At 73.1% G+C, this 112,618-nt stretch carries 104 protein-coding genes (1 of these 104 cut by a window edge); 60 read left to right on the forward strand and 44 right to left on the reverse strand.

Annotated elements, in window-relative coordinates; translation table 11 throughout:
- Positions 1–106 precede the first annotated feature (106 nt).
- Complete coding sequence (locus AB0881_RS00005; protein WP_366612847.1) at positions 107–994, reverse strand: alpha/beta hydrolase; 888 nt, start codon at positions 992–994, stop codon at positions 107–109.
- 144 nt (positions 995–1,138) lie between these two features.
- Positions 1,139–2,374, reverse strand: a complete 1,236-nt coding sequence (locus AB0881_RS00010; RefSeq protein ID WP_366612849.1) for an MFS transporter — start codon at positions 2,372–2,374, stop codon at positions 1,139–1,141.
- 59 nt (positions 2,375–2,433) lie between these two features.
- Between AB0881_RS00010 and AB0881_RS00015 the strand changes: the two genes are divergently transcribed.
- Both AB0881_RS00015 and AB0881_RS00020 read left to right on the forward strand, forming a co-directional pair.
- A complete protein-coding gene (locus tag AB0881_RS00015; RefSeq protein WP_366612851.1) occupies positions 2,434–3,405 on the forward strand; it encodes an ArsR family transcriptional regulator in 972 nt (323 codons plus the stop codon).
- A 79-nt stretch (positions 3,406–3,484) separates the two neighbouring features.
- Positions 3,485–4,813, forward strand: coding sequence for an MFS transporter (locus AB0881_RS00020; RefSeq protein ID WP_366612853.1), 1,329 nt, complete (start codon positions 3,485–3,487; stop codon positions 4,811–4,813).
- Here AB0881_RS00020 and AB0881_RS00025 read toward each other — a convergent pair.
- The gene (locus tag AB0881_RS00025; RefSeq protein ID WP_366612855.1) at positions 4,753–6,132 is read right to left on the reverse strand and encodes a DEAD/DEAH box helicase; all 1,380 of its coding nucleotides are present in this window, start codon (positions 6,130–6,132) and stop codon (positions 4,753–4,755) included. The genes AB0881_RS00020 and AB0881_RS00025 overlap by 61 nt on opposite strands.
- Positions 6,133–6,327: 195 nt before the next feature.
- Positions 6,328–6,531: a cold-shock protein gene (locus AB0881_RS00030; protein ID WP_366612857.1), complete on the reverse strand. Its 204-nt coding sequence runs from the start codon at positions 6,529–6,531 to the stop codon at positions 6,328–6,330.
- 255 nt (positions 6,532–6,786) lie between these two features.
- Between AB0881_RS00030 and AB0881_RS00035 the strand changes: the two genes are divergently transcribed.
- From AB0881_RS00035 to AB0881_RS00050, 4 genes are all read left to right on the forward strand, one after another.
- On the forward strand, positions 6,787–7,014 hold the full coding sequence (locus tag AB0881_RS00035) for a hypothetical protein (RefSeq protein ID WP_366612859.1): 228 nt from the start codon (positions 6,787–6,789) through the stop codon (positions 7,012–7,014).
- A gap of 529 nt (positions 7,015–7,543) precedes the next feature.
- Positions 7,544–7,939, forward strand: a complete 396-nt coding sequence (locus tag AB0881_RS00040; RefSeq protein WP_366612861.1) for a hypothetical protein — start codon at positions 7,544–7,546, stop codon at positions 7,937–7,939.
- Between the two features lie 2 nt (positions 7,940–7,941).
- Positions 7,942–9,165: a hypothetical protein gene (locus tag AB0881_RS00045; protein WP_366612863.1), complete on the forward strand. Its 1,224-nt coding sequence runs from the start codon at positions 7,942–7,944 to the stop codon at positions 9,163–9,165.
- Positions 9,166–9,167: 2 nt separating this feature from the next.
- Positions 9,168–10,025 (forward strand): hypothetical protein, encoded by an 858-nt coding sequence (locus AB0881_RS00050; protein WP_366612865.1) that lies wholly within the window; start codon positions 9,168–9,170, stop codon positions 10,023–10,025.
- A gap of 9 nt (positions 10,026–10,034) precedes the next feature.
- Here the strand turns inward: AB0881_RS00050 and AB0881_RS00055 are convergent, their stop codons facing one another.
- Positions 10,035–10,577 (reverse strand): carboxymuconolactone decarboxylase family protein, encoded by a 543-nt coding sequence (locus AB0881_RS00055; RefSeq protein ID WP_366612867.1) that lies wholly within the window; start codon positions 10,575–10,577, stop codon positions 10,035–10,037.
- Positions 10,574–11,446 (reverse strand): SDR family NAD(P)-dependent oxidoreductase, encoded by an 873-nt coding sequence (locus AB0881_RS00060; protein WP_366612869.1) that lies wholly within the window; start codon positions 11,444–11,446, stop codon positions 10,574–10,576. The genes AB0881_RS00055 and AB0881_RS00060 overlap by 4 nt, the downstream gene beginning before the upstream one ends.
- 123 nt (positions 11,447–11,569) lie before the next feature.
- Here AB0881_RS00060 and AB0881_RS00065 point away from each other — a divergent pair, with 123 nt between their 5' ends.
- Entirely contained in the window at positions 11,570–12,286 is a 717-nt protein-coding gene (locus AB0881_RS00065) for a hypothetical protein (RefSeq protein WP_366612871.1), read from the forward strand.
- Here AB0881_RS00065 and AB0881_RS00070 read toward each other — a convergent pair.
- A complete protein-coding gene (locus tag AB0881_RS00070) occupies positions 12,243–12,863 on the reverse strand; it encodes a rhomboid-like protein (protein WP_366612873.1) in 621 nt (206 codons plus the stop codon). The genes AB0881_RS00065 and AB0881_RS00070 overlap by 44 nt on opposite strands.
- Positions 12,864–12,944: 81 nt before the next feature.
- On the opposite strand from AB0881_RS00070, the gene AB0881_RS00075 reads away from it, so the two are divergent.
- The 5 genes from AB0881_RS00075 (at position 12,945) to AB0881_RS00095 (ending at position 18,724) form a co-directional block, all read left to right on the forward strand.
- Positions 12,945–14,000 (forward strand): SDR family oxidoreductase, encoded by a 1,056-nt coding sequence (locus AB0881_RS00075; protein ID WP_366612875.1) that lies wholly within the window; start codon positions 12,945–12,947, stop codon positions 13,998–14,000.
- 72 nt (positions 14,001–14,072) lie between these two features.
- Positions 14,073–15,869 carry a thiamine pyrophosphate-requiring protein gene (locus AB0881_RS00080; protein ID WP_366612877.1) on the forward strand — a complete coding sequence of 599 codons (1,797 nt, stop codon included), beginning with the start codon at positions 14,073–14,075 and terminating at the stop codon, positions 15,867–15,869.
- Positions 15,866–17,002 (forward strand): enolase C-terminal domain-like protein, encoded by a 1,137-nt coding sequence (locus AB0881_RS00085; RefSeq protein ID WP_366612879.1) that lies wholly within the window; start codon positions 15,866–15,868, stop codon positions 17,000–17,002. Before AB0881_RS00080 ends, AB0881_RS00085 begins: the two co-directional genes overlap by 4 nt.
- A gap of 340 nt (positions 17,003–17,342) precedes the next feature.
- The gene (locus tag AB0881_RS00090) at positions 17,343–18,317 is read left to right on the forward strand and encodes a hypothetical protein (RefSeq protein ID WP_366612881.1); all 975 of its coding nucleotides are present in this window, start codon (positions 17,343–17,345) and stop codon (positions 18,315–18,317) included.
- 2 nt (positions 18,318–18,319) lie between these two features.
- A complete protein-coding gene (locus AB0881_RS00095) occupies positions 18,320–18,724 on the forward strand; it encodes a DoxX family protein (protein WP_366612883.1) in 405 nt (134 codons plus the stop codon).
- A 49-nt stretch (positions 18,725–18,773) separates the two neighbouring features.
- Here the strand turns inward: AB0881_RS00095 and AB0881_RS00100 are convergent, their stop codons facing one another.
- Entirely contained in the window at positions 18,774–21,623 is a 2,850-nt protein-coding gene (locus AB0881_RS00100) for a hypothetical protein (RefSeq protein ID WP_366612885.1), read from the reverse strand.
- Between the two features lie 307 nt (positions 21,624–21,930).
- Here AB0881_RS00100 and AB0881_RS00105 point away from each other — a divergent pair, with 307 nt between their 5' ends.
- Both AB0881_RS00105 and AB0881_RS00110 read left to right on the forward strand, forming a co-directional pair.
- Positions 21,931–23,295, forward strand: a complete 1,365-nt coding sequence (locus AB0881_RS00105; RefSeq protein ID WP_366612887.1) for a potassium transporter TrkG — start codon at positions 21,931–21,933, stop codon at positions 23,293–23,295.
- Positions 23,288–23,950 carry a TrkA family potassium uptake protein gene (locus AB0881_RS00110; RefSeq protein WP_366612889.1) on the forward strand — a complete coding sequence of 221 codons (663 nt, stop codon included), beginning with the start codon at positions 23,288–23,290 and terminating at the stop codon, positions 23,948–23,950. The genes AB0881_RS00105 and AB0881_RS00110 overlap by 8 nt, the downstream gene beginning before the upstream one ends.
- On the opposite strand, the gene AB0881_RS00115 is transcribed toward AB0881_RS00110, so the two are convergent.
- The 5 genes from AB0881_RS00115 to AB0881_RS00135 form a co-directional block, all read right to left on the reverse strand.
- Positions 23,947–26,151 (reverse strand): phosphodiester glycosidase family protein, encoded by a 2,205-nt coding sequence (locus tag AB0881_RS00115; protein WP_366612891.1) that lies wholly within the window; start codon positions 26,149–26,151, stop codon positions 23,947–23,949. The genes AB0881_RS00110 and AB0881_RS00115 overlap by 4 nt on opposite strands.
- Positions 26,152–26,250: 99 nt before the next feature.
- Positions 26,251–29,577 (reverse strand): DUF4132 domain-containing protein, encoded by a 3,327-nt coding sequence (locus AB0881_RS00120; protein ID WP_366612893.1) that lies wholly within the window; start codon positions 29,575–29,577, stop codon positions 26,251–26,253.
- A gap of 34 nt (positions 29,578–29,611) precedes the next feature.
- A complete protein-coding gene (locus AB0881_RS00125) occupies positions 29,612–30,025 on the reverse strand; it encodes a nuclear transport factor 2 family protein (protein WP_366612895.1) in 414 nt (137 codons plus the stop codon).
- Entirely contained in the window at positions 30,022–30,534 is a 513-nt protein-coding gene (locus AB0881_RS00130; protein ID WP_366612897.1) for a nuclear transport factor 2 family protein, read from the reverse strand. The genes AB0881_RS00125 and AB0881_RS00130 overlap by 4 nt, the downstream gene beginning before the upstream one ends.
- Positions 30,531–31,430 carry an LLM class F420-dependent oxidoreductase gene (locus AB0881_RS00135; RefSeq protein ID WP_366612899.1) on the reverse strand — a complete coding sequence of 300 codons (900 nt, stop codon included), beginning with the start codon at positions 31,428–31,430 and terminating at the stop codon, positions 30,531–30,533. The genes AB0881_RS00130 and AB0881_RS00135 overlap by 4 nt, the downstream gene beginning before the upstream one ends.
- A gap of 204 nt (positions 31,431–31,634) precedes the next feature.
- On the opposite strand from AB0881_RS00135, the gene AB0881_RS00140 reads away from it, so the two are divergent.
- Entirely contained in the window at positions 31,635–32,528 is an 894-nt protein-coding gene (locus tag AB0881_RS00140; RefSeq protein ID WP_366612901.1) for an IclR family transcriptional regulator, read from the forward strand.
- Between the two features lie 17 nt (positions 32,529–32,545).
- Here AB0881_RS00140 and AB0881_RS00145 read toward each other — a convergent pair whose 3' ends face one another.
- The gene (locus AB0881_RS00145; RefSeq protein ID WP_366612903.1) at positions 32,546–33,151 is read right to left on the reverse strand and encodes a flavin reductase family protein; all 606 of its coding nucleotides are present in this window, start codon (positions 33,149–33,151) and stop codon (positions 32,546–32,548) included.
- Between the two features lie 304 nt (positions 33,152–33,455).
- Here AB0881_RS00145 and AB0881_RS00150 point away from each other — a divergent pair, with 304 nt between their 5' ends.
- From AB0881_RS00150 to AB0881_RS00190, 9 genes are read left to right on the forward strand one after another with little or no spacing between them, the layout of a single operon-like run.
- On the forward strand, positions 33,456–34,325 hold the full coding sequence (locus tag AB0881_RS00150) for an alpha/beta fold hydrolase (RefSeq protein WP_366612905.1): 870 nt from the start codon (positions 33,456–33,458) through the stop codon (positions 34,323–34,325).
- Positions 34,322–36,013 (forward strand): FAD-binding protein, encoded by a 1,692-nt coding sequence (locus AB0881_RS00155; protein ID WP_366612907.1) that lies wholly within the window; start codon positions 34,322–34,324, stop codon positions 36,011–36,013. The genes AB0881_RS00150 and AB0881_RS00155 overlap by 4 nt, the downstream gene beginning before the upstream one ends.
- Positions 36,010–37,068, forward strand: coding sequence for a ferredoxin--NADP reductase (locus tag AB0881_RS00160; RefSeq protein WP_366612909.1), 1,059 nt, complete (start codon positions 36,010–36,012; stop codon positions 37,066–37,068). Before AB0881_RS00155 ends, AB0881_RS00160 begins: the two co-directional genes overlap by 4 nt.
- A 52-nt stretch (positions 37,069–37,120) precedes the next feature.
- Complete coding sequence (locus AB0881_RS00165; RefSeq protein WP_366612911.1) at positions 37,121–38,317, forward strand: acyl-CoA dehydrogenase family protein; 1,197 nt, start codon at positions 37,121–37,123, stop codon at positions 38,315–38,317.
- Positions 38,318–38,359: 42 nt separating this feature from the next.
- Positions 38,360–39,265: a VOC family protein gene (locus tag AB0881_RS00170; protein ID WP_366612913.1), complete on the forward strand. Its 906-nt coding sequence runs from the start codon at positions 38,360–38,362 to the stop codon at positions 39,263–39,265.
- 4 nt (positions 39,266–39,269) lie between these two features.
- Positions 39,270–40,745 (forward strand): FAD-dependent oxidoreductase, encoded by a 1,476-nt coding sequence (locus tag AB0881_RS00175; RefSeq protein WP_366612915.1) that lies wholly within the window; start codon positions 39,270–39,272, stop codon positions 40,743–40,745.
- Positions 40,746–40,765: 20 nt separating this feature from the next.
- Positions 40,766–41,647 carry an LLM class F420-dependent oxidoreductase gene (locus tag AB0881_RS00180; RefSeq protein WP_366612917.1) on the forward strand — a complete coding sequence of 294 codons (882 nt, stop codon included), beginning with the start codon at positions 40,766–40,768 and terminating at the stop codon, positions 41,645–41,647.
- A complete protein-coding gene (locus AB0881_RS00185) occupies positions 41,644–42,105 on the forward strand; it encodes a nuclear transport factor 2 family protein (protein WP_366612919.1) in 462 nt (153 codons plus the stop codon). Before AB0881_RS00180 ends, AB0881_RS00185 begins: the two co-directional genes overlap by 4 nt.
- Positions 42,098–42,907 carry an SDR family oxidoreductase gene (locus AB0881_RS00190; protein ID WP_366612922.1) on the forward strand — a complete coding sequence of 270 codons (810 nt, stop codon included), beginning with the start codon at positions 42,098–42,100 and terminating at the stop codon, positions 42,905–42,907. The genes AB0881_RS00185 and AB0881_RS00190 overlap by 8 nt, the downstream gene beginning before the upstream one ends.
- 26 nt (positions 42,908–42,933) lie before the next feature.
- Here AB0881_RS00190 and AB0881_RS00195 read toward each other — a convergent pair whose 3' ends face one another.
- Both AB0881_RS00195 and AB0881_RS00200 read right to left on the reverse strand, forming a co-directional pair.
- Positions 42,934–43,383, reverse strand: coding sequence for a nuclear transport factor 2 family protein (locus AB0881_RS00195; RefSeq protein WP_366612924.1), 450 nt, complete (start codon positions 43,381–43,383; stop codon positions 42,934–42,936).
- Positions 43,380–44,255: an alpha/beta hydrolase gene (locus tag AB0881_RS00200; protein WP_366612926.1), complete on the reverse strand. Its 876-nt coding sequence runs from the start codon at positions 44,253–44,255 to the stop codon at positions 43,380–43,382. The genes AB0881_RS00195 and AB0881_RS00200 overlap by 4 nt, the downstream gene beginning before the upstream one ends.
- A gap of 25 nt (positions 44,256–44,280) precedes the next feature.
- On the opposite strand from AB0881_RS00200, the gene AB0881_RS00205 reads away from it, so the two are divergent.
- A complete protein-coding gene (locus AB0881_RS00205) occupies positions 44,281–44,886 on the forward strand; it encodes a TetR family transcriptional regulator (RefSeq protein ID WP_366612928.1) in 606 nt (201 codons plus the stop codon).
- 6 nt (positions 44,887–44,892) lie between these two features.
- On the opposite strand, the gene AB0881_RS00210 is transcribed toward AB0881_RS00205, so the two are convergent.
- The 6 genes from AB0881_RS00210 to AB0881_RS00235 all read right to left on the reverse strand — a co-directional run bounded on the left by AB0881_RS00210 (position 44,893) and on the right by AB0881_RS00235 (position 52,078).
- Positions 44,893–46,260, reverse strand: coding sequence for a PAS domain-containing protein (locus AB0881_RS00210; protein WP_366612930.1), 1,368 nt, complete (start codon positions 46,258–46,260; stop codon positions 44,893–44,895).
- Between the two features lie 140 nt (positions 46,261–46,400).
- Complete coding sequence (locus AB0881_RS00215; protein WP_366612932.1) at positions 46,401–47,378, reverse strand: ABC transporter ATP-binding protein; 978 nt, start codon at positions 47,376–47,378, stop codon at positions 46,401–46,403.
- Positions 47,378–48,379, reverse strand: coding sequence for an ABC transporter ATP-binding protein (locus AB0881_RS00220; protein ID WP_366612934.1), 1,002 nt, complete (start codon positions 48,377–48,379; stop codon positions 47,378–47,380). Before AB0881_RS00220 ends, AB0881_RS00215 begins: the two co-directional genes overlap by 1 nt.
- A 10-nt stretch (positions 48,380–48,389) precedes the next feature.
- Positions 48,390–49,454, reverse strand: coding sequence for an ABC transporter permease (locus AB0881_RS00225; RefSeq protein ID WP_366612936.1), 1,065 nt, complete (start codon positions 49,452–49,454; stop codon positions 48,390–48,392).
- Positions 49,447–50,421 carry an ABC transporter permease gene (locus AB0881_RS00230; RefSeq protein ID WP_366612938.1) on the reverse strand — a complete coding sequence of 325 codons (975 nt, stop codon included), beginning with the start codon at positions 50,419–50,421 and terminating at the stop codon, positions 49,447–49,449. Before AB0881_RS00230 ends, AB0881_RS00225 begins: the two co-directional genes overlap by 8 nt.
- A gap of 34 nt (positions 50,422–50,455) precedes the next feature.
- Entirely contained in the window at positions 50,456–52,078 is a 1,623-nt protein-coding gene (locus AB0881_RS00235; protein ID WP_366612940.1) for an ABC transporter substrate-binding protein, read from the reverse strand.
- Positions 52,079–52,248: 170 nt separating this feature from the next.
- Between AB0881_RS00235 and AB0881_RS00240 the strand changes: the two genes are divergently transcribed.
- The gene (locus AB0881_RS00240) at positions 52,249–53,886 is read left to right on the forward strand and encodes an AMP-binding protein (RefSeq protein ID WP_366612942.1); all 1,638 of its coding nucleotides are present in this window, start codon (positions 52,249–52,251) and stop codon (positions 53,884–53,886) included.
- A gap of 44 nt (positions 53,887–53,930) precedes the next feature.
- Here the strand turns inward: AB0881_RS00240 and AB0881_RS00245 are convergent, their stop codons facing one another.
- From AB0881_RS00245 to AB0881_RS00260, 4 genes are read right to left on the reverse strand one after another with little or no spacing between them, the layout of a single operon-like run.
- Complete coding sequence (locus AB0881_RS00245; RefSeq protein WP_366612944.1) at positions 53,931–54,743, reverse strand: SDR family NAD(P)-dependent oxidoreductase; 813 nt, start codon at positions 54,741–54,743, stop codon at positions 53,931–53,933.
- Positions 54,740–55,540 carry a glucose 1-dehydrogenase gene (locus tag AB0881_RS00250; protein ID WP_366612946.1) on the reverse strand — a complete coding sequence of 267 codons (801 nt, stop codon included), beginning with the start codon at positions 55,538–55,540 and terminating at the stop codon, positions 54,740–54,742. Before AB0881_RS00250 ends, AB0881_RS00245 begins: the two co-directional genes overlap by 4 nt.
- Positions 55,541–55,572: 32 nt before the next feature.
- Positions 55,573–55,878: a ferredoxin gene (locus tag AB0881_RS00255; RefSeq protein WP_366612948.1), complete on the reverse strand. Its 306-nt coding sequence runs from the start codon at positions 55,876–55,878 to the stop codon at positions 55,573–55,575.
- Positions 55,875–57,020, reverse strand: a complete 1,146-nt coding sequence (locus AB0881_RS00260) for a Rieske 2Fe-2S domain-containing protein (protein WP_366612950.1) — start codon at positions 57,018–57,020, stop codon at positions 55,875–55,877. Before AB0881_RS00260 ends, AB0881_RS00255 begins: the two co-directional genes overlap by 4 nt.
- A 169-nt stretch (positions 57,021–57,189) precedes the next feature.
- On the opposite strand from AB0881_RS00260, the gene hsaA reads away from it, so the two are divergent.
- The 4 genes from hsaA (at position 57,190) to AB0881_RS00280 (ending at position 60,431) form a co-directional block, all read left to right on the forward strand.
- Entirely contained in the window at positions 57,190–58,356 is a 1,167-nt protein-coding gene (hsaA, locus tag AB0881_RS00265) for a 3-hydroxy-9,10-secoandrosta-1,3,5(10)-triene-9,17-dione monooxygenase oxygenase subunit (protein ID WP_366612952.1), read from the forward strand.
- Positions 58,357–58,407: 51 nt separating this feature from the next.
- A complete protein-coding gene (locus AB0881_RS00270) occupies positions 58,408–59,004 on the forward strand; it encodes a hypothetical protein (RefSeq protein ID WP_366612954.1) in 597 nt (198 codons plus the stop codon).
- Between the two features lie 151 nt (positions 59,005–59,155).
- A complete protein-coding gene (locus tag AB0881_RS00275) occupies positions 59,156–59,488 on the forward strand; it encodes a metalloregulator ArsR/SmtB family transcription factor (RefSeq protein ID WP_366612956.1) in 333 nt (110 codons plus the stop codon).
- Positions 59,481–60,431, forward strand: a complete 951-nt coding sequence (locus tag AB0881_RS00280) for an SRPBCC family protein (RefSeq protein WP_366612958.1) — start codon at positions 59,481–59,483, stop codon at positions 60,429–60,431. Before AB0881_RS00275 ends, AB0881_RS00280 begins: the two co-directional genes overlap by 8 nt.
- Positions 60,432–60,464: 33 nt before the next feature.
- On the opposite strand, the gene AB0881_RS00285 is transcribed toward AB0881_RS00280, so the two are convergent.
- The 4 genes from AB0881_RS00285 to AB0881_RS00300 form a co-directional block, all read right to left on the reverse strand.
- Entirely contained in the window at positions 60,465–60,665 is a 201-nt protein-coding gene (locus AB0881_RS00285) for a hypothetical protein (protein ID WP_366612960.1), read from the reverse strand.
- A gap of 125 nt (positions 60,666–60,790) precedes the next feature.
- Entirely contained in the window at positions 60,791–61,000 is a 210-nt protein-coding gene (locus AB0881_RS00290) for a DUF397 domain-containing protein (RefSeq protein WP_366612962.1), read from the reverse strand.
- Positions 61,001–61,098: 98 nt separating this feature from the next.
- Entirely contained in the window at positions 61,099–61,299 is a 201-nt protein-coding gene (locus AB0881_RS00295; RefSeq protein WP_366612964.1) for a DUF397 domain-containing protein, read from the reverse strand.
- A 24-nt stretch (positions 61,300–61,323) separates the two neighbouring features.
- Positions 61,324–62,160 carry a helix-turn-helix transcriptional regulator gene (locus AB0881_RS00300; RefSeq protein ID WP_366612966.1) on the reverse strand — a complete coding sequence of 279 codons (837 nt, stop codon included), beginning with the start codon at positions 62,158–62,160 and terminating at the stop codon, positions 61,324–61,326.
- Positions 62,161–62,290: 130 nt separating this feature from the next.
- On the opposite strand from AB0881_RS00300, the gene AB0881_RS00305 reads away from it, so the two are divergent.
- Positions 62,291–62,704 (forward strand): ATP-binding protein, encoded by a 414-nt coding sequence (locus AB0881_RS00305; protein WP_366612968.1) that lies wholly within the window; start codon positions 62,291–62,293, stop codon positions 62,702–62,704.
- A gap of 243 nt (positions 62,705–62,947) precedes the next feature.
- On the opposite strand, the gene AB0881_RS00310 is transcribed toward AB0881_RS00305, so the two are convergent.
- Positions 62,948–64,096 carry an alpha/beta fold hydrolase gene (locus tag AB0881_RS00310; RefSeq protein WP_366612970.1) on the reverse strand — a complete coding sequence of 383 codons (1,149 nt, stop codon included), beginning with the start codon at positions 64,094–64,096 and terminating at the stop codon, positions 62,948–62,950.
- On the reverse strand, positions 64,093–65,592 hold the full coding sequence (locus AB0881_RS00315) for an FAD-dependent oxidoreductase (protein WP_366612972.1): 1,500 nt from the start codon (positions 65,590–65,592) through the stop codon (positions 64,093–64,095). Before AB0881_RS00315 ends, AB0881_RS00310 begins: the two co-directional genes overlap by 4 nt.
- Positions 65,593–65,743: 151 nt before the next feature.
- Here AB0881_RS00315 and AB0881_RS00320 point away from each other — a divergent pair, with 151 nt between their 5' ends.
- Positions 65,744–66,358 (forward strand): TetR family transcriptional regulator, encoded by a 615-nt coding sequence (locus AB0881_RS00320; protein WP_366612974.1) that lies wholly within the window; start codon positions 65,744–65,746, stop codon positions 66,356–66,358.
- Between the two features lie 51 nt (positions 66,359–66,409).
- Positions 66,410–67,156 (forward strand): SDR family oxidoreductase, encoded by a 747-nt coding sequence (locus AB0881_RS00325; protein ID WP_366612976.1) that lies wholly within the window; start codon positions 66,410–66,412, stop codon positions 67,154–67,156.
- Between the two features lie 45 nt (positions 67,157–67,201).
- Here the strand turns inward: AB0881_RS00325 and AB0881_RS00330 are convergent, their stop codons facing one another.
- On the reverse strand, positions 67,202–68,131 hold the full coding sequence (locus AB0881_RS00330; protein ID WP_366612978.1) for a 3-oxoacyl-ACP reductase: 930 nt from the start codon (positions 68,129–68,131) through the stop codon (positions 67,202–67,204).
- A 221-nt stretch (positions 68,132–68,352) separates the two neighbouring features.
- On the opposite strand from AB0881_RS00330, the gene AB0881_RS00335 reads away from it, so the two are divergent.
- From AB0881_RS00335 to AB0881_RS00345, 3 genes are all read left to right on the forward strand, one after another.
- Positions 68,353–70,572, forward strand: a complete 2,220-nt coding sequence (locus AB0881_RS00335) for an acyl-CoA dehydrogenase (RefSeq protein WP_366612980.1) — start codon at positions 68,353–68,355, stop codon at positions 70,570–70,572.
- 5 nt (positions 70,573–70,577) lie between these two features.
- Complete coding sequence (locus AB0881_RS00340; RefSeq protein ID WP_366612982.1) at positions 70,578–71,195, forward strand: PaaI family thioesterase; 618 nt, start codon at positions 70,578–70,580, stop codon at positions 71,193–71,195.
- Between the two features lie 89 nt (positions 71,196–71,284).
- Positions 71,285–72,205, forward strand: coding sequence for an NAD(P)H-binding protein (locus AB0881_RS00345; RefSeq protein ID WP_366612984.1), 921 nt, complete (start codon positions 71,285–71,287; stop codon positions 72,203–72,205).
- Here AB0881_RS00345 and AB0881_RS00350 read toward each other — a convergent pair.
- The 4 genes from AB0881_RS00350 to AB0881_RS00365 form a co-directional block, all read right to left on the reverse strand.
- Complete coding sequence (locus tag AB0881_RS00350; RefSeq protein ID WP_366612986.1) at positions 72,196–73,149, reverse strand: AraC family transcriptional regulator; 954 nt, start codon at positions 73,147–73,149, stop codon at positions 72,196–72,198. The genes AB0881_RS00345 and AB0881_RS00350 overlap by 10 nt on opposite strands.
- 15 nt (positions 73,150–73,164) lie before the next feature.
- A complete protein-coding gene (locus AB0881_RS00355; RefSeq protein ID WP_366612988.1) occupies positions 73,165–73,722 on the reverse strand; it encodes a PIN domain-containing protein in 558 nt (185 codons plus the stop codon).
- A 2-nt stretch (positions 73,723–73,724) separates the two neighbouring features.
- Positions 73,725–74,180, reverse strand: coding sequence for an excisionase family DNA-binding protein (locus AB0881_RS00360; RefSeq protein ID WP_366612990.1), 456 nt, complete (start codon positions 74,178–74,180; stop codon positions 73,725–73,727).
- A 171-nt stretch (positions 74,181–74,351) separates the two neighbouring features.
- A complete protein-coding gene (locus AB0881_RS00365) occupies positions 74,352–75,971 on the reverse strand; it encodes a class I adenylate-forming enzyme family protein (protein WP_366612992.1) in 1,620 nt (539 codons plus the stop codon).
- Between the two features lie 275 nt (positions 75,972–76,246).
- Here AB0881_RS00365 and AB0881_RS00370 point away from each other — a divergent pair, with 275 nt between their 5' ends.
- The 14 genes from AB0881_RS00370 to AB0881_RS00435 all read left to right on the forward strand — a co-directional run bounded on the left by AB0881_RS00370 (position 76,247) and on the right by AB0881_RS00435 (position 90,328).
- Positions 76,247–77,008, forward strand: coding sequence for an SDR family oxidoreductase (locus tag AB0881_RS00370; RefSeq protein WP_366612994.1), 762 nt, complete (start codon positions 76,247–76,249; stop codon positions 77,006–77,008).
- 97 nt (positions 77,009–77,105) lie between these two features.
- Positions 77,106–78,515, forward strand: a complete 1,410-nt coding sequence (locus AB0881_RS00375) for an ABC transporter substrate-binding protein (protein WP_366612996.1) — start codon at positions 77,106–77,108, stop codon at positions 78,513–78,515.
- A gap of 28 nt (positions 78,516–78,543) precedes the next feature.
- Entirely contained in the window at positions 78,544–80,805 is a 2,262-nt protein-coding gene (locus tag AB0881_RS00380; protein ID WP_366612998.1) for an ABC transporter permease, read from the forward strand.
- Complete coding sequence (locus AB0881_RS00385) at positions 80,792–81,553, forward strand: ABC transporter ATP-binding protein (protein WP_366613000.1); 762 nt, start codon at positions 80,792–80,794, stop codon at positions 81,551–81,553. Before AB0881_RS00380 ends, AB0881_RS00385 begins: the two co-directional genes overlap by 14 nt.
- The gene (locus AB0881_RS00390) at positions 81,550–82,269 is read left to right on the forward strand and encodes an ABC transporter ATP-binding protein (RefSeq protein ID WP_366613002.1); all 720 of its coding nucleotides are present in this window, start codon (positions 81,550–81,552) and stop codon (positions 82,267–82,269) included. The genes AB0881_RS00385 and AB0881_RS00390 overlap by 4 nt, the downstream gene beginning before the upstream one ends.
- Positions 82,270–82,273: 4 nt before the next feature.
- Positions 82,274–82,627 carry a hypothetical protein gene (locus tag AB0881_RS00395; RefSeq protein WP_366613004.1) on the forward strand — a complete coding sequence of 118 codons (354 nt, stop codon included), beginning with the start codon at positions 82,274–82,276 and terminating at the stop codon, positions 82,625–82,627.
- A gap of 124 nt (positions 82,628–82,751) precedes the next feature.
- Positions 82,752–82,886: a hypothetical protein gene (locus AB0881_RS00400; protein WP_366613006.1), complete on the forward strand. Its 135-nt coding sequence runs from the start codon at positions 82,752–82,754 to the stop codon at positions 82,884–82,886.
- A 33-nt stretch (positions 82,887–82,919) separates the two neighbouring features.
- On the forward strand, positions 82,920–84,587 hold the full coding sequence (locus AB0881_RS00405) for an AMP-binding protein (protein WP_366613008.1): 1,668 nt from the start codon (positions 82,920–82,922) through the stop codon (positions 84,585–84,587).
- A gap of 34 nt (positions 84,588–84,621) precedes the next feature.
- Positions 84,622–85,788 carry an acyl-CoA dehydrogenase family protein gene (locus AB0881_RS00410; protein WP_366613010.1) on the forward strand — a complete coding sequence of 389 codons (1,167 nt, stop codon included), beginning with the start codon at positions 84,622–84,624 and terminating at the stop codon, positions 85,786–85,788.
- Positions 85,785–86,795 (forward strand): bifunctional MaoC family dehydratase N-terminal/OB-fold nucleic acid binding domain-containing protein, encoded by a 1,011-nt coding sequence (locus AB0881_RS00415; RefSeq protein WP_366613012.1) that lies wholly within the window; start codon positions 85,785–85,787, stop codon positions 86,793–86,795. Before AB0881_RS00410 ends, AB0881_RS00415 begins: the two co-directional genes overlap by 4 nt.
- Complete coding sequence (locus AB0881_RS00420; protein WP_366613014.1) at positions 86,795–87,904, forward strand: acyl-CoA dehydrogenase family protein; 1,110 nt, start codon at positions 86,795–86,797, stop codon at positions 87,902–87,904. The genes AB0881_RS00415 and AB0881_RS00420 overlap by 1 nt, the downstream gene beginning before the upstream one ends.
- Positions 87,901–88,350: a MaoC family dehydratase gene (locus AB0881_RS00425; RefSeq protein ID WP_366613016.1), complete on the forward strand. Its 450-nt coding sequence runs from the start codon at positions 87,901–87,903 to the stop codon at positions 88,348–88,350. Before AB0881_RS00420 ends, AB0881_RS00425 begins: the two co-directional genes overlap by 4 nt.
- The gene (locus AB0881_RS00430; protein ID WP_366613018.1) at positions 88,347–89,525 is read left to right on the forward strand and encodes a lipid-transfer protein; all 1,179 of its coding nucleotides are present in this window, start codon (positions 88,347–88,349) and stop codon (positions 89,523–89,525) included. The genes AB0881_RS00425 and AB0881_RS00430 overlap by 4 nt, the downstream gene beginning before the upstream one ends.
- Positions 89,522–90,328, forward strand: a complete 807-nt coding sequence (locus AB0881_RS00435) for a MaoC/PaaZ C-terminal domain-containing protein (protein ID WP_366613020.1) — start codon at positions 89,522–89,524, stop codon at positions 90,326–90,328. Before AB0881_RS00430 ends, AB0881_RS00435 begins: the two co-directional genes overlap by 4 nt.
- On the opposite strand, the gene AB0881_RS00440 is transcribed toward AB0881_RS00435, so the two are convergent.
- Entirely contained in the window at positions 90,312–91,076 is a 765-nt protein-coding gene (locus AB0881_RS00440; RefSeq protein ID WP_366613420.1) for an SDR family oxidoreductase, read from the reverse strand. The two genes, AB0881_RS00435 and AB0881_RS00440, sit on opposite strands and share 17 nt — an antisense overlap.
- Positions 91,077–91,213: 137 nt before the next feature.
- Between AB0881_RS00440 and AB0881_RS00445 the strand changes: the two genes are divergently transcribed.
- Positions 91,214–92,788, forward strand: a complete 1,575-nt coding sequence (locus AB0881_RS00445; RefSeq protein ID WP_366613022.1) for a FadD3 family acyl-CoA ligase — start codon at positions 91,214–91,216, stop codon at positions 92,786–92,788.
- Positions 92,789–92,869: 81 nt separating this feature from the next.
- Here AB0881_RS00445 and AB0881_RS00450 read toward each other — a convergent pair whose 3' ends face one another.
- Positions 92,870–93,850 carry an acyl-CoA dehydrogenase family protein gene (locus AB0881_RS00450; RefSeq protein ID WP_366613024.1) on the reverse strand — a complete coding sequence of 327 codons (981 nt, stop codon included), beginning with the start codon at positions 93,848–93,850 and terminating at the stop codon, positions 92,870–92,872.
- Entirely contained in the window at positions 93,847–94,977 is a 1,131-nt protein-coding gene (locus AB0881_RS00455) for an acyl-CoA dehydrogenase family protein (RefSeq protein ID WP_366613026.1), read from the reverse strand. The genes AB0881_RS00450 and AB0881_RS00455 overlap by 4 nt, the downstream gene beginning before the upstream one ends.
- Before the next feature lie 166 nt (positions 94,978–95,143).
- Between AB0881_RS00455 and AB0881_RS00460 the strand changes: the two genes are divergently transcribed.
- The 4 genes from AB0881_RS00460 (at position 95,144) to AB0881_RS00475 (ending at position 103,934) form a co-directional block, all read left to right on the forward strand.
- The gene (locus AB0881_RS00460) at positions 95,144–95,926 is read left to right on the forward strand and encodes a 2-keto-4-pentenoate hydratase (RefSeq protein ID WP_366613028.1); all 783 of its coding nucleotides are present in this window, start codon (positions 95,144–95,146) and stop codon (positions 95,924–95,926) included.
- Positions 95,927–95,949: 23 nt separating this feature from the next.
- Entirely contained in the window at positions 95,950–96,849 is a 900-nt protein-coding gene (locus AB0881_RS00465; RefSeq protein ID WP_366613030.1) for an acetaldehyde dehydrogenase (acetylating), read from the forward strand.
- A gap of 1 nt (position 96,850) precedes the next feature.
- Positions 96,851–97,888: a 4-hydroxy-2-oxovalerate aldolase gene (gene dmpG, locus AB0881_RS00470; RefSeq protein ID WP_366613032.1), complete on the forward strand. Its 1,038-nt coding sequence runs from the start codon at positions 96,851–96,853 to the stop codon at positions 97,886–97,888.
- Positions 97,889–98,012: 124 nt separating this feature from the next.
- Complete coding sequence (locus tag AB0881_RS00475; protein ID WP_366613034.1) at positions 98,013–103,934, forward strand: tetratricopeptide repeat protein; 5,922 nt, start codon at positions 98,013–98,015, stop codon at positions 103,932–103,934.
- Positions 103,935–103,960: 26 nt separating this feature from the next.
- Here the strand turns inward: AB0881_RS00475 and AB0881_RS00480 are convergent, their stop codons facing one another.
- Positions 103,961–104,956 carry a carcinine hydrolase/isopenicillin-N N-acyltransferase family protein gene (locus tag AB0881_RS00480; RefSeq protein WP_366613036.1) on the reverse strand — a complete coding sequence of 332 codons (996 nt, stop codon included), beginning with the start codon at positions 104,954–104,956 and terminating at the stop codon, positions 103,961–103,963.
- Positions 104,957–105,040: 84 nt separating this feature from the next.
- Between AB0881_RS00480 and AB0881_RS00485 the strand changes: the two genes are divergently transcribed.
- Positions 105,041–106,111: an RNA ligase (ATP) gene (locus AB0881_RS00485; protein ID WP_366613038.1), complete on the forward strand. Its 1,071-nt coding sequence runs from the start codon at positions 105,041–105,043 to the stop codon at positions 106,109–106,111.
- A gap of 51 nt (positions 106,112–106,162) precedes the next feature.
- Here the strand turns inward: AB0881_RS00485 and AB0881_RS00490 are convergent, their stop codons facing one another.
- Positions 106,163–106,723 (reverse strand): TetR/AcrR family transcriptional regulator, encoded by a 561-nt coding sequence (locus AB0881_RS00490; RefSeq protein WP_366613040.1) that lies wholly within the window; start codon positions 106,721–106,723, stop codon positions 106,163–106,165.
- A 107-nt stretch (positions 106,724–106,830) separates the two neighbouring features.
- Between AB0881_RS00490 and AB0881_RS00495 the strand changes: the two genes are divergently transcribed.
- From AB0881_RS00495 to AB0881_RS00510, 4 genes are all read left to right on the forward strand, one after another.
- The gene (locus tag AB0881_RS00495) at positions 106,831–107,238 is read left to right on the forward strand and encodes a DUF3291 domain-containing protein (RefSeq protein ID WP_366613042.1); all 408 of its coding nucleotides are present in this window, start codon (positions 106,831–106,833) and stop codon (positions 107,236–107,238) included.
- Between the two features lie 76 nt (positions 107,239–107,314).
- Positions 107,315–107,857 carry a TetR/AcrR family transcriptional regulator gene (locus AB0881_RS00500; protein ID WP_366613044.1) on the forward strand — a complete coding sequence of 181 codons (543 nt, stop codon included), beginning with the start codon at positions 107,315–107,317 and terminating at the stop codon, positions 107,855–107,857.
- Between the two features lie 15 nt (positions 107,858–107,872).
- On the forward strand, positions 107,873–110,056 hold the full coding sequence (locus tag AB0881_RS00505; RefSeq protein WP_366613046.1) for an MMPL family transporter: 2,184 nt from the start codon (positions 107,873–107,875) through the stop codon (positions 110,054–110,056).
- Positions 110,057–110,079: 23 nt separating this feature from the next.
- Positions 110,080–110,580 carry a nitroreductase family deazaflavin-dependent oxidoreductase gene (locus AB0881_RS00510; RefSeq protein WP_366613048.1) on the forward strand — a complete coding sequence of 167 codons (501 nt, stop codon included), beginning with the start codon at positions 110,080–110,082 and terminating at the stop codon, positions 110,578–110,580.
- Here AB0881_RS00510 and AB0881_RS00515 read toward each other — a convergent pair.
- Together AB0881_RS00515 and AB0881_RS00520 are read right to left on the reverse strand one after the other, a co-directional pair.
- Positions 110,566–111,609 (reverse strand): aminoglycoside phosphotransferase family protein, encoded by a 1,044-nt coding sequence (locus tag AB0881_RS00515; RefSeq protein ID WP_366613050.1) that lies wholly within the window; start codon positions 111,607–111,609, stop codon positions 110,566–110,568. The genes AB0881_RS00510 and AB0881_RS00515 overlap by 15 nt on opposite strands.
- Positions 111,609–112,618, reverse strand: the 3' portion of a protein-coding gene (locus AB0881_RS00520) for a TIGR03857 family LLM class F420-dependent oxidoreductase (protein ID WP_366613052.1). 70 nt of this gene lie beyond the right edge of the window; 1,010 of the gene's 1,080 nt are visible here — the last part of the coding sequence; its start codon lies off the right edge, out of view; its stop codon occupies positions 111,609–111,611. Before AB0881_RS00520 ends, AB0881_RS00515 begins: the two co-directional genes overlap by 1 nt.

Genomic DNA, 112,618 nt, shown 5'->3' on the forward strand with positions numbered 1-112,618 from the left:
CGCACCACTGGGGGTGGGGGGGGGGCGTACGGGTGGGCGGACCGCGCCGCGGCAGGCGGGGGGGGGGCCGCGCCCATGCCGCGGCCCGCCACCGGAGTGCTGGGGATCAGCTGTTGGGGCAGGTGTTCCGGTACTCGGAGATGTCGCCGGTCGCGCGCGGCGGCGGGCACAGGAAGCGGTCGTAGCGGGTGTCGTCGTCGATGTAGCGCTTCATCCAGCTGATCATGTACTTGGCCATGGTCGTGTTGGAGGTCTGCGGGAAGAAGTGGCTGGCGTTGTTCAGCTCCAGGTACGCCTTCTCGCGGGCGTTGCTCAGGCTGTTGTAGAACGGCGAGGAGTGCGACCCGGGCGAGGCGATCGTGTCGGACTCGCCGGCGATCACCATGGTGGGGGTGCGGACCTCGGGCCAGCTCTTGTCGAGGTTCCACGCGGCGATCGGGATGGCCGCCTTCAGCGACGTGCGGGACTTGGCGGCCTCCAGCGAGCCGCCGCCGCCCATCGAGTGCCCGGCGACGGCCAGCCGGGAGGTGTCGATCCGGCTGCGGACCGTGCTGCTGCGGGTCAGGTAGTCCAGCGCCGCGAGGAGCTGCTGGCCGCGCTGGGCCGGCTGGTCGAGCCGGGTGTTGGTCTCGATCCCGAACACCACGAAGCCCTGCGAGGCCAGGCGCGGGCCGAGCCAGTCCAGCGTGGACCAGGACGCGGTGAAGCCGGGCACGATCGCGATCGCGCCGAACGTCCCCTGGCTGGTGGAGGTCGGGTAGTAGATGACGCCGCCGCCGAAGCCGCTGACGCCGAGGCCGGACACGTTGGTCTGCGAGGTGGCGAACGGGCCGCGGGCGGCGGTGACGCTGGACTCGGTCGGTTCCGGTCCGCGCTCGTACGGGTTCTCCGCGTTCGCCGGCGGCGCGGTGAGCAGCCCGGCGACCAGGGCCGCGCCCGTGCCCAGGAGCCCGAGGTACGTCCGTCGGCGTCCGGGTGACGTCCTGCTGAGCATGATGCTCCTTCCACTGAGGGGCGGGATGGCCGTCAGTGTGTTGCGGGAGCGCCTTGCGGGCATCGGTGAAACCGCCGGTCCTCCGCGCCGCGCGGGGCGCGGGTGTGACGGGCTCGGGGCGGGGCGCCGCCGGGCGGTGATCGTTCACATCGGGCCGCGGCCGCCGTCCGGGCCGCCGCGCAGGCCGGGGACGAGCGCGAGCGTCGCCGCGAGGGACAGGGCCGCCATCGCGGTGATGGCCGTGGCGGGGGACGTGTGCTGCGCGATCGTCCCGGCGACGGCGGCGGCGACGCCCTGCATGGCGATCATCCCGGACGCGTGCAGCCCGAGCGCCTGCCCCTGCATGGCGGCCGGTGTCAGCGCGACCAGCCGTTCCTGGAGGAGAAGGGTCGTGCCGAAGCCGATGGACGCCACGGCGACGGCCGCGCCGGCCAGCGGGAGCGGCGGGTGCAGGGCGAAGGCGAGGTACGGGGCGGCGAGCAGCAGGTAGAGGTAGCGGGAGAGGCGGCCGCGCCACCGGGGCGGGAGGAACCGGCCGGCCAGCGCGTCCCCGGCGAGCATCCCGGCGGCGGCCAGCGCCAGCAGGACGCCCGCCCGTTCCGGCTCGTACGGGACGAACAGCGCCTCGCATCCGACGACCAGGCCGTTCGGGAGCCAGAGGGCGAGGTAGACGTACCGGCGTGGCGGCGATGACCACAGCGTCCGGTTGACCCGCCACGTCTCGGCGACCGACGGGCGTCCGGCGGCGCGGGGCGCCCGCCGGGTGAGGCCGAAGCGGGCGGCGCACGCCCCGGCCAGGTGCAGCGCGGCGGCGGCGAGGAGCGTCCCGCGCGGGGAGAGGAGCGCGACCATGGCGGCCCCGGCGGCGAACCCGCCGATCTGCACCGTTCCGGCCGACATGTTGAACACGGACCGGCCGAGCAGGTAGCCGCCGGGCGGCAGGATCTCGCTGAGCAGCCCGTACCGGACCGCGCCGGCGACCGACGCGACCAGGCCGAGGAGCAGGACGGCCGCGAGCCCGGCCCAGCCCGGCAGTCCGGGGACGGCCAGGACGGCGGTGCCCGCGGCCGCGGCCAGCGCCAGCCCCGCCGTCGCCGCGCGCGGCGGCAGCCGGTCGGCCGCCGACAGCAGCGTCGCCGCCCCGAGGAGCTGGACGAGCGAGGGCCCGAACATGCTGAGCGCCGACAGCAGCGGCGAGCCGGTGGCGGCGAAGACGAGCGTGCTCAGCGCGAGGCCGCCGACCGTGACCGCGGCCCCCTGGAGGGACGCCGCGGCGAACAGCGGAGTGAACTCGGGCGTACGGAACAGCTCCCGGTAGCCGGACGGCGGCTCGGGATCGGGATCGGCCGTCCGGCGGGACGGGCTCGGGGAGGGACGCATGCCCGGGAGTCTGCTGCCGGTCCCGGCGGCCGGTTAATCTTTCGCGGGGAGGCGAAACGATGGGGCTCTGGCGGGTCGACGCGGACACGCTCGCGCAGGCCAGGTTCGTGATCTCGCCGCTGGCCGAGGCCACCGCCTGCCTGATGGCGCTGCGGCGGGGCACCGCCGCCCACCCCGGCGAGCGTGCCTGGCTGGACGCGCACCTGCCCGCGTACCGGGCACGGCTCGCCGCCGACCCTGTCGCCGCGCTGGTCATCGAGTGCGCGGTACGGCCGCGCTACCTCGCCGACTTCTTCACGCCGACCCCGCTGGGCGAGGGGGACCCGCCGTTCGAGGAGGAGGTGGCGCGGGTCCGGGCGTACCCGCCGGACGAGGCCCGCGGGCACCTGGCGACGGCCCTGGACGGCCCGGTCCCGGACCGGCTGCGCGGCGAGGACCCGGCGGGCGCGGCCGCCGGGCTGCTGGAATGGGTGTGGGAACGGGCCGTGCTCCCGTACTGGGAGCGGCGCCGGCGGATCCTCGAGGCCGACACGGTCGCGCGGACCGCCCGGCTGGCGCGCAGCGGCTGGGCCGAGGCGGTGGACGACATCCTGCCGGAGATGCGCTGGCTCGGCTCCGGCCGGCTCCAGGTGAGCCTGCGCGACTACCCGCCGCGCGATCTGCGCGGGGTGCGGCTGATGTTCGTCCCGGTCACCCGCCGCCGCGGCTGGGTGTCGTGGGAGGAGCCGGACCGCTACGCCGTCGTGTACCCGTGCTCCGGCGTCCTCGCCGAGCCCTGGGCCCCGCCCCCGCGGGCCCTCGCCCGGCTGGTCGGCCCGGCCCGCGCGGGCGTGCTGGTGCTGCTGGCCACGCCGCTGAGCACGACGCAGCTCGTGGCGCTGACCGGGCAGGGGCTGGGCTCGGTCGGCCGGCATCTGCGGGTGCTGCACGACGCCGGCCTGGTACGGCGCCGCCGCGCGGGCCGTTCGGTCCTCTACTCCCGGACGGCCGCCGGCGACGTTCTGGTCGGGGCTGTTGACAATCCGGAGTGACGTGGCGCACATTGGCTCCGAAGCGAATTCTAGAAGCCGCCTCTAACTCTCCCGCAGCTCCCGGAGAAAGGCCGCGCCCATGAGGCTTCCCTACGCGCGCGAACTCGACGAATACCCCACCGGATCCCGGCGTATCAAGATCCTCTCGATGGCCGTGCTGGCCATCCTGATCGGCTCGTACGAGGCGCAGATCGCTCCCGTCGTCCCGCTCCTCCTGGACGACTTCGACATGAGCCTCTCCACCTACGGGGCCGTCTCCGGCGCCGGCGCCCTGTCCGGCGCGATCGCCTCGATCATCGGCGGCCGGCTCGTCGACGTCGTCGGCCGGGTCAAGCTGCTCGTCCCGCTGATGATGGTCACCGCGCTCTGCTGCTTCGGCATGACGCTCGCCGACTCCGTCGGGGAACTCCTCGCCGCCCGCGTCGCGCTCGCGTTCGTGGACGGCATGGCCATCGCCGGCACCGCCCCGCTCGTCCGCGACTTCTCGCCGCGGATGGGCCGCGCCCAGGCGTTCGGGTTCTGGACCTGGGGGCCGGTCGGGGCCAGCTTCCTGGCCTCCGGCGTCGCCGCCTGGACGCTGCCGATCTTCAACGACGCGTGGCGCTCCCAGTTCATCATCATGGGCGTCGTCTCGCTGGTCGTCTCGGTGGTCATCGCGGCCAACATCGCCGACCTGTCACCCGAGCTGCGCGCCCAGATCCAGCAGACCGAGGAACGTTCCAAGCAGGTCGTCGCGACCGCCCGCCCGCCCCGCACCCGGGACCTGTTCGCCCACCGGCACGTCTGGGCGCACGTCGTCGGGATCTCGTTCTGGCTCGTCCTCTACATCACGCTCGTCCTGTACGGCCAGACGATGCTCGCGCACACCTTCGAGATCAGCGCGGCCAAGGCGTCCTCGATCATGTCGGCGTTCTGGATCCTCAACCTGGTGTCGCTGATCGTCGTCGGCCGCCTCTCCGACCGGCTCCAGCTGCGCAAGCCGTTCGTGGTCGGCGGCACCCTTGCCACCATCGCGTCGGCCGGATACCTGGCCTTCCTGATGGGGCGAGAGTCCGCCGCCGTCCCCGAACTCATGATCACGGGCGCGCTGATCGGCGCCTCGATGGGCTTCGCGTACTGCCCCTGGATGGCGAGCTACTCCGAGGACACCGAGGACATCGACCCCAGGCTGCAGGGCACCGCCTGGGGCATCTTCGGCTTCCTCACCAAGGGCATGGCCGTCGTCGCCCTGATCGTCATCCCGCGGGTGGTCGAGGCCGCCGACTGGCACGTCTGGCTGCTGGTCGCGCTGTTCTGCCTGGCCCTGTTCATCCCGCTGGTGTTCTTCTTCAAGGGCCCGTGGACGCGTCAGGAATTGGCGGCCGAGGCCCTCCGCCGCGAACCGCGCCCCCTGGAGGCGCGCGACTGAGGACGGGAGCCTCCGCCGTGCGGGGCGGCGGCGCGGCGGGGCTCCGCCGCCACCGGCTCGCCCGACGGGGCGCGGGCGCCGGTGATCCGGGCGAGTTCCGGGTCGCCGGCGTCCACCCGCACGATCTGCGGCCGGATCCCGGCCGCGGACATCAGCCGGTCCATCTCGCGGCGCTGCTCGGGCAGGACCAGCGTCACCACCGTGCCGGACCGGCCCGCCCGCGCCGTCCGGCCGCCGCGGTGCAGGTAGTCCTTGTGGTCGGCGGGCGGGTCCACGTTGACGACCAGGTCCAGGTCGTCCACATGGATGCCGCGGGCCGCGACGTTCGTCGCGATCAGCACGTTCACGGACCCGGTGCGGAAGCCGTCCAGCGTGCGGTTGCGCTGCGACTGCGTCTTGCCGCCGTGCAGCGCCGCCGCGGACACGCCCCTCGCCATCAGCTTGCGCGCGAGCCGGTCGGCGCCGTACTTCTTCGCGACGAACATGATGACCTGGCCGTCGCGCGCCGCGATCCGCACGGTCGTGTCGAACTTGTCGGCCTCGGCGACGTGCAGCAGATGGTGCTCCATCGTCGTGACGGCCCCGGCCGGCGGGTCCACCGAGTGGACGACCGGGCCGTCCAGGTAGCGCCGGACGAGCCGGTCCACGTTGTTGTCCAGCGTCGCCGAGAACAGCATCGTCTGGCCGCCCGGCCGGACGAGGTCGAGCAGCCGGGTGACCTGCGGCAGGAAGCCCATGTCGGCCATCTGGTCCGCCTCGTCCAGCACGGTGATCGCCACATCGTCGAGCCGGCAGTCGCCGCGCTCGATCAGGTCGGTCAGCCGTCCCGGCGTGGCCACCAGGACCTCGGCGCCCCTGGCGAGGTCGTTCGCCTGCCGGTTCAGCGACATGCCGCCGACGACGGTCGCGACGCGCAGCCGCACGGACCCGGCGTACGGCTCCAGCGCGGCGGTCACCTGCTGCGCCAGCTCGCGCGTCGGCACCAGCACCATGGCCAGCGGGCGCTTGGACTGGGCGCGCCGACCCGCCGTACGGGCGAGCAGGGCCAGCCCGAACGCGAGCGTCTTGCCGGAACCGGTACGGCCGCGGCCGAGGACGTCCCGGCCGGTCAGCGCGTCCGGCAGCGTCGCGCCCTGGATCGGGAACGGCGCGGTCACGCCCTCCCGGCCGAGCGTGGCCAGCAGCTCGGCGGGCATGTCCAGCTCGTCGAAGGTGGCGGCCGGCGGCAGCGCCGGCGCGGACTCGACGGACATGACGGCGGTGTCGCCGTTCGACGGCCGCTGGGCGGCCGCGGGACGGCGGCGGGAATTACGGGGCATGCGTGAGGACCTTCCTCGGAACGGCACGTTTCGAGGAGTGCTCCGCGGCATGCGAAGAAGCTTCAAGAACGAACCAGGGGGAGGACGGACGGCGAGTGCTCAGCCGGTCGCGTCGTCCAGGACAGGGGAAAATTGGAAAGGGAAAAGCGGCGGCGCCGCGGCCGTTCAGGCCGCGGCGCCGCCGCCCTGAGCCGCTCAGGCGGCTACGATGTTCTCGGCCTGCAGGCCCTTCTGGCCCTGCGTGATGTCGAACGACACCTTCTGGCCTTCCTGCAGCTCACGGAAGCCGTTGCCGACGATCGCCGAGAAGTGAGCGAAGACGTCGGCGCCGCCGCCGTCCTGCTCGATGAAGCCGAAGCCCTTTTCGGCGTTGAACCACTTCACAGTGCCAGTGGCCATGTGCGTCTCCTTATGGGTCGGTCCCGTCCCACACCTTGTGGGACCGGGGGTGCCGCGATCTGCCCCATCCGGAGGATCCAGAAAACAAAAATGCGCCTGAAGGAGGACCTGCAGGCGCACACAAGAGTCTATGGGAACCGCAACTGGGACCTACGTTAGCACACGGTGACGGGTGCTCGCCAGCAGGCGTCGCCTCGGTCAAGAAATCCGGATCCGTGCCCAGATCTTCGAGAACCATCGCATACTGGACACATCATGCGATCTCTTCCCTCCGCCGGCAGGCGCCACCTGCCCACCAGCCCCTTCGCGCCCCCGCCGCCCGCCCCGCCGGTCGAGTCCTTCGCCGTCCAGGACCTCGTGACCCACGACAAGTACGGCCTCGGCCGCGTCGTCACCGTCGAGGAGGGCACCGCCGTCCTCATCGACTTCGGCGAGCGCCAGGTCCGCATCCCGGCCCCCTACGCCAAGCTCACCAAACTCTGATCCACTCCGAACCCTGACCCGCTCGACCCCTGCCATCGGGTGACGCGCGCCACGGGGAGCTACCGGGCTTCGCCGGGTGGCTCGCCGTTCCGGCCGCGCGCCTGGCCGTCGAGGCGTTCGGGGCGTCCGTGGCGTCCCGCCGGTCGATGCTGCCCTCGGCCGGGCCTGGCCGGGCCTGTGCCGGGCGGGCCGGCCGCCGCCTGCCGGGCCGGCCGGTCCCGCTACGCCCGATGGCGCGCGTACCGGCCCTGACCGGATCGGCGTTTCTCGGCTCTCACGTCGTCCGGATCGTTGATCGTGAATGCCGGGCAGCCTATTCCACGCACTGAGCCCCTCCCTCCGCCACGCCGCCTCCAGCGCGGCCGGATCTGACCGGCTGCGGCCGTTTCCGGAGTTCACGCTGCTCAATGCGGTAATGGACGACACCCCTTCTGACGGGGAATTGCCGTGCCTGTCGAATAGGGGGCGACCAGCCGGCGGATGTGCCTCTACGATGGCGTTCCGATGCCCACGTCCCGGGAGGCCGCGCGTGACGAACGACATCGGAAAGCTCCTGAACACCAGCGTTCCCGCCCGCCCCGCCGCCGACCCCGCACCTGGCGCGCCGGGCACCGAACTCCAGGTCGATCCGGCGAAGCTGAAAGACCTGGTAGGACCCGCTGAAGAGGCGGAAGGCGACATGCGTTCCGCCGTTCACAAGGCGATGCCCGAATGCGAGCAGGCCGCGACCGCGCTGGGACGGGAGTGGGCGACATCGGCGCGGCTCACCGAATTGACGGGGGGCTGGGAAACCGCGCTGAACGGGCTCGCCGGCCAGATCGGCGAGGTGGGACCCAAACTGGCGAAGACGGCGGGGAATCACATGCTGGCCGAGGCCGTCACCAGGCGGACCGTCCAGGCCATCGACTCCATGCTGGGGGACTGAGCATGGTGAGCTTCGCGGGGCTGCGGGACGCCCGGCTCGGGGATCTGGCCGAAGCGGCCGAGTCCTGGAAGCGGCTCTCCGTTCAGCTGGACCGAGCGCACCGGCATGTCATCGATCAGCAGGCGAAGGTGCGGCGCAATTGGAAGGGGACGGACGCGGAGGCCGCGCACGCTCAGATGCAGATGTTGCGTGAGAAGAGTTACGCCGCGCAGCAGACCGTGGCGGGAATCGGACGTGTCGTGGCCGCCGCCCATCAGCGTTTCAAGGCGGCGCAGGCCGGCCTGCTGGACGCCATTGAGCAGGCGCGCTCCGCCCGGTTCCAGGTCGGCGACGACGGTTCGCTCCGATGGCCGCCGAGTCACGGCCCCACGACCGTTCCCGAGCAGGTGAAGCTCCAGCAGGCCGCCAAGCAGTTCCAGGACAGGATGGCGGCCGCCCTGCGAACGGCGAACGACGCCGACAAGAAGGTCGCCGAAGCACTGGGCATGCTGAAGCCGGAAGTGCTCGACGTCTCGCACGCCGATGACGATCCCAAGCAGATCGCGTGGCGGGCGACCTGGCTGGCGAATCCGAACGATGTCGACGGCCGTACCCCGCTCTCCGACATCATCAAGAAATACCAGGTCACCCCGGACCCCGAGGGGATGACGAAGTACCCGGACGGCTTCGTGAAGTGGCTCGCCGAGCGGCTGGGGCGCGATGTCGACCCCAAGGAGGTGACCATGAGCGAGAAGCGGCTCCTGGACGGCCTCTTCGCGCAGGACCCCCAACAGCTCCTCCGGATGGAGAAGAACCAGACGCTGGCGACGGACGGGCCGCCGAAGTGGATGCCGGAGGGACGGTACGACGGTCACGGCGACGCCTGGCGGCACGCGTATTGGAACGCCCTGATGACCCGTGACTTCGGTCCGACGTGGACGGAGAAGTTCGGGATCGCCCACGAACGGATCGACAGGCCCAACGCCGGCGCGCGCGAGGCCATGGACCTCTACAACAACGAGGTGGGGCGGCGGATAGCGCAGCAGCACCCGGACGCCAGCGACGAGGAGATGGCGCGCTACGTTCAGCAGGCCGTGAACAGGGGCGAGATGGTGGTGATCGGTCAGGACGGCCAGTTGAACTGGAGCGACCGCGCGCCGAAGGGAGAGACCATGAACCAGCGGACGGTCGACCGTCAGCTGCCCGAATACGGGCCCGGTCAGGAGCCTTCGAACGTGGGGCGCTGAGCGTGCGGGTGATCGGTGGGCGCCTGGCCGGTCTGGGAGCCGTCCTGCTGCTGTGCTGCGGCACGGCGGTGGGCTGTGCCGGACCCGGCCAGCGTGAACTGGACTGGGACGACCGGATCGTGGACGCGCGCGCGAGCGGTGCACTGGGGAAGTCGCTCGATCGGCTCGGGCGCTCGTCGCCGGGATTTCCGGGCGTCCCGCTGCGGCGGCTCACGGATTTCGCATGGGACGGGCTCTTCCTATTCGAGCAGGGGCTTCAGGGCAAGGACGTCCGTGCCAAGACCGGGTTCACTTTCATGCCGGACGAGGAGTCGGTGGAGGAGGACAATGAACTCCTCGTCTTCGTCAAGGGCTCGAAAGTGGCCAAGGTCGTGCTGTTCAGAGAAGAGCTGCGGCATCCCCTCGCCTACACCAGCGGGAAGAAGTACTCCTCCGAAGCGCGATTGCTCAGGGGCGACAGCCGGGTGCTGGACGTGGTGGAGCCGAACGCCTTCCAGCGTGTCTTCGACAGCGGGATCGCGGAGCACCTCTCTGCGAGATACCGCGCCCTCCGTGACGGGAACAGGACGTCCGTTCCCCTCGCCGACCTCGGGTTCACGTGGGACGAGATGCGCGTGGTCGAACCCGCGCAATTGAAGAAGGAGACCGGACTCTCCTACAAGGCCATGGACTACTGGCCGCCCCACAGCGCCTTCATGGTCTTCCGGGAACGGGACCGCGTCGTCCGCATCGGCGAGATGGATTATTCGCTGTTCCCGCGTGAGGACCGCAAGGGGCTGCGCGGCCGCGAGTGGAGCAGCAAGGTCCAGGTGGTCGTGACGGATCGCAAGGAGATGACGCTGACGCTGCGTGAGCCGTGACAGGCCCGTTCAGCGGCGCGGGCGGTCGGGCTGGATTCGCAGTGCGGTGATGACCGTGGCGAGCATCTGGTAGTGCTCGGCGAGCATGCACAGCTCGACGCATTCGGGTTCGGTCAGGTGGACGCGCAGTTTCGCCCACGTGGCGTCGTCGAGGTCCTTGTCCGTGTGGAGGACGTCCACGGCCGCGAGCAGCGCGCGTTCGCGAGGCGTCCAGCCTTCGGCGTCGGGACCTGCCGCGAGACGGTCCAGTTCCTTGGTGCCGATGCCGGCGCGGCGGCCCAGGCGGCTGTGGTGTTCCAGCTCGTACCGGCAGTCGCGGAGGTGCGCGACGCGCAGGATCACCAGCTCGCTCTCCCGGCGGGAGAGTTTGCCGCCGGGCATGAGCGTTCCGGCGAAGAGCAGCCACGCGTGGAACATGCGGCGCCGCCGGCCCAGCGTGAGGAACAGCTTCAGCGGTTCCGTGCCCGCGACACGGCCCGCCCCCTTGGCGAAGAGATGGGTGAAAAGCCCTACCTCGGCCCGGCGGCCGGGGCGTACGCGCGGCGCGGTCACCGTTGCTCCGGCTGGACGGTCGTCAAGGGGGCCTTCTCGTCCCGGGCTATTTCCAGTGCCTCCTTGAGGTTGCGCTGGACGACGACGTCCATGAAGGGCTGGGCGATCATCCGTATGGGGAGGACGCCCGCGACCCACCATGGGGCGACGATCCGCCTGGAACGCCAGGCGATGCCCCTTTCCAGGGCGTCGATGCCGACCTTCAGGGGGGTGACGCCGGAGATGGCCGTACGCGAGCCGGTGAGGGCGGTGGCGGCCCGCGTGCCGAAGCCGCGGTGCGTCATGTCGGTGTCGAGTTCGGCGAAATAGGCCACCCCGGCACGGGCGCCGTAGGGGCGCAGTTCGGCGCGCAGGGTGTCGCCGAGCGCCTCGACGGCCGCCTTGGACGCGCTGTAGGCGCCCAGCAGCGGGATGTGGACCGCCGCCGCGGCGGACGCGACGGCCAGCGCGTACCCGCGCGGATGGCTGATGTACGGTCCGGCCGCGCGCAGGGTGTTGTACGTGCCGAGCACGTTGACCGCGAGCGTGCGTTCCATGACCTCGGGGTCGCCGCCGACCACGGGCATCTGCGCCGCCACCCCGGCGTTCGCGACGACGGCGTCGAGGCGGCCGCCGAGGGCCGCCGCGGCGAGCGCGGTGGTCTCCTCGACCCGGTCCCGGTCGGTCACGTCGCACGGCCACCACGGGGCGTCCCCGCAGCGCGCGGCGGCGTCCGCCAGCAGTTCCGCTTCCAGGCCCGTGAGCGCGACCCGGGCGCCGCGGGCGTGCAGCCGCTCCGCGAGCGCCGCGCCGATGCCGCGCGCCGCCCCGGTGATCAGCACCCGCCGTCCCGCCAGGGAGGGCATTCGTCCGAATCTGTCCAGGATCACGCCCGGTACGGTACACCTTTCCAGCATTCAGTGGCAGGGTTCTGGGCACCCGCGCCGGGAAGGCGTTCCGGTCATCGGGAGTGGGGCGGTGGGCGGCGGGGGTGGGTTCGTAGCGTCGGCGGCATGCTGGCGAAGAAGGTGTTCTTCTCGTTTACCGAGGTCGATGCGGTGCGGCACCAGGAGTACAACGCGTGGCATCAGCTCGACCACATGCCGGAGAACCTGGCGCTGCCCGGCGTCCTCCACGGGCAGCGGTGGGTGCGTACGCCCGAATGCGCCGAGGCGGGGCCGCCTCCGGCGGAGTTCCTCGGCGGCGTGCATTACGCGACCATGTACTGGTTCCGCGATCCCGTGGAGGAGAGCTTCCGGGAATGGAAGGCGCTGGGGGAGCGGACGTACCAGCTCGGTCGGCGGCAGGAGCTGCCCTACACGCGGCGGCCTCTCATGGGGACGTTCACGCCGGTCAAGGGGTATGCGAACCCGCGCGTACGGGTGTCGGCCGACGTCGTCCCGTTCCGGCCGAACCGGGGGATCCGGCTGCGCGTCCTGCACCTGGCGGAGCCGCGGAGCGCGCAGGCCCACGAGTTCTACGCGTGGCAAGACCAGGTGCACATCCCCGAACTGCTGGCGTCCGACGGCGTCGCCGGGGTGTGGACGTTCTCCAGCGAACAGGCGGGCGGCTACGGGCCCGGCGAGTTGCGCGTTCTGGTCGCGTTCCTGGACGGCGAACCGCTGGCGGAGACGGAGCGGGAGACCGGCCCCGGGGAGGTCCTTCTCTCCAGCGAGTTCCGTTCCATCACTCCGTGGGAGTGGGACTGGTTCGACGCCGGACGAGGGTGAAGGACAGGACCACGCCGATGGCGGCCGAGAGGCAGTGGCCGACGGTGGAGTAGTCGGGGAGCAGGCCGTACCAGTCGGCGGCCGTCAGCGGGAACAGGACGGCGATGAGGGCCCAGGGGACGCGGAGCGGTTTCGGCAGGAAGGTGGTGACCGCGCCGATGGCTCCCAGGGCGCCGAAGCTGACGCCGTAGTCGAGGTCGTGCTCGACCTCGCCGGGGTAGCGGCCGGTGGAGACGGCCACGGCGACGACCGCCAGGACGATCAGGGTCACGGCGACGTGGGTGATGGCGAAGACCGAGGCGGCGCGGAGGAGGCCCAGCCGGTATTCGAGGTAGCCCAGGCAGACGGTGACGCCGAGGCCGATGATGAGGACGTTGTCGAGGACGGTGCCGGAGGTGTCGGCGACCAGGGCGCTGCCGACCAGGCGGAACGGGGCCGTCCACCCCATGTCCGCCAGGTTGGTGCTGATGGCGCGGAGGACGTCCTCCCTCGCCCCGGGGGACAGGACGTGGAAGACCGCGACGTGCGTCGCCAGGAGGAGCGCCAGATACGCGGCCGTACCGCCGACGCGCCTCACTGGACGGCCGCCGGGCCGGTGATCTCCATGGGGGCAGCCTACCGACCGGTTCGGCGGGCCGCGGCCGGGTAGCGCACCACCATGTCTGCACGTACGGTCGTGATCACAGGGGCCAGCGGCGGGATCGGGCGCGCGGCGGCGCGGGCCTTCGGGGAGCGGGGCGACCGCGTCGCGCTGCTGGCCCGGGGCGAGGTGGGGCTGAAGGCCGCGGCCGAGGAGGTGCGCGCCGCGGGCGGTACGGCGCTGGTGCTGCCCGTGGACGTCGCCGACTTCGAGGCGCTGGAGGCGGCCGGGCGCCGGGCGGAACGGGAGCTCGGGCCGGTCGACGTCTGGGTGAACGTGGCGTTCAGCGCGCTGTTCGCCGAGTTCGGCGACATCAGGCCGGCGGAGTTCAAGCGCGCCACCGAGGTCACCTATCTGGGCTTCGTGTACGGGACGAAGGTCGCGCTCGACCTGATGCGGCCGCGGGACCGGGGGACGATCGTCCAGACGGGGTCGGCGCTGGCCAAGCGGGGGATCCCGCTCCAGTCGGCGTACTGCGGGGCCAAGCACGCGATCCAGGGGTTCCACGAGTCGCTGCGCACGGAGCTGATGCACGACGGCAGCGGGATCAGGACGACGATCGTGCACATGCCCGCGGTCAACACGCCGCAGTTCGACTGGGTGGAGTCGAGGCTGCCGAAGAAGGCGCAGCCGGTGCCGCCCATCTACCAGCCGGAGGTGGCGGCGAAGGCGCTGGTGTACGCGGCCGACCATCCGGGGCGCCGGGAGTACTGGATCGGCGGCAGCACGGTCGGGACGCTGCTGGCCAACCGGCTCGCGCCGGGCCTGCTGGACCGCTACCTGGCCAGGACCGGGTTCAGGGCGCAGCAGACGGGCCGCCCGATCGACCCGGACCAGCCCGCCAACCTGTGGGAGCCCGCCGACGGCGAGGGCGGGCGCGACTACGGCGCGCACGGCGACTTCGACGGGCGGTCCCACGCCAGGAGCCACCAGATGTACGCGGCCCGCCATCGCGCCGCGGCGGCCGTGCTGGGCGGCGCCGCGGCGGCCGCCGGGGGCTGGCTGCTCGGACGGCGCGCCGGCCGCGCGCCGCGCGGGGCCGGGACGGGCAGGTTTCCGGGCCGCCGATGGTAGGTCCCCGAAACGGCGGGTAGGCGAGGTCACGCGGCGTCACACGGCCGCCCCGACGTGGGAGGGAGACGAGGGATGGCAGCGACCAACGTCGCCGACTACCTGCTGGGTCGTCTGCGCGAGTGGGGGGTCGAGCAGGTCTTCGGCTACCCGGGCGACGGGATCAACGGGATCCTGGCGGCCTGGAGCCGGGCGGGCGACCGCCCGCGCTTCGTGCAGGCCCGGCACGAGGAGATGGCGGCGTTCGAGGCCGTCGGGTACGCCAAGTTCACCGGCCGGCTGGGGGTCTGCGCCGCGACGTCCGGGCCGGGCGCGATCCACCTGCTGAACGGCCTGTACGACGCCAAGCTCGACCACGTCCCGGTGGTGGCGATCGTGGGCCAGACCAACCGCACCGCGATGGGCGGCTCGTACCAGCAGGAGGTGGACCTGCTGTCGCTGTACAAGGACGTGGCCGGCGACTTCGTCCAGGTCGTGAACGTCCCCGAGCAGCTGCCGAACGTGCTGGACCGCGCGATCCGGGTGGCGATCGCCGAGGGCGCCCCGACCGCGCTGATCATCCCGGCGGACGTGCAGGAGCTGGACTACACGCCGCCGCGGCACGCGTTCAAGATGGTGCCGTCGAGCCTGGGGATCGACTGGCCCGAGGTGAAAGCGGACGACCAGGCCATCCGCCGCGCGGCGGACGTGCTGAACGCCGGCGAGAAGGTCGCGATCCTGGCCGGGCAGGGCGCCCGCGGGGCGCGCGCCGAGCTGACCGAGGTCGCCGACCTGCTGGGCGCGGGGGTGGCCAAGGCGCTGCTGGGCAAGGACGTGCTGTCGGACGAGCTCCCGTTCGTGACCGGCTCGATCGGCCTGCTGGGGACGCGGCCGAGCTACGAGATGATGATGGGCTGCGACACGCTCCTCATGGTCGGCTCCAGCTTCCCGTACACGCAGTTCATGCCGGAGCTGGACCAGGCGCGCGGCGTGCAGATCGACAACAACGCGCGGCAGATCGGGATGCGGTACCCGTTCGAGGTGAACCTGGTCGGCGACGCGGCCGCGACGCTGCGCGCGCTGATCCCGCTGCTGGAGCGCAAGACCGACCGGAGCTGGCGGGACTCGCTGGAGTCCAAGGTCGAGCGGTGGTGGGAGACCGTCCGGATGGAGGCGCGGGTCGAGGCCGACCCGATCAACCCGATGCTGCTGTTCCACGAGCTGTCCGAGCGCCTGCCGGACGACGCGATCGTCACCGCGGACTCGGGGTCGGCGGCCAACTGGTACGCCCGCAACCTGCGGTTCCGCGGTGACATGCGCGGCTCGCTGTCGGGGACGCTGGCCACCATGGGCTGCGGCGTCCCGTACGCGATCGGCGCCAAGATCGGCAACCCGGACCGGCCGGTGGTCGCGATGGTCGGGGACGGCGCGATGCAGATGAACGGGCTGGCCGAGTTGCTCACGGTCAAGCACTACTGGGAGGACTGGCTCGATCCGCGGCTGGTCGTGGCCGTCCTGCACAACAACGACCTCAACCAGGTGACCTGGGAGATGCGCGCGATGTCGGGGTCGCCGAAGTTCCCGCAGTCGCAGACGCTGCCGGAGCTGGACTACGCGGCGTTCGCGGCGTCCCTCGGCCTCCAGGCGATCTCGGTGAACAAGCCCGAGGAGATCGGGCCCGCCTGGGACCGGGCGTTCGCGGCGGACCGGCCGACGGTGCTGGACGTGCGCTGCGACCCGGACATGCCGCCGATCCCGCCGCACGCGACGTTCGAGCAGGCCAAGGCCACCGCCGAGGCGCTCATCGGCGGCGACGAGGACCGCTGGGGCGTGATCAAGAAGGGCGTCAAGACGAAGATGCAGGAGTTCCTGCCGCACCGCGACCAGTCGTGACCGGTGCCGCCGGCGGCCGGCGCGGGCCGGCCGCGGATCCGGCCGTCGAGTCGGTGGAGGCGGCGGCGTACACGGTCCCGGCCGACGTGCCGGAGGCGGACGGGACGCTCGCCTGGGACTCCACCACGCTCGTGCTGGTGGAGGCGAGGGCGGCGGGGATCACCGGGCTCGGCTGGACGTACGGGCCGCCCGCCTGCGCCGCGGTCGTCCGCGACACGCTCGCCGGCGTGGTCTCGGGCCGGCCCGTGCTGGACGTCGGCGGCGCGTGGGAGGCGATGGTCCGGGCGGTCCGTGACGACGGCCGCCCCGGCGCGGTCGGGTACGCGATCTCCGCCGTGGACGTGGCGCTGTGGGACCTGAAGGCGCGGCTGCTCGGGCTGCCGCTGCACCGGCTGCTGGGCGCGGTGCGCGACCGGGTGCCGGTGTACGGCAGCGGCGGCTTCACCACCTACGACGAGGAGCGGACGGCGACCCGGCTGGGGGAGTGGACGTGCCGGCTCCGGATCCCCCGGGTGAAGATCAGGATCGGCGAGTCGCGGGGCACCGAGACCGGCCGCGACCTGGAGCGGATGCGGCTGGCCCGGGAGGTCGTCGGGCCGGCCGTCGAGTTGTACGTGGACGCGAGCGGGGCGTACTCCCGCAAGCAGGCGATCCGCGTCATGCGCGCGGCCGCCGACCTGGACGTGCGGTGGCTGGAGGAGCCCGTCCCGCCCGACGACCTCGCCGGGCTCCGCGAGGTCCGCGACGCGGTCCTGCCGGACGTCGCGGCCGGCGGGCACGGCCACGACCTCGCCTACTTCCGGCGGATGTGCCAGGCGGGCGCCGTCGACTGCCTCCAGGCCGACGTCTCGCGCTGCGGCGGCATCACCGAATGGTTCCGGGCGGCGGCGGTCGCCGCCGCGCACGGGCTGGAGATCTCCGGCCACCGCGCCCCGCACCTGCACGCGCACGCCGCCGCGGCGACACCGGGGCTCCGGCATCTGGAGTGGTTCCACGACCACGTGCGGATCGAGTCGATGTTCTTCGACGGCGTCCTCGACCCGGACGGCGGCGCGGTCGTCCCGGACGGCGGGGCGCCCGGGCACGGGCTCGCGTTCAGGCGCGCCGACGCCGAGCCGTACCGCGTCTTCTGAGTCCCGGGCCGCCCGCGGCGGCACTCCGGCGAGCGGCTCCGCCATGTACACGGGTCGCGTCCGGCCGCCATAGGCGCAATCGCCCGTCCTCCGGGTGGCCGCGGCGCCGGGCGGCGGCGCGTTTCCAGGTCAGCCCGCCATCGAATCGATCACGGAATGGGCTGTCGCCGTTCACAATTGACTTCCACCGGGCCTCCGGTCACCCTTTGGGCACTGCGGCCGAAACTCGAATCGGCCCCCCCGCCGGCATTGTCGCCGGGCCCGCCGGAAAGGCGCCCCCACCCGAAATGAAAGGAGTGGGATCACGGGTGCCCCGCCGGCCCCGAAAAAGGAGGAGACCGTGTCCTTCAGCCTGCCCTACAGGAGATTCTCGTTCGTCCTCGCCGCGGCCGCCGCGCTGGCCGCCGCCGCGCTCGCTCCCGCCTCCGCCGCCCACCTGGCCGGGCCGTCGCAGGTCAACGCCGCCCCGACCGCCGGGGCGGAACGCACCGCCACCCTGCGGTACGGCCCGTACACCATCCCCGCCGCCACCCAGGACGAGCACGGCGAGCTCCCCAACCAGGTGGCGTTCAACGTTCGGAAACCGTGCGACGACTGCTACATCACGGGATTCAAACCGAATCTCGTGTACGCGGACGGGACCACCGCCAACATCAACACCGGCCCAATGCTGCACCATGTCGTGTTCTTCAACTCGCGGCAGCGGGACGTCGTCTGTTCCGGGCCGCGCCGCATCATCTCGTCCGGGAACGAGCGAATGGAAAGCGTCTTCCCGGACGGCTACGGATTCCGCGTGAGTTCCGGTGACAGATGGACCCTGCTCTACGACCTGATGAACCACGGCCACGCCGAGAAGCAGGTCTACATCCAGTTCACCTTCACCTACGAACCGGTGGCCGGCTCCCGGATCACGCCGGTCACGCCGATCTGGATGGACGCCGGCGGCTGCGCCGACTCCACCTGGGACACGCCCGAGGGGCAGCCCAGCGAGCGGTCCAGGACGTGGCGCTCCACGATCTCCGGGAACCTCGTCCACATGCGCGGCCACCTGCACCACGGCGGCGTCTCGGTGAAGACCGAGAACGCCACCCGGGGGCGGCTCCTGTGCCAGAGCACCGCCACCGAGGGCGGGACACCGGAGTTCATCGACCACCACGGCAACACCGAGGTGTCCGACATGCCGACGTGCAGCGGGACGCCGCTCGGCCGGATCGGCCGCGGCGACACGCTGCGGATCACGGCGGCGTACCGGGCCACCGACCACGCCCACCACGGCGTCATGGGGATCATGACCGGCTGGGTCGACGAGGACTGACGATGCCCGACGCGGAGAAGTTCACCGAACCGGTGCTGGCGCTGTTCCGCATGGTCGTGGGGCTGCTGTTCGCGTTCCACGGCGTCGCCTCGCTGTTCGGCGTGCTGGGCGGCAGCCGCGGGACCGGGCGGGCGGTCGAGTTCGCGGCCTGGCCGGGCTGGTGGGCCGCGCTGATCCAGCTGGTCTGCGGGCTGCTCGTGCTCGCCGGGCTGCTCACCCGGGGCGCCGCCGTCCTGGCGTCCGGATCGATGGCCTACGCGTACTTCGTCGTCCACCAGCCGGACGGCCTGCTGCCGCTGCGCAACGGCGGCGAGCCCGCGGCGCTGTTCTGCTGGTCGTTCCTGCTGATCGCGGTGCTCGGCCCCGGCACCTGGGCGCTGGACGGGTTCCGCCCGCGGCGCCGCTGAGATGCACCGATCGCCAGGGGGCCCGCCGGCGCGGGCCCCCTGGACCATGTCAGTGCGCCGTTCGGTGGGCGCGGCCCCACAGGGCGTTCCAGCCGCCCGGCGGCAGCCAGGCCGCCGGGACGCGCAGGCCCTCCGTGTGGACGCCCTCCCAGAACGCGCCGGTGTCGGCGCCCAGCTCGCGCGCGTCCGGGAACGCGCGCTGCCACGGCCCGTCCTCGTCGCTCAGCGCGGTCGCCGGGAATCCCGGGACCGTGACGGTACCGGCCGGCGCGACCGGGACCTGCCCGTCTCCCGCCGGACCGCAGGTGACGGCCACGACCAGCGCGCACAGCAGCGGCTCGGTCGTCCGCCGGGACACGGCGCGCGCGACCGCCGGGTCGCCGCCGTCCACCAGCCGCCCGATCGCCGCGCGCAGGCGCAGCGCCATCAGGTTCATCGAGTACGCGGGCGCGACCGCCGGCGTCCGGGCGAGCCTGCGCAGCGACCCGGGCAGCGGCGCGGCGCCCAGGAGGAGCGGCAGGTTATCGAAGCGGTCGCGCAGCGCGGGGTCGAGGGCGTCCACCGCCGTCCGCAGCGGGCGGACCGAGGTCAGCGTCCACAGGCCGGCGAGGTCGAGGCCGCCGTCGCCGAGCGCGTTCCGGACGGCGCCGGTCAGCGCCGCCGGCCCCAGCCGCCGCAACCGGGTGAGGGCCGCCAGGGGATCGGCGCCGGTGGCCGGCGGGCCCGCCAGCACGGCCAGCGCGCCCGCGGCCGCGGCCGTGACCTCGTCCGCCCACGCCTTCTCCGCCAGGGTGCCGAGCACCGGGCCCGCGTCCTGGAGCAGGCGGGGCCGCGGGCGCCGCCGTACGGGGCGTCCCGGCGGGGGCTCCTCCTCGGCGGGCGGCTCGGGCTCCTCGACCCTCGCCGGGATGGTGGCGACCCAGGCGTTCAACCGCTCCTCCACCCGCCGGTCGACGGGGGCGTTGAACCGCGCCGCCAGCTCGGTGATCTGCCAGCCGCGGGCGGCGGGGCGGGCCCGGCCCAGCTCCAGGTTCGCGACGATCCGGCCGTCCTCGCCGTACAGCGCGGCCAGCCCGATCCGGCCCTTCTCGGCGTTCTCCAGGTAGTACTCGCCGGCGATGCAGTTGCCCATGTAGTTGGCCCACTCGGCGACCGTGCGGGCGCCGCGCGCCAGCCGGAACGTCCCGCCGGTGCCCGGTACGGCGGCGCCGTCCACGGCGGCGAGCGCGGCCGGTACGGGGAACTCGCCGCCCAGCGCCGCGGTGATCTCGGCCCCGGCCCGCAGGCTCGCCACGAAGTCCGGCCACGTCCGGGCGCCGCGAGCCGGCCTCCCGCCCAGCGCCACCAGCTGCGCCGCGCCCGCCACCGCGCCGGTGACCGAGTCGAGCGGCGGCTCCAGCGGGTCCTGCTCGGCCGGCGGGTCGGGGTCGAGCCAGGGCGGGTCCCGATCAAGGGAGATCTTCGCGGCCTCGTGCCCGTGCAGCCGGGCGAGCGCGTCCATGAGGTCGGCGCACCACAGCAGGTCGCCGACCTCCTCGGACGGGTCCTCCCGGCTCTCGATCGGCTCCCGCTCGCCCAGCGCGTGCTCCGCCCAGGCGGCGACGCGGTCCCACTCCTCGCCGTCCCGGCCCGGGACGAGCCCGGACCGCTCGCGCCAGCCGCTCGTGGGGTGGCGGGCCCAGGCCCGCAGAACGTCCGCGGGCGCCCCCGTCCTGCCGAGGATCACCTCCGCGAACTGCTCGGCGGCCAGCTCGGCGTAGTCGCGGGCGTGGGCGAGCCGCGACGCGACGTACACGGCGAACCCGGGCGCCCCCGTTCCCCTGCCCAGCCTGCGGCACAGGTCGCGCACCGCCGTGGCGGGCCGCGCGGACAGCCCGGTCAGGCCGGGGACCCGGCGTCCGGCGCGCCGGGCCTGGGCGGCGTCGACCTCGTGGTCGGCGGCGGCCAGCAGCGCCCCGGACCGGACCATCCCCTCCTCGGCGCCGTGGTCGGCGACCGCGACCGCGGTGTGCAGCAGCGCCGTGGCCGCGAACGCGTCCTCCAGGATCCGGTCGAGCACGCCGTGCCAGTAGCGATCGGTCGGTATCCAGCGCGCGGCGAGGGCCAGCGACGGGTTGCTCACGCCCAGGTTGCGGCGCAGCGCCTCCAGGGCCAGCTCGTCCTCGTGGTGCGAGCGGCGCGCGCGCAGATCGTCCAGCCGGCGGCGGTTGCTCTGGGTCGCGAGCAGCCGCTCCTGCCGGGCCTGCCGCCGCTGCCGTTCGGCGACCCGGTCCCACAGGTCGGCGAGCAGCTCCGGCCGCCGCCGCCGGGGTACGGGCCCCAGCGCGCCGCGCAGGTTCGCGGCCAGCACCGACGGCAGGCCGCCAGCGATCGGGTCGGCGCCCTCGGCCGCGGTCAGGGCGAGGACGTCCTCGATCTGCTCGGGGCCCAGCAGGTCGCTCGCCGCCGTCGCCAGGTGCAGCGCCGCCCACCGGCCCTCGGCGATCGCCGCCGCGGCGGCCGCGCCGACCGGCTTGGTGACCGCCGGCCCGAACAGCGCCACCAGGAAGCCCGCCCGCGCGCCCAGCCGGTCGGCCTCCGCCACGCCCAGGACCTTCAGGGCCGCGAGGACGGCGTCCCGCTGGTCGCCGCGCGCCCCTTCGAGCCGCGCCGAGCGGAACCCGCCGCCCAGCGCCACCCCGGCCCCGGCCGCCACCACCCCGCCGGCCCGGACGAGCCGCTCCAGCTCGGCCACCGCGTCCGCCACCGCGGCCTCGCCGGCCGTGGCGGGGCCCAGCGCCACGGCGGCGCCGGGAGCCGCGCCGCCGTCGTCCGCCAGCCGGACCGGGCCGGCCGGCCGGGGGAGCCAGGCGGCCTGCCCGGGCGCCGCGACCACCCCGCCCGCCAGCCGAAGTCTCATGAACCACATGATGACGGACCCGGCGAACCGCACCCAAAGGAATTTCTGGGGCCGGCCTTGCTCGTCGGCGCTCCGCACGGCCTCGGTGCCTCCATCGGCGCCCGCTGCCGTCGCCTGGCCGGGACTCGGGTCATGTCGGGCCCCGGGAACCGTGACACGTCCGCTTTCGCCAGGTGAGACCGGAATTCCGGGGGTGTTCGTACGGTGGCTGGGGTACGGTTTGCTGCCGTGGGGCGGGAGACCTGGTCGGCTCCTCCGCCGATCGTGTTCCTGGGGGTGCCGCAGCCGCGTGGTGTACCGGCCGTCGATGGGATCCGTACGGGCGCGGATCACCAGATCGTTCATGGGGCGCTTCCAGCACCCCGCCCAGGTCGTGGTCACCGGCTTCCTGCTGGCGATCCTGGTGGGCACCGCGTTCCTGTCGCTGCCGGCGTCCACCGACACGGGGGAGCCGCCGCGGTTCCTGGACGCCCTGTTCACCTCCACCTCCGCCGTCTGCGTCACCGGGCTGGTGGCGGTCGACACCGGGACGCACTGGTCCACGTTCGGGCATGTGGTGATCGGCGCGCTGATGCAGGTCGGCGGGCTCGGGATCATGACGCTGGCCACCCTGTTCGCCGTCGTCGTGTCGCGCCGGGTCGGGCTGCGCGCCAAGCTGGCGGTGCAGGCCGAGACCAAGCAGCTGCGGCTGACCGACGTGCGGCGGCTGGTCCGCAACGTGGTGATCTTCAGCCTGGTCTGCGAGGCGATCGCGACGGTCGTGCTGGGCGTGCGGTTCATGACCGAGTACGGGCAGCCGGCCGGCCGCGCCTTCTACTGGGGCGCGTTCCACGCCGTGTCCGCGTTCAACAACGCCGGGTTCGCGCTGTGGCCCGACAGCCTGACCCGGTACGCGGGCGACCCCTGGATCTGCCTGACCGCCGCGATCGCGGTGATCGTCGGCGGGCTCGGCTTCCCGGTGGTGTTCGAGCTGGCCCGCGGCTGGCGGCGCCCGGCGGCCTGGTCGATCCTGACCCGCGTCACCCTCGGCATGTCCGCCGTGCTGCTGTCGCTCGGCACGGTCGTCCTGACGCTCAGCGAGTGGAGCAACCCGCGCACGCTCGGCGCGCTGACGTCCGGCGACCGGCTGCTGGCCGGCTTCTTCGCCGCCGTGATGCCGCGCAGCGGCGGGTTCAACAGCGTCGACACCGGGCAGATGCGTCCGGAGAGCCTGCTGGTCACCGACGTGCTGATGTTCATCGGCGGCGGCAGCGCCGGGACGGCCGGCGGCATCAAGGTCACCACGTTCGGGCTGCTGGCGTTCGTCATCTGGGCCGAGCTGCGCGGCGAGAGCCGGGTGAACGTGGGGCACCGCCGGCTGCCGGAGGGGACCCAGCGGCAGGCCGTCGCGATCGCCCTGATGGCCGTCGGGTTCGTGGTCACGGCCACGTTCGCGCTGCTGGTCATGACCGAGCACACCCTGGACCGGGTGCTGTTCGAGGTGATCTCGGCGTTCGCGACCGTGGGGCTGTCGACGGGGATCACCGGCGATCTGCCGACCGCCGGGCATGCGCTGCTGGTGGCGCTGATGTTCGTCGGCCGGATCGGCCCCCTCACACTGGGGACGGCGCTCGCGCTGCGCGAGCGCACCCGCCGGTACGAACTACCTGAGGAGCGACCCATCGTTGGCTGAGATAGGAAACGACCCCGTCGTGGTGATCGGGCTCGGCAGGTTCGGGACCTCGCTGGCCCTGGAGCTGGCGCGGCGCGGCACCGAGGTGCTGGCCATCGACAACCGGCCGAAGATCGTCCAGAGCCTGTCCGGGCGGCTGACCCACATCGTCACCGCCGACGCGACCGACGTGGACACGCTGCGCGAGCTGGGCGTGGCCGACTTCTACCGGGCCGTGGTCGCGATCGGCGGCGATCTGGAGGCCAGCATCCTGTCGACCTCGCTGCTGGTCGAGCTGGACATCGACGACATCTGGGCCAAGGCGGTCAGCCGCCAGCACGCCCGCATCCTGGAGCGCGTCGGCGCCCACCACATCGTGCTGCCCGAGCAGGACATGGGCGAGCGCGTCGCCCACCTGGTCAGCGGCCGGATGCTCGACTACGTCGAGGTCGACGAGAACTTCGCGCTCGTGAAGACGCTGCCGCCCAAGGAGATCGTCGGCGTCCCGCTCGGCGAGACCCGGCTGCGCGGCAAGCACGGCGTCACCGTCGTCTCGGTCAAGCGGCCCGGCGAGGACTTCACCTACGCCTCCGTCGACACCGTCCTGGAGTACGGCGACGTCATCCTCATCGCGGGCCCGATCAACAAGGTCGAGCGCTTCGCGGAGCGCGCCTAGAGGGCGGCGGGGCGGATCTCGGCGCGCAGCCAGCCGGGGGTGCGGGCGGGCGACACGCCGAACAGCGCCCAGCCGGCGCCGCCGCCGTCGAAGGTGCGGACGCCGTCCAGGCGGGACGCCCCGAACGCCGGGGCGCCGGCGTTCAGCACGGCCGCGCCCTTGCCGGTCGCGGTCCGGAACTCCGAGAGCCACCGCTGAACGAGGGCCGCCTCCTTGGGGTCGCCGGAGCGGTACCCGGCCACGATCACCGAGTGCACGGACGGGTCGCGGCGGGCGCCGGCCAGGGCCTTCCGCAGCATCCGGAACTGGCGGAGCGAGGCGGCCTGGTACGTGCCGCCGGACGCGTCCAGCAGGACGAAGCGGGTGCCCTCGCGGTCGAACGTCCGCCACCGCCTCCCGACGTCGGCGTACGGGACGCGCCGCGCCTCCAGGACGCTCCGCGCCGCCGCCGTGCCTCCCGCGAGGAGGACGAGGCCGGGCCGCGCCGCCGCGATCTCGCCGAGCGTTCGGGGCGACGGCGCGGACGCCAGCGCGAAGCGCCGGCGGCCCGGAGCGAGGCCGCCCCTCTGGACGATCACGGGATCGGTCACGGGCGGTGGCGGCGGGGTGCGGCCGACCGGCAGGGTCGTCCGCGCCCCCGCGACGCCGATCGTCACGGCGGCGGACGCGGAGGGGGCGCGCGGGGTGACGGTGAGGGCCGTGGCGCCCCGCTCGACTCTGACCTTCGCGGGATCGTACGCCAGCCGCGCGTCGGACGGCACGATCGGGGCCGCGTAGCCCTCGCGGTCGTAGCCGGTGATCGTGTACGTGGCCGGTCCCCGGCGCGTGGCGGCGATCCTGACCGGCGGGCCGAGGACGGTCAGGCGGGCGCGGCCGCGCGCCGCGCCCCGGCGCGCGGTGATCCGCACGGGGCCGGGGCGGGCGCCGCCGGGAGCGCGGTACGTGCCGTTCCGGTCGATCCGGCCGCGGGAGGCCAGCCAGCGCGGCGCCCCGCGCGCCGGGCCGAGCGCCTCGTCGTGCCCGCGGGCGGCCAGCCGGCGGGTGAGGCCGGGGAAGACGCGGCGCGAGACGGTCTCGACCGAGAAGCCCGCCAGCCTGCCGCTGCCCGCCGCGAACAGGCCGATGCCGTTCGGGACGCGGCGTTCGGCACCCCCGGACGGCCGGTTCTCCAGCCGGGGGCGGGCGCGGCCGGGCTCGCGGGCCAGGAGGGTGGACGAGCCGCCGCCGTCGAGGTTCAGGGCGTCGTGCGCGCCGGCCTCCCTCATCAGTCGCGCCAGCTCGGCGAGCGTCGCGCCGCTGCTGTCGGCCTGCCGCCCGTCGACGGTCATCAGCAGCATGCGGCCCCGGTCCGCGGTGAAGCCCACGGCGGTACGGGGGTGCCGGGCCGGGTCGGGGAGCGCCGGGATCCGGCCGTCCTCGACGAGGATCTGGCGGCCGCCGATCGCGAACGCGGGCTTCGCGCCGGACGAGCGCGGGCGGTAGCGGAGCCGGACCGGGTCCCCGGGCTTCAGGCGGCGGAGGTCGCCGCCGCCGTTCTCCACCAGGACGAAGCCGTTCGCGGGGACGGGGCCGGAGCCCGGCCCGCGCGAGATCGACGCGACCCGGCCGTTCACGACGAGCACTTCGGTCGTGCCGGCGGCGCGCGTGCGGGCGCCCCACTCCGGCGTGTAGGCGCCGATGCCGCGCACCTTGGGCGTGTTGAGCCGGTCGAGCCCCACCACGCGCCCCCGGGGCAGCGCGACCTCGCCGTCCAGGGAGATCCGCGCGATCTGGCCGAGACCGTCGGCGCCGATCCCCGCCGTACCGGACGGCCGCCCCGGGTCGGCCGACTTGACCAGCCTGCCGTTCGCGACGGCCGGGCCGTTGGGGGCGCCGGTACGGCCGATGTCGAAGAAGTCGCCGTTCACGGCCGCGATCGCCCCGGCCCGCTCCGCCTGCCTCGACAGCGGCTCGACGGACGAGACCGTGCCGGGCGACAGGTACCCGGCGCGGACCCGGCCGGCCCGGGTGCCGGTGAGATCGACGGTGAGCAGGTCGGCGCGCAGCCAGCCCGCGGTGTCGAGCCGGTCGAACGAGGTCAGCGTCATGCCGGGGCCGACGCGGCGGGTATCGCGGTCGGTCTCCAGCGGGTCCGCGCCCGCGTGCGCGGGTACGGCCGTGGCGGTGACCGCCAGCAGTGCGATCAGGGTGGGCGCGAGCACAGCCCCAGGTAACTGGAGCCGGGCGGGCCGCGGCCGCCGCGCGGGCAACGGGTCCGGAAAGATCGGCTCAAGCGGGCGTGACCCGGGCGGGCGAGGGCGCTAGATCGCCGCGTCGGCCAGCTCGGTGAGCTGGGCCAGCACCTCCGACGCGGTCAGCGGGTCGAGTTCGCCGAACGTGCGGCCGGTGTCCGTGCCGTAGCGGTACTTTCCGGGCCGCTCGTGGATCCACACGCTGTTCAGAACCTGTTCCGGGATCCCGTCGATCATCCCGATCGAGATCCCGGGATCCAGGTCGATGATGACCGACAGCCCGCCCGGCACCGGGCGCGAGGTCCAGCCCTGGCCGCCGCCGTCGCCGGGCGCGCCGCGCTCCCAGCCGTGCCGTTCGAGCCGGACGACGGCGCCGCTCGGCACCGTGAGCCCCTCGAACCGCGCCAGGTGCCAGGCCGCCCGCTCCTCCTCCGTCAGGCGGTGGACGGTACGCGCGAGCTGCGGGAACGGCTGCAGGATCTCGTAGTCGGCGAACACCTCGCCCCACGCGGCCAGATCCGCGGCGTCCAGCTGGACCGGGTGCGCGATCCGCACCTCCGCGGTCTCGGGCAGCTCCAGCGGGTCGTCGTTCACGTCCGCGTACGTGCGGTCCTCGGCGATCCGGAACGCGGTGGTCGTCCCGGCGTGGTCGGCGAGCCACACCAGCCGCCGGGCGATGTGGACGACCAGCGGATGCCCGGCGAAGTACTTCCCGAACTCATCGGCCGTCCACCGCCGCTGCTCCACCATGGCGGCCTCAAGGCGCCCGACCTGGTCGGCGGCGACCGTGCGGACGTCCTTCTTGAGCGCGGTGAACCTCTTGTACGCGGGCTCCGCCAGCTCGGCGTCGTCCTTGGCGCCCGGCTTGGGCAGCGACTTGCGGCGCTTGCCGGAGTCGTCGGTGACGTACGGCTTGAGCGACTCGTCGAACCCGACGTGGAAGCGGCGCGGCCCGTAGTCGAGGGTCAGGCCGCCCGCCGCGTCCAGGCCGAGCGTCGGGACGAGCCGGTCGCCGAGCCGCTCGGGCGACAGGCCCAGGTCGGCGGCGATGCTCTCCACCTTCTCCTGGGCGCGCGCCTTCAGGCCCTTGAACTTCACCTTCGTGGCGATGCCGTGCAGATGCATCAGCGCGACCTCGGTGCCGATGGCGGCGAGCACGTCTAGGCCCTTCTCGGCGAGCTTGTGGCCGCCCTCGCCCGGCCACTCGCGGATCAGCGGGGCCAGCCGCCGCACGGTCTCGTCGTCGCCGAGCACACCCAGCTGCGCCAGCGCCCAGCCGTCCTTGGACGGCCCGCCGGCCAGCCGCCACCAGCGGAAGACCGCCCAGGAGAAGTCGGCGAGCGAGCCGGGGTCGCAGATCTCCCGCACCACGTCCAGGCCCGCGTAGACCCGGCTGTACTCGCACATCGCCATCATCGTGACGATGTGGCGGGTGGCGGCCGCCGGGAGGGCGCGCTCGCGGTCGCGCAGCAGGACGCGCGGCAGCCTGGCGGGGTCGGCCCACGGCCCCGGCACCGGGATCCGCGGCGGGAGCGTCTCCAGCGGATCCCGCGCCAGGAACGCCCCGGTCGCGGCGGTGGCCTCGGCCCCGTTCGCCGCGGCCGCCCCGATGACCGCCTCGGCGCCGTGCCGGTCGGCCAGCAGCCGCAGCGTGCCCCGCGCGGCGGCGCCGTCCGCGCCCTCGTCGCCGAGCGCGGCCGGGACCAGGTAGGGCACCGCGGCCGCGCCGTGCCGCCCGATCCACTCCTCCCCGGCGCGGCGGGCCGCCTTGGCGGTGGTGAGCCACTGCGCGGCCAAGCCCGCCGCCTCCGGGCCCAGGTACGGGACGAGCGCCGCGCCGTGATCGGCCGGCCGCTTGGCCGCGGCGCGCAGCACCACCGGCAGCGCGTCCAGCCCGAACCGCGCGGCGATCGCGCGCACCAGCGCCCGGTCCACGGGCGGTTCCATATCGGCCAGCAGCGGCCTGACCAGGTCGTCGGGCCCGTACAGGAGGAGGCGGCGCCGGTCGGGCCAGGTGATGAACGTCCCGGCCCGCACCGCCTCGGCGTCCAGCTCCCACTGCGCGCGGGACGGCTCCGGCCCGCGCGAGTACGGCGTGACCGCGAACTCGTCCCGCTCGCCGGGCGCCCAGTGCACCGACGTCTCGGCGGGGACGGGCACGTCCGCGATCGCGGCCGGTGCCGCGGCCTCGGCCTCGGCGGCGGGACGCTCCCACGGCGGGGTGACCAGCAGTTCCGGCAGGTCGGCGGGCGCGGCCTCCTTGACCTGGTGGACGGCCTCGTACCGGGACGCCACCGCGCCGCGCGCCTCGTCCGGCAGGCCGTCCAGGACGCCGGCGACGAGGTCGGGATGCGCGCCCACGTGGGCGCGGAGCAGCTCGCCCGCGAGCCCGGCGGCCTTCGAGGTGCCCGAGGCGGCGGCGCCGAGCAGCCGCAGCGCCCGCACCGGGAACCGGTCCGCCGCCTCCACCAGCAGCGGCGGCACGTACCGGTGCTCGATCCGGTCGAGCAGCATCCCGAACGCCTCGTCCGACGGCAGCAGCGCGAGCGCCTCAAGCGGCATCTTCCGGTCTTCGGCGCGCGGTTGCGCCCGGTCGCACGCGGCGTCCACGAGCGGCGCGGCGGCCGGGCCGAGGCCCTCCATGACGGTCGCGATCATCCCCCGGTCGGCGTGCACGACCCGGCGGGGGAGGCCGCCGAGCAGTTCGAGGTGGCGTTCGGAGCCGAGCGCGCACAGCAGCATCCACCACGAGTCCGCCTCCCCGCCCCGCGTCGCGGGGGGAGCGGCGCAGCACTCCTCGACCCAGTCGGACCGGCCGGGGACGAGGTACGAGACCGCGATCCGCTGGAGCGGCGTCCGCCGGTGCCCGGCGAGGCCCTCGACGGCGGCGGCGTACTCGTCCTCGCCGGCCGCGGCGAGCAGGCCGCGCAGGAAGCGACCGTGCCGCCGCGCGCCCCGCCACAGCACGGACCGGTCGGCGGGCGTCCGGTGGCGGACGGCCAGGACCCCGCCGCCGGACGAGCGGCCGCGGTCCACCGCCAGGAGGTTCAGCTCGGCGAAGACGCGGGCGGCGAAGGCGAGGCCGTGCTCGATCACGCACGCGTGGAGGAAGAGGTCGTCCGCCCCCGGGTGCTCGCCGATCAGGACGGCGCCCAGCACCGCCGCGCCGGCCGCGTCGGGCGGGCCTGCGAGGTGCGCGCGGGCCCGGCCGGCGAGCTCGCGGTCCTGTTCCGGGCTATCCAGGACCCGGTCCACGGTGCCGGTGCCGAGATACGCGGCGATCTTCGCGGGCGCCTCGCCCATCGGGGCGGGCGCGGGGACCGGCACGCCGCCGCGCCGGGCGTGCATGCCGGCCCGCCAGGACTCGGGCAGGACCAGGACCGTCTCGTCGATCATGGCCGCACCCTAGTGGCCGGGTGTGCCGAAATCCCTACCGATCGGGACGGAGGACGCCGCGATCCCCCAATTCGATCGTGACGCGGAACCTCCGGTACGTGATCCGCCACCCGTCACCGGTACGCGCCCAGTGGTCCTCGTACTCGCCGAAGCACTCGTACGTCAGCCCCTCGGCGGGACCGGCACCCACGTGCATCACGCGCCCGTAGGTGAACGAGCGGGCGGTGTCGCCGTCCACGTGCACCCGGTGGTTGCCGAGCAGGTGCTGGGACGGGCCGCATCCGCCCAGGTGCCTGCGCACCTGCGCGACGATCGCGTCCGGGCCGTCGGCGCCGTAGCCGTGCGCGTCCGGGGTGAACGCGGCGCCGAGCGCGGCCCAGTCGCGGGTGTCCAGGGCGGTGGCCACGTCGCACAGCGCGTGGACGATCGCCTCGCGGTCGCCGCTCACCGGGCGTCCCGCCGGAACCGGGTGGCGCCCGGGAAGTGGGAGGCGAGCAGGTCGGGGGACTCGTCGCGGCCGTCCAGCACCCGGTTGGTGCGGTTGACCGCGCGCCAGCCCGCCTCGGTGCGGCGCAGCGTCCAGTGGTTGGCGGTGGCGCGGCGGAGGGTGAAGCCGTCCGGGGTGTTGACGATCATGAGGGTGTAGGCGACGGCGGTGGCCTCGTCGCCGTCCAGCGTGATGTGCGGCGGGCCGGGGAAGTGGGCGCAGCCGCCCTGGATCCAGCCCTGGTGGTTGCTCGACCTGACCATCTTCCCGATCTGGTCCCGGCCGGCCATGTAGATCTCGTCGACGTCGTACACGCCGTCCGGCTCCCACAGCTCCGCGACCTGGTCGGCGCAGCCGCTGTCCACCAGCGGGCCGTACGACAGGATCAGCTTGGTGATCTCCTGCTCGTCCTCCACGGCGCGCAGCCGCCGCTCCAGGTCGGCCAGCCGCCGCTCGACCGCGTCGCTCATCGGTTCCCCTCCTGCTTCTCGCCGGACTTCTCGCCGAACGTGAGACCGTGCTCGCCCGCCAGCTCCCGGAGGGCGGCGAGCTGCTCGCAGTAGTGCGCGGGAGAGCCGGACCGGAGCCGTACGCCCGCGATCGTGGCGCCCGCGTCGCGGAGCCGGCCGAGCGCCCTGCCGGCCGCGTCCGCGTCGCCGATCGGGTCGAGCGGGCGGTCGGGGCCCAGCACGACGTCGAAGCCGTCCGGCAGGTCGGTCTCGGCGAGCATCCGCGCCATCGTGTCGAGCGGCAGGCCGAACGGGACCCAGCCGTCGGCGCTCGCGGCCCGGCGCAGCGAGCGCGCCGACCGGCCGCCGATCCAGATCGGGACGTGCTCCTGGACGGCGTGCGGCTCCACGACCAGGCCCTCGTAGTCGTAGTACTCGCCGTGGTGGCTCGGCAGCCGCTTGGACAGGGACCCCTGGAGCGCGGCCAGGGCCTCGTCCGCCCGCGCGCCGCGGTCCTTGAACGGGGCGTCCAGCAGCGCGAACTCCTCCTCCAGGCTGCCGACGCCCAGGCCGAGGACGAGCCGCCCGCCGCTGACGCGGTCGAGGGTGCCGTACCGCTTGGCGATGGCCAGCGGGTGGTGGTAGCCGAGGACGAGGACCTGGGTGGCGAGCCGGATCCGCTCGGTGCGGGCGGCGATGTAGCCGAACGTGGCGAGCGGGTCCCAGTAGACGCCGCCGCGCCGTTCCGCGGCCTCCACCGGGACCGCCACGTGCTCGCTGCAGGTGACGTGGTGGTAGCCGAGCCGGTCGGCGGTCTCGGCGATCAGGCCGATCTCCTCGATGCCGGCGGCGCGTTCCCACTCCGCGTGCCCCGGGGGCGGCTGGGCCACCACCGGGGTGACGATGCCGATCCGCATCCGTCGTCCCTCCCTGTCGTGCGTGCACGCTGCCGTGCAAGAAAACATTCTAACGATCTTCGACCGGGTGGCCGGTGGCCCGTGGTGCCGCTGGGGATCCTGACAAGACCAACTTCACCTGCTGGAACTCAACCTCTTCCAACCGGCGGCCCGGGTTGCTAGATTCCGATTAACAAGAATTCATTTCAGTCAGTGGGAGCTGTGATGAGCGAGCAGACGATGGACCCGGCGGTCGGCCGTGACACCCCTCCGTCGATGGTCGAGCGAATCTCCCTGATCCTGGACGCCTTCAGCGGCCGGTCGGCCCGGCTGACGCTGGAGGACGTCGCCAGGCACACCGGTCTGCCCCGTTCCACCGCGCACCGGATCCTGGACCAGCTGGTCCGGCAGCGCTGGCTGGAGCACAACTCCTACGGCTACGGGCTGGGCCAGCGGGCGCTCGGTCTCGGTGGCCGGGACGGCGGCCACGGCAAGATCCGCGAGGCGGCCGCGCCGCTGCTGCACGAGCTGCAGATCACCACCGGCCTGGTGGCGCATCTCGCCGTGCTGGACGGCGCCGAGATCTACTACCTGGACAAGATGGGCGGTCGGTACGCCTCGGTCGTGCCGTCCCGGGTCGGCGGCCGCGCCCCGGCCCACTCCACCGCGCTGGGCAAGGCGATGCTGGCCTGGATGGAGCCCGAGCAGGTCGAGGCGAGCCTCGGCGCCGGGCTCAGCCGGCTGACCAGCCGCACCATCGGCGAGTTCAGCACGCTGCACCAGGAGCTGCACCGCATCCGGCAGCGCCGCGGGCTGGCGTTCGAGCGCGGCGAGTCGTTCCCCGGCATCGCCTGCGTGGCCGCCGCGATCCGCGGCCACGAGGGCCCGGTCGCCGGCATCTCGCTGGTCGGCGACATCCGCACGCCGCTGGAGAACGTCGCGCCGCTGGTGGCGACCGCGGCGCGCGAGGCGTCCCAGGAGCTGTTCCTCGGCCCCGCCTCCGCTCGTCGGCCGCGCGCCCGGCGCGGCACCTGCGCCGCGCCGTCCACCGACGCCTCGTGGTCGCCGGAGACGCTCAACCGGCTGCTGGCGATGGACGGGCGCGGCGACTGGATGTGAGAGGACGCGCGGGCGGCTCAGCCCCACCGGTCGCCGCGCGACCACGGGTACGGGGCGATCGGGCCGTCCGGCTCCTCGATCCCGAACCGGCTGCGGAAGAAGATCATCGGCCGCTCGCGGTTCTCGCCGTCCTGGCGGCCGGTCTCCGCGAGCGGGGTCTCGATCGCCAGCACCCGGCCGATCACCACGTCGTGGTCGCCGGCGCGGTGCACGTTCTCGATCCCGGCGTGCACCCGCAGCAGCACCTCCGGCAGCGACGGGGTCCCCCAGGGCGACACCTCCCAGTCGAGGTCCTCGTACTTGCGGCCCTTGCTGGAGCCGAAGCGCGAGCACAGGTCGCGCTGGTCCTCGCCCAGCACGTTCACGCAGAACCGGCCCGCGGCCTGGATCCGCGGCCACGAGCGCCCCCGGTGGTCGGCGCAGAACAGCACCAGCGGGGGCTCCAGCGACACCGACGTGAACGACTGGCAGGCGAAGCCGACGGGCTCGCCGCCCTCCATGCCGGTGACCACCGTGACGCCGGTGGCGAACTCCGCCATCGCCTTGCGGAACCGGTCCGGCGTGGGAGGCGGACCCGGCGCCACGGCGCCGGGTTCTGCGGTGAGCGCGGGCTCGGCTGACATGTGTCACCTCGGTTGCTCTCTGCGGGCCGCGGTGTGCGAACGGGAGGCACGTGCGACGGTGCCACGACGGTAGGTCGCGGCCCGTACCGCCCGCGTGACGCGATCCCGATGAGTGGAACCCGCCGGGGGGCGGGCGCCGTGAGACGTTATCGCGGGCCGCGTCCCGCTGATCGGGATCCGGTCCGCCGACTTGGACGAGCGCTTGATTACCTTCGGGTACGCCACCCATAGTGCCCACAACGTGCCCATCTCGCACCCGTCACCCCGACGAGCGACCGCCCCATCCCCGAAGAGCTGAGGGACCATGACCACGGAGCTGACCTACGAGTCGACGTTGCGCGAACTCGCCACCGACAAGGGCGTGCTGCGTTACCACGAGGCCGGCGAGGGCCCGCCGCTGCTGCTGCTGCACGGTTCCGGCCCCGGCGTGACCGGCTGGCGGAACTTCCGCGGCAACCTGCCGGTGCTCGCCCAGCACTTCCGCTGCCTCATCCTGGAGTTCCCGGGGTTCGGCGTGAGCGACCCGACCGACGAGCACCCGATGCTGGCCGCCCCCGGCTCGGTGATCCGCTTCCTGGACGGCCTGGGCATCGACCAGGTCGACGTCATCGGCAACTCCATGGGCGGGATCGTCGGCACCAACGTGGCGATGGCGCACCCCGAGCGGGTCCGCCGGCTCGTCACCGTCGGCGGCATCGGCCGCAGCATCTTCGGCCCGGGGCCGGGCGAGGGCATCAAGCTGCTGATGGAGTTCACCGAGGAGCCCAGCCGCGAGCGGCTGATCCAGTGGCTGCACTCGATGGTGTACGACCCGAAGATGGTCACCGAGGAGCTCATCGAGGAGCGCTGGGAGCAGGCCACCGACCCGGCCACCCTCGCCAGCGCCCGGAAGATGTACAGCAAGGCCGCGATGGCCTTCAACTTCAAGATGCAGGCCGAGTCGGACACGCCGCCGTACTGGGCGATGCTGCACAAGCTCAAGGCGCGCACCCTCATCACGTGGGGCCGCGACGACCGGGTCAGCCCGATGGACATGGCCCTGGTGCCGATGCGCACCATCCCGGACGTGGAGCTGCACATCTTCCCGAACTGCGGCCACTGGGTGATGATCGAGCAGAAGGAGGCCTGGGAGCACGCCGTCCTGGCCTTCCTGACCCGTAAGGACGCCTCATGACGAAGGACTGGGACGCCGAGTACGACCTCGTCATCGTCGGGAGCGGCGGCGGCGGCATGACCGCCGCGCTGAGCGCCGCCGACGCCGGCCTCAAGCCCCTGATCGTCGAGAAGGGCTCCAAGTTCGGCGGCAGCACCGCGCTGTCGGGCGGCGGCATCTGGATCCCGAACAACCCCACGCTGCGCAAGCTCGGCCACAATGACAGCCGCGAGTCGATCCGCGCGTACCTGGACGAGCTGACCGAGGGCAAGGTCCCCGCGGCGCGGCTGGACGCCTACGTCGACCACGGCCCCGCCACGATGGAGCTGCTCGCCAAGAGCAAGTGGATGAAGTTCTTCTGGGTGAAGGGCTACTCCGACTACCACCCCGAGTACGAGGGCGGCCGGCCGCGCGGCCGGTCGATCGAGGCCAAGCCGTTCGACACCCGCAAGCTGCGCGAGGACGAGAAGTACCAGCGGCCCAACAACATGAAGGGCCCGATGGGCCTGTGGATCACCGCCAAGGACTACCACGACCTGGCGATGGCCAAGCGGACGTGGGCCGGCCGGCGGATGACGCTGGTCGCCGCCTGGCGGGTGGCGTCCAACATGGTGCTGCGCCGGCACATGGCCACCGGCGGGCGGGCGCTGATCGCGCGGCTGCGGATGGCGCTCAAGGACGCCGGGATCCCGCTCTGGCTCAAGACCGCCATGACCGAGCTGGTCATCGACGGCGACGGCGTCGTGACCGGGGTCGTCCTGGAGGACCGCGACGGCAACGTCAAGCGGGTCCGCGCCAAGCGCGGCGTGCTGCTGGCGACCGGCGGGTTCGACCACAACCAGGAGATGCGCGACAAGTACCTGCCCAAGGGCGGCCAGGACGACTTCGCGATGGGCGCCCGCGAGAACACCGGCGACGGCATCCGCATCGGCGAGCGGGCCGGGGCGGCGCTGGACCTGATGGACGACGCCTGGTGGATGCCCGCCGTGCGGCACCCGCTCGGCGCCGTCATCCCGCTGGTGTCCGAGCGCGCCATCCCGCGCCAGGTGATCGTGTCGGCGGAGGGCAAGCGGTTCACGAACGAGGCCGCGCCGTACGTCAACTTCGTCCACGACCAGCTCGCGGGCGGCCACGTCCCGGCCTGGTTCATCATGGACGCCAAGACCCGCGCGCGGTACCCGTTCGCGCAGATCCTCCCGGGCGCCCCGATCCCCGGGAAGTTCTACAAGGAGAAGATCGCCTTCCAGGCCGACACGCTGGCCGAGCTCGCCGGGAAGATCGACGTCCCGGCGGACGCGCTGGCCGCGACGGTCGAGAAGTTCAACGAGTACGCCCGCGCCGGCAAGGACCCCGAGTTCGGCCGCGGCGACAGCGCCTACGACCGCTACTACGGCGACCCGACGCTGCCCAACCCGAACCTCGACGTCCTCGACACCGGCCCGTACTACGCGTTCCGGCTGGAGGTCGGCGACCTCGGCACCAAGGGCGGGCTGGTCACCGACGAGCACGCCCGGGTGCTGCGCGCGGACGGCTCGGTGATCGAGGGCCTGTACGCCACCGGCAACACCTCGGCCGCGGTGATGGGCAACGAGTACGCCGGCCCCGGCGCCACCATCGGCCCGTCCATGGTGTTCGGGCACATCGCGGCGCGGCACGCCGCCGCACGCGACGGCAAGGCCGTGAACGGAGAGGCAGCAAACAGGAAATGACCGGTCCGGCATCGCTCAAGGCGCGCGTCGTCGATGTCGTGCGCGAGACCGAGGACGCGCACACGCTCGTCCTCGAACCCGCCGAGGGGGACGCGGACCGGTTCACGTACCGGCCCGGCCAGTTCCTCACGGTCCGGGTCCCGGCCGGCGACGGCTGGGCGGCGCGCTGCTACTCGCTGTGCAGCTCGCCGATCGTCGACGAGCGGCTCAAGGTCACCGTCAAGCGGGTCGCGGACGGGGTCGGGTCCAACTGGATCTGCGACAACGTCACCGAGGGCGACGTCCTGGAGGTGCTGAAGCCCGCCGGGACGTTCACCCCCCGCTCGCTGGACGAGGACTTCCTGCTGCTGGCGGCCGGCAGCGGCATCACCCCGGTGATGTCGATCCTGAAGTCGGCGCTCGCCGGCGGCTCCGGGAAGGTCGTGCTGGTCTACGCCAACCAGGACGAGCGGTCGGTCATCTTCGCCGCGGAGCTGCGCGCGCTGGCGGCCGAGCACGCCGACCGGCTGACGGTGATCCACTGGCTCCAGTCGGTGCAGGAGCTGCCGACCGGGCCGGCGCTCCAGGCGCTCGTCCGGCCGTACACCGGGTACGAGGCGTTCATCTGCGGGCCGCAGGCGTTCATGGACCTGTCGGTGACCGCGCTGAAGGGCCTGGGCATGCCGAACGCCCGGGTCCGGGTGGAGCGGTTCTTCTCGCTGGCCGGTGATCCGTTCGCCCCGGAGGTGGAGGACGAGGAGGCCGCGTCCGGCGGCGCGGACGGGGCGGGCGACGAGGACGCCGCCACCGTCGAGGTCGAGATGGACGGCGAGACCACCACGCTGAGCTGGCCGCGCAACCAGCACCTGCTCGACGTCATGCTGCGCGCCGGGATGGACGCGCCGTCCTCCTGCCGTGAGGGCTCCTGCGCCGCCTGCGCCTGCGTGCTGGTGGAGGGCGAGGCGACGATGGACGCCAACACGGTGCTCGACAAGCAGGACCTCGCCGACGGGCTCGTCCTCGCCTGCCAGGCGAAACCGGTCAGCGACCGGCTCAAGGTCAGTTATGACGGCTGACGCCTGATCACTGACGCTGAAACAGACTCCATTACCCCAGGGGAGACAGGCGATGACGGTGCCGAACAAGAACGCCGTGCTTGACAAGATCATGGAGCGGGCCGCGGAGCTGCGCGAGCTGGGCCCGGTCAACGAGTCGCTGGGCCGGCTCGACGACAAGGCCGCCAAGGTGCTGCGGGACGCGGGCATGATCCGGATGCTCCAGCCCAAGAACCACGGCGGCCTGGAGACGCACCCGCGCGAGTTCGCCGAGGCCGTCATGGGGATCGCCTCGCTGGACGGCTCCACCGGCTGGGTCGCCGGCATCGTCGGCATCCACCCGTGGGAGATGGCGATGGCCGACCCCAAGGTGCAGGAGGAGATCTGGGGCGAGGACCCCGACGTGTGGATCGCCTCGCCGTACGCGCCGATGGGCATCGCCCGGCCGGTGGACGGCGGCTACATCTTCAACGGCCGCTGGCAGTTCTCGTCCGGCACCGACCACTGCGACTGGATCTTCCTGGGCGCGTTCCTGGGCGACGAGGACGGCAAGATGGCCATGCCGCCGACCTCGCTGCACATGATCCTGCCGCGCTCGGACTACACGATCGTCGAGGACTCGTGGGACGTCGCCGGGCTGCGCGGCACCGGCAGCAAGGACATCATCGTCAAGGACGCGTTCGTCCCGACCTACCGGACGATCGAGTTCAACAAGGTCGTCGAGGGCATCCAGCCCAAGGAGGCCGGGCTCACGAACACGCTGTACCACGTGCCGTTCTCGTGCGCGTTCCCGCTGGGCATCACCTCCGCGGTGATCGGGATGGCCGAGGGCGCGCTGGCGCACCACCTGGCCTGGCAGCGCGAGCGGGTGCAGATCACCGGGACCAAGGTGAAGGACGACCCGTACGTGCTGTACGCGATCGGCGAGGCCACCGCCGAGATCCAGGCGTCCCGCGCGGCGCTGCTGGAGAACGTCGACCGCATGTACGACAAGGTCGCCGCCGGCCAGGAGATCAGCTTCGCCGAGCGCGCCGCCGGCCGCCGGATCCAGGTCCGCGCCGCCTGGCGCGCCGCGCACGCCACCACCGAGATCATGATGCGCTCGGGCGGCAACGCGCTGCGCAACTCCAACCCGATCCAGCGGTTCTGGCGGGACGCCCACATGGGCCTGGCGCACGCCATCCACGTGCCCGGCTCGGTCTACCACGCCTCCGCCCTCACCGACCTGGACGTCGAGGTCCCGCAGGGCCCGATGCGCTCCATGATCTGACCGCCCCGGCCATCGCACGACCCGACGACTGAAGGAGTCACAGTGACCCACCTGAAAGGGCTCGGCTATCTGAAGGTCCAGACGCAGCACATCGACCGCTGGCGCGAGTTCGCGGTCGAGGGGCTGGGGTTCGCCGAAGGCAAGGGCGCGAACCCCGACGGCCTGTACCTGCGCATGGACGAGCGCCGCTCCCGCCTCCAGTTGGTGCCCGGCGACACCGACAAGGTGCTGGCCATCGGCTGGGAGGTTCGCGACCAGTTCGCGCTCGCGGCCGTCCGCGAGGCCGTGGAGAAGGCCGGCGTCGAGGTGACGGCGCTGACGCCCGAGCAGGCCGACGAGCGCGACGCCGAAGAGGTCATCGCGTTCAAGGACCCGGGCGGCACGCCCGTCGAGGTGTTCTTCGGCCCGGTGCTCGACCACAGCCCGCTGCTGACCGGCAACGCCCAGAAGTTCGTCACCGGCGCGATGGGCATGGGCCACGTGGTGCTGCCGACGCCGAACTTCGCCGAGGTCACCACGTTCTACAACGAGGTGCTCGGGTTCCTGCCGCGCGGCGCGATGAAGGTCGGCCCCGGCGTGCGGATCCGCTTCATGGGCGTCAACCAGCGCCACCACAGCCTGGCCATCTGCCCCGCCCCGCACGACGGCGCCCCCGGCCTGGTCCACCTGATGGTCGAGGTCGACTCCCTGGACGCCGTCGGCATCGCGCTGGACAACGTCAAGAAGAAGGGCTTCTCGATCTCGTCCACGCTGGGCCGGCACACCAACGACAAGATGGTGTCGTTCTACGTGCGCGCCCCCGGAGGCTGGGACGTGGAGTACGGCTGCGAGGGCATGCTCGTCGACGAGACGTACTACACCGCCGAAGAGATCACCGCCGACAGCTACTGGGGCCACGACTGGTCCGGCTCCGAGCCGCTGGCCGCGTTCACCCCGCCCGGGAAGTGATCGGGTGACCCAGCGTCCTTCGGTCGAGCCCGTCTCCGTCGGCGACGTCGGCGGGTTCGACCACGAATGCGATGTGCTGGTCGTCGGATTCGGCTGCGCGGGCGCCGCGGCGGCGTACGAGGCGGCCGCGGCCGGCGCGGACGTCCTGGTGCTGGAGCGGGCGAGCGGTCCCGGCGGCTCGTCCGCGCAGTCCGGCGGCGAGCTGTACCTGGGCGGCGGCACCGAGATCCAGAAGGCGTGTGGCTTCGAGGACGACGCCGACAACATGTACGCCTACCTGGAGGCGGCGCTCGGCCCCAACGCCGACACCGAGAAGCTCCGGCTGTACTGCGACGGCAGCGTCGAGCACTTCGAGTGGTTCAAGGCGCGCGGCGTGCCGTTCGAGCCGTCGTTCTTCGACAAGCCGACGTGGATGCCGTTCACGAACGACGGGCTGATGTGGCTGGGGGAGAACTCCTGGCCGTACAACACCGTCGCGCGGGCCGTCCCGCGCGGCCACCGGCCGCCCGCGGCCGGATTCGGCGGCAACGTGCTGATGGAGAAGCTCGTCGCCGCCGCCACCGAGGCCGGCGCCACCACCCACACCGACGTTCAGGCAACCAACCTCGTCCTGGACGGCGACCGCCGGGTCGCCGGGGTGGTGGCGCGGAAATACGGCGAGACCGTGACGTACCGGGCGCGCAAGGCGGTCGTGCTGACCACCGGCGGGTTCGTCGACAACGAGGAGATGCTGGCCGACCACGCCCCGCTGCTGCTGGGGCACGGCAAGGTCAGCGACGGCCTCGACGACGGGTCCGGGATCCGGATGGCCACCGCGGCCGGCGCCGCCACCCGGCGCATGTCGGTCGTCGAGATCGCCCTCACCGCGCTGCCCGCCATGGTCTGCCGCGGCATGCTGGTGGACGCCCTGGGCCGCCGCTTCCTCAACGAGGACGTCTACCCGGGCCACTGGAGCGTGCACGCCGTCAAGCACCAGCCGGGCCCGTACTGGACGATCATCGACGAGGAGGGGTACGAGGACATCCCCGAGGCGGACCGCTGGCAGATGCGCCCCACGCACGTCTGCGAGACGCTCGCCGAGCTGGAGGAGTCGCTCGGAATGCCCCCGGGGTCCCTGGAGACCACGGTCGAGACGTACAACAAGTACGCCGAGAAGGGCGAGGACCCGTACTTCCACAAGGACCCGAAGTGGCTGCGGCCGCTGAAGTCCCCGTTCGCGGCGGTCGACCCGCGGATGGGCTTCTTCGGGTCCGGGCCGGGCGAGGGCAAGGGCACCGGCGCGGCCGGGTTCACCCTCGGCGGGCTGCACACCACCGTGGACGGCGAGGTCCTGAACAACTCGGGCGTTCCGCTGCCCGGCCTGTACGCCGCGGGGCGCGCCGCCTCCGGCATGCACGGTGAGGGCTACATCAGCGGGACGTCCCTGGGCGACGGCACGTTCTTCGGCCGCCGGGCCGGCCGCGCCGCCGCCGCACTGTAAGCGAACCCGAGAGGAAACGAATGAAGTACGCCGTCCTGCTCCCCGTCGCCGCGGGCGTCACCGCCGATCCCGAGTGGATCGGGGCGTACGTCCGGCACGCCGAGGCCTGCGGCTACGAGTCGGTCGGCGCGGTCGAGCACGCGGTGGTGGCCAGCGGCTACTCCAGCGTCTACCCGTACGACAAGTCCGGGAAGATGGAGCTGGCCGACGACCTCGACATCCCCGACCCGCTGGACCTGCTGGCCTACCTGGCCGGGCAGACCGAGCGGATCGGGCTGGCCACCGGCGTGCTCGTCCTTCCCAACCACCACCCGGTGGTGCTGGCCAAGCGGCTGGCCACCATCGACGCCCTGTCCGGCGGCCGGCTGCGGCTGGTGGTGGGCATGGGCTGGATGCGCGAGGAGGTCGAGGCGTGCGGCGGCGACTTCGACGCGCGCGGCCGGCGCGGTGACGAGCAGCTCCAGGTCCTGCGCAAGCTGTGGGCCGACACCGCGCCCGCCGGGGCCGACCACGACGGCGAGTTCTTCCGGTTCAAGGGCGCGATGAGCTACCCGAAGCCGGTCCAGAAGGGCGGCGTGCCGATCCACGTCGGCGGCCACTCCAAGGCGGCGGCGCGGCGCGCCGGCCGCTACGGCGACGGCATCCAGCCGCTCGGCGTGGCGGGCGACGAGCTGCGCTCCCTCGTCGCCCTCATGCGGGAGGAGGCCGAGAAGAGCGGCCGCGACCCGGAGGCCCTGGAGCTGACCCTCGGCCACGCGTTCTCCGCGATCACTCCGGAGAAGGCCGAGAAGCTCGCCGCCATGGGCGCCGACCGGCTCGTCCTCCGCGGGAACCCCACCAGGGACCTGAACGAGGCCAAGGACGAGCTGTCGGCCTGCGCCGAGCGCCTCGGACTGTCATGACGCTGGGAGTCGTGGACCGGGTCGTCCTCGGCGACCTGGTCGCCCGCTACGCCCTCTGCACCGACCGCCGCCGGATGGACGACCTCGCGGACCTCTTCACCGAGGACGCGACCCTCGTCCTGCCCGACCCGCCCAAGGAGCTGGCCCCGGTCCGCGCGTTCACCGGCCGCGAGGAGATCGCCGCCTCGTTCTCCTCGCTGAACGACGTGCCCGTCACGTTCCACGCGCTGGCGGGCCAGGTGTTCGACGCGGGCCCGCGGCCGGACACGGCGACCGGCGAGGTGGCCTGCGTCGCCCACCACCTCACCGAACGCGACGGCAAGCCGTCCGACCTCGTCTGGCACCTGCGCTACACCGACGCGTACCGCCTGGACGAGGGCACGTGGCGGATCACCCGCCGCGAGCTGGCCATCGACTGGATCGAGACCCGTCCCGTGAGGAGGTGGCGCGTTGGCTGACCGCCGCGTCAGTGTGGTCACCGGCGGCGCGCTCGGCATCGGCGGCGCGATCAGCCGCCGCCTCGCCGCCGCCGGCGACCTGGTGGTCCTGAACGACATCGACGCCGAGGCGGCCGCCCGTACCGCCGCCGCGATCACCGCGGACGGCGGTGAGGTGCGCACCGTCGCCGGCGACGTCGTCGAGGACGCCACGGTCACCGAGATCGCGGAATCCGTCCGCGCGCTCGGCCGGATCGACGTCCTGGTCAACAACGTCGGCGACTTCCGCCCGGCCGCCAAGAGCTTCCAGGACAGCACGCCCGAGCAGTGGCAGCGGCTCTACGAGCTCAACCTGCTGCACGTCTTCAAGCTGACCCACGCCCTGCTCCCCACCATGATCGAGCAGGGTTCCGGGAGCGTGGTCAACAACTCCACCGTCGAGGCGTTCCGCGGCATCCCGCAGCACCCGGTGTACTCGGCGTTCAACGCGGGCGTCTCGGCGTTCACCCGGAGCCTGGCGGTCGCGGTCGGCCGGCACGGCGTCCGCGTCAACGCGATCGCGCCCGACCTCGCCAACACCGAGCAGACCCCGGTCGCGTGGATGCGCCGCGGCTACGACGAGGGCCTGGAGCACACCTGGGTCCCCCTCGCCCGCTTCGGCGAACCGGACGACTACGCGGCCGTCGTCGCGTTCCTGGCGTCCGACGACGCCCGCTTCGTCACCGGCCACACGATCCCGGTCGACGGCGGCACCCTCGCCGCGTCCGGCTGGTTCGTCCGCGCCGACGACCAGGGCTGGACCAACCGCCCCCACCGCGCCTGACCGGCTCTGGGCGGCCGTGAGGCCGCTCAGAGGCGGCTCCGGACGAGGCGGGGCCAGCAGGAGGGGCGCCGCAGCGCCGTCAGCAGGACGGGGAGCGGGTCGGAGTAGGAGTGCCGTGCCCGGACGGTCCCGCCGCCGATGGTGAACCGGTCGCAGACGGTGAACGTGACGGGCTCGCGCCCGAGGGTCGCCGTGCAGGCCGACTCGATGTACACGGTGCCGGCCTGCCCGGTGCCGGCCTGCCCGGTGTTGTGCTGCACGGTGTTGGCGGTGACGGTGAGGGCCAGGTCGGGGAAGAGGGCGAACAGCCGCCGGAACATGTCCTCGATCTCCTCGAGTCCGCGGGCGTCCGGGAACAGCGGCTGGGTGAAGACGGCCTCGGGGTCGATGAGCGGGCGGAAGTGGGCGAGGAAGCCGTCCGGTTTGGGGAGCGCCCAGCCCGCGGCGAACAGCGACGGGAAGCTCTCGGGGGTCATCGGGCGTCCTGGCGGGCGTCCTGGCGGGCGAGGAGGCCGGCGAGCAGCTCGGTGAGGCGTTCCGGCCGGTCGTGCGGGACGAAGGTGCCGGAGCCGGTGACCACTTCGAGGCGGCCCTGGGGGAACGCGCCCGCCAGCCGGCGGCCGAGCTCCGCGGGGAACAGCCGGTCGCCGTCCGCCCAGACGACCAGGACCGGCCGGTCGTAGCCGGCGAACGTGCGGGCGGCGGCGAGGGTCTGGGAGCTGGACGAGCCGGTCATCAGCTTGGCGGCGTCCCGCCGCACGCTCCGCCGGGTGGCCAGCGGGACGACCCAGCGGCGCGCCGCGCCGGGGTCGTGCCGGATGACGGCGCCGAAGCCCAGCCGCGAACGGGCGATCGCAGGGACGCTCAGGGCGGCGGCGACGGCGCGTACCAGCCCGGGGACGGCGGCCAGGCGGAACAGCACCCGGTACGCGCCGGGAGGGAACACCTCGAACGCGTCGCAGGCCACGAGCGCCAGCGCGGCCACCCGGTCCGGATGCGCGGCCGTGACCAGCTGGGCGATGACGCCGCCGCTGTCGTTGCCGACCAGCACGGCACGTTCCTCGCCGAGCCGGTCGAGGACCTCGACGACCAGCTCGGCCAGGGCGGGCGGGGAGAGGTCGGCGTCGGCCCGCATCGGGCTGCGGTGCGCGCCGAACGGCCAGTCGACGGTGACGCACCTGTGCCGTCCGGAGAGTCCGGCGACCACCGGCGACCAGATGTCCGGTCCCGCGAGGAAGCCCTGGAGGAAGACCACGGCCGGGCCGGGGCCGTCGCCGTTGCGGCGGTAGCGGATCGTTCCCCAGGCGGTCTCCAGCGTTCGCTGACTGTCGGTCGAAAACTGACTCATGGTCGGAGACTGTACTCTGGTCGGCATGACCGTCAAGGGCCGCCGGGCCGAGTACCGGGAACTGACCAGGAGCGCGGTCCTGGAGGCGGCCGGGCGGCTGTTCACCGAGCGGGGGTTCGCGGCGACCACCATCGACGACGTCGCCCACGCCGCGCGCGTCGCCAAGGGGTCGGTCTACTACCACTTCACCGACAAGGCGCGGCTGTTCGAGGTCGTGTTCCGCGAGCGCCAGGAGCGGCTGGTGCGGGGCGTCGCGGCGGCGGCCGCGGAGCACGACCGGCCCTGGCCCCGGCTCACCGCCGCGCTGGACGCCTACCTCGACGGGACGATCGCCGACGCCGCGCACCGCGCACTGCTCCGGCAGGCGTCCGTGGCGCTGGGCGCCGAACGCTGCCGCGAGCTGGACGAGGAGCTGGGCCTCCCGGCCCTGCAGGCGCTCCTGGACGACCTCGCGGCCGCCGGCGAGCTGGCGGCCCCGCCCGGCCCGATGCTCACCCGCCTGCTCTTCAGCGCCCTCTGCGAGGCGGCCATGACCGCCGGCGCCGCCCCGGACCCGGCCGCGGCCCGGGCGGAGGCGTCCGCCGCGCTCACCGCCCTCCTGGCCGGGCTCCGGCGCCCGGGCCAGGGCTAGAGCGACCTAGAGCGACGCCCTCTCGGCGGCGGCCGCGGCGGTCCTCATCTTGTCCAGGTGGGATTGCAGGAGCCCGGCGTCGAACGGCACGAGCGTGGACCGGTACTCGCGTCCCAGCGAGCGGAGCAGGTCCATCCAGTCCCAGCTCGCGGAGATCTCCGCGTCGATCGGGGCGAGCTCGGCGCCCAGCGACGTGCTCGTCCGGGACCGGACCACCAGGTTCCGCCACTGGCCGAGGAAGCGGCGGAACGTCTCCAGCAGCTCGCCCGCCTCCGCGACCAGGTCGGCGGACTCGCGCAGGTCCTCGTTCACGCGGCGGACCTGGGCCGACATCTCCACGAATCCCGACTCCGCGGCGTCGCACAGCAGCGGCACGGCGCGCAGCGAGTCGGGCGGCGCCGCACCGTCGATGACCTCGGCGGCGAACGCGGCGACCATGTCGTCGCAGACCTTGGTCAGCGAGATCCGGAACCGCAGCTCCGCCACGTCGGTGCGCAGCCGGCCGAGGCCGTCGCGCAGCCGGGTGAGCACGCCGATCGCCTCGCCCATCGGCTCGGCCATCACGCGCGCGACGTTCGCCAGGACCGGCGCGGAGTCGGCGACCCGTTCCGACGCGCGCTCCGCGGCGGCCACGGAGTCGGCGAGCCGCCGCGCGATGTCGAGGACGGTCGAGGAGGTCGCCGCGAGCCGGTCGCACAGGTCCTGGTACGCGGCCAGCCCGTCGACGAGCTCGGCGAGCAGGCCGTCCAGGGCCCCGGCGCAGGCCAGCACGTCGCCGATGGCCCCGTGCGCGCCGGGCCTGGCGAACGCCCCCGCGACCAGCCGCCCGCGGGCGGAGACCTCGGCGGGCAGCGCGTCGAGCATGAACTCGCGGAACGACGCGAACCCGTGCCGCCGCAGCGTCGCCTCGATGGCGGTCACTCCCGCCCTGGCCGTCTCGCGGCGGCCCGCCCCGCCGTCCCGTACCGCCACTCGCTCCGCGCGGACCGCGTCCGCGTACACCTGCTTGATCATGTCGAACCCGGGGCCGCGCGGCGCCATGCGCACCGAGAGGTAGCCGTCGCGGACCGGGCACATCACCGCGAACACCCAGTAGTGCGCGCCGTCCTTCGCCCGGTTCCTGACGTAGGCGCCGACGGCGTTCCCGGCCGCCAGCCCGTCCCAGATGAGGCGGAACGCGCCGCCGGGCATGTCGGGATGGCGGACGATGTTGTGCGGCGACCCCGCCAGCTCGTCGCGCGCGTGGCCGGAGATCCGGACGAACACGGAGTTGCACTGCCCGATCACGCCGCGCCGATCGGTGGTCGAGAAGAACAGCTCCTCCGCCCCCATCGCCTTCTCACGGCCGTCGCGGGGCGACGCAGAGGCTTCCATCAGTCGGCTCCGATCGGCCGCGGCGAAGTGATCAAGCTGAAAAACTAGATCACCGGACCATCGGAATCCAGCCGACACCATGTGACATGGACCAAGCCTCCGCGCCGTCCCGCGCCGCTTCGCGAGGACCGGGCGGTCGCCTAGACGTCCGCGTGGTGGCAGGCGACGTGGTGGCCGCCGGCGGCCCGGCGGAGCTTCGGCTCCTCCTTCGCGCACCGGTCGGTGGCCAGGGGGCAGCGGGTGCGGAACCGGCAGCCGGACGGCGGGTTCAGCGGGGACGGCGGTTCGGCGTTCTCCCGCGCCGCCGTGCCCTCCTCCGCGCCGGCCTCCGGAACGGACTCCAGCAGGAGCTTCGTGTACGGGTGCAGGGCCTCCTCGGCCAAGGTGGCGGAGGGGACGACCTCGCAGACCTTCCCGAGGTACATGACCATGATCCGGTCGCTGATGTTCTTCACCACGGCCAGGTCGTGGGCGATGAAGACCATGCTGAGGCCGTACCGGGCCTTGGTCTCCTCCAGCAGGTTGAGGATCTGCGCCTGGACGGACACGTCCAGGCTGGACACGGGCTCGTCGCAGATGAGGACGCGGGGGTCCAGCATCAGGGCGCGGGCGATGCAGACGCGCTGGCACTGGCCGCCGGACAGCTCGTGCGGGCGGCGGTCCCAGACGGTGGCCGGGTCGAGGCCGACGGCCTCCAGGACCTCCTCGATCCGCTTCCGGTCGGGCTTGCCGCCCCACACGGACGGGCCCTCGGCGACCAGGTCCTTGACCTTGCGGCGCGGGTTCAGCGCGGCGACCGGGTTCTGCAGGATGATCTGCAGCTTGCGGCGCTGCTCGCGGAGGGCCGCGGGGGACAGGCCGGTGAGCTCGGTGCCCGCGAACGTGACGCCGCCGCTGGTCGGCGGGGGCAGCTGCATGACGGCGCGGCCGGCGCTGGTCTTGCCGCAGCCGGACTCGCCGAGGATGCCGAGCGTTTCGCCGTCCAGCAGGTCGAAGCTGATCCCCGAGACCGCGTGGACCTTCTGGCCGCCGCCGGCCGGGAACTCCACGACCAGGTCGGTGACGGTGAGGACGCGGTCGCCGTCCGGGCGCATGTGCGCGGTGCCGGTACCGGCCATCAGGCACCTCCAGTGGTGACGGGGTGGTGGCAGGCGAACGTGTGGCCGCCGGCGCCGGTCAGTACGGGCAGCTCCGCGCGGCAGTCGTCCCGGGCGTACCGGCAGCGCGGCGCGAACCGGCAGCCGGGCGGCAGCGCGGCGATGTCGGGCGGGGTGCCGTCGATCGCCTGGAGCGTGGTGTGCGGCGGGTCGCCCAGCTGCGGCACCGAGGCGAGCAGGGCCTCGGTGTACGGGTGGCGCGGGCCCGCGAACAGCGCGCCGGCGGGCGCCAGCTCGGCCATCCGGCCCGCGTACATGACCGCGACCCGGTCGGCGCGGCCCGCGACCACCGCCAGGTTGTGGCTGATCAGGATGATCGCGGTGCCGAGTTCGGACTGGAGCCGCGCGAGCAGGTCGAGGATCTGCTTCTGCACGGTCACGTCCAGCGCCGTGGTGGGCTCGTCGGCGATGAGCAGCGACGGCTCGCCGGCCAGCGCCATCGCGATCACGACGCGCTGGCGCATGCCGCCCGACAGCTCGTGCGGGTACTGGTCGAGGCGGCGGCGCGGTTCGGGGATGCCGACGAGGGCGAGGAGCTCCTCGGCCTTCGCGCGGGCGGCGGCGCGGGACAGCCCGCCGTGCTTGCGCAGGCTCTCGGTGAGGTGCCGGCCGACCTTCTTGACCGGGTTGAGGGCGGTCGTCGGGTCCTGGAAGACCATCCCGACGCCCGTCCCCCACAGCTTGCGGCGCTCGGCGGCGGGGAGCGCGTGCACGTCCCTGCCGTCCAGCACGGCCTTGCCCGTCACGGTCATCGTGGGGCCGGTGGAGTACAGGCCCATGATCGTGCGGCCGAGGACGGACTTGCCCGACCCGGACTCGCCGACGATGCCGAACATCTCGCCGCGCCCGACGGTGAACGAGACGCCGTCGACCGCGCGCACGGTGCCGCGCTCGGTGCGGATCTCGGTGCGCAGGTCCTCGACGGACAGGACGGGCCCCTGCTCTCGGGTGCTCTGTTCCATGGATGCGCTCCTAGAGCTTCGCCTGACGGGGGTCCCAGCGCTTCCGGGCCTTCTCGCCGATCAGGTTGAACGCGAAGACGGTCAGGAAGAGCGTGACGCCGGGGACGAGCACGATGTGCGGGTGCTCGGAGAACGCGTTGTTGTCCTGGCCCTCGGCGATCATGTTGCCCCAGGACGGGGCGGGCGGCTGGATGCCCAGGCCGAGGAAGCTCAGCGACGCCTCGGCGACGATCAGCACCGACACCATGACCATGCCGTACGAGGCCAGCGGCAGCGCCACGTTCGGGGCCAGCTCGCGCAGCATGATCCGCCACTTGGACGCGCCGAGCGCCTGGGCGGCCAGCACGAACTCGCGCTGCACGAACGCGAGGGTGTTCGCGCGGGCCATCCGGATCATGCTGGGCAGCGCCAGCAGCGACAGCGCGATCGAGATGTTGCGGAGGTTGGGCTCCAGCACGGTGCCCAGCGCGATCAGCAGGATCAGCGGCGGCACGGCCAGCAGCGCGTTGGTGAGCACGCCGACGGTCGCGTCGGTGGCGCGCCGGAAGTAGCCGGCCGCGATCCCGATCGCGCCGCCGACGATCATGCCGATCAGCACCGCGGCCAGCGACACCACCAGGGACGAGCGGGCGCCGTACACGATGCGTCCCAGCAGGTCGAGGCCGAAGTTGTTGGTGCCGAGCGGGTGCGCGGTGGACAGGTCGGGGACGGCCATGCCGGGCGAGTTCAGCGTCTGGACGATGTCCTGGTGCTCGCTCATCGGCAGCAGCGGCGCCGCGATCGCGGCCGCCACCAGCGCGACCAGCCAGACCACGCACAGCCAGAACATCAGGTCGAACGAGGCGCCGAACCGGGCGCGGCCGAGGGCGTTCAGCCCCCAGTACGAGGCGCCGAGCCCGGCGGCCACGGCGACGATCTGCGGCCAGCCGGAGCCGGCCAGCACGGTGACCGACAGCCCGAAGACCACCAGGCCGGGGACGGCCGCGGCGAGGCCGGGCCAGGGCGACCGGCGGGCGGGGGCCGCGGGCGCGGCCGGGGAGGGCTTCGGATCGGAGACGGTGAGGGTGTCAGACATGGGCCCGCCTGATTCGTGGGTCGAGACGGCCGTAGGACAGGTCGATCAGCGCGTTCACCAGGACGTACAGGAGCGCGATCACCAGCACCGCCCCCTGCACCATCGGGACGTCGCCCTGGTCGGCCGAGCCGATGATCAGCGATCCCATCCCGGGCAGCGCGAACAGGAACTCCACGATCACCGTGCTGCCGACCAGCCGCCCCATGCTGATGCCGAGCAGCGTGATCAGCGAGAAGGAGGACGGCCGCAGCGCGTCCCGGAACAGCACGTGCAGCGGCGACATGCCCTTGGCCCGGGCGGCCAGGATGAAGTCCTCGCGCAGCGTCGTGATCAGGTCGCCGCGCAGCACACGGGCGAACGTCGCGGTCTCGGCCAGCGCGATCGTCAGCGCGGGCAGGAACGCGTGGTGGAGGTTGGCGCCGAGGCCGTCGCTGATCCGGGCCCATTCCAGCCGGGGGAACCAGCCGAGCCCGTTCGCGAAGACGGCGATCAGCAGCATCCCGCACAGGAAACTGGGCACCGACAGCACGCCGAACGTGCCCGCGCTGATGATCCGGTCGACCCGGCCGCCGGAGTTGTACGCCGACCACATCGCCAGCGGGATGGCCGCGATCAGCGCCATCACCAGCGCCATCAGCGCCAGCTGGACGCTCACCGGAAGCGCCGCCCCGATGCGCTCGGCGACGTCGCTGTAGGGGGGCAGGAACGAGTCGCCCAGGTCGCCGGTGAGGGCCGAGCCCACCCAGTCCCCGTACCGGACCGGGAACGGGTCGTTCAGCCCCATCTTCTCCCGCTGCGCCTCGTACTCGGCCGGGGCGTGCCCCTCGCCGAGCACGACCACGGCGGGATCGCCCGGCATCAGGTCCACCAGCGCGAACGTGCCGATGCTGACGATGAACAGCACGAGGACCAGCTCGCCCAGCCGCTTCGCCAGGGTCCGCGCCGTGCTTGCCGCGGAGTTCGCCACGGACGTCACCTCCCTTCTCTCTTCGCGGGCCCGGTCATCGGGCGATCCAGGCGTCGTCCAGCAGGACCATGGAGTTGACGGAGCCGATCACGCCGCGCACTTCCTTCTGCCAGGCGAGCAGCTCCGGCTGCGGGCCGAAGACCAGCGCGGGGACGTCCTCGTTCCAGCGCTGCTGGATGCGGCCCATCACCGCGCGCTCGGCCTCGGGCGTCTCGGCGCTCTGCAGCTCCTCGATCAGTCCCGACATCTCGGGGGAGGCGGGCATCCCGAAGCGGGCGTTGCCCTTCGTGTGCAGGGTGGCGTACATCCGGCCGAACGGCCCCGCCTCGCGCCAGCTCATGCCCCAGCCGGAGATGTCGTAGCTCTTGCGGACGGCGACCTTGGCGGTCTGGTCGGCGATCGAGCGGACCAGGTCCAGCTCGACGTCGAAGCCGACGTTCTCCAGCATCGCCTTGACCGCCAGCGCGGTGGTGCGGGACGCCGGGTCCTGGCCGTCCAGCCAGCTGACCTTGCCGTCGTACCCGTCGGCCTTGGCCTCCTTGAGGAGCCGGCGCGCCTTCTCGGGGTCGTAGGCGAGCGCCGGGGCGCCGGTGTGCCAGGTGGAGAACTTCGGGAAGACCTCGTTGGACGCGAGGCTGCTCGTCCCCGGGTAGGCGCGCTGGTAGATCACCTCGGGCTTGATCGCGTGGAACATCGCCTTGCGCACCCGGGCGTCCGCGCCCGGCCGTCCCGGCGCGGAGTTGATGACCCCGACGTTGCCGAGCGCGACCAGGTTGTAGAAGCCGTGGTACCCGGCGTCCAGCGCCTCCTGGGTGATGACGGGGTCGCGGAAGAACGCGGCCTGCGTCCGCTTGCTCTTGAGGGCGTCCAGCGCGGCGTTCGGGTCGTTGACGTACACGACGCGGACCTTGTCGAGGTTGGGCCGGCCGTCCCAGTAGTCCTCGCGCGCCTCCAGGACGGTCTCCTCCTGCGGCTTGTACGAGCCGAACTTGAACGCGCCCGCGCCGACCGGCGTGAACTTGCCGCCCTTCTCGGCCGACTTCGCCACGATCATCCCGGCGCCGCCGGCGAGCACGTACCCGAACGTCGGCCACTTCTTCGTCAGCCGGAACACGACGGTGGTGTCGTCGGGCGTCTCGGTGGCGGTGACGTTCGCCTTCCAGAGGGCCGCCTCGTCGCCGCCGTTCTTGACGTACCGGTCGATGCTCCACTTGACGGCCTCGGCGTCCAGCGGCTTCCCGTCGCTGAACTTGACGCCGTCGCGGAGGGTGAGCGTCCAGGACTTTCCGTCCTCGCTCACCTCGAGGTCCCGGGCGAGCTGGGGTTCGAGCTTCCCGGACGCGATGTCGTACCGCATCAGCACGTCGTACACCGCGGCCAGCTCGATGCCGCCGGTGGAGCCGGCGACGATCGCGTCGGCGGGGTCGAGCAGCCCCTCCTCGGAGTAGGCGCTCATCGTGAGCGTGCCGCCCTTGACCGGGCCGCCGCCGCCGTCCTTGCCGATCATCCCGACCTTGTACTCGGTCCGGGGGCCGTCCGGGGCCGCTGTGCCGCCGGCCCCCTTCCCCTGGCCCTGCCAGGCGCACGAGGTCGCCAGCAGAGCGGTGACGAGAAGGCCGCCGATGATTCGTGGCCGTCTGCTGCCGAAGGTGTTCACAATCCTCCCGAGAACCGGCGCCAACCGCGCTTCGGTAAGGCCGGAACGACATAAACAGCGCAGACCGCATCTCGGAGCGGCAGTCCCACTGAATGAGACCTGCGCCACTCCACCAGGCAACTTGCGGCCATGTTCGCTGGTGGAGCACTGGGTCCGAGGAAGGGAACGCGATGGCCGGCGGTTCGGGGAACACGGCGACGGGCACACTGCCCGCGGACGAGCGTGCGGGCGCGTCCCCGGTCACGTTCGCGGAACTGGTCGCGGCGCGCGCCGCCGACGACCGGACCGGGCTGTGCTTCGAGGACGAGAGCTGGACGTGGCGCGAGGTCGTCGCCGAGGCCCGCCGGCGGGCCGGGCTCGCCCGCGAGCTGAGCGCCCCCGCCGGCGGGCCCTGGCACCTCGGCCTCTTCCTGGAGAACGGCCCCGAGCACCTCTTCTGGCTCCTCGGCGCCGCCCTCGCCGGCATCCCGGTCGTCGAGCTGAACCCGACCCGGCGCGGCGCCGAGCTGGCCCGCGACATCGGCTTCACCGACTGCGGCGTCGTGGTCACCGAGACCGCGCGGTTCCCGCTGGTCGACGGCCTCGTCCCGGACGTCCCGCTGCTGACCACCGACGCGGACGGCTACGCCGAGCGGCTCGCCGCCGCCGCGCCGCTGCCCGAGGACGCCCCCGCCGTCAGCCCGGACACGTACTTCTCGCTGGTCTTCACCTCCGGCACCACGTCCGCGCCCAAGGCGGTGATCTGCAGCCAGGAGCGGCTCGGCCGGATCTCCCTCCAGCAGCGCGACCGGCGCGGCCTCACCCGCGACGACGTGTTCTACGTCGTGATGCCGATGTTCCACTCCAACGCGATCATGGCCGGGATCGCGCCCGCCGTCGCCACCGGCGGCCGGCTCGTCCTGCGCCGCAAGTTCTCCGCCTCGGGCTTCCTGCCGGACGTGCGGCGGTACGGCGTGACGTTCTTCAACTACGTCGGCAAGCCGCTCAGCTACATCCTCGCCGTCCCCGAGCGGGACGACGACGCCGACAACCCGCTGAAGATCGCGTTCGGGAACGAGGCCGCCGAGCGCGACATCGCCGCGTTCGCCCGCCGGTTCGGCTGCCAGGTGATCGACTCGTACGGGTCGAGCGAGGGCGAGATCCGGCTCAACCGCGTCCCCGGCACCCCGCCCGGCTCGCTCGGCGTCGCGCCCGAGGGCACCGCCGTCGTCGACCCGGACACCCTGGAGGAGTGCCCGCCCGCGCGCTTCGACGAGCACGGCTCGCTGCTGAACGGCGACGAGGCCATCGGCGAGATCGTCGACAAGACCGGCGCCGCCCGCTTCGAGGGCTACTACAACAACCCCGAGGCCACCGCCAAGCGCGTCCGCAACGGCTGGGTGTGGTCGGGCGACCTCGCGTACCGGGACGAGGCCGGCTACTGGTACTTCGCCGGCCGCGACAGCGACTGGCTCCGGGTGGACGGCGAGAACTTCGCCGCCGCGCCCGTCGAGCGGCTGCTGGCCCGGTTCGAGGCGTTCGACGACGTCGCCGTGTACGCCGTGCCGGACGAGCACGTCGGCGACCAGGTGATGGCCGCGGTGTCGCTGGCGCCCGGCGCGTCCTTCGACCCCGCCGCGTTCGCCGCGTTCCTGGACGCGCAGCCCGACCTCGGCACCAAGTGGGCGCCGCGGTACGTCCGCGTGGTCGCCGAGCTGCCGCGCACCGCCACCAACAAGGTGATCAAGCGGCCGCTGCGCACCGAGGCCTGGAAAACGGCCGACCCCGTCTACAAGCGAGACGGGGCCGGCTACACGCTCCTGGGCTGAACGGGCCCGCGCGGCGCCCGCCGGGCGCCGCGCGGACCGCCGGGTCAGCTGCTCGGCGGGAGCATCTTCTTCATCGCCGCGTGGGCGCCCGCGACCTTCTTCGCGCGGGGGAAGCCGCCGCGCTTCTCCGCCGCCTCCAGGTTGCCGCCCGCGACCCACACCGGGCCGTCCGCGATGTGCTCCAGGCCCTCGCGCGCGACGTCGTCCGGCTCGGCCACGTTCAGGCCGGGGAGGTCCATGTTGAGGCCGGCACGTTCCATCGCCGGGGTGCGGGTCACGCCCAGCACCAGCTCCAGCACGTCCACGCCGTGCTCGCCCAGCTCCAGCCACAGCCCCTCGGCGAAGATCCGGCCGAACGCCTTGACCGCCGCGTAGACGCTGATCTGCGCCTGCCCCATGTACCCGGCCATCGAGCCGACCAGGATGATCCCGCCGCGGCCGCGCTCCTTCATCAGTGCGCCGAAATGCTGCGTGATCGCCAGCTGGGCGGTGATGTTCAGATCGATCACGCCCTGGAAGCGCTCCAGATCGCCGGTCACGAACTCGTGCCCGTAGCTGTTGGCCCCCGCGTTGTAGATCAGCAGGCCGACGTCCAGGCCGTCGGTCACCGCCCGGATCGCCTTCAGCGGCTCCGGCGCGATCAGGTCCAGCTCGATCGTGCGGACCTCGACGCCCGTCGCGGCCCGCACCCGCTCGGCGGTCTCGTTCAGCGGACCGGGCTTGCGGGCGATCAGCACCAGGTTCAGGCCCGCCTCGGCCAGCCGCATCGCGAACGACGAGCCGACCCCCTCCGAGCCGCCGGCGATGACCGCCCACGGCCCGTACCGGTCCTTGTCGAAGTCGCTCGGGTCGATCATTCTTCTCCGTCCAGATCGGGCGTCCACGCGACGCCGTTGATGTGCGAGCCGCCGTCCGCGAACAGCGTGTTCCCGGTCAGGTACCGGGCGCCCTCGCTCGCCAGGAAGAGCACCACCGGCGCGATGTCGTCCTCGGGATCGCCCAGCCGGCCCATCGGGTTCGCCGCGTCGGCGGCCGCCTCGATCTCCGGATGCGCCGCCGCCATCCGCCGGAACGCCGCGCTCTTCGCGCCCGGGCACACCGCGTTCACGACCACGCCCGTGGGCGCCCACTCGCGCGCCGCGGTACGGGTGAGCGTCCGCAGCGCCTCCTTGGCGGAGTTGTACTCCAGCGTCCCCATGTGGGCGTTGACCCCGTTCAGCGAGCACATGTTGACCACACGGCCCCAGCCCCGCGCCTTCATGTGCGGGAACGCGGCCTGCATCGCCCACAGCGGGCCGTAGTAGCCCATCGCGAACCCGCGTTCCAGCTGCGCGTCGGTCTTGGTCTCCACCCGGCCGACGGTGCCCGCCCCCCAGGCGTTGTTGACCAGGACGTCCACCCGGCCCCACGCCTCGACGGCCGCCGCCACCATGGCCTCGACCTGCGCCTTCACGGTCACGTCGGTCGCCACGAACAGCGCCTCCGCGCCGAACCCGGTCTCCAGCTCCTTGGCGACGCGCCGCCCGCTCTCCTCGTTCAGCTCCGCGACCAGCACCTTCGCGCCGGCGGCCGCGAACCGGCGGGCCACGCCGCGCCCGATGCCGTCCCCGGCACCGGTGACGACCGCGACCCGCCCCTCGAATTCAGCGCTCATGGCCTCGCTTCCGCTCCGCGCCTCGCGGGCCCTCAGTGGTCATGAGCGGGACGGTCCGCGACCTCGGCGCCGTAGGACGGCGCCACCTCGTCGAGCACGGGGAGCCGGCCCTCCGCGGCCGCCCTGGCGATCGACTCCCGCAGCGCCGGGCAGGTGCTGTGGCCGTCGGCCGGCGGGGTGGAGCAGACCGCCATCGCCCGCGCGCTCCACTGGATGCTCGTCTGCTCCCAGCTGGACTTGCGCGCGAGCACGGTCGCGCCGCACCGCGCGCAGTCCACCTCTGTCATCGGGACGCCGGGGGCTGCCGGGGCGAGCCGCTCGTCCTGCCGAACGCTCATGCCGAACCGGCCGCTTCCCTCCGGGCCAGGTTCTCCTCGACCTCGGCCTGCCACGCCTCGACCGGGCGGGTGGTGTCGAGCTCGTGCTCGAACCGCGCCGTCATCTCCGGGTCGATGTCCGCGACGTCCACGTAGAACTGCTCGTACCAGCGGCGCAGCTGGTAGACCGGGCCGTCCTCCTCGCACAGCAGCGGGTTGTCGATCCGCGCCTTGTGCTTCCAGATCTCCACGTCCTGGTCGAAGCCGGCCAGGATGAACTTCGACATCGTCTTGGCCATCTGGTCGGCCGCGTCGCCCGGCAGCACGTCCGAGCGCTGCGCGATGATGCCCGACATCAGCACGAACGAGTTCTCGTCGATCGGGTAGTGGCAGTTGAGCAGCACCGACTCCAGGTCGAAGCCCTCGTAGTGGTACGTCAGCTCGTCGATCATGAACGACGGGCCGAAGTACGACGCCACCGAGCTGTTGCCCAGCAGCTTGGGCCCCTTCCCGCCCCTCTGGCCGCTGTCGGGGCGGGACTTGCCCTTCATGACCTGGGTGGCCACGTGCCCCTCGAAGACGTTCTTGAAGTACGTCGGGAACGACTGGTGGATGTAGAAGAAGTGCGCCATGTCGACGACGTTGTCGATCACCTCGCGCACGTTGGTGTGCACGATCGTCTCGTTCCAGACCCAGTCGGTCCAGTCGTCGCGGGTGGCGCCCGGGATCACCGGGATCGCCTGCTCCGGCGGGGGCGGGTTGCCCTCGGGGTCGTTCCAGACGAACAGCATCCCGTCCTGGTCGAGCGTCGGCCACGCGCTCGTCCGGGCGCGCAGCGGGACCCGGCGCGAGTACGGGATCTTCTTGCAGCGGCCGTCGCCGCCCCAGCGCCAGTCGTGGAACGGGCAGGCGATCTCGTTGCCCTTGACCGTGCCCTGCGACAGGTCCCCGCCCATGTGCCGGCAGTAGGCGTCCAGGACGTTGAGCTTGCCGTCCTCGCCCTGGAACACCACCAGCTTCGTGCCGAACGCGTTGATCGTGTGCGGCTTGCCGTCCTTGAAACCACCGGACAGGCCGAGGCAGTGCCACCCGCGGGCGAACCGGGTGGGGACCTCCTCCGCCTCGATGAGGCGGATCTCGTCGGTCTCGGTCACGTGGATCATCCCTTCCAGGGGAGGGTCTTCTCAGACCAGTGCATCAGAACGAACGCTAGGTCGTGTGCGGCCGAATAGGCCTTCTCGTCCCATTGGCCGGGACGATCTCCCCGTTCGGACGCCATGGGTGATCTGCTGCAATGGTAAGGAGAGCACCATCGGAAATCGGAGCGGCCGGATGAGCAACCAGGTCCAGGCAGCGGTGCGCGAGCTGCTTCCGCAGCTGGCCGAGCGGGCCAAGTCCGTCGACGAGAAGGGGCGGATCCCCGACGACAGCATCCGCGATCTCATCGGATCGGGCCTGTTCCGGATGCTCCAGCCGCGCCGTTTCGGCGGCACCGAGACCGACCCGGCCCGGTTCTACGAGGCCGTCCGCGCCATCTCCGGCGCCTGCGCGTCCACCGGCTGGGTCGCCGGCATCCTCGGCGTCCACTCCTGGCATCTCGGCCTGTTCCCCGAGTCCGCGCAGCGCGAGGTGTACGGCCGCGACCCGGACACGCTCGTCTGCTCCTCGTACGCCCCGGTCGGCCGGATCACGCCCGTCGAGGGCGGCTACGAGGTCTCTGGCCGGTGGGGGTTCTCCTCCGGCTGCGAGTTCGCGTCCTGGGCCCTGCTCGGCGGCCTGGTCGTCGGCGCCGAGGGCAAGCCCGTCGACTTCATGACGCTGCTCGTCCCGCGGCAGGACTACGAGATCCGCCAGGTGTGGGACTCGATGGGCCTGCGCGGCACCGCCAGCGACGACGTCGTGATCGAGCGGGCGTTCGTGCCCGAGCACCGCACCGTCCGCAACTTCGACCAGGCCCAGCTCCGCACCCCCGGCCGCAAGGTCAACCCGGGCCCGCTCTACCGGATGCCGTTCGGGACGGTCTTCACCTCGGCCGTCACCGCCTGCGTGATCGGCGTCGTCGAGGGCTGCTACGAGTCGTACGTCAACCAGATGCGCGACCGGATCCGGCTCAGCCTCGGCGGCGGCCGCTTCGTCGAGGACCAGTTCGCCCAGGTCTCGGTCGCCCGCGCCGCGTCCGAGATCGACGCGGCCGCGCTGCAGACCGACCGCAACATCCGCGAGATGTACGACTACGCCGTCAAGAACGAGACGATCCCGATGGAGCTGCGGCTGCGCGCCCGCCGCGACCAGGTCCGCGGCACCGAGCGCGCCATCGAGGCGATCGACATCCTGTTCAAGACCGCCGGCGGCAACTCGCTGCACCGCGGCCACGCCCTCGAACGCGCCTGGCGCGACGCCCACGCCGGCAGCCTGCACGTGGCCAACGACGTCGAGCGCGGCCTGTCCATGTACGGCCGCGGCGTCTTCGGCCTCACCGTCGAGGACAACCTCGTCTGACGGCCTTCGGCGGCCCGTGACACCGGCCGGTCGCGGGAGCAGAATGGGGTGATGGCGCCGCAGGGGTCCCCGCACCGGCTGGGCACGGGCACCGGTGCGACCGTCCAGCGCACCGGCCTCCTCTGGAACGACGTCCTGCTGCCCATCTTCCCGGCCGTCCTTCTCGTGGCCTGCGTGGGCACCACGATCGGCCTGGAGCCCGGCGCGCTGCTGCTGTGGCCGGTGTGCGCGGTCCTGTCCGCCTACACCGTGGCGCGCCGGCGCGACCAGTCGCTGGTGGAAGCCCATCTGGACGGGACCGTGCTGAGCGTCCGGCGCGGCGACCGGACCCACCACTGCGACCTCTCGGCGACCGGCGACGTACGGCTCGGAACCAACATCACCGCAGGCGGAGACCCCGGTTTCTACGCGCTGTCGCTGCGGGACACCGGGACGGGCAAGCGGTTCCGGTACGTCCTCAGAACCGACGACGCCCACGCTCTGAGCAGCGAGGACCTCGGCCTCCTGGCCGCGGCCCTGGAGGCGTCCCCGCCGTCCCACGCCAAGGCGCACCAGGTCGCCGCGCGGCTCCGGCGGATCGAGCGCGACGGCCACGAGAAATCGTCCTCGGAGACGGTCGACTGGAGCCACCGCATCTCGAGCCCATGAAACAAATCAGATGAGGCGCCGACCGCACTAGCGGGGCTACCCCTCTGATGCGCTGGAACGTTCATGACACCTGTGAGCCGGGTACCCGACCTCACAGGGCTGCGACTTCCATGCCATTGCAGCTATATTCCGTACCGGCTATATTGCCGCTGTGGCATCAACGTTCGAAGTGCTGGCCGAGCCGCGCCGCCGGGAGATCCTCGATCTGCTGCGTGACGGTGAACGGCTGGTCGGCGACCTGGTGGAGCGGCTGGAGCTGACCCAGCCGACCGTGTCGAAGCATCTGAAGGTGCTGCGCGGGGCCGGGCTCGTCGAGGTCCGGCAGGACGCGCAGCGCCGCTGGTACCGGCTGCGGCCGGCGCCGCTGGCCGAGATCGACGCCTGGCTCGCGCCCTACCGGCGCATGTGGGCCGCCAGTCTCGACGCACTCGAAGAACACCTGGACGCCATGCCCGACGACCACGACGGGGAGACCGATGAATAAGGACGCGACCCTGCAGACCATCAACGGGGAGCCGACGCTGCGCTTCGAGCGGCGGCTCGCCCACCCGCCCGCGAAGGTATGGCGGGCGGTGAGCGACCCGGCGGAGATGGCGCACTGGTTTCCCGCCGCGGTCGAGGCCGAGCTGCGCCCCGGCGCCCCGATGCGGTTCGTCTTCCCCGGTGATCTGGAGGTGGAGGGCGCGTCGGACGGCGAGGTGCTCGAGGTCGACCCGCCGAAGGTGTTCATGTTCCGCTGGAACGACGACGTCCTGCGGTTCGAGCTGCTTCCGGACGGCGACGGCTGCCTGCTGGTGTTCACGCAGACCATCGGCGGCGGCCGCACGGGCCTGCTGGGGGCGGGCCGAACGGCCGCCGGCTGGGACACGTGCCTGGCCGAGCTGGCCGGCCGGCTCGACGGCACGACCGTGCCGGCCCGGACCGACTGGCTGGGGCCCATGGAGCACTACATCGAGAAGTTCGGCCTGGCCGAAGGCACGGTCCGCGAAACCGGCGACGGCCATGAGCTGACCTTCGCCCGCGACCTGGTATGGAAACCGGCCGACGAGGTGTGGCGGCTGCTCGTCGGGGGCACCGAGCCGTCCATCGGCGGCGAACCGCCCACACCCGCCACCAACGGGTACGTCCGACCCGGCAAGGTCACGAAGGCCGACGCGCCACGGCTCCTGGAGTACGAGTGGCTGCACGAAGGGACACCGGCCGGCACCGTGCGATGGGAGATCGTCTCCGATCCCCGGCTGGGCGTCCGCGTCGAGCTGACCCAGACACTGCCCCGCCGGCTGGCCGCCCTGCGCGCGACTGCGCTCGCCGCCTGGCACGTTCATCTGGAACTGTTCTTCGCGGCCACCCACGGCGACCAGCGCTGCCCATGGCCGGCCGATCGCACCGACCAGCTGACCAGGAAGTACGAGACACAACTGACCTGAAGCCCTGCGGCGAAGCCGCCCGATCCGGCCGGCCTACTCGCCACCGCAACCGCAGCCGCCACCGCAGGAGCCGCCGTCGCCGCCGCCTCCCGTCAGCCGGTCGCCGTGCACCAGCGTGTCGATGATCGCGCCGAGGAAGAACGCGCCGAAGGCGCAGACGATGGTGAGCCAGCCCGGAAACCCCAGGAGGGCGCCCGCCACGATCGCGCCGAAGAAGGAGAAGAAGACGATCAATGCCCGACCTCCTGGATCACCGCCCTCGCGTCCAGCCTGACCCGCACACCACGAGCCGTCCATAGCCGCCGAGAGTCCGGCCCGCGACCACAAGGTGAACCAGAACCCGCCCGCAGCGGCGAGCGTCAGCGCAGGTCGTGCCCGCCACCCTTAACGCGCTCTGCGAACGTTCGCCAGGCGCTAGGGCTGAACGTGAGCGCCCCACCTTGAGGGTCTTTGCTGTCACGTACGGCCACCGCCGGCCCGACGGCCGCGATCTCGACACAGTTGGCGCCGCCGTTGTCGCTGCGTCGGCTCTTGCGCCAGTTGATGTGAGAGTCCCTCACTGAGAACACCGCCTTGCCTTCTGCGGGGGTTAGGTCATCCGGTGGGTGAGTCTCTTGGCCTTGGTCGTCTGTCTGCTGGGCAGCGGTCTGCCTCGTTGGGGCGGGCGTTAGTGGAGGTCGTGCTCGCCGTTCTGGATGCGCCCGGCGAGCGTTCGCCAGGTGCTGGGGCTGAATGTGAGCGCGCCGCCTTGGGGGTTCTTGCTGTCGCGTACGGCGATCGCCTGTCCGATGGCCGCGATCTCGACGCAGTTGTCACCCGTGCCGCTACGGCTGGACTTGCGCCACATGGCGTGTGGTGAATGCGTCATGCTGCAAGCGCTCCCTCGGTCATGTCACTCCTGTGCCAGTTTGTGGATCAAGTCCAACGACTCCTCGGGCGGCATGGCCCTACTGCAGATGGCGTCCAGAGCCACCCTAATACGCACCACTTCTTCCGTACTTTCGAGGTATATATCGCCCATCAGGGTTTCTGTGTAGGCAACGTCCAGTTCGGCGTCGTCTGCGAAGCTGAACAGCTCCAGTGGGCCCATCAGACCCAGGTGTGCTCCGCTGTCGTGCGGCATGACCTGGATGGAGACGTTGGGGCGTTCGGCCGCTTCGATGAGTGCCTGCAACTGCTTGCGCATGACGTCTGGCCCTCCGACGCCCCGGCGGAGCGCTGATTCGTCGAGTACGGCGTTCAGTGTTGGGGCGTCCGGGCGTCGCAGCAGCATGCCACGGTTCAACCTGGCGACCACTCGCCGGTGAACGGCTGTAGCATCCTCCTGTCTCAGGCTCAGGACCTCGCGAGCGTACGCCTCGGTCTGCAGCAGTCCTGGAACGAGTTGCGGCTCCCAAGCGCGGATCACGGTGGCCTCATCCTCGAGCGCGACGATGCTCCCGCTGAAGACGTCGGCGTAGGAAGTCCACCAGCCTCTTCTCCATGAGTCCTTGGCGAGTCTCACCAGGCCTGCATGGGTGGCGTCGTCCACCCCGTACAGCGCCAGGGCACGTTCAAGGTCGGCGGTCTTGGGCTGGGTCTGCGCCTTTTCGATGCGTGTGAGCTTGCTCAGCGACCACCCGAGTTGCCGGGCTGCCTGGGTGGGTGTGAGGTCGGCGCGTTCGCGCATTCTCCGGAGCTCGAAGGCGAGACGCCGACCTCTCGTTGTTGGACTGGAGACGACAGCCATACGCTCCCTCGTGAGACTTGCAAGGTTGCCATGCTACTTGCACGGCGCTCGTGACGTAAATTACTGTGCTCAGCGTAGTCATGTGACTCTTTAGAGGAGTCACTTTTCGCCGTGAGGGGACGGGGGTCTGATGGCGCAGACGCTGCTCGGGACGGTGGTGGTTCCGGGGGAGGAATGTCAGGTCCGAGTAGTGCGGCGGTGGCTGCGTGGGGTGCTGGGGGACGGGCATCCCGCGTGCCATGACGCTGAGCTGCTGGGGAGTGAGCTGGTCACCAACGCGATCCTGCATGCGGACGCTGGTCCTGTGTCCGTTGCCGTGCTGGCGGTGGACGGGGTGATCCGGGTGGAGGTCACGGACGCGGGGGCGGGCGTGAGTGCGCCCCAGGTCGTTGAGGCCGGTGGATGCGCTACCAGTGGGCGCGGGCTGCGGATGGTGCATGTGCTCAGCGGCGGGCGCTGGGGGAGCCGGAACGGGGACGGCCGCCGTACGGTCTGGTTCGAGCTGCCGGTCTCGCGGAACGGGGGCGGGCGTGGGGCTGAGTGAGCCTGAGCGGCAGGCCGTCATTCTCGGGCACGACGTGCGCGATCAGCTGGCGTACTGGCTGGCGCGGCAAGGCGTCGCGAGTACGGGGCTGGTGGTGTCGCCGTTCGTGGACGCCGGGGGCTCGCCGAGTGTGCTGGTGCGGTTGGACGGGCCAGCTGCGCGGAGGATCCTGCGGGAGCTTTGCGCGTAAGGGTGAGGCCCGTGCCCCGGGGTGGGTGGGCACGGGCCTCGGGTCTCGGGGGGTCAGCAGGTGGGTTGCGGGGTGCCGCCCTTGCGGAGGGTTTCGACGTAGGCGAAGGCGTCGTTGTACGAGGCCTCGATCACGGCGCGGTGGTCGGCGCCCTCGTAGTGGTTGTACGTGATGCCCTTGTAGCGGGAGCAGAGGTCCTTCACGACGGCGTTGGTGGCCGGGGTGGTGACCTGGGTGTCGGCGGCGCCCTGGACGACCAGGGTGGGGACCTGCAGGGTCAGGCCCATCGGCTCCTGGGAGCGCAGGTACGCGGTGAGGGGGCCGAGGTCGGCGTCCGGCTTGAAGACCTTCTCGGGGGCGAGGGTCTTGCTCAGCTCGGCGAGCTGGGCGTTGCAGGCGGTGGTGCGGCCCGCGCGGAGGATGGCGGCGGCCTCGTCGGTCAGGAGGCCGTCGATGTCGAGGGACGGGTCCGCGGCCTTCGCGCCGTTCAGGATGACGAACAGGAACGACATGGCGCCCTGGGCGCCGGGCTGCCCGCTGCGGACGTACTCGGGGGTCTGGCTCGTCATGGAGCCGGGCGCCAGGGCGACGGAGCCCTTCAGGGCGACGTCCTTGGGGCGCTGGCGGGCGGCGGCGGTGAACAGGGCCGCGTGGCCGCCCTGGCTGTGGCCGATGACGAAGTAGTCACGGCCGACGCGGTGGTCCACCCGGCGGGCGGCGCGGACCATGTCGATCGCGGTGTTGGCGGCGCTGGTGCCGTTCATGTACGGGTGGCCGCCCGGCGTGCCGAGGCCCTCGTAGTCGGTCTGGACGACGGCATAGCCCTTGGCGACCCACTTGTCCAGGTAGCCCTGGCCGATGGAGAGGTAGCCGTGGGCGGGGCCGTCGGGGGTGTCCTTGGACGGGGCGCAGATGTCGGCGTTGCCGGTGGTGCCGTGCGTCCAGGTGATCACGGGGTGGCCGCCGGGCGGGGGCGGGGTCTTCGGGAGGGCGACCGTGCCGGTGACCTTGATCGGCCTGCCGGCGGCGCTCTCCGAGACGTAGGTGACCAGGTGGTTCGCGCGGGCCGAGGGGAGTGCCGAGGAGTTGGTGAGGGGCTGGACGTCCAGGACCTTGCCGCGCTGGCCGGGGGCGGCCTGGGCGGGGGTGGCGAGCGCGGTCACGGCGGCGGCCGCGGCGGTGACCGCCAGGAGCTTCTTCATGCGCCTTCCTTCATGTCCTGGACGGCGCGGTACGCGAACGCCATGCCGGAGCCGATCGGGATGCCGGGGCCCGGGTAGAACGGGCCGGTGAACGAGGCCGCCGTGTTGCCCGCCGCGTACAGGCTGGGGATGGCGGCGCCGGAGGCGTCCAGGACGCGGCTCTCGGTGTCGGTGCGGAGGCCGCCCTTGGTGCCGAGGTCGCTCAGGACCATCCGGGCCGCGTAGTACGGGGGCCGGTCGACGGGGACGAGGCAGGGGTTGGGGCCGTCGTTGCCGGCGGCGAAGAACAGGTCGTACGGGTCCTCGCCGCGGTGGAAGTCCTCGTCGACGCCCTTCTCCGCGAAGCCGTTGAAGCGCTCGACGGTGGCGGTGAGGGCGTCGGCGGGCAGGCCGAGCCTCTCGGCGAGTTCGGGGAGGGTGTCGGCCTTGACCCAGGTGCCGGCCTCGAGGTGCTCGGCCGCGGTCGCGCCGGGGATGGCGATGGCGGGCAGCCGGCCCTTGGTGCGGGAGTCGAAGATCAGGTGCGCGGGGACGTGGCCGTTCATCGCCCGGCCCGCCTGGTCGTACGGGAGGGACTCGTTGAAGAAGCGGCGGCCCGTGCCGTCCACCATGAGGCCGCCGTGGAAGCCGAGGGTGAACGAGGCGCGCCCGTCGGGGCCGACGGAGCCGGGGCACCACCATGCCTGGTCGAACTGGCCGGAGGCGGCGCCGATCCGGACGGCGGCGCCGATCGCGTCGCCGGTGTTGCCGCCGGGCGCCATCGTCCAGGCGGCGGCGCCGGGCAGGTCGCCGCGCATGGCGTCGTCGTTCTCGTAGCCGCCGGCGGCCAGCAGGACGCCGCGCTCGGCGCGGATCCGGGTGCCCGCGGCCTCGACGCCGGTGACGCGGCCGTCCTCGACGATCAGGTCGGTGAGGGCCGTCCCGGTGCGGACGGTGCCGTTGCCGGTGTTGAGGAAGGCCAGCAGGAGGCGGCCGATCAGGGCGCGGCCGCCGCCGAGCGGCTGGGCCGGGTCGTGGCCGAGGCCGGGGCGGTCGCGCTCGACCGGCGGGCGGACGAGGGCGGCGGACTCGCCGAGTTCGGCGAGGGGGAGGTCCAGCGGCATGAACGAGCGGCCGAGGTCGAGGCGGCCGGGGGCGGCGTAGTAGTCGGGGAAGGGGCTCCACTTGAACTCGATGGCGGGGTCGCGTTCCAGGAACTCCACGACCCGGGGCGCGGCCTCCAGGAACGCTTCGCGGTGCGCCTCGTTCTCGTCCCCGATGAGGGCCCGCAGGTACGTGCGGGCGTTCTCGGTCGAGTCGTCGAGCTTCGCGCGCTCCTGCACCTGCGTGCCGGGCAGCCAGACGGAGGCCCCGGAGTAGGCGGAGGTGCCGCCGAGCAGGTCGGTCTTCTCCAGGATGAGGGTGCGCAGCCCGCTCGCGGCCGCCACCAGGGCCCCGGTCATCGCTCCCGCGCCCGAACCCGCCACCACCACGTCGAACGTGTCGTCCCAACCCATGCGCTGTCCTTTCAGGTCTCGGCTGGTCCAGGCAAGCGCAACGGTCGCCGGAACGGAACTTTCCATCCCACTCACCGGTATCGGGAGGACGCCGGGTGACCCGGGGATCTATGTATTGTCATGACGTTGGTGGAAGTGAACGGGGGACATCGTGCCGAGGATCGCATCGGCCCGGCCGGCGGCCGAGCCCAGCTCTCCCGAGCAGCACGATCGGCGTCAGCGGATCCTCCGGGCGGCGGCGCGGATCGGCAGCGACAAGGCGTTCGAGCGCGTCCAGATGCACGAGGTGGCCAAGGCCGCCGGGGTGGCGATCGGGACGCTGTACCGCTACTTCCCGTCCAAGACGCATCTGTTCACGGCGGTCATGGCGGCGCAGGTGGACCGGTTCCGGGAGAGCGTGCGCCCGGCCGGGCCGGACGTGTCGCCCGAGGACGCCGTCGGGGAGATCCTGGTGCGCGCCAGCCGGGAGCTGCTGGCCCGGCCGATGCTGGCCAACGCGATGCTCCAGTCGTCGAACACGGCCGGGTACGCGACCGTGGCCGACGCCATCAAGATCGACACCTCGTTCCGGGAGATCGTGCTCGAGGCGCTCGGGATCGAGAACGCCACCGTCCAGGACGTCACGCTGGTCCGGCTGATGATGCAGTGCTGGTACGGGGTGCTCCAGTCGAGCCTCAACGGGCGGGCGTCGCTGGCCGACCTGGAGGACGACATCCGGCTGGCCTGCCGGCTGCTGCTGGCCCGGCGGTCCAACGCCCCGTCCTGATCAACGGGACGGCCCGGCCGGCGCCGCGCGGGCGGACTGTACCGTTCCGCCATGAATCGCTTCGATGGTGCCAAAGTGCTGCTCACCGGTGCCGCGTCCGGCATCGGGCGGGCCACCGCGATCCGGCTCGCGGCCGAGGGCGCGCACGTCTTCGGCGTGGACCTCTCCGAGGAGGGGCTGAAGGAGACCGCGGCGGCGGTGACCGGGCCCGGCACGTTCGCCTCCCGTACGGCCGACGTCAGTGACGAGCCCGCGGTGATCGAGACCGTGCGCGCGGCGGCGGCCGAACTGGGCGGCATCGACGTCCTGGCGAACGTGGCGGGCATGCACCGCACGACCCCGATCGCGACGCTGTCGGTCGAGGACCTGCAGAAGCTGTTCTCGGTGAACCTCGTCGGCACCGCGCTGTTCTGCCGCGAGGCGCTGCCGCACCTGCCCGACCGGACCGGCGTGATCGTGAACGTGTCGTCGCTGTCGGCGACGCAGGGGAACCCGTTCATGAGCGCGTACGCGGCGTCCAAGGCCGCCGTGCTGGGCTTCTCGGTCACGCTGGCCGCCGAGGTCAGCGGGCGCGGCATCCGGGTGGTGACGGTGTCGCCGGGGTCGACGGACACCGCGCTGACGCAGGCCGTCACGTTCCCGGAGGGCGAGGACGCCAGCTACTACGCGCGGCTCCTGGCCCCGCTGGGCATCGCGACGCCGGAGCAGATCGCGGGCACCATCGCGTACGCGGCCTCGGCCGACGCCGGGTACCTCACCGGCGCCGACATCCGGGTCGACGGCGGCGCGCACATGTGAGGCCCGCGGCCGCCTCCCCGCGCCGGGAGGCGGCCGCCCGCCGGCCTACTTGGACCGGACGTTGGTGGTGCCGGTGTCGTCCAGGGCGGCGACGCTGTACGCGGCGTACGTGCGGTGCGGCTCGCGGCCCTCGAAGTACGGCGACAGCTGGGCGCCGAACTCCTCGACCGTGAACACGCCCTCCTTGGCGGTGAACTTCTGCTCGACGGTCGGCGCGGCCATCAGCGCGACCATGTCGCCGTAGACGACGAAGACCTGCCCGCTGATGTTCTCGGCGGCGGGGGAGGCCAGGTAGCTCACGAACGTCCCGACGCGCTCGGGGGCCATGGCGTCCAGCCCGCCGGGCGCGGTGCCCTCGGCGAACGAGGCCTCGGTCATGGCGGTGCGGGCGCGCGGGCAGATGGCGTTGGCGCGGACGCCGTACCGGGACAGGCCCTGGTTGGTGGACAGGGTGAGCGCGACGATGCCGGCCTTGGCGGCGGAGTAGTTGGGCTGGCCGGCGCTGCCGAACAGGAACGCCTCGGACGAGGTGTTGATCACCCGGCCGTAGACGGGGCCGCCGGCGGCCTTGCTGGCGGCGCGCCAGTGCACGGCGGCGGCGCGCGAGACCGACGCGTGCCCCTTGAGGTGGACGCGGATGACGTCGTCCCAGTCGGACTCGGCCAGGTTGAACAGCATCTTGTCGCGCAGCACGCCGGCGTTGTTGACCAGGATGTCGAGCGACCCGAAGGTGTCGACGGCGGCCTGCACCAGCGTGTCGCCGAGCGACCAGTCGCCCACGTCGCCGGTGACCGCGACGGCCTTGCGGCCGAGCGCGCGGATCTCGGCGGCGACGTCCTCGGCCGCCGGGCCCACGTCGTTGACGACCACGTCGGCGCCCTGCGCGGCCAGGGCGAGCGCCTCGGCGCGGCCGAGCCCGGCGCCCGCGCCGGTGACGACGGCGGAGCGGCCCGCCAGGGTGAGGTCAGCGTTCATCGAAGGCTCCCGGTAGTGATCACGATGGGCATCGCAAACTAGTATGTATTCTAGTTTTCTGCTGGCCAGGGTCCCGCCCAGTGGTCAGGAAGGCTCGGGTCAGTGGTGTTGACCCACTCAGCGGGACGGCCCCGAGCGTGGGTGAGAATGAATTCTAGTCTTCGCTTCCGGAGTCCCCGCCGGCCGCCCGGCCGGCCACCATCGAGCGATCTGAGGCGGACATGACCATCGGACTGACCCAGGAGCACCGCGACCTGCGCGACGCGGTGCGCGCCTTCGCCGCCCGGCACGTGACGGTGCAGGCCGTCCGCGCGGCCGCGGACGCCGGCCGGGACGCGGTGCCCCCGTTCTGGAAGGGGCTCGCCGAGCAGGGCCTGCTCGGGCTGCACCTGCCGGAGAAGGCGGGCGGCGCCGGCTTCGGCCTGGTCGAGCTGGCGGTGGTGACCGAGGAGCTCGGCCGCGTCCTGGCCCCCGGGCCGTTCCTGCCGACCACGCTCGCGGGGGCCGTGCTCGCCAAGGCGGGCCACGAGGCGCACCTGGAGGCGCTCGCCGAGGGGACCGCGATCGGCGCCGTCGGCCTGCGGCCCGGCGGGCTCGCACTCGTCCGCGACGGCGGCCGGACCGTCGTGCGCGGCGCGTACGAGCCGGTGCTCGGCGGCCAGATCGCCGACCTGTTCGTCCTGCCCGCCCAGGACGGCGACGCCACCGCCTGGATCGTGCTGCCGCGCGAGGCGCTCCAGGTCGTCGACATGCTCAGCCACGACCCGACCCGCCGCCCGGCGCAGGTCACGGCCGACGACGTGCCCGTACCGGACGGCGCCGTGCTGACCGGCCTGGGCTCGCGGGACGTGCTGGACCTGGCCGCCGTCCTGTTCGCCGCCGAGGCGTCCGGGATGGCCGACTGGTGCACCACGACCGCCGCCGAGTACGCGAAGGTCCGCGAGCAGTTCGGCCGCCCCATCGGCCAGTTCCAGGGCGTCAAGCACCGCTGCGCGCGGATGCTCGCCCGCGCCGAGCAGGCCCGCGCCTGCGCCTGGGACGCCGCCCGCGCCCAGGACCCCGGCACCGACCCGGGCGAGGCGTCGCTCGCCGCCGCCGTCGCCGGGGCGATCAGCGTCGAGGCCGCGTTCGCGGTCGCCAAGGACTGCATCAACACCCTCGGCGGCATCGGCTTCACCTGGGAGCACGAGGCCGGGTTCTACCTGCGCCGCGCCCAGACCCTGCGGATCCTGCTCGGCTCCACCTCCCGCTGGCGGCAGCGCGTCGCCCGGCTGACCCTGGACGGCGTGCGCCGCGAGCTGGGCGTCGACCTGCCGCCCGAGGCCGCCGCGATCCGCGCGGACGTCCGCGCCGAGCTGGCGCCCGCCCGGGAGCTGGCCGGCGCCGAGCGGACCGCGTACCTCGCCGAGCACGGCTACACCTCCCCGCACCTGCCCGCCCCGTGGGGCAAGGGCGCCGACGCCGTCACCCAGCTGGTGATCGCCGAGGAGCTGAAGGAGGCCGGCCTGCGCCCGCACGACATGGTCATCGGGAACTGGGTGGTGCCGACGATCATCGCGCACGGCTCGGCCGAGCAGCAGGAGCGGTTCCTGCCGCGCTCGCTGCGCGGCGACCTGGTCTGGTGCCAGCTGTTCAGCGAGCCCGGCGCGGGCTCCGACCTGGCCGGGCTGTCCACCCGCGCCGAGAAGGTCGAGGGCGGCTGGAAGGTCACCGGCCAGAAGGTGTGGACGTCCATGGCCCGCCAGGCCGACTACGGCATCCTGCTGGCCCGGACGGACCAGGAGGCCCCCAAGCACAAGGGCCTGTCGTACTTCCTGCTGGACATGTCCGCGCCCGGCATCGACATCCGGCCGCTGAAGGAGCTGACCGGCGAGGCGCTGTTCAACGAGGTGTTCCTGGACGGCGTCTTCATTCCCGACGACATGCTCGTCGGCAGGCCCGGCGAGGGCTGGAAGCTGGCCCGCACGACCCTGTCGAACGAGCGGGTGAACCTCGGCAGCGGCTCCTCGCTCGGCAGCGGCGGCGAGGCGCTGCTGGAGATCCTCGCCGCCGACCCGGACGGCGTGGACGCCGCGCGCCTCGCCGAGCTGGGCGACCTGCTGTGCGAGGCGCAGTCGAACAGCCTGTTCGGGCTGCGCACCACGCTGCGCTCGCTGTCCGGCGGGCAGCCGGGCGCCGAGGCCAGCATCGGCAAGCTGCTCGGCGGCGACCACATGCAGCGCGTGTGGGAGACCGCGATGGACTGGACCGGGTACCCCGCCGTCTGCACCGACAACACCGTCGGGGAGGGTGGGGGCGTCGAGGGCCGCGACATCACCTGGCGCTTCCTCAGCTCGCGCAGCATGACGATCGCCGGCGGCACCACCGACGTCCAGCTCAACATCATCGGCGAGCGGTTGCTGGGCCTGCCCCGCGACCCCGAGCCCGCGAAGGGGAACTGAACGACATGACGACGTCGGTCGAGCTCAACGCCGCCGCCACCGACTCCGGCGTGGACGCGGCGGTCGCCGCCGCCCGCCGGGTGATCGCCGGGCTGGTGCGCGCCGGGAACATGTCGGGCGCCGACATGGACGACATCGCCGGCCGGCTGAACGCCGTGGCCGACGAGCTCGACCGGCACGCCCCCGACCTGGAGGAGCGCCTGGTCGACATGTGGCGGGGCGACGGGATCACCCGGCACGAGGCCGTCACCGGCCCGGAGAACCCGATCGCCCCGCCGCTGGTGTACGAGGGCAAGGACGACGGCTCGATCGAGAGCGAGGTCGTCCTCGACCTGCCGTACCAGGGCCCGCCGACCAGCGTGCACGGCGGCGTCTCCGCGCTGCTCCTGGACCACACGCTCGGCGTGGCCAACTCCTGGGCGGGCACCTCCGGGATGACGGCCGAGCTGACGCTGCGCTACCGCCGCCGCGTCCCGCTGTTCCGGCCGCTGACCGTGACCGGGCGGCAGGTCGCGGTGGACGGCCGCAAGATCCGTACCGTGGGCTCGATCTGGGCGGACGGCGAGGAGTGCGTGACCGCCGAGGGCCTGTTCATCGCCAAGGACATGGGCCGCCCCCGCTGAGCCCCGGCCGCCCCGGGTGAGACGATCCCGCATGCGAACGAGACGTACGACCATGTGATCGTCTCGCCCGGCGCGGTGTGATGGTCACCATGACCGACACGAGCGAGACCCACACCTCCGAGAAGCACACCTCCGAGAACCACACCTCCGAGAACCACACGACCGAGACCGGCGCGCCGATCCTCGTCCTCGGCGGCCGCGGCAAGACGGGCCGCCGCGTGGCGGCCCGGCTCCGCGACCGCGGCCTGCCCGTCCGCGCCGCCTCCCGTTCCACCGGCACCCGCTTCGACTACGGCGACCCCGCGACCTGGGGCCCCGCGCTCGACGGGGTCCGGGCCGTCTACCTCGTCCCGATGCTGGAGTTCGTGGACACGGCGACGATCGCCGCGTTCACCCGGCGTGCGGCCGAGGCGGGCGTGCGGCGGATCGTCCTGCTGTCGGCCCGCGGCGAGGGCGGCGCGGCGCATCCCCACCAGGAACCGGCCGAACGGGTCGTGCGCGAGTCGGTCCGGGAGTGGACGATCCTGCGCGCCGCCTGGTTCGCGCAGAACTTCAGCGAGGACTTCCTCCTGGAACCGGTCCTGAACGGGGAGCTGGCCCTGCCCGCCGGCGAGGGGCGCGAGGCGTTCGTCGACGCCGGCGACATCGCGGACGTCGCCGTCGAGGCCCTCACCGACGCCGCGCACGCCGGCCGCGTGTACGAGCTGACCGGGCCGGAGGCGATCTCCTTCCGTACCGCCGCGGAGCTCATCTCCCGGGCGTCCGGCCGCGAGGTCCGCTACACCCCGGTCGACCGCGCGACCTACGCCCGGGCCCTGGCCGGGCAGGGCTTCCCCGGCGACGTCGTCGACACGGTCGCGGACCTGATGGAGACGATCGCCCGCGGCGCCGGCGAGCCGGTGGACGGCGCCGTTCCGCGGGTCCTGGGACGCCCGGCGCGCCCGTTCGCCGAGTACGCCGAGGAGGCGGCCGCCGCGGGCGCCTGGAAGCCCGCCGCGGATCAGGGCTGACGGGCCTCGGCGAGCACGGCGCTGGGGGAGCGGCCCCGGACGCGCTTGAAGGCGCTGCTGAACGCGAAGCCGTCGGAGTAGCCGACCCGGCGGGCCACCGCCGCCACGCTCGCGCCGCGCTCCCGCAGCATGTCGGTGGCCAGCGTCATGCGCCACTCGGTCACGTAGGCCATCGGCGCCATGCCCACCAGCTCGGTGAACGTGCGCGCGAACGCCGCCCGCGACATCCCGGCCTCCGCCGCCAGCGCCGCGACCGTCCACGGCCGGCCGGGCTCGTCGTGGACGGCGCGCAGCGCGCGCCCGACGCGCGGGTCGGCGAGCGCGCGGTACCCGGCCGGGGGCTCGGCCTCCGGCCGGGCGAACCACGCCCGCAGCGCCTTGACCAGCAGCATGTCCAGCAGCCGGTCCAGGACGATCTGCTGGCCGGGCTCCACCCGGCTGGTCTCGACCGCCAGCAGCGCCGTCAGCGGCGCCAGCTCCGGGCCGGCGGGGACGACCGCCAGGTCCGGCAGGGAGTCGAGCAGCCGGTCGCCGACGTCGCCGCGCAGCGGGTACTCGGCGAACAGGAACGTGTCGGCCCCGTCCGCCGCGTCGCCGATCCCCCAGGTCCGCGGGCCGAGGATCAGGCCGTCGGCGTCCAGCGCGGGACCGTCGCCGACCGTGTAGCAGGTGCTCTCGTCCTCGATCACGATCCCGACCGGGGTGGCCGGATCGTCGGCGACGGTGAACGGCCGGGTGCCGCGGACCAGCGCGATGTCGCCCTTGCGCACCGGCACCGGGGCCGAGCCGTCCAGGGTGATCCAGGCGTCGCCGGTGAGCGCGATGGCCAGCGCGAGCGGCACCGGCCCGATGAACCGGAGGCTCCAGGGCGGCTCGACCAGCGAGCGGCAGAACACCGCGCCGCGCGTCCGGACGCCGCCGAGGTGGTCGTCGAGGAGATCCATGGCGGGACGGCCGGCCTAGTCGCGCATGCGCAGGGCGGCGACGGACTCGACCAGGCCGGCGCGCTCCAGGGCGTCCAGGACGTCCTCCAGCGTCTCCGGCGGGTTGCTCCGCGAGTCGACGATCTGCTGCACGCAGGCCCAGATCACCCGGTCGTCGAAGTCGATCTGGTCGAGGACGAAGTCGTCGGGGCTCTTGGCCTCCACGTTCCACGGCGCGAGCATGTCGGCGGGGAAGTCGCGCAGGTTCGAGGTGACGATCAGCTGCGCGTGCGCCTTGATCGCGGCGGCCAGGACGTGCCGGTCGGCCGGGTCGGGCAGCTTCAGCGCCTCGATCAGCGGCTCGTGGCCCTCGACCAGCACGTCCGGGACGGCGCGGTTCATCAGGGCGCGCAGCCTCCGCAGCTTCTCCACCGGGATGTCCGGGCGGTTGGCGGCGAGGTTGTGCTGCATCTCGTCCAGGATGGCGTTGGACCACTTGGCCTGGACGAGGCCGGACTGCGCGATGCGGATCAGCATGTCGCGCTGCGTGTTGCCGTACAGCACGCAGGCGTCGTACACCACCACGAACGTCACGGCTAGATGCCCAGTTCCTGGCCGAGGTCGGCGAGCTCGTCGGCGGCGGCCCGGCCCTGCGCCTCGGTCTCGCGCTTGTAGTCCATGAGGTCGTCCCACCGGACGCGGCGGTGCCGGCCGACCAGCTTGAACGGGATCGTGCCCGCCTCCAGCAGCCCGATCAGGTACGGGCGGGAGACGTTCAGCAGGTCGGCGGCCTGCTGGGTGGTCAGCTCGGCGTGCGACGGCATCACCGACACCCCGCGCCCGGCGGCGGCCTGGGACAGGATGTAGGCGAGCAGGCTGACCGCCTGCCGCGGCAGCACCAGCGCCTCCTCGCCGCCGACCTCGGCCTGCACCCGGATCGTCTGCTCGTCGGGGTTGCGCTGGAGGTAGGCCTTGATCCGCTGGACGGCCCGCGCGGCCTGCTCGGAGTCGATCGCCCCGGGCTCGATGCGCCTGACCTGGATGTCCGCCATGCCTCCCCCTCGCTCCGTCAAGCCACCCGTCTATTCGCAGTATGCGAAACAAACGAAGCGAACGCAAGACACCGCGAGACCCTCATGGGGAAGCGCCCGAGGCAAACATCGAACAAACTTTCGAATGGCCGGACCCCGGCGGTACAGGCCGGGGCCTCGGCGCGCCCGGGATCAGAGGATCGACTCGACCTCTTTCCGGATGACCTTGCCGGTCGCGTTGCGCGGCAGCGGAGCCGTGGTGATCTTCCAGCGGGACGGGACCTTGAAGTAGGCCAGCCGCTCGCCCGCGAAGTCCGCCAGCTCCTTCTCCGGGACGGCCTCGTCCATGACCACCACCGCCGTGACCTCCTGGCCGAGGTCCCGGTGCGGGGTGCCGATGACGATGCACTCGCGCACGCCCGGGTACTCCGCCAGCACGTTCTCGATCTCGGCCGGGTAGACGTTCTCGCCGCCGCGCAGGATCAGGTCCGAGCGGCGGGTGGTCAGCCGCAGCCGGCCCTGCTCGACCGTGCCGATGTCGCCGGTGTGCAGCCAGCGGTCCGCGCGGATCGACTGCTCGGTGGCGGCCTCGTTGCGCCAGTAGCCGAGCATGACGTACGCGCTGCGCACGCAGACCTCGCCCTCCTCGCCGTCCGGGACCGGCCTGCCCTCGGCGTCCCGGATCTGCACCTCGACGCCGGCGATCGGGCGGCCCAGCGTCCCGGGCGACTCCGCCAGGTCGAGCGGGGACGCGGCCGTCACCGCGGTGCAGGTCTCGGTCAGGCCGTAGCTGTCCACCAGCGCGTCCCGCGCGGGCGGGAACGCCTTCCGCAGCCTCTCCTTGAACGCGGGCGACGACGGCGCCGAGGCCAGCGCGAACGCCCGCAGCGACGACAGGTCGTACTTGGAGACGTCGCCGTGCTCCATGATCCGGTTGGCCATGGTCGGCACCGCGCCCCAGTGGGTGACCCGCTCCCGCTCGACCAGCCGCAGCACCTTGTCGACGTCGAACGCGCCCTCGTGCAGGATCACCGCGCTGCCGGTCGCCAGCCGCGGCACGGCCAGGTTGTGCAGGCTCGCGATGTGGAACAGCGGCAGCGCCAGCAGGTAGCGGTTGTCGGCGGGGGAGCCGGGCATCCCGAACGCGGCGGCCATCGCGTCGTTCAGCCGGTGGTACTCGATCACCGAGGCCAGGTTGCGGTGGGTGTGCACGGCGCCCTTGGGCCGGCCGGACGTGCCGCTGGTGTAGAGGATCACCGCCGGGTCGTCCTCGGCCGCCTCCGGTACGGCCAGCTCGGCGTCCGGGTAGCGGGTGCGGGCGGTCGCGGCGATCTCGCCGACCGGCAGCACCGGCGGCCCGGACGCCGGCATCAGCGCGGCCCGCTTGGCATCGGCGAAGACGACCTTCGGCTCGGTGTGGCCGAGCGCGTACTCGATCTCGTGCCGGGTCCACCAGGCGTTGTAGCCGACGGCGACCGCGCCGGTGGCGACCGTCGCCCAGAACGCGACGATCCAGCCGGCCGAGTTGGCGGCGTTGATCGCGACCCGGTCGCCGGGGCCGACGCCGTGCTCCTCGCGCAGCAGCGCGGCCAGCGACGCGACCAGGGCCGCGTGCTCGGTGAAGCTCAGCCGGTCCTCGGCGGTGACGATGTAGTCGGCGTCGCCGTACCGAACCGAACGCGCCAGCACCTCGCCCAGGCTCCGGAAGCGCCCGGCGAACACCGGGATCCGGGTGCCCAGCACCTCCTCCTCGCGCAGCTCGAACTCACCGCCGGGGCCCGTCAGCCCCTGGATGATCTCCATCGCCGTCATGGCCATGAGCTCCTCCGCTCCGCCTCGCCGGGTGTCTCCGGGCGCGTGCCCGGGCGCTCATTGTCGTTCCCGAATCCCGCTCTGATCAGGACTTCCCGCTGAGTGAGACCGCCTCAAGCGGGCTCGAAACCGCGCCTTACTCCCGGTGAGCGGGACTGACTCTATTGGGTGTGGCACGTCACATCACCATGGGCGTTCACCGGGACGGATCCACGGAAGCCCACCCATCCACGCACGTCATCCGCGTATTCGCACGCGTACCCACCGGGAGAAGCATGGGAATCCTCGACGACAAGGTCGCGATCGTCACCGGCGCCGGGCAGGGCGTCGGGCAGGGCATCGCTCTCGCGCTCGCCGACGAGGGCGCGACCGTGGCCGTCCTCGGCCGCACCGAGGCCAAGCTGACCGCCACCTGCGAGCTGATCGCCGGACGGGGCGGCACGGCCGAGCCGTTCACCTGCGACGTCTCGGACCTGGAGGCGATCCCCGGCCAGGTCGAGGAGATCGCCGGCCGGCTCGGCGGGATCGACATCCTGGTGAACAACGCCTACTACGGGAAGTACGGCCCGCTGCTGTCCATGAGCGACTCCGACTTCCAGAAGGGGTTCCAGACCGGCCCGTTCGCCGCGTTCGCGTTCATGCGGGCCTGCCACCCGCACATGAAGGAGCGCGGCGGCGGCAACATCGTCAACCTGGTCACCTCGGCCATGGTCCGCTGGGACCCGGCGACGTACGGGGCGTACGCGGCGGCCAAGCAGGCGCTGCGCTCGCTGACCCGTACCGCCGCGGCCGAGTGGGGGCCCGACGGGATCCGCGCCAACTCCATCGCCCCGCACGCCCTCTCACCAGGGCTGAAGTGGTGGGCCGAGACCAACCCGGAGGCGGCCGAGGAGTTCCGCAAGACGATCCCGCTCGGCTACATCGGCGACTGCGAGCAGGACATCGGCAAGGCCGTCGTCGCGCTCGTCTCGCCGGCCATGCGCTACCTCACCGGCGCCACCGTGCCGCTCGACGGCGGGCAGGCGTTCTTCGGATGACCCGGGCCGCGGAGGCATCCCGGCCCGCGCCCCCCGCCAACTCGATTCCACCCCCACCTCGCCGCCGGGCGGCGGCCGGTGAAAGGAGTACGACCGGATGAAGGTCGACAAGATGGGGCGCCTGGCAGCAGGCGCCCTGGCCCTCGCGCTGTTCTCGACGGCGTGCGCGGCCGAGCGTTCCGGGTCCGTCGGGATCCCCGACCAGGAGGCAGGCGGGAACGCGGCCGCGGGCGGGAGCAAGACGTTCGGGACGCTGCCCTCGCCGTGCGGCAAGGGCGACGCCAAGGGCGCCACCGACCAGGGGATCACCGACAAGGAGATCACCATCGGCTTCGGCGACGACCGGGGCTTCCCGCAGGCCCCGGGCCTGTCCAAGGAGATGGGCGACGCCGTCAAGGCGATGATCGACTGGTGCAACGAGCAGGGCGGCATCAACGGCCGCAAGATCAAGGGCAACCAGTACGACGCGGCGATGACGCAGTCGGTCAAGGTCATGCAGCAGTCCTGCAAGCAGGACTTCATGATGGTGGGCCAGGGCTTCGCGATGGACGAGGCCGCCGAGCAGTACCGGGTCGGCTGCAAGCTGCCCACGGTCGCGGGCTTCGCCATCGGCCCGAACGTGACGATGGGCCCGATGAAGTACGAGGCCCTCCCGTACCCGGTGGACATGCTGAACATCGGCGGGATCAAAATCGGCAAGGACCGGATCCCGGCCTTCAAGGACAAGACCGACCTGCTGCTGTCCACCTCGCCCGCGGTCACCACCGGCACCAACAAGATCGCCGCCGCGATGAAGAAGAGTGGTGTCGAGCCGCTGAACTGCGGCGTCCGGCTGAACGACAAGGGCGAGAGCAACTACATGCCGTTCGCCCAGAAGATCAAGGAGTGCGGCGCCGAGGTGCTGTGGACCTCCGACTCGCCCGACCCCGGCCAGTTCAGCCTGCTGGAGTCGATCGAGCGGGCCGGCCTCAAGCCGAACTACGTGTTCGAGGCGACCTGGTACAGCAGCGCCGTCGCGGGCTGGAACAAGGCCGGCGCCGGCAACAACATCCACATCGGGATGATGTTCCAGCCGTTCGAGAACGCGGGCAAGGTGCCGGCGGTCAAGCAGTACATGGACCTGGTGAACGCCCAGAAGGGCAAGGTCGCGCTGCTCGGCATGCAGGCCACCTCCTCGTTCCTCCTCTGGGCGCAGTCGGCCCAGAAGTGCGGCTCGGACCTCACCCGGCAGTGCGTGATCAACGAGCTGTCCAAGGTGCACGAGTGGACCGGCGGCGGGCTGCACGCGCCGTCCGACCCGGGCAACAACAAGCCGGCGTCGTGCGCGCTGATGGTGAAGCTCAACGGCAGTAAGTACGAGCAGGTCCACCCGAAGAACGTCGGCGAGTTCGAGTGCGGCGCGGACTTCGTGATCGAGACCGACCCGAAGACCTGGGGCACCAAGCTGAACGGCGACCGGATCGCCACGACGTTCCTGACCGACGACATCATCAAGCCCCAGTCCTGACCGCCGCGGCGGCGACCTAAGGCGCGATATGACGACATTCCTGACGTACACGATCCTCGGGCTCGTCCTGGGCGCGGTGTACTCCATCGCGGCGTCCGGGCTGGTCCTGACCTACAACACCTCGGGCATCTTCAACTTCGCGCACGGCGCGCAGGCCATGTTCGGAACGTTCCTTTTCTGGCAGTTCACCAAGGGCTGGGGCTGGCCGGTATGGCTCGCCGCCGTCGTGGTGATCGGCCTGGTGGGACCGGCCATGGGCGCGGCGCTGCACGCGGTGATCATGAAGGGGCTGCGCGACACCGCCGACGTCACGAAGATCATCGTGACCGTCGCGGTGATGCTCGGCGCGGTCTACCTGGCGCACTGGGCCTGGAACCCCGACGAGACCCGCACCGTCGACATGTTCTTCGGCGCGGACGCCAAGCTGACCGTGGCCGGGGTCGTGATCCGGTACCACGAGATCGTCTGCCTGGTCGCCGCCGTGGCCATCGCCATCGGGCTGCGGGTGCTGTTCACCCGCAGCCGGATGGGCGTGGTGATGCGCGGCTCCGTGGACGACCCCGACCTGCTCCGGCTGAACGGCCACGACCCCGAGCGGGCGGCCATGCTGTCCTGGGCGCTCGGCTCCACCCTCGCGGTGGTCGCCGGCGTGCTGGTGGTCCCGATCAGCGGCGGCGCGCTGGAGGCCAACGCGCTGACGCTGCTGGTGATCGACGCCTTCGCGGCGGCGATGTTCGGGCGGCTGCGCAGCATCCCCCGCACGTTCGTCGGCGCGATGGTGCTGGGCCTGGCCGCCACGTACGTGCTGGCCTACCTGCCCTCCGCGGGCACGCTGACCGGCAACCTGCGGGTCTCGCTGCCCATGATCATCCTGTTCGTGGTGCTGGTGGTGCTGCCGCAGGACCGGCTGCGCGGGGCCGCGATCCGGACCCGCGAGCGCTACCGGGCCCCGACCGTACGGTCGGCGGCGGTCTGGGGCGCGGTGCTGGTCGGCGTCGTGTTCCTCTACAGCCTGCTGCTGGAGGACACCGGCGTCACCACGCTGGCCCTCGGCATGACCTTCGCGATCATCGCGCTCTCGCTCACCGTCCTCACCGGGTACGCGGGCGAGCTGAACCTGGCCCCGCTGTCGTTCGGCGCGATCGCCACGATCGTGGCGTTCCACTTCGGCATCCAGGGCACCGGCCTGGACGCGCGGCTGAACGTCCAGGGCGTGCTGCTCGCGGTCGCGTTCACCGCCCTGGTCGGCGGGCTGGTGGCGCTCCCGGCGCTGCGCCTGCGCGGGCTCTACCTGGCGCTGGCGACCATGGCGTTCGGCGTCTTCCTGTCGAACATGGTGCTGCGCGACACCACCGAGCACGAGCTGTTCGGAACGAAGTTCACGATCTTCCCGGACGGCGCGCTGGTCGTGCCGCCGCTGAAGATCGGCCCGCTCGACCTGCGGAACGGCACCACGGCCCTCATGACGGCGACCGTGCTGTTCGCGGTGCTGGCCATCGGCATCGCGGCGCTGCGCAACAGCGGGTACGGGCGCCGGCTGGCCGCCATGAAGGACAGCCCGGCCGCCTCGGCGATGCTCGGCCAGAACCTGGTCCGGCTGAAGCTCAGCGTGTTCATGATCTCCGCGGCGATCGCCGGGCTGGGCGGCGTGCTGATGTCGTCGGCCACCGGCTCGGTCGCCCAGGAGACCTTCATCATCACCGCCAGCCTCGGCCTGGTGATGATGACCGTGGTCGCCGGCATCGGCTACATCAGCGGCGCCCTGATCGGCGGCCTGATGATCGGCGTCGGCGCGACCGTGCTGGTCGGCACGTTCACCGATCTGGCGCTGGACAACGAGGGGATGGCCTCGATCTACACCGCGCTCGGCAACCTCGTGCTGGTCGCGACCGCGCTGGTCGGGATGGGCGTCGGGAAGAACCCCAGCGGCTTCGTCCACGACATCGTCGAGTCCTACCGCGGGCTGCGCGCGGCCAGGCCCGTCCTGTACGGCGGCGCCGCCTTCGGCGTGCTGCTGTACGCGCTGGCGCTGGCGGACGTGATCGGCGTCTGGACGTTCGCGATCGCCGCCCTCTGCGTGATCATGCTGCTGCCCGTCGTCGGGAAGATGGTCCTGGAGGAGGGCCGCCGCCGGGAGACGCCGCTCGCGCTGGTGGGCGTGGACGAGCCGTACACCGACGAGCTGCGCGCCCGCCTCGACCGCGAGCTCGGCCTGCCCGTCACGCACCGGCCGCTCCGGCGGCCCGCGCCGATCCCGATGGAGAAGGGGGAGGCCAGTGTCAACGCCTGAGAAGCGCGATCACGAGAAGCCCATTCTCGAGACGCGGGGGATCGTCGTCCGCTTCGGCGGCAACACCGCCGTGAACGACGTGAGCCTCACCATGGCCGAGGGGCGGATCACCGGCCTGATCGGCCCGAACGGGGCCGGCAAGACCACGATGTTCAACACGATCACCGGCCTGCAGAAGCCCGACTCCGGGCGGGTGCTGCTGGACGGGGCGGACATCACCAGGCTGTCCCCGGCCAAGCGCGCCCGGAAGGGCATGGCGCGCACGTTCCAGCGGCTGGAGCTGTTCCTGTCGCTGTCCGTGCGCGACAACGTCCGGGTGGCCGGCGACATCCTGAAGACGACCACCCGCAAGCGCTTCGACCTCGACGCCAGGACCGACGAGATCCTCGAACGGACCGGGCTGTCCGACATCGCCGGCCGCGACGTGTCGGACATCCCGATCGGCCGCGCCCGCGTCGTCGAGGTGGCCCGCGCGCTGATGACCTCGCCGCGCCTGCTGCTGCTGGACGAGCCCGCCTCCGGCCAGACCGAGGCCGAGACCGAGGCGTTCGCGGAGATGCTCACCGGCCTGGCGGCGGAGGGCCTGGCGATCTGCCTGGTCGAGCACGACCTGCCGCTGGTGATGAGGCTCTGCGCGACGATCCACGTCCTCGACTACGGAGCCCTGATCGCCTCCGGCACCCCCCAGGAGGTCAAGGACTCCCCGGAGGTCATCGCCGCCTACATCGGCACGGAGGAGGCGGTATGAGCGACGCGCTGACGGAACAGGAGCCCCTGCTGGAACTGGCCGGGATCCGGGCCGGGTACGGCGCCATCGAGGTGCTGCACGGCGTGGACCTCGCCCTCCGGCCGGGCTCGCTGCTGGCGCTGCTCGGCCCCAACGGCGGCGGCAAGTCCACCACGATGAGGGTCTGCGCCGGCCTGCACCCCGCGACCGGCGGGGAGCTGCGGTACGCGGGCCGCAAGATGAACGGCGTCTCGGCGCAGGAGGCCGCCCGGCTGGGCGTGTGCTCCATCCCCGAGGGCCGCGGGATCTTCCCGAACCTGACCGTACGGGAGAACCTGTGGGCCGCCACCGGCACCGGTGCGCGGCTGGAGGACCTGGAGGAGAAGGCGTACGCGCGCTTCCCGGTCCTGGGCGAGCGGCGCACCCAGCTCGCCGGCTCGATGTCCGGCGGCGAGCAGCAGATGCTCGCGCTGGCGCGGGCGCTCGGCACCGACCCGGCGGTGCTGCTGCTCGACGAGCTGTCCATGGGGCTGGCGCCGATGATCGTCAGCCGGATGTACGAGACGGTCGCCGAACTCGTGGCGGGCGGCCTGTCGGTGCTGGTCGCCGAGCAGTTCGCCCGGGCGGTGCTGCCGATCGCCGACACCGCCGCGCTGATGCTGCACGGCCGCGTGGTGGCGGCCGGCGACCCGGACGCGATCGAGGACCGGCTGTCCAGCGACTATCTAGGAGGTTGACGGGATGCTCACCGAGGAACGGCGCACGCAGTTCAAGGACGACGTGGCACGGCAGAAGCTGAAGACCGACCAGGGCAGGCACGACGGCGCGCTGCGCATCGTGGGCGTCCTGCTCATGATCACCGGTGTGGTGGGCGCGTTCGTCTGCTACAACAACTCCCTCGCGCAGGACGACCTGCGCAACGTCGGCTCGTTCCAGGTGATGGCCACCGCGTGGGCGGCCGTCACCGTGATGGGCGCCGCGCTCTACCTGGCGGCCGCGCTGGCCCGCGTGCTGCGCCTGTGGCTGCTGCGGCAGCTGGTGGAGTCCCAGCAGCAGGCCGACCAGCTGACCGCCGCCCTGGAGGGCAAGGCGTAGCCCCGCCGGGGGCTGTCAGCCCGTGAAACTCCCGATCAGCGGGATGGCCGGCATTCCGGCCATCCCGCTGATTTAGCGTCGAGGCCGCCACCCGTTCGGGTGTGTCAACGGAAGGACCCCATACGTGACCGAGTCGACCCGTACCCGAAACGCCCCCGATGCGTCCGCTCCAGCGACGCCCGGGACGGTGGCGCCGCGCGATCGCGCCGTCGGGGCCGCCAGGGACGAGGGGTTCGTGCTCGTTCCGCAGCAGTCCTGACGAGAGGCCGGGAAGCAGAGGGGGAGGGCGAGAGTGCGCGACGAGACGATCGCGGATCTGCTGCTCGCGAGGGTCGGCGACGACCATCCGGGGCTGCGCGACCGCGAGCGGACCTGGACCTGGGACGAGGTCGTCCGGGAGAGCGCCGCGCGCGCCGACCTGGCGCGCGAGCTGCGGCGGGACGGGCCGTTCCACATCGGGGTGCTGCTGGACAACGTGCCGGAGTACGTCCTGTGGCTGGGCGCGGCGGCGCTGTGCGGCGCGACGATCGTGGGGATCAACTCCACCCGGCGCGGGTCGTACCTGGAGCAGGAGGTCCGGCACACCGACCTCCAGCTGCTGATCACCGACGAGGCCGGGGCGAAGCTGCTGGACGGCCTGGACATCGGCGTCCCGCGCGACCGCTTCCTGCTGATCGACGACGGGTCGTACCCCGGGCTGGTCGGCCGCCACGAACTCGCCCCCGAGCGGGTCCCGGAGCGCGACCCGGAGATCACGCCGGAGACGCAGCTGCTCCTGCTGTTCACCTCCGGGACGACCGGCGCGTCCAAGGCGGCGCGCTGCTCGCAGGGGCGGCTGGCGGAGCTGGCCCGCAACAACAGCGCCAAGTACGGCCACTCGCGCGAGGACGTCGCGTACTGCCCGATGCCGCTGTTCCACGGGAACGCGCTGATGGCGCTGTGGGCGCCGATGATGTCGCTGGGCGCGACGATCTGCCTGACGCCCAAGTTCTCGGCGTCCGGCTTCATGGACGACGTCCGCTTCTACGGCGCGACGTTCTTCACCTACGTGGGCAAGGCGATCGCGTACGTGCTGGCCCAGCCGGAGAAGCCGGGCGAGGGCGACAACACGCTCACGCACGCCTTCGGGACGGAGGCGTCGCCGGGCGACAAGAAGGAGTTCCTGCGCCGCTTCGGCTGCCCGCTGGTCGAGGGGTACGGCTCCAGCGAGGGCGCCGGCATGATCAGGCTGTCGAAGGACACCCCGCCCAGCGCGTTCGGCGTGCCCGCCCACGACGGGGTGCGGATCGTCAACCCGGAGACCCGGGAGACCTGCGCGCCCGCCGTCCTGGACGAGCACGGCCGGGTCGCCAACCCCGAGCAGGCGATCGGCGAGATCGTCGACGTGAACGGGGCGGCCAAGTTCGAGGGCTACTACAAGAACCCCGAGGCGAACGCCGAGCGCGTCCGGCACGGCTGGTACTGGACGGGCGACCTCGGCTACCTCGACGAGGCCGGCTTCCTGTACTTCGCGGGCCGGTCCGGCGACTGGATCCGGGTCGACTCGGAGAACATCTCCGCGCTGCTCACCCAGGAGGTCCTGCGCCGGCACGGCAAGGTCCTGGACGCGGTCGCGTTCGGCGTCCCGGACCCGCGCTCGGGCGACCAGGTGATGGCCGCCATGGAGATCCCCGAGGGGGTCGGCTTCGACGACCTCGGCCTGCCCGCGTTCCTGGCGGAGCAGGCGGACCTCGGCACCAAGGGCGCGCCGCGCTTCGTCCGCGTCTCGCACGGCCTCCCGACGACCGGGTCCGGCAAGCTCAGCAAGAAGCAGCTGCAGCTCGAAGGCTGGCGGTGCGACGACCCCGTGTACCGGTGGGCGGGCCGGGGCGCCCCCGCGTACACCCTGATGACCGAGGAGGACAAGGCGGCGCTGCGCGAGGAGTTCGCGGCCAACGGCCGCCTTCGCTTCCTGCCGTGACCCTCCCGCCCCGCTGAACAGAGAAAGGGTCCCCATGGATCTGCGAGAGTCCGCGGCGCATCAGGAGTTGCGCGCGGAACTTCGGGCCTACTTCGCCGAACTGCTGCCGCCCGACGTCCGCCGCCGCGCCGGCGAGGAGGGCGTCGGCGGCGACCACTTCCGCGAGATCGTGAAGATGCTCGGCAAGGACGGCTGGCTCGGCTACGGCTGGCCGGTCGAGTACGGCGGCCAGGGCAAGTCCATCGCCGACCAGTACGTCTTCTTCGACGAGGTGCAGCGGGCCGGGCTGCCGTTCCCGTTCGTCACGGTGAACACCGTCGGCCCGACGCTGATGAGGTACGGGACCGAGGAGCAGAAGAAGCGGTTCCTGCCCGGCATCCTGGCCGGCGACATCGTCTTCGCGATCGGCTACACCGAGCCGGACGCCGGCACCGACCTGGCCTCGCTGCGCACCCGCGCGGTCCGCGACGGCGACCACTACGTCATCGACGGCAGCAAGATCTTCACCAGCGGCGCCAACACCGCCGACCACATCTGGCTGGCCGCGCGCACCGACCCGGACGCCCCCAAGCACAAGGGCATCTCGATCATCACGGTGCCGACCGACGCCGAGGGCTTCTCCTGGAGCCCGATCCAGTGCGTCGGCGGCATGGTGGTCACCGCCACGTACTACAGCGGCGTGCGCGTCCCGGCCGGCAACGTGATCGGCGAGGTCGACGGCGGCTGGCGGCTGATCACCACCCAGCTCAACCACGAGCGGATCGGGCTGGCCGCGCTCGGCGGCCGCATGATCAAGCTGTGGGAGGACGTCGTGGACTGGGCCCGCGAGAACGGCGTCATCGACCTCCCGTGGGTGCGCCAGGACCTCGCCCGCACGCACGCCAAGCTGGAGGCGATGCGGCTGATGAACTGGAAGATGACCGCCACCGTCCAGGCGACCGGCGAGCTGTCCGGCGCGCAGGCGGGCGCGACCAAGACCTACGGGACCGAGACCCACATCGAGGTGCAGCGGACGCTCACCGGGATCCTCGGCGCGGCCGGGCGGATCCGGCCGGAGTCGCCGGGCGCGGCGCTGTACGGGCAGATCGAGCAGCTGTCCCGGCAGGGCATCGTCAACACCTTCGGCGGCGGCGTCAACGAGGTGCTGCGCGACATGGTCGCCACCCAGGGCCTGGGCATGCCCCGATCGAGGCGCTCATGACCGCGGCGGCGCCCGGATCGGACCAGGGCATGGACCAGGACATGGAGTACGAGAGCAGGCTGAAGGCGTTCGAGGGCCGCGAGCTGGTCGCCCCGCGCCCCGGCCAGGACCCGGTGAACGTGCCGATGATCCGGCACTGGGTCGAGGCGATGGAGGACGGCAACCCGGCGTACCTGGACGCGGACGCGGCCCGCGCCACCGGCCGGGACGGCGTCGTCGCGCCCGCGTCGATGGTGCAGGCGTGGACGATGCGCGGGTACGCGGCGTCCGTCCGGCCGGACGAGGGCAGCCGGACGGTCGGCGACGAGCTGACCGACGTGCTCGCCGAGGGCGGCTACACCTCGGTCGTGGCGACGGACTCCGACTTCGAGTTCCACCGCGAGCTGGTGCCCGGCGACCACATCACCGTCCAGGAGGTCGTCGAGTCGATCTCCCCGGAGAAGAAGACCGGGCTGGGCCTGGGCCGCTTCGTCACGACGGTCCGCACGTACCGCGACCAGGACGGCGAGGTCGTCGCCACCCAGCACTGGCGGCTGCTGCGCTTCAAGCCGAAGCCGCCGGCGGAGGCCGCGGCGGCGGAGCCGGAGCAGCCGAAGGCGCTGCGGCCGCGGCCGGCGATCAACCCGGACAACGCGTTCTGGTTCGAGGCGGCCAAGGAGCACCGGCTGGTGATCCAGCGCTGCTCGGCCTGCGAGACGCCCCGGCATCCACCGGGCCCGGCGTGCCCGCACTGCGGCTCGTTCGAGTGGGAGGCCGTCGAGGCGGGCGGCCGCGGCCACGTCTACACGTACGTGGTGAACCACCACCCGCGCCACCCGGCGTTCGACTTCCCGCACGTGGTCGCGGTGGTCGAGCTGGCCGAGGGCACCCGGCTCATCACCAACCTGATCGGCATCGAGCCCGCGGACGTCGAGATCGGCATGCCGGTCGTCCTGGACTGGCTCGACGCCGACCCCGAACTCACGCTTCCGGTGTTCCGGCCGGACACCGCTCAGGAGGAGCGCTGATGGACTTCACGCTTGGCGAGGAACTGGAGGCGGTCCGCGACCTGGCGCGGCAGATCTTCACCGACCGCACCGCGCACGAGCGGCTGCGCGAGGTGGAGGCGAGCGCGGACCGGATCGACGAGACGCTGTGGCGGGAGCTGGCCCAGGCCGGCCTGCTCGGCGTCGCGCTGCCGGAGGAGGCCGGCGGCGCGGGGCTCGGCGTCCCGGCGCTGGGCGTCCTGCTGGAGGAGCAGGGCCGGCACGTCGCGCCCGTTCCGCTGTGGCCGACGCTGGTGGGCGCGCTCGCGCTGGTCTCGTACGGGACCGCCGCGCAGCGGGACGAGCTGCTGCCCGCGCTGGTGGACGGCTCGGGCCGCATCACCGTGGCGCTGGAGGAGTTCGGCCCGCACGACCCGGCCGACCCCCGCACCACGGCGGTGCCCGACGGCGGCGACGCCTGGCGGCTGACCGGCGCCAAGGCCGCCGTCCCGTCCCCGGCCGGGGCCGGGCACGTGCTGGTGTCGGCGCGCCGCGAGGACGGCCGCACCGGCCTGTTCCTGGTGGAGTCCGGCGCGTCCGGCGCGAGCTGGGAGCGCACCGAGACGACCAGCCGCGACATGGCCGGCAACCTGACGCTCGACGGCGCGCCCGCGCGGGAGGTCCCCGGCGAGGGCGCCGCGGCCGGGACGGTCGACCTGGCCAGGATCGCGCTGGCCGCCGTGCAGGTGGGCGTCGCGGACGGCGCGCTCGGGCTGTCGGCGTCGTACCTGCGCGAGCGCGAGCAGTTCGGGCGCCCGCTGGGGTCGTTCCAGGCGGTGCTGCACCAGCTGGCCGACTGCTACATCGAGATCGAGGCGATGCGGGTCTGCGTGTGGCAGGCGATCTCGTCGGCCGGCGCGGACGGGCGGGCCGACTCCTCGGCCGTGCTCGTCGCCAAGTGGTGGGCCGGCGAGGGCGGGCTGAACGTCGTCCACCGCGCCCAGCACCTGCACGGCGGCATCGGCGTGGACGTCGACTACCCGGTGCACCGCTTCTTCCTGTGGGGCAAGCAGATCTCGGGCACGCTCGGCGGCGCCTCGTCCGACCTGGCCCGCCTCGGCGACCGGATCGCGGAAGGGGCGGCCTCGTGACCGTCGTTCCCGCGACCCGGCGGTACGAGGACGTGGCGGTCGGGGACGCGCTCCCCGAGCTGGAGATCCCGCTGACCCGTACCCTCATCGTGGCCACGGCCCTGGCCAGCCGCGACTACCAGGACGTCCACCACGATCCGGGGCTCGCCCAGGAGCGCGGCTCCAAGGACGTCTTCATGAACATCCTGACCAGCAACGGGCTGGTCGAGCGCTACGTCACCGGCTGGGCCGGGCCCGCCGCCGTGGTGAAGCGCATCAAGATCAGGCTGGGCGCGCCCAACTACCCGGGTGACACGATGGTGCTGACCGGCACCGTGACGGCCAAGGACGACGCCGCCCGCCGGGTCGAGATCGAGATCCGCGGCGTCAACGGGATCGGCCCGCACGTGACCGGAACCGTGGCCATCGTCCTCCCGGACGCCCGGCCCGAAGGAGGCGATCAGTGAGCGGCGTGCTCCCGGGCGCGGCGGCCATCGCCGGCATCGGCGCCACCGAGTTCAGCAAGGAGTCCGGCCGCAGCGAGCTGCGGCTGGCCTGCGAGGCGGTGCTGGCCGCCATCACCGACGCCGGGCTCGAACCGTCCGACGTGGACGGGATGGTGACGTTCACCGCCGACACCAGCTCCGAGATCCACATCGCCCGCAACCTGGGCATCGGCGAGCTGAAGTTCTTCTCCCGGATCGGGCACGGCGGCGGCGCCGCCTGCGGCACCGTCCAGCAGGCCGCGATGGCCGTCGCGACCGGGATCGCCGACGTGGTCGTGTGCTACCGGGCGTTCAACGAGCGCTCCGGGACGCGGTACGGGCTGGGCCAGGCCGACCGGCCGATGGATGTCAGCGCCGACCGCGCCGCGTACTCCTGGATGACCCCGTACGGGCTGTCGACGCCCGCGCAGTGGGTCGGGATGTTCGCCCAGCGGTACCTGCACGAGTACAAGGCCACGACCGAGGACTTCGGCCGCGTCGCCGTCGTGGACCGCAAGCACGCGGCGACCAACCCGAAGGCGTGGTTCTACGAGCGGCCGATCACCCTGGAGGAGCACCAGGCGTCCCGCTGGATCGCCGAGCCGCTGCGGCTGCTGGACTGCTGCCAGGAGAGCGACGGCGGGCAGGCGATCGTCGTGGTGTCCGCCGAGCGGGCCCGCGACCTGCCGCACCCGCCCGCGCTGATCTGGGGCGCCGCGCAGGGCTCCGGCAACGACCAGCACATGATGACCAGCTACTACCGGCCGGAGATCAGCGGGATCCCGGAGATGGGGCTGGTCGGGCGGCAGCTGTACGCGCAGAGCGGCCTCACCCCGGCCGACATCGGCGCCGCGATCCTGTACGACCACTTCACCCCGCTCGTCCTGCCGCAGCTGGAGGAACTGGGCTTCTGCGCCCGCGGCGAGGCGAAGGACTTCATCGCCGACGGGCATCTGGAGATCGGCGGGCGGCTGCCGTTCAACACCCACGGCGGCCAGCTCGGCGAGGCGTACATCCACGGGATGAACGGCATCGCCGAGGGCGTCCGGCTGGTCCGCGGCACCTCGGTGAACCAGCCCGGCGAGATCGGGAGCGTGCTGGTCACCGCCGGCACCGGCGTCCCGACCAGCGGCCTGATCCTGGGGGTCGACCGATGAGCGGCGCCGGCGACTGGAAGGGGCGGGACCTCGGCACCCGCACGGTCGCGTACGAGGACCGCGACGCGATCCTGTACGCGCTTGCGGTCGGCGCGAAGGCGACCGACCTGGACCTGGTGTTCGAGGAGCGGATGCGGGTCCTGCCGACGTTCGCGCTGACGCTGGCGCAGTGGGCGCCGGACGCGCTCGGCTCGGCCGGGGCGTTCGACGTCACGACCGCCGTGCACGGCTCGCAGCGGCTCCGCGTCCGCGAGCCGCTGCCGGTCTCCGGTGAGCTGGAGCTGTCGGCGCGGGTGTCGGAGGTCTGGGACAAGGGCCGTGCCGCGATCTTCGAGGTCGCGGTCGAGTGCGCGTACTTCGAGGCCGTCTGGTCGCTGTTCGCCCCCGGGTGCGGCGGCTTCGGCGGCGACCGCGGCCCGTCGTCCGGGAAGCGGCCGGAGAGCGCGCCCGATCTCAAGCTCGCGGTGCCGACATCACCCGACCAGGCGGCCCTCTACCGGCTGCTCGGCGACCGGCACCACATGCACATCGACCCGGAGGCGGCGAAGGCGGCCGGGATGCCCCGCCCGTTCATGCACGGGCTGTGCACGCTGGCCGCGGTCACGCTGCCGCTGGCCCGCGAGCTGGGCGCCGACCCGGCCGCCCTGGCGGAGCTGGACGGCCGGTTCGCGTCCCCGGTCTTCCCCGGCGACGAGCTCGACGTCGCCGCCTGGAAGGACGGCGACGCCCTGCTGTTCGAGGCCGCCGTGGGCGGCACGACGGTCCTCTCGGGCGGCCGGGCCCGGTTCAGCCCTTCTGCTTGACGACGTAGCGGGCGGGGACCTCGCCGCCGCCGTGGACGGCGAGGTCCGCGCCCGTGACGTACGACGACAGGTCCCCGGCCAGGTACAGGCAGGCGTTCGCCACGTCCTGCGGGTCGGCCATCCGCTCCATCGGGATCAGCGCGCTGGTCGCCGCGCCGCCGTCCGCGCCGTAGTTGTGCGCGGCCGCCTCGGTCAGCACCAGGCCGGTGGTGATGTGGTTGATCCGCACCTTCGGCGCCCACTCCAGCGCCAGCGCCTTCGTGAACGCCAGCAGGCCCGCCTTGGCCGCGGTGTACGCGGCGGTGCCCGGCTGCGGGTCGACGGCCGACACGCTGCCGATGTTGATGATCGACCCGCCGGTCTCCTGCGCCTGCATGATCTTGTTGGCGGGCTGCGCCACGTAGAACGGCGCCAGCAGGTTGAGCTGCACGATCCGTTCCACGAACCGCGGCGAGACGGTCGCCGAGTCGGCGTCGGGGGAGCCGCCGGCGTTGTTGACCAGCACGTCCAGCCGGCCGCCCAGCAGCCCGGCCGCCTTCTCCACCATCTCGGCCGCCGCGGTCGCGTCCCGGATGTCGGCGGCCAGGAAGCGCGCCTCGCGGCCGCCGGCGGCCGGCGGCGCCGCGGGCTCGTTCCGGGCGGACACCGCGACCTCGGCGCCCGCCGCCAGGAACGCCCGCGCGATCACCGCGCCGATGCCCTTCGTGCCGCCGGTGACGAGCACCGCCCGTCCGCTCAGGTCCACCACCGTGTTCAACGCTTCTCCTCCGAGGTACGACGACCAGCGCCGCGACCCTAGGCGGGATCGCGGCCCGCCGGGCGGCGAGTACCGGTCACCGGGACGGTCTACCCAGCGGGGGGCGGCGCGGTCCACCATGGGCGGTTATGAGCGAGCAGGAGCTGACGATCCCGCGGGTGCTGGCCCGCGCCGCCGACGCCGACCCGGGCGCGGAGGCGGTCGTGGACGGCGCCGTCCGGGTGACGTACGCGGAGCTGCGCGAGCGCGTGCGCGAGGTGGTGGCGGCGTTCACCGCCGCCGGGGTGCGGCCGGGGGATCGCATCGCGATCTGGGCGCCCAACGGCCTGCGCTGGATCGTGACCGCCATCGGCGCGGCGAGCGCCGGCGTGGCCATGGTCCCGCTCAACACGCGCTACAAGGGCGAGGAGGCCCGGCGGCCGCTCGCCAAGTCCGGCGCCCGGATGCTGTTCGTGGTGGACGGCTTCCTCGGCATCGACTACCCGGCCCTGCTCGGCCTGGACCCGGCGACCGGCACGGTCCCGGAACTGCCGGACCTGGAGGCCGTGGTCACGTTCAACGGCGGTGAGCGGCCGGGGGTGACGTCCTGGGAGGCCTTCACCGGCCGGGGCGCCGAGGTCCCCGTGGAGGACGTGGCCGCGCGGATGGCCGCGGTCCGGCCGGACGACATCGCCGACATCCTGTTCACGTCGGGCAGCACGGGCGTCCCCAAGGGCGTGCTGTCCACGCACGAGCAGAACCTCCGCACGTTCGAGGCGTGGGCCGGGCGCACCGGGCTGCGGCGCGGCGACCGCTACCTGATCGTCAACCCGATGTTCCACACCTTCGGCTACAAGGCCGGCGTGCTGGCCTGCCTGCTCAGGGGCGCCACGATGGTGCTCCAGGACGTGTTCCAGCCCGAGGAGACGCTGCGGCTGATCGAGGCGGAGCGGATCAACGTGCTGCCCGGGCCGCCGACGATCTACACCTCGCTGCTGGAGTCGCCGGACCGCGCCGAGCGCGACCTGTCGTCGCTGCGGCTGGCGGTCACCGGCGCCGCCGACGTGCCCATCGCGCTGGTGCGGCGGATGCGCGCCGAGCTGTTCCCGCAGGTCGTCACCGCGTACGGGCTGACCGAGTCGACCGGCACGGTCACCGTCTGCTCGGTGGACGACGATGACGAGATCATCGCGAACACCTCGGGCCACGCCATCGAGAACGTCGAGGTCGTCGTGGTGGACGGCAAGGGCGAGCCGGTCCCGGCGGGCACCGACGGCGAGATCCACGTGCGCGGCTACAACGTGATGCGGGGCTACCTGGATGACCCGGACGCCACCGCCGAGGCCATCAGGGACGGCTGGCTGGTCACCGGCGACCGCGGCCGGCTGGACGAGCACGGCAACCTCACGATCACCGGCCGGTCCAAGGAGATGTTCACGGTCGGCGGCTTCAACGTGTACCCGGCCGAGATCGAGAACGTCCTCCTCCGGCACGACGCCGTGGTGGAGTCGGGCGTCACCGGCATCCCGGACGAGCGGCTGGGCGAGGTCGCGCGCGCGTACGTCCGCGTCCGCGCGGGCCGTTCCGTGACCGCCGACGAGCTGATCGCCCACTGCCGCGAGCGGCTGGCCAACTTCAAGGTGCCCCGGGAGGTCGTCTTCGTGGAGGACCTGCCGAAGAGCGCGGCCGGCAAGGTCCAGCGCGCCGCCCTGAAGGACCTGTAGAGACTTGTAGAGACCTGTTGAACGCGCGGAAGCGCCCCCGCGTCGCCTCTGGGCGGCCCGCAGGGGCGCTTCGCCGTCCGGTCAGATGGCGGCGGCCACCCTCGCCCGGTGCTCGGCGGGGGAGCCCCAGGCCGAGTGCAGGGCGCGGGCCTTGCGGATCCACAGCGACGGGTCGTACTCGTCGGTGTAGCCGATCGCGCCGTGCACCTGGAGCGCGACCTTCGCCGCCTTGTACGAGGCGTCCGACGCGGCGACCTTGGCCGCCGACACGTCCCGCGCGAACTCCGGCGTCCCGTACGCCAGCGCCGCGCCGAACAGCAGCGGCCGGGCGAACTCCAGCTCCACCAGCGCGCCCGCGAGATGGTGCTTGATCGCCTGGAACTCGCCGATCGGGCGGCCGAACTGCTTGCGCGTCTTGGCGTACTCGACCGACACGTCCAGCAGGGCGCGGCCGAGGCCGACCTGCTGCGCCGCGCACATCAGGACGCCGAAGTCGTACGCCGCCCCGGTGGCCGCGCGCGCCGCGTCCCCTTCGGCCAGCGCCTCGCCGGGCGTGACGCGGAACAGCCGCCGCGCCGGGTCCAGCGGCTCGGCGACCGGGCGCTTCTCGGCCGTCCCCGCGCGCACGGCGCCGTCCGCGACCAGGACGAGGCCGGCGGCGCCGGCGTCCAGCGCGTACGGGACGGCCGGCGGCAGCGCCAGCGAGACCAGCGCCTCGCCCTCGGCGATCCTCGGCAGCCACTCCGCGGCCGCGCCCGCACCGGACCTGGCCAGCAGCTCGGCGGCGGCCAGCGTCTCCACGACCGGCCCGGGGACGGCGTGCCTCCCGAGCACCTCCATCGCGGTGACCAGCTCGACGGGGAGCGGCCCGGCGCCGCCGTGCTCCTCCGGTACGGCCAGCGCGAACACCCCGGCCTCGGCGACCGACGCCCACAGCGCCCGGCCGGGGCCGGTCTCGCCGCCGCCCCAGACGCGGATCGCCTCGGCGGTGCCGGCCTCGGCCAGCAGCTTGTGCAGGGTCTCGCCGAACATCTTCTGCTCGGCGTCCAGGACGAACCTCACCGCGCCCCCCTCGGCAGGCCGAGCAGCCGCTCGGCGATCACGTTCAGCTGGATCTCGTTGGTGCCGGCGTAGATCGGGCCGGCCAGCGAGAACACGTAGCCCTCCAGCCAGGCCGAGTCGAGCTCGCCGTCCGCGCCGAGCAGGTCGAGCGCGGTCTCGTGCAGCGCCACGTCCAGCTCCGACCAGAACACCTTGTTCAGGCTGGCCTCGGCGCCGATGTCGTCGGTGCGGGAGATCGTCTCGAAGCCCTTGAGCCGGTACGCGCGGGACCGGATCCAGGCGTCCGCGACCCGGTCGCGCAGCGCGGTGTCGGACGGCTCGGCCCGCTCCCGCCACAGCGCGGCCAGCCGCTCGGCCGCCGCCGTGAACCGGCCCGGGCTGCGCAGCGTGAGGCCGCGCTCGTTGCCGGCCGTGGCCATCGCGACCCGCCAGCCCTGCCCGGCCTCGCCGATCACGTCCGCGTCGGGGACGAACACGTCGTCCAGGAACAGCTCGGCGAACGCCGGCTTGCCGTCCAGCCGGCCGATGGGGCGTACGGTGACGCCCTTCGCGTCCAGCGGGAACATCAGGTACGTGAGGCCCTTGTGGCGCTCGGAGTCGGGGTCGGAGCGGAACAGCCCGAAGCCCCGGTCGGCGAACGCGGCGCGCGAGCTCCACGTCTTCTGCCCGTTGAGGAGCCAGCCGCCGTCGGTGCGCGTCGCGGTGGCCCGCAGCGCGGCCAGGTCGCTGCCCGCGCCCGGCTCCGACCACGCCTGCGCCCAGATGACCTCGCCCGCCGCCATCGGGGGGAGGATGCGTTCGAGCTGCTCGGGCGTGCCGTGCTCGAACAGCGTCGGCGCCAGCAGGTTGATGCCGTTCTGGCTCACCCGGCCGGGCGCCTCGGCGGCGTAGTACTCCTCCTCGAACACCAGCCACTGCAGCGGGGTCGCGCCCCGCCCGCCGTACCGCTCCGGCCACGAGACCACCGACAGCCGGGCCTCGCCCAGCGCCCGCTCCCACTCCCGGTGCGCCGCGAAGCCCTCTTCGGTCTCCAGCGACGGCAGCGGCTCGGCGGGGACGTGCTCGCGCAGCCATGCCCGAACCTCGGCCCGCAGCTCCCGCTCGGCCGGCCCGAACTCAAGATCCATTCTGTGCCGCCTTCTCTGACGCAGCTCTCTCTGATGCGGCCCTCATCGGCCTGGCACTCTCCGGCACCCTATCTTTCTAACAACTGTTTGGTAGAGTAACGGTCCCGCTCCCGGCCAGTGGGATCGGGGGCGGCGTCCGGCGCGCGGGGTCCGTAGCGTCGCGGTCATGCTGACCGAGGAACGGCGCCGCGAAGCCGCCGACCGCCTGTGGGCCGCGGAGCTGGAACGGCGGCCGATCGACCCGCTCATCGAGACCTACCCGGGCATCGACGTCGTCGACGCCTACGAGATCCAGCTGCTCAACATCCGCCGCAGGCTCGCGGCCGGGGGCGCTGTCAAGGGGCACAAGGTCGGGCTGTCGTCCAAGGCGATGCAGCAGATGATGGGCGTGGACGAGCCCGACTACGGGCACCTGCTGGCCGACATGGAGCTGCGCGAGGACGAGCCGGTGCTCGCGAGCGCGTACTGCCGCCCCCGGGTCGAGGTCGAGGTCGGCTTCGTGCTGGGCGCGGACCTGCCCGGCGAGGACTGCACCGAGGCCGACGTGCTGGCCGCCACCGAGCGCGTCGTGCCGTCCCTGGAGCTGATCGACAGCCGGATCGCGGACTGGCGGATCAAGCTGGCCGACACCATCGCCGACAACGCCTCCTCGGCCGGCTACGTGATCGGCGAGGGGCGCTCGCCCGAGGGGCTGGACCTCAAGGCGATCGACGCGACCCTGTACCGGGCGGGCGAGACGATCGTGTCCGGCCGCTCCGACGCGGTGCTGGGCGACCCCGTCATCGCCGTCGCCTGGCTGGCCCGCAAGGTCGCCTCGTTCGGCGTCCGGCTCCAGGCGGGGCACGTCGTGCTGCCTGGCTCCTGCACCCGTGCGATCGACGTCGCCGCCGGCGAGACGTACACCGCCGACTTCACCGGGCTCGGCTCGGTCTCCCTGACCTTCAAGTGATCCCAGCCCCCTAAGGAGTGACCATGGCGGTGACCGCCGCGATCGTCGGGCCGGGCAACATCGGCACCGACCTGCTGTACAAGCTGATGCGCAGCGAGCGCATCGAACCCCGCTACATGGTGGGCGTCGACCCCGAGAGCGAGGGCCTGGCCCGCGCGTCCCGGCTCGGCCTGGAGGCCAGCCACGAGGGCATCGACTGGCTGCTGTCGCGTCCCGAGAAGCCGGACCTGGTGTTCGAGGCGACCTCGGCGTACGTGCACCGCGCCGCCGCGCCGCGCTACAAGGAGGCCGGCATCCGGGCGATCGACCTGACCCCGGCCGCCGTCGGCCCCGCCGTCGTGCCGCCCGCCAACCTGCGCGAGCACCTGGACGCCGACAACGTCAACCTGATCACCTGCGGCGGCCAGGCGACGATCCCGATGGTGTACGCGGTGTCGCGGGTCGTCCCGGTCGAGTACGCCGAGATCGTCGCCTCGGTGGCGTCGGACTCCGCCGGCCCCGGCACCCGCGCCAACATCGACGAGTTCACCCGGACGACCGCCAAGGGCATCGAGACCATCGGCGGCGCCAAGCGCGGCAAGGCGATCATCATCCTCAACCCGGCCGAACCGCCCGTGATCATGAAGGACACGGTGTTCTGCTCGATCCCCGAGGACGCCGACCAGGACAAGATCGTTCAGTCGATCAAGGACGTGGCCGCCGACGTGGCCGGGTACGTGCCGGGCTACCGGCTGCGCGCCGAGCCGCAGTTCGAGGAGGCCTCCGCCGTCAACGGCGGGATGGCCCGGGTCGCCATCTTCCTGGAGGTCGAGGGCGCGGGCGACTTCCTGCCGCCGTACTCCGGGAACCTGGACATCATGACCGCCGCCGCCACCCGCGTCGGCGAGGTCCTCGCCGAAGAGATCGAGAAGGGGGAGAGCTGAGATGGCGTACACGGACAAGCCCTACTCGGACACGCTGGACATCCGCGTCACCGACTCCTCGCTGCGGGACGGCTCGCACGCCAAGCGCCACCAGTTCACGCTCGACCACGTCACCTCGGTCGTGGCGGCGCTGGACGAGGCCGGCGTCCCGGTCATCGAGGTCACCCACGGCGACGGGCTGGGCGGCTCGTCGTTCACCTACGGGTTCTCGCACACCGACGAGCAGGAGCTGATCAAGGCCGCGGTCAAGACCGCCACCCAGGCCAAGATCGCGTTCCTGATGCTGCCCGGCGTCGGCGTCAAGGACGACATCCGCGAGGCCGCCGACAACGGCGCGTCCGTCTGCCGCATCGCCACCCACTGCACCGAGGCGGACGTCTCCATCCAGCACTTCGGCCTGGCGCGCGAGCTGGGGCTGGAGACCGTGGGCTTCCTGATGATGTCCCACTCGCAGCCGCCGGAGGTGCTGGCCAAGCAGGCGCGGATCATGGCCGACGCGGGCTGCCAGTGCGTCTACGTGGTCGACTCGGCCGGCGCGCTGATCCTGGAGGACACCTCCGACCGCATCTCCGCGCTGGTCGCCGAGCTGGGCGACGACGCGCAGGTCGGCTTCCACGGCCACGAGAACCTCGGCCTCGGCGTCGCCAACAGCGTCGCCGCCGTCCGCGCGGGCGCGCTCCAGATCGACGGCTCGGTCCGCCGGCTGGGCGCCGGCGCCGGCAACACGCCGGTCGAGGCGTTCGTCGCCGTCTGCGAGAAGCTCGGCATCCGCACCGGCGTGGACGTCTTCAAGATCGTGGACGCGGCCGAGGACGTGGTCCGCCCGGTCATGGACTCCGAGTGCCTGCTCGGCCGGATGGAGATCATGATGGGCTACGCGGGGGTCTACTCCAGCTTCCTCAAGCACGCCGCCCGGCACGCCGAGCGCTACGGCGTCTCCGGCGCCGAGATCCTGGTGCGCGCCGGCGAGCGCAACCTCATCGGCGGCCAGGAGGACCAGCTCATCGACATCGCGCTGGAGCTCGCCGCCGAGAAGTAGCCGAAGGGGCCGAAGGAGCCGAGGAGAGCCGCTTACCTGCGGAAAACCTGGAATCCATGCGTTCTGTCGGGCGGGTGGTGAATGATCACCTGCACACGACTTCCGTTCTCTAGGGGTTTCAGGCATGTCTTCGTGGGCCGGACGGCTCGAATCGGCGAACGCGGCGCGGCAGCGGCAGGACGAAGGGGAGCAGCGGGCGGCCGCCGCCATGGAACGCCTCCGCGAGGGCGACACCGGCGGGGCCCGCAGGCTGCTCCGCCGGGTGGTCGACGAGGCGGGCGGCGGGGCGGCCAACCGCGCCGCCGCCATGCTGGCCACGCTGGAGCTGGCCGAGGGCGACCCGGAGCAGGCGGACGAGCTGCTGGAGTACGTCGCGGCCGGCCCCGACCTCGCCGACGGCTTCGTCGCCGCCCTGCAGCGGCACCTGATGGCCGAGGGCGAGCCGTACCATCCGGTGCTCGGCTGCCTGATCGACCACCTGCGGCTGGGCGCGGAGACCGGCGTCGCCCGGTACGAGGAGGCCGCCCGCCATCCCGACCCGGCGGTGTCCGCGCTCGCCAAGGTCATGCTGGCGCACGCGCACCTGCTGCGCGGCGAGCCGCACTCGCGGACCGCCGCGCTGCTCGGCGAGGCCGCGGCGGCCGGCGACCCGCGGGCGCTGTCGTACGCGGCGCTGCTGTCGTGGCTCGTCCGGCCCGCCGCCGAGGCCGCCGAGATCATCGCGCTGCTGCGCCGGGCGCGGGCCGGGGGCGAGCCCGCCCTGGCCCCATGGATCGCGCTCGCGGCCGGCGCGGCGCTGGCGCACCGCGACCCGGACGAGGCGCGGTCCGCGTACGAGACCGCCGCCCGCCACCCCGGCCTGGCCCCGGCGGCGGCCGAGGGGATCGACGCCATCGCGGCGGCCGGCGCCGCGGCCGACGAGCGCCGGCGGGCGCTGGCCGCCGCCGAGCCCGGCACCGGCGAGCACGCGGAGCTGCTGGGCGCCGCGGTCGGCGCGCTCGTCGACGCCGGCCGCGTCGCCGAGGCGCGCGAGCTGCGGGCGCGGGCCGTGGAATCGGTGTCCGGCGACGGAGTGCACGCGGACGTGCTGATCGGCTGGGACCTGTACGACAAGGGACGGCTCGACCTCGCCGCCGAGCTGTTCGGCACGGCCATCGCCAACGGCGCCGAAGAGGGCGACGACGCCGAGAGCGTGGGGCGCGCGTGCGCCCTGCTGGGCCGGATCCGCGCCGCCCAGGGCGATACGGCCGAGGCCGCCCGGCTGGCCCGGCGGGCCGCCGCGCTGTTCGAGCGCCGGCAGGAGACCCACGAGGATGCCGGGGCGGCCGAGGCCGCGGGCGAGCTGCTCGCCCAGGCCATGTTCGATCTCGGCGACCACCTGGCCGCGGCCGGTGACGAGGACGGCGCGCGCGAGGCGTACGAGCGGGCCGCCCAGGGCCCCGGCCTGATGGAGCTCAGGGTGCGCGAGCGGCTGGGCACCGCGGGCCCGGCCGACCGCGCCGTGATCAGGCTCCACGACGGCGACCGGGCGGGCGCGCTGGAACTGCTCACCGAGGACTACGGCGAGCCCCTGCTCGCCGAGCTGCACGTAGCGCTGTTCGAGGACGACCTCGCGGCGGTCCGGACGCTGGTCCGGGCCGGGGCGGGCTCGGGGCGTGCGGGCGAGCTGCTCGCCGAGGCGGCCGTGGAACGGCTCCGCGTGGACGGCGACGACCGGAACGGCGCCCGCGACCTGTACGAGCTGGCGCTGGAGTCCGCGCCGCCCGAGCCCGTGACCTGGATGTGCGGGACCTTCGGCTTCCACTACGGGCAGGCCGGCGACCTGGAGACGGCGATCGAGGTGCTGGAGCGCGGCGCCGCCGCCGAGCATCCGGCCGCGCTCGACTGCCTGCGCGATCTGGTCGTGCTGCTGGAGTCGTACTCCGGCGAGCGGGACCACCCCGCGCTGGAGCCAGCCGCGCGGCGGGCCGTCGCGAGCGGCGACTCCGAGACGGTCGGCGTCGGCGCCTGGGCGCTCGCCGACCTCTGCGCGCGCCGCGACGACCTCGCGGCGGCCAGGGACCACTACCGGCTGGCCCTGGAGCACGCCCACCCGGAGTCCGAGCCACGGATCCGGGCGCTCTACGGCGCCACGCTGGAGCGGCTGGGCGAGACCGAGGCCGCGTACCGCGAGATGGAGGCCGTGCTGGTCTCCGAGGACATCGGCATGGTGATGCTGGCGGGCCTCCAGCTGGGCACCTGGCTGGCGAACGGCGGCGACCTCGCCCGCGCCGCCGAGGCGTTCGGCACCGCGGCGGCCGCCGGGCAGGCGAACCCGGACCCGAGCGAGACCGAGGACGACCACCACCAGCAGGCGCTCAACAACCTGGGCGCCGTGGCGGAGGACGCCGCCGCCGCGGGCGACCCGGCCCTGGCCGTCCGCGCCCTCCACTTGGCCGCCGTCGGCGGCGCGCCCGGCGACGCTGCCAGGCTGGCCCAGGAGTACGCGGCCGCCGCCGAGGAGAACGGCGACCCGGCCGCCGCCCGCGTCTACCGCGAGGGCGCCGCGGCCGTCCCGCCCCCCGGCGGCCAGGCGCCCCAAACGGCAGCGCCGGCCGGGACGCCGGACGGCACCCTGGGCGGGCTGCCGGTCGTGAAGGCGGTCGAGCCGCCGGCCGCGGCGACGGAGAGCACGGAAGGCGGCGACCTCGAGCGCGACCTCGAGCAGGACCTCGAGCCCGACTTCGAGCGCGCCTTCGAGCTGGAGGCGGACGGCGACCTCGCGGGCGCGATCGCGGCGTTCGGCCGGGTGGCCACCACCGGTACGGGCGACGACGCCGAGATCTCCGCGAACAACGCGGTGGCGCTGGCGGTCCGGGCGGCCGAGGCCGGCGAGCACGAGGCCGCGATGCACGGGTTCGCGAAGGGCGCCGAGGCGGGGCTCTACTCGGACGTCGTCTTCCTGGCCTGGGAGGCCGCGCTGCGCGCCACCGCCGCGGGCGACATTCCGGCGGCCCACGCCTACTACGGCACCGCGCTCGGCCTCGACGCGGGCCCGGACGGGCCGGACGCCGACCTGATCCGCGAGCTGGAGGACGCGCGAGCGATCCTGCCCGAGCCCCGCCCCGAGCTGGAGGGCCTGTACGAGGCGCTGCGCGGTGACGACCCGGCGGCCGTACGGCCCGCGCTCGAAGCCCTGAAGGGCACCGCGCACGCCGGGGCCGCGGCCGCGACGGTGATCGCCGTGTCCCGTGCCCGCCGTTCCGGCGACCGGGACGGCGCCCGCGCGCTGCTGCCGTCCGTCACCGAGCTGGCCCCGCCGGAGCAGGCAGCCGTCGCCTGGGACGACCTGGGCGACCTCACCGACGACCCGGCCGCCGCCGTCGAGGCGTACCGGAACGGCGCCGCGATCGACCACCCCGCCGCGTACCCGGCGCTGCGCAGCCTGTGCTGGGCGCTCTACAGGGGGGACGACCTCGACGCCGCCGTGGAGGCCGCCGGGCGCGCCCTGGCGACCGGCGACCCCGAGACCGTGGCCCACGGGCACCGCGTCCTGGGCCGGGTGCGGATGGAACGCGAGGACCCGGAGGGCGCGGTACGGGCGTACCGGCAGGGCCTGGAGGCCGCCGGGACGGGCGGCACCGCCATGCGGATCCGCCTCGACCTGTCGCTGGCGCTGCACGAGCTGGGCGAGGACGAGGCGGCCGCGGCCGAGGCGCGGCGCGTCCGGGACGAGTCCGGCGACGAGGAGCAGGCCGCCAAGGCCGAGTCCTACCTCGGCAACATTGCGTACCAGGGCGGCGACAAGCCCGCGGCGCTGGAGGCGTTCGGCCGGGTCGCGGTGCTGGAGGCGGCGGAGGGCACGCGGCTGTCGGACATCGTCGACACCGCGAGGAACAACGTGATGGCGATCGCGATCGAGGCGGGCAAGGCGGGCGACCGCGCGACCGCGGTCCGGGGCATGGTCCTCGCCGCGCGGGCGGGCGTCGGCGACGGCCCGGTGGACGCGGCACGCCGGGTCGCCTTCATGGTCGGCGACACCGACGGGGACGCCGCCGACGCGTTCCTGGCGACCCTGGTCGGCGTCGACCCCGAGCACGACCACGTCATCCGGGAGGCCCTGGACGGCGCGGCACCGCAGGGGCTGTCGCCGGAGCTCCAGGCGATCCTGGACGAGCACGAGGGCGAGGAGGGCTCGCTGGCCGAGCCGCTGCTCCAGCTGATGCGCGACCACGCCGGCACGCACGACGCGGCCGAGACCGGGCGGCGGATCATCCGTACCGCGCGGATGACCGCCTCGTACGACTCCGAGCAGGCGATCGGGATCCTGCGCGCGGTCGCCGAGCACGGCGACCCGGCCGAGGCCGCCACGGCGTACGACGACATCGGCGACCTGTACGGCGAGCTGGACGACCCGGCCGCCGCGATCGAGGCGTACCGGAAGGGCAGCGAGATCGACGACCCCGCCGCGCTGGTCCCGCTGCGCAGCCTGCTGGTCGCGCTGCTGGAGGCGGCGGACCACGACGGCGTCGCCGAGCACGCGCAGCGCGCGGTGACCAGCGGCGATCCGCAGACCGTGGCGGCCGGCTACTGGATGTGGGGCGACTCGCGGCACATGCGCGGCGACACCGACGGGGCGCGGCGGCTGTACCGGCAGGGCATCGGCGCCGCGGGCCCGGAGCTCGCCGCGCGGATCCGCCTCGACCTGGCCCGCACGCTGCGCGACCGGGAGGAGAACGCCGACGCCCGCGCCGAGCTGGACCTCGCCGCGGCGGCCGGCGAGCCGGACGTCCGCGCCAGGGCGGGCACCCTGCTGGGCCAGTGGGCGTTCGAGGACGGCGACCTCGCGGCGGCGGCCGAGGCGCTCGGCCAGGTGGCGGCGATGGGCTCGGACGGCGACGGGGACGGCGAGGACGACGCGCTCGCCGAACTCGTCGAGTCGGCCGCCGGGAACCTCGTGGTCGTCGCGAACAACGCGTACGCCGAGGGGCGGCACGAGGTGGCCGTGCGGGCGCTGACGCTGGCGGCCCGCGCCGGCGACCCCGAGCTCCCGCTGCGCGTCGCGCACCGGCGCGCCACCGAGCTGACCGAGGACGGCGACCGCGCGGCGGCCATGCTGTACGTCGAGGGCACCGTGCGGTTCGCGCCCGGCGAGCCGGACCCGGAGCGGGAGCTGGAGCTGGCGGCGCTCTTCGCCGAGGCGGACCAGCCCGCGAAGGCGCGGGAGATCTGCGAGCGGCTGGCCGGCCACCCCGACGGCAAGGCGCGGCTGCGCGCGCTGAGCACGCTCGTCCAGCTGCTCGGCCGGTACGGCGACGACGCGGAGCTGGCGGCGGCCACCCACCGGCTGAACGAGGCGGCCGCCGGGCTCGGCGTCGACGAGCCGCGGCTCGCGAGCATGTTCGGCATGATGCAGGCCGACCGCGGCGACCCGCGAGTCGGGCTGCGCGTGCTGCGCACCGCCGCCGGATCCGGCGAGCCGGGAGCGGTCTGGGCACTCGGGGACGCGCTGGTGAACGCGGGCGAGCACGCCGGGGCGCGGGAGGTGCTGGCCCCGCTGAGCGGCGCCGAGTCGCGGTTCGGCCGGCTGGCCAGGGTCACGCTCGGCCGGAGCTACCACGACGATGACCCCGCCCGTGCCCGCGAGCTGTACCTGGCCGCGATCGACGCGCCCGGAGAGGAGAACCCGGTCGCCGTCGAGCTGGCCAGGATGTACCTCGGCTCGCTGGCCAAGCGCGAGCGCGACTGGCCGGAGGCGCTGCGCTGGTACCAGGCGGTGATCGACACCGAGGACGGGCAGCAGCGCGCCATGGCCGCCGCGCACCTGGGCGAGCTGGCGTACTGGCTGGACGACCGCGACGGCGCGGTGCGCTTCTACGAGCGGTGCCTGGATATCGGCACCGGCGACGCCGAGCTGCTGGGCGAGTCCGCGTACCGGCTGGGCGAGCTGCGGTACGGCGCGGGCGAGGTGGACCGGGCCCGCGGGCACCTGCGCGACGCGCTGGCCTCCGGCCACGAGGGCTTCGCCGAGCAGGCGCGCGTGCTGCTCGCCAAGCTCGACGGCTGACCCCCGCGCCGCGCCTTCCGCCGGTCTCAGGACAGGCGGAAGGTGCGGCGCTCGCCGTAGTCGCGGTCCAGCACGACGTGGACGGTACGGTGCCGCAGCTCGTACACCGCCGACCAGCGCGTGTGCGGCTGGGCGACCTTCGCGAGCAGGTCCATCGCGCCGTCCGGGACGAGCACGCCGCCGGTGGCCCGCATCCGCGCGGCGATGGCCGAGTAGCGGTCGTCGGAACGCCTGGTGTCCTCGCCGGCGCCGGTCAGCGTGAAGTTCGTCATGGCGTGCCAGGCGCCCGCGCCCCTGACCACGCGGAGCCGGCCGTCCACGTACTCGACGGCCGCCGACCGCCCGGCCGCGTCCGCGATCAGGTAGTGCAGCGCGGGCTCGCCCGGGTCGAACGCGACGTCGTGGCGGCCGAACACGGCGATCGCCTCGTCGACCGTACGAGCCCGGTCCAGGGCGAGCCGCTGGATCCGGACGCTGCCGACCACCGGCCGGCCGGAGGTGCGGGGCGGCCGTGCGCTCGGCACCTGCGCCATGCCCACGGCCAGCCCGTGCCGGTTCATGCCGTCGAAGGGCAGCACGGCGGCGCGCAGCAGCTTGCGGCGCAGCGCCGGATCGGTGGTGATCCGCGCGGTGTCCGCGCCGGTGATCCCCAGGTACGAGATGTCGACCAGGGAGATCGAGTCGCGCGTCCGGAGGACCATCGCGGGATTGGCGGTCCAGTCGAAGTTGCGCCCGAACAGCGGCCCGCGCGGGCCGTTCGCCGCGACGAACAGCGAGCAGGCCAGCGGCCGGTCCGTACGCGGCGGGGCGGCGGCCGGGCGCAGCGGATCGTACGGCGCGTACAGGGTCATCTCCAGCAGCGGATGCGCCGGATCCAGCACGCGCAGGGTGGCCAGGCTGCGCCGCTCGTCCGCGGTGAACGCGTCCCCGCCCCGGTCCGGCCACCACAGCACGACCGGCACCGCGACGGCCAGCGCGACGGCCAGCGCGGCGAGCGCGGCACCCACCCGGAAACGGCTCACCCCTTCGCTCTAACACCGGGGAAAGCGCCCGGCAAGACCGATAACCGGTTGCTCGCCACATATGGCCGTTGCCACCCTCTCCGCATGTCCACTTTTCGAGTCACCGCGGAGCGGCTCACGATCCACCCGCACGAGAACGCCGACGCCCTCGAACTGGCGCAGGTCGGTCTCTACCGGGCGGTCGTGGCGAAGGGCCGGTACCGCACCGGCGACTGGGCGCTCTACATCCCCGAGGGCGCGCTCCTCCCGGACGACCTGATCGCCGAGCTGGGCCTCACCGGCCGGCTGGCGGGCGCCCTGCGGAACCGGGTGAAGGCCGTGCGGCTGCGCGGCGAGCTGTCGCAGGGCATCGTGTGCGTTCCCGAGGCCGTCCGGGACGTGGACCTGTCCGCCGCCGCGGACCGGGACTTCGCCGCCGAGCTGGGCGTGACCAAGTGGATCCCGCCGGTCCCGGTGCACATGGCGGGCGACGTCGTCTCCGCCCCGGAACTCCTGCGCTGGATCGACATCGAGGACATCAAGCGCTACCCGGGCATCTTCGAGCCCGGCGAGCCGGTCGTCGCCACGGAGAAGATCCACGGGTCGGCCTGCCTGTTCTCGCTGGTCGGCGATGAGGGCTACGTGTCGTCCAAGGGCTTCGGCTCCAAGAACCTCGCGCTCGCGCACAACCCGAAGAACCTCTACTGGCGGGCGATCGAGGCGTACGAGGTCGCCGCCGCGGCCCGCCGGATCGCCGAGATGTTCGGCGCGTCCAGGGTCGGGGTGTTCGGCGAGGTCTTCGGCAAGGGCGTGCAGGACCTCGCGTACGGGGCCGACGCCACGGGCCGGCGCGTCGGCTACGCCGTCTTCGACATCGCCGTCGCCGCCGGCGTGGAGCCGCGGCGCTGGCTGGACCCGGCCGAGCTCACCGCGGCGCTCGCCGAGGTCGGGCTACCCGCCGTGCCCGTCCTGTACGAGGGCCCGTACGACGAGGCGGCGCTGATGGAGCTGGCCGCGGGCCGCGAGACCGTCTCGGGCACCGGGGCGCACCTGCGCGAGGGCCTGGTCGTGCGTCCCGCCAGCGGCCGCCACAGCGACATCCTCGGCGGCCGCGCCATCGCGAAGTTCGTGTCCCCCGCCTACCTCACCCGGAAGGGCGGCACGGAATACGAGTGAACGACGAGTGAGCGACGACCGAACGATGGCGGGGACGTCCCCGGCCGGCGGCTAGCGCTCGTACATCACCCGGAGCATCTCCCGGGCCGCCGGTACGGGTGACGTCCCCACGTCGTCGTCGCGCAGCGCGCCGCTGAGCCACAGCTCGGCGAAGCCGTGCACGATCGACCAGGCGGCGATCTCCATCATCGGGGCCCGCCCGGGGTCGCCGACGACCGTCCGCGCGCCGCGCGCGAGGATGGCGCTCGCCGCCGCTCGCCCGGCCGCGACCTCCGGGTCGTCGGCGCGGTACAGCGCGGGCCGGAACATCACCTCGAAGTAGCCCCGGTGCTCGGTGGCGAACCGCACGTACGCCGTGCCGACCTCCAGGAAGTCGTCCCCGGCCGCCGCCAGCGCGTCGGCGAACAGCGCGTAGCCCTCGGCCGCGACGGCCGTGAGCAGCCCGGCCTTGTCGCCGAAGTGGTGCGCCGGCGCGGCGTGCGACACCCCCGCGCGCCGCGCCAGCTCGCGCAGGCTCCAGGTGGCCGCCCCGGAGTCCGCGATCGCCTCCACCGCCGCGTCGATGATCGCCCGCCGCAGGTTGCCGTGATGGTAGCCGTTGATCTCCCTCACCTCCGGCCGAATCTTACCATTGACAAGTTCGCTGCGGCGGAGGCAGACTTGTCAGTGGAAAGTAGTCACTGTCAAGTTCCTTGAGATCCTCTGCGGAAGGACCCGCCATGCCGACCCTGCCCTGGGCCCAGCTCGGAACCCCCGACCCCGGCACCGAGCCGGTGGTCATGGCGTCCCGCTTCGAAGTGCGGTCGCTGCGCCACGTCCCCGGCTTCATGGTCGACTCGATGCGCCTGCTCCTCCAGGCCCGCCGCGCTCCCGGCGCGCTCGGTGTCAGCTTGAAGGCGCGGCCGCTGCGCCGCACGTTCTGGACGCTGTCCGCCTGGACCGACCGGAAGGCCCTCTACGCCTACGCCGGCACCGGACCGCACAAGCCCGCGATGGAGCGCCGGCGGAAGGTGATGCGCGACTCCGTCTTCGTCTTCTGGACGGTCCCGCCCGGCGACCTGCCGATCACCTGGGAGGAGGCCGAGCGGCGCCTCAACGAACGGCGGAGCCCCTCCGCTCCCTCGTGAGGGTGTGTGAAAGGCCATAGGGGGGAGTCTGACCGATCGGCCAGCTTTGACCGTTCGGTCAGTTAGCGTGGACGGCATGGCGCGTGACAGGCGGGGGCAGATCCTGGACGTCGCGGCGGGGCTCTTCGTCGTGACGGGGTTCAAGGGCACCTCGCTCCAGGACATCGCGAACGGGGTGGGGTGCTCCAAGGCCTCGCTCCTGTACCACTTCAGCGGCAAGGACGCGATCCTCACCGAGCTGCTGGGTCCGGTGACGGCCGAACTGGCCGAGCTGGACGCGCGGCTGGCCGGACTGGACGGCGAGGAGGCCGTCCGGATCGCCGTCGAAGGGTACGTCGATCTCGTCCTGCGGTTCCGCCGCGAGGTCAAGATCCTGCTCGACGACCTGGAGCAGATGTTCCGGCACCCGGCCCTCGGCGACGTCCACCAGATGGTGGACCGGCTGGTCGACGCGCTCGCGGGTGGCCGGTCGGCCGATCCGGCCGCGCGGATCGCCGCGGCGATGGTGCTCGGCGGCGTGGCCGTCGCCGGGGCCCGGGCCGGTGAGACGGCCGACCTCACCGACGAAGAGCTGCGCGCCGCCCTCGTCCGCGGCGCGCTGCGGACCCTCGACCACTGAAGGATCTTCATCCCCATGGCCACACTGCTCTACCGGCTAGGCCGCGCCTCGTTCCGCCACCGGCGGCTGGTGCTCGTCCTGTGGATCGTCCTGCTGGCGGCCCTGGGCGGGGCGGCCGCGGCGTTCAAGGGCTCGATGTCCAGCGACTTCAGCATCCCCGGCACCGAGGCCCAGCGCGCCATGGACGCGCTGGGCAAGCAGTTCCCGCAGGCGTCCGGAGCGACCGGGACGATCGTCGTCGCCGTCCCCAAGGGCGAGACGCTCGCCGCGCCCGACAACAAGGCGGCGGTCCAGGGGCTCACCAAGGAGGCGTCCGCGCTGCCGGGCGTGGTCGGCGCCGTCGACCCGTTCCAGGCGGGCGCGGTCTCCCAGGACGGTCGGCACGCCCTGATCCAGGTGCAGTTCGAGAAGGCCGCCGCCGACCTCACCGACGCCCAGCGGACCGCGTACGAGGACTCCGGCAGGACCGCCGAGGCCGCCGGGCTCCAGGTGGAGCACGGCGGCGAGGTCGCGCAGGCCGAACCGCACGTCGGCGGCACCTCCGAGGCGATCGGCATCGCGGTGGCCGCGGTGGTGCTGATCGTCACCTTCGGCTCCCTGGTCGCCGCCGGGATGACGCTGCTGAACGCGCTGGTCGGCGTCGGCGTCGGGATGGCCGGGCTGTACGCGCTGACCGGCGTGGTCGACATGAACAGCACCGCGCCGATCCTGGCGCTGATGCTGGGCCTGGCGGTCGGCATCGACTACTCGCTGTTCCTGACGTCCCGCTACCGGCAGAACCTCGCCGAGGGGCTCGAACCGCGCGAGGCCGCCGGGCGGGCCGTGGGCACCGCGGGCTCGGCCGTGGTCTTCGCCGGCGCCACCGTGGTGATCGCGCTGGCCGGCCTGTCGGTCGTCGGGATCCCGTTCCTGAGCGTGATGGGCCTGGCCGCGTCCGCGACGGTCGCCGTCGCGGTGCTGGTCGCGATCACGCTCCAGCCCGCGCTGCTCGGCTTCGCCGGGACCCGGCTGACCCCCGGCCGCAAGGGCCGCAAGGGCGAAGGCAGGCACGAGAGCGGGGCGAAGCGGAAGAAGACGCCGTTCGGCTTCCGCTGGGCGTACGTCGTGACCCGGCACCGGGTGCCGTTCATCCTGGCCGGCGTGCTGGCGCTGGGCGGGCTGGCCTACCCGGTCACCCAGATGCACCTCGCCCTGCCCGACGCGGGCTCGTCCGCCGAGGGCTCGCCAGGCCGCGAGGCGTACGACCTGATCAGCGAGGGCTTCGGGCCCGGCTTCAACGGCCGGCTCGCCGCCGTCGTCACCGGCGACTCCAAGGAGGCCACCGGGCAGGCCGCGCAGCGGGCCGCCACCGAGATCAAGGGCATCGACGGGGTCGTGGCGGTCACGCCGCCGCAGGTCAGCCCGTCCGGCACGGCCGCGCTGCTGAGCGTCGTCCCCGAGAGCGGGCCGTCCGACCCGGCCACCGAACGGCTGATCCACGACATCCGGGACCGGACCGCGGACATCGGCGGCGTCGAGCTGACCGGGCAGACCGCGCTCGGCGTGGACGTGTCCGAGAAGCTCGCCGACGCGCTCCCGGTGTACCTGCTGCTGGTCGTCGGGCTGTCGGTGCTGCTGCTGATGCTGGTCTTCCGGTCGATCCTGGTGCCGGTCAAGGCCGCGCTCGGGTTCCTGCTCACGGTCGGCGCCACGTTCGGGATCACCGTCCTGGTCTTCCAGGAGGGGCACCTGGCCGGGCTGCTCGGCGTGGACAACCCCGGGCCGCTGATCAGCTTCCTGCCGATCCTGCTGATCGGCATCCTGTTCGGCCTGGCCATGGACTACGAGGTCTTCCTCGTCTCCCGGATGCGGGAGGACTTCACCCACGGCGACACCGCCCGGCAGGCGACGATCTCCGGCATGGGGCACGGCGCCCGGGTGGTCACCGCCGCCGCGCTGATCATGATCGCGGTGTTCGGCGGGTTCGTCCTGATGGACGACGCGATCATCAAGTCGATCGGGTTCGCGCTCGCCGTGGGTGTCGCGATCGACGCCTTCGTGGTACGGATGACGATCGTCCCGGCCGTGATGTCGCTGCTGGACAGGCGCGCCTGGTGGCTGCCCCGCTGGCTGGGCCGCGTCCTGCCCAACATCGACATCGAGGGCGAGAAGCTGCGCGAGAAGCTCGACGAGGAACCGAAGGTCCCCGCCCGCGTCTAGGGCGCGTCCAGGAAAGGCAGGCCATGCCGCAGACCGCACGCCCCAAGGGAATGGACTCACCGCTCGTTCCGAAGATCCTCAAGTTCGCCTCCCGGGCGAACGTGGAGGTCTACCGGATCACCGCCGGCCGTGTCGGCGGCAAGTGGCGGATCGGCAGCGCCTTCCCGAAGGGCGTGCCGGTCTGCCTGCTCACCACCACCGGCCGCAAGACCGGTCGGCGGCGGACGCAGCCGCTGCTGTTCCTGCCGGACGGCGACCGGGTCGTCCTGATCGCCTCGCAGGGCGGGCTGCCGAAGCACCCGATGTGGTACCTCAACCTGCTCGCGCAGCCGAACGTGGTGATCCGGGTGCGCGGCGACCTGCGCCGCATGCGGGCCCGCACCGCCGACCCCGCCGAGCGGGCCGCGCTGTGGCCGCGGTTCGCCGCGATGTACGCCGACATCGACCGCTACCAGTCGTGGGCGGGCCGCGAGATCCCGCTGGTGATCTGCGAGCCGGCGGGGCCGGGGTCAGAGCAGGCTTAGCGCCTCCAGGTCCCGTACGGCCGCGCACGACCGGGCCGCCATGGCGAGGAACATGCGGTCGCCGCGCTCGGTCGGCGTCCCGTACACGCAGCCGAGCACGGTGATCAGCGGTCCCTGGAGGGTGCCGTAGCGGTAGTCGTCGAAGCACTCGTCCAGGCCGTACCCGGTGACGCCGTACGAGGCGAGCGCGCCGTGGTAGGTCGCGACGAGCGCGCGCTCGTGCGCCGCGCGCTCGGCGGGGTCCATCCCGGTGCCCAGGAAGAACGCCAGGTCGCGGGCCGGGTGGCCGAGGCTGAGCGTCTGCCAGTCCACGGCCGTCACGCCGGTTCCGGGCTCCGGCGGGAAGAGCAGGTTGTCCAGGCGGTAGTCGCCGTGGACGAGCCCGAACCGCTCGGCCCGGCCCAGCACCCAGGGCCCGATGGCCTCCGCGACCTCGCGCAGCGTGCGGACGTCGCGGCCGTCCAGGTCGGCCGCGAACCGCTCGGCGAAGGTGTCGACGGCCGGGCCGAAGATCTCGGCGAGGGAGTCGGTGTCCTCTTGGCCGACCGCGTTCAGCCATGGCAGGTCGAGCAGCGTCGGATCGCACCAGCGCGGGCCGTGCAGCCCGGCGAGGTTGGTGACGGCGTCGGCGGCGCGGGCGGGCGTGCAGCCCGCGAGCTGGTCGCCCTGCTCCGCCGGATGGAGGTCGTCCAGCAGCAGCACGAAGCCGGTGTGGTCGTCGGTCGCGGCGCCGTAGTGGCAGCGCGGCGTCCGGACGGCCACGGTCGCCGCGACGTCCCGGTAGAAGGACACCTCGGCCCGGTACGCCGGTGCGAGGAAGGCGCGGGCGCCGGTGTCCTCGGCCGCCAGCTTGGCGACGAGCGTGCGCGGCACGCCCGCGCCGCCGTCCAGCCGGAGCCGGTAGCACGCGCCGATCTGCCCGGACCCGACCTTCTCGTACGCGACCGCCGTGACCGGCGCGCCGAGCGCCTCGCTCAGCCATTCCGGGGTGAGCCCCGTGGGCCCGTCGACCACGCCCGCCGCCGCCATCAGAAGCGCCCGGGGTTGAGGCTCGCGGGCTCCTTCGCCAGGCGGGCGGGCCTGATCTCGCGGTACGCGGCGACGACCGGCGCGACCTCGTCCGGCGTCACGCCGTGCAGGATCACGCCGTCGGCGCCGCCGTCGAACTGGCCGAGGACGGTCCGCGCGCACGCCTCGGGGGAGCCGGTCGCGGCGGCGGCGAGCCACTCGTCCGGCAGCAGCCCCGCCACGTGCTCCAGCTGGTCCGGCGTGGCGAGCACGTCGAACGCGCCGGGGAACCCGGCGACCAGGTCGTCGGCGCGGAAGGCGGCCAGGACCGCCGGGTCCCAGCCGTTGACCCGGACCATCAGGTCGCCGTACCCCTGGAGGTAGGTGGCCAGCCGGCCGACGAGCTTGCGGAGGCGGGCCTCCTCGTCGAGATGGTCGCCGACGGTGGCCAGCACCGACCAGACGCGGACCCCGGCCGGGTCGCGGCCGGCCTTCTCCGCGCCGCGGCGGACGGCGGCCACCGAGCGGGCCAGCGTCTCGTCGGTGAAGAAGGTGTGCAGGACGACGCCGTCGGCGATCCCGCCGGCGAACTCCAGCGTCCGCTCGCCCATCGCGGTCAGCATGATCGGGATGTCCTCGTCGAACGCGGCGTCCTGGCTGAGGTACGGGAAGTCGCCCGCCGGGCCGTGGTGGTCCACGACCGGCTCGCCGTGCCAGAGCCGGCGCATGATCCCGATGAAGTCCGCCAGCTGCGCCGACGTGACCCGGGGGACGCCCATGACGCCGAAGAGCATGTCGAAGCCGCGGCCCAGGCCGAGCGCGAACCGGCCGCCGGTGAGCCGGTGCATCGTGGTGGCGAACGTCGCGGTCAGCAGCGGGTGCCGGGTGTTGTGGTTGGTGGCGGCGGTGGCGATCCCGATCCGCTCGCTCACGGCCCCGGCGGCACCGGAGAGGGTGGCGGCCTCCTTGGTGGTGAAGCGTTCGGAGAGGAACACCGCGCCGAGGCCGAGCCGCTCGCCGGCGCGGACCT

The organism is Spirillospora sp. NPDC029432 (genome assembly GCF_040703975.1).
GTDB lineage: Bacteria > Actinomycetota > Actinomycetes > Streptosporangiales > Streptosporangiaceae > Spirillospora.

What these genes read in the sequence shown, in the direction of transcription:
- AB0881_RS00005 (WP_366612847.1), bottom strand. Translation starts at nt 994, where the DNA reads ATGCTCAGCAGGACGTCACCCGGACGCCGACGGACGTACCTCGGGCTC.
- AB0881_RS00010 (WP_366612849.1), bottom strand. Translation starts at nt 2,374, where the DNA reads ATGCGTCCCTCCCCGAGCCCGTCCCGCCGGACGGCCGATCCCGATCCC.
- AB0881_RS00015 (WP_366612851.1), top strand. Translation starts at nt 2,434, where the DNA reads ATGGGGCTCTGGCGGGTCGACGCGGACACGCTCGCGCAGGCCAGGTTC.
- AB0881_RS00020 (WP_366612853.1), top strand. Translation starts at nt 3,485, where the DNA reads ATGAGGCTTCCCTACGCGCGCGAACTCGACGAATACCCCACCGGATCC.
- AB0881_RS00025 (WP_366612855.1), bottom strand. Translation starts at nt 6,132, where the DNA reads ATGCCCCGTAATTCCCGCCGCCGTCCCGCGGCCGCCCAGCGGCCGTCG.
- AB0881_RS00030 (WP_366612857.1), bottom strand. Translation starts at nt 6,531, where the DNA reads ATGGCCACTGGCACTGTGAAGTGGTTCAACGCCGAAAAGGGCTTCGGC.
- AB0881_RS00035 (WP_366612859.1), top strand. Translation starts at nt 6,787, where the DNA reads ATGCGATCTCTTCCCTCCGCCGGCAGGCGCCACCTGCCCACCAGCCCC.
- AB0881_RS00045 (WP_366612863.1), top strand. Translation starts at nt 7,942, where the DNA reads ATGGTGAGCTTCGCGGGGCTGCGGGACGCCCGGCTCGGGGATCTGGCC.
- AB0881_RS00065 (WP_366612871.1), top strand. Translation starts at nt 11,570, where the DNA reads ATGCTGGCGAAGAAGGTGTTCTTCTCGTTTACCGAGGTCGATGCGGTG.
- AB0881_RS00075 (WP_366612875.1), top strand. Translation starts at nt 12,945, where the DNA reads ATGTCTGCACGTACGGTCGTGATCACAGGGGCCAGCGGCGGGATCGGG.
- AB0881_RS00080 (WP_366612877.1), top strand. Translation starts at nt 14,073, where the DNA reads ATGGCAGCGACCAACGTCGCCGACTACCTGCTGGGTCGTCTGCGCGAG.
- AB0881_RS00095 (WP_366612883.1), top strand. Translation starts at nt 18,320, where the DNA reads ATGCCCGACGCGGAGAAGTTCACCGAACCGGTGCTGGCGCTGTTCCGC.
- AB0881_RS00100 (WP_366612885.1), bottom strand. Translation starts at nt 21,623, where the DNA reads ATGAGACTTCGGCTGGCGGGCGGGGTGGTCGCGGCGCCCGGGCAGGCC.
- AB0881_RS00105 (WP_366612887.1), top strand. Translation starts at nt 21,931, where the DNA reads ATGGGATCCGTACGGGCGCGGATCACCAGATCGTTCATGGGGCGCTTC.
- AB0881_RS00120 (WP_366612893.1), bottom strand. Translation starts at nt 29,577, where the DNA reads ATGATCGACGAGACGGTCCTGGTCCTGCCCGAGTCCTGGCGGGCCGGC.
- AB0881_RS00130 (WP_366612897.1), bottom strand. Translation starts at nt 30,534, where the DNA reads ATGAGCGACGCGGTCGAGCGGCGGCTGGCCGACCTGGAGCGGCGGCTG.
- AB0881_RS00135 (WP_366612899.1), bottom strand. Translation starts at nt 31,430, where the DNA reads ATGCGGATCGGCATCGTCACCCCGGTGGTGGCCCAGCCGCCCCCGGGG.
- AB0881_RS00140 (WP_366612901.1), top strand. Translation starts at nt 31,635, where the DNA reads ATGAGCGAGCAGACGATGGACCCGGCGGTCGGCCGTGACACCCCTCCG.
- AB0881_RS00145 (WP_366612903.1), bottom strand. Translation starts at nt 33,151, where the DNA reads ATGTCAGCCGAGCCCGCGCTCACCGCAGAACCCGGCGCCGTGGCGCCG.
- AB0881_RS00150 (WP_366612905.1), top strand. Translation starts at nt 33,456, where the DNA reads ATGACCACGGAGCTGACCTACGAGTCGACGTTGCGCGAACTCGCCACC.
- AB0881_RS00155 (WP_366612907.1), top strand. Translation starts at nt 34,322, where the DNA reads ATGACGAAGGACTGGGACGCCGAGTACGACCTCGTCATCGTCGGGAGC.
- AB0881_RS00160 (WP_366612909.1), top strand. Translation starts at nt 36,010, where the DNA reads ATGACCGGTCCGGCATCGCTCAAGGCGCGCGTCGTCGATGTCGTGCGC.
- AB0881_RS00165 (WP_366612911.1), top strand. Translation starts at nt 37,121, where the DNA reads ATGACGGTGCCGAACAAGAACGCCGTGCTTGACAAGATCATGGAGCGG.
- AB0881_RS00180 (WP_366612917.1), top strand. Translation starts at nt 40,766, where the DNA reads ATGAAGTACGCCGTCCTGCTCCCCGTCGCCGCGGGCGTCACCGCCGAT.
- AB0881_RS00185 (WP_366612919.1), top strand. Translation starts at nt 41,644, where the DNA reads ATGACGCTGGGAGTCGTGGACCGGGTCGTCCTCGGCGACCTGGTCGCC.
- AB0881_RS00195 (WP_366612924.1), bottom strand. Translation starts at nt 43,383, where the DNA reads ATGACCCCCGAGAGCTTCCCGTCGCTGTTCGCCGCGGGCTGGGCGCTC.
- AB0881_RS00200 (WP_366612926.1), bottom strand. Translation starts at nt 44,255, where the DNA reads ATGAGTCAGTTTTCGACCGACAGTCAGCGAACGCTGGAGACCGCCTGG.
- AB0881_RS00205 (WP_366612928.1), top strand. Translation starts at nt 44,281, where the DNA reads ATGACCGTCAAGGGCCGCCGGGCCGAGTACCGGGAACTGACCAGGAGC.
- AB0881_RS00210 (WP_366612930.1), bottom strand. Translation starts at nt 46,260, where the DNA reads ATGGAAGCCTCTGCGTCGCCCCGCGACGGCCGTGAGAAGGCGATGGGG.
- AB0881_RS00215 (WP_366612932.1), bottom strand. Translation starts at nt 47,378, where the DNA reads ATGGCCGGTACCGGCACCGCGCACATGCGCCCGGACGGCGACCGCGTC.
- AB0881_RS00220 (WP_366612934.1), bottom strand. Translation starts at nt 48,379, where the DNA reads ATGGAACAGAGCACCCGAGAGCAGGGGCCCGTCCTGTCCGTCGAGGAC.
- AB0881_RS00225 (WP_366612936.1), bottom strand. Translation starts at nt 49,454, where the DNA reads ATGTCTGACACCCTCACCGTCTCCGATCCGAAGCCCTCCCCGGCCGCG.
- AB0881_RS00240 (WP_366612942.1), top strand. Translation starts at nt 52,249, where the DNA reads ATGGCCGGCGGTTCGGGGAACACGGCGACGGGCACACTGCCCGCGGAC.
- AB0881_RS00245 (WP_366612944.1), bottom strand. Translation starts at nt 54,743, where the DNA reads ATGATCGACCCGAGCGACTTCGACAAGGACCGGTACGGGCCGTGGGCG.
- AB0881_RS00250 (WP_366612946.1), bottom strand. Translation starts at nt 55,540, where the DNA reads ATGAGCGCTGAATTCGAGGGGCGGGTCGCGGTCGTCACCGGTGCCGGG.
- AB0881_RS00255 (WP_366612948.1), bottom strand. Translation starts at nt 55,878, where the DNA reads ATGAGCGTTCGGCAGGACGAGCGGCTCGCCCCGGCAGCCCCCGGCGTC.
- AB0881_RS00260 (WP_366612950.1), bottom strand. Translation starts at nt 57,020, where the DNA reads ATGATCCACGTGACCGAGACCGACGAGATCCGCCTCATCGAGGCGGAG.
- hsaA (WP_366612952.1), top strand. Translation starts at nt 57,190, where the DNA reads ATGAGCAACCAGGTCCAGGCAGCGGTGCGCGAGCTGCTTCCGCAGCTG.
- AB0881_RS00270 (WP_366612954.1), top strand. Translation starts at nt 58,408, where the DNA reads ATGGCGCCGCAGGGGTCCCCGCACCGGCTGGGCACGGGCACCGGTGCG.
- AB0881_RS00280 (WP_366612958.1), top strand. Translation starts at nt 59,481, where the DNA reads ATGAATAAGGACGCGACCCTGCAGACCATCAACGGGGAGCCGACGCTG.
- AB0881_RS00295 (WP_366612964.1), bottom strand. Translation starts at nt 61,299, where the DNA reads ATGACGCATTCACCACACGCCATGTGGCGCAAGTCCAGCCGTAGCGGC.
- AB0881_RS00300 (WP_366612966.1), bottom strand. Translation starts at nt 62,160, where the DNA reads ATGGCTGTCGTCTCCAGTCCAACAACGAGAGGTCGGCGTCTCGCCTTC.
- AB0881_RS00305 (WP_366612968.1), top strand. Translation starts at nt 62,291, where the DNA reads ATGGCGCAGACGCTGCTCGGGACGGTGGTGGTTCCGGGGGAGGAATGT.
- AB0881_RS00310 (WP_366612970.1), bottom strand. Translation starts at nt 64,096, where the DNA reads ATGAAGAAGCTCCTGGCGGTCACCGCCGCGGCCGCCGCCGTGACCGCG.
- AB0881_RS00315 (WP_366612972.1), bottom strand. Translation starts at nt 65,592, where the DNA reads ATGGGTTGGGACGACACGTTCGACGTGGTGGTGGCGGGTTCGGGCGCG.
- AB0881_RS00325 (WP_366612976.1), top strand. Translation starts at nt 66,410, where the DNA reads ATGAATCGCTTCGATGGTGCCAAAGTGCTGCTCACCGGTGCCGCGTCC.
- AB0881_RS00330 (WP_366612978.1), bottom strand. Translation starts at nt 68,131, where the DNA reads ATGAACGCTGACCTCACCCTGGCGGGCCGCTCCGCCGTCGTCACCGGC.
- AB0881_RS00335 (WP_366612980.1), top strand. Translation starts at nt 68,353, where the DNA reads ATGACCATCGGACTGACCCAGGAGCACCGCGACCTGCGCGACGCGGTG.
- AB0881_RS00340 (WP_366612982.1), top strand. Translation starts at nt 70,578, where the DNA reads ATGACGACGTCGGTCGAGCTCAACGCCGCCGCCACCGACTCCGGCGTG.
- AB0881_RS00345 (WP_366612984.1), top strand. Translation starts at nt 71,285, where the DNA reads ATGACCGACACGAGCGAGACCCACACCTCCGAGAAGCACACCTCCGAG.
- AB0881_RS00350 (WP_366612986.1), bottom strand. Translation starts at nt 73,149, where the DNA reads ATGGATCTCCTCGACGACCACCTCGGCGGCGTCCGGACGCGCGGCGCG.
- AB0881_RS00360 (WP_366612990.1), bottom strand. Translation starts at nt 74,180, where the DNA reads ATGGCGGACATCCAGGTCAGGCGCATCGAGCCCGGGGCGATCGACTCC.
- AB0881_RS00365 (WP_366612992.1), bottom strand. Translation starts at nt 75,971, where the DNA reads ATGACGGCGATGGAGATCATCCAGGGGCTGACGGGCCCCGGCGGTGAG.
- AB0881_RS00370 (WP_366612994.1), top strand. Translation starts at nt 76,247, where the DNA reads ATGGGAATCCTCGACGACAAGGTCGCGATCGTCACCGGCGCCGGGCAG.
- AB0881_RS00375 (WP_366612996.1), top strand. Translation starts at nt 77,106, where the DNA reads ATGAAGGTCGACAAGATGGGGCGCCTGGCAGCAGGCGCCCTGGCCCTC.
- AB0881_RS00380 (WP_366612998.1), top strand. Translation starts at nt 78,544, where the DNA reads ATGACGACATTCCTGACGTACACGATCCTCGGGCTCGTCCTGGGCGCG.
- AB0881_RS00390 (WP_366613002.1), top strand. Translation starts at nt 81,550, where the DNA reads ATGAGCGACGCGCTGACGGAACAGGAGCCCCTGCTGGAACTGGCCGGG.
- AB0881_RS00395 (WP_366613004.1), top strand. Translation starts at nt 82,274, where the DNA reads ATGCTCACCGAGGAACGGCGCACGCAGTTCAAGGACGACGTGGCACGG.
- AB0881_RS00410 (WP_366613010.1), top strand. Translation starts at nt 84,622, where the DNA reads ATGGATCTGCGAGAGTCCGCGGCGCATCAGGAGTTGCGCGCGGAACTT.
- AB0881_RS00415 (WP_366613012.1), top strand. Translation starts at nt 85,785, where the DNA reads ATGACCGCGGCGGCGCCCGGATCGGACCAGGGCATGGACCAGGACATG.
- AB0881_RS00420 (WP_366613014.1), top strand. Translation starts at nt 86,795, where the DNA reads ATGGACTTCACGCTTGGCGAGGAACTGGAGGCGGTCCGCGACCTGGCG.
- AB0881_RS00435 (WP_366613020.1), top strand. Translation starts at nt 89,522, where the DNA reads ATGAGCGGCGCCGGCGACTGGAAGGGGCGGGACCTCGGCACCCGCACG.
- AB0881_RS00445 (WP_366613022.1), top strand. Translation starts at nt 91,214, where the DNA reads ATGAGCGAGCAGGAGCTGACGATCCCGCGGGTGCTGGCCCGCGCCGCC.
- AB0881_RS00455 (WP_366613026.1), bottom strand. Translation starts at nt 94,977, where the DNA reads ATGGATCTTGAGTTCGGGCCGGCCGAGCGGGAGCTGCGGGCCGAGGTT.
- AB0881_RS00460 (WP_366613028.1), top strand. Translation starts at nt 95,144, where the DNA reads ATGCTGACCGAGGAACGGCGCCGCGAAGCCGCCGACCGCCTGTGGGCC.
- AB0881_RS00465 (WP_366613030.1), top strand. Translation starts at nt 95,950, where the DNA reads ATGGCGGTGACCGCCGCGATCGTCGGGCCGGGCAACATCGGCACCGAC.
- dmpG (WP_366613032.1), top strand. Translation starts at nt 96,851, where the DNA reads ATGGCGTACACGGACAAGCCCTACTCGGACACGCTGGACATCCGCGTC.
- AB0881_RS00475 (WP_366613034.1), top strand. Translation starts at nt 98,013, where the DNA reads ATGTCTTCGTGGGCCGGACGGCTCGAATCGGCGAACGCGGCGCGGCAG.
- AB0881_RS00485 (WP_366613038.1), top strand. Translation starts at nt 105,041, where the DNA reads ATGTCCACTTTTCGAGTCACCGCGGAGCGGCTCACGATCCACCCGCAC.
- AB0881_RS00495 (WP_366613042.1), top strand. Translation starts at nt 106,831, where the DNA reads ATGCCGACCCTGCCCTGGGCCCAGCTCGGAACCCCCGACCCCGGCACC.
- AB0881_RS00500 (WP_366613044.1), top strand. Translation starts at nt 107,315, where the DNA reads ATGGCGCGTGACAGGCGGGGGCAGATCCTGGACGTCGCGGCGGGGCTC.
- AB0881_RS00505 (WP_366613046.1), top strand. Translation starts at nt 107,873, where the DNA reads ATGGCCACACTGCTCTACCGGCTAGGCCGCGCCTCGTTCCGCCACCGG.
- AB0881_RS00510 (WP_366613048.1), top strand. Translation starts at nt 110,080, where the DNA reads ATGCCGCAGACCGCACGCCCCAAGGGAATGGACTCACCGCTCGTTCCG.
- AB0881_RS00515 (WP_366613050.1), bottom strand. Translation starts at nt 111,609, where the DNA reads ATGGCGGCGGCGGGCGTGGTCGACGGGCCCACGGGGCTCACCCCGGAA.